At 46.5% G+C, this 115,343-nt stretch carries 90 protein-coding genes, 1 pseudogene, 1 riboswitch and 1 other annotated feature (1 of these 93 only partly in view); of the genes and pseudogenes, 17 read left to right on the top strand and 74 right to left on the bottom strand.

Features of this window, described 5'->3' with window-relative positions; all coding sequences use genetic code 11:
• Window positions 1-112: 112 nt before the first annotated feature.
• The 7 genes from AC0QUU_RS07790 to AC0QUU_RS07760 all read right to left on the bottom strand — a co-directional run bounded on the left by AC0QUU_RS07790 (window position 113) and on the right by AC0QUU_RS07760 (window position 5,816).
• Window positions 113-1,363: a glutamate-5-semialdehyde dehydrogenase gene (locus AC0QUU_RS07790; RefSeq protein ID WP_474541866.1), complete on the bottom strand. Its 1,251-nt coding sequence runs from the start codon at window positions 1,361-1,363 to the stop codon at window positions 113-115.
• Window positions 1,364-1,941: 578 nt separating this feature from the next.
• Window positions 1,942-2,154, bottom strand: coding sequence for a FeoA family protein (locus tag AC0QUU_RS07785; RefSeq protein ID WP_474541865.1), 213 nt, complete (start codon window positions 2,152-2,154; stop codon window positions 1,942-1,944).
• Window positions 2,155-2,328: 174 nt separating this feature from the next.
• Window positions 2,329-2,697: a fluoride efflux transporter CrcB gene (gene crcB / locus AC0QUU_RS07780; protein ID WP_474545540.1), complete on the bottom strand. Its 369-nt coding sequence runs from the start codon at window positions 2,695-2,697 to the stop codon at window positions 2,329-2,331.
• A 15-nt stretch (window positions 2,698-2,712) separates the two neighbouring features.
• Entirely contained in the window at window positions 2,713-3,243 is a 531-nt protein-coding gene (locus AC0QUU_RS07775) for a nitroreductase family protein (protein ID WP_474541864.1), read from the bottom strand.
• A gap of 2 nt (window positions 3,244-3,245) precedes the next feature.
• Complete coding sequence (locus tag AC0QUU_RS07770; protein WP_474541863.1) at window positions 3,246-4,430, bottom strand: iron-containing alcohol dehydrogenase; 1,185 nt, start codon at window positions 4,428-4,430, stop codon at window positions 3,246-3,248.
• A 25-nt stretch (window positions 4,431-4,455) separates the two neighbouring features.
• Window positions 4,456-4,986, bottom strand: coding sequence for a cysteine hydrolase family protein (locus tag AC0QUU_RS07765; protein WP_474541862.1), 531 nt, complete (start codon window positions 4,984-4,986; stop codon window positions 4,456-4,458).
• Window positions 4,983-5,816 (bottom strand): DNA-3-methyladenine glycosylase family protein, encoded by an 834-nt coding sequence (locus AC0QUU_RS07760; protein ID WP_474541861.1) that lies wholly within the window; start codon window positions 5,814-5,816, stop codon window positions 4,983-4,985. The genes AC0QUU_RS07765 and AC0QUU_RS07760 overlap by 4 nt, the downstream gene beginning before the upstream one ends.
• A 188-nt stretch (window positions 5,817-6,004) precedes the next feature.
• Between AC0QUU_RS07760 and AC0QUU_RS07755 the strand changes: the two genes are divergently transcribed.
• Window positions 6,005-6,694 carry a GrpB family protein gene (locus AC0QUU_RS07755; RefSeq protein ID WP_474541860.1) on the top strand — a complete coding sequence of 230 codons (690 nt, stop codon included), beginning with the start codon at window positions 6,005-6,007 and terminating at the stop codon, window positions 6,692-6,694.
• A 173-nt stretch (window positions 6,695-6,867) separates the two neighbouring features.
• On the opposite strand, the gene AC0QUU_RS07750 is transcribed toward AC0QUU_RS07755, so the two are convergent.
• Complete coding sequence (locus AC0QUU_RS07750; protein ID WP_474541859.1) at window positions 6,868-8,277, bottom strand: redoxin family protein; 1,410 nt, start codon at window positions 8,275-8,277, stop codon at window positions 6,868-6,870.
• 100 nt (window positions 8,278-8,377) lie between these two features.
• Window positions 8,378-9,703 (bottom strand): class II D-tagatose-bisphosphate aldolase, non-catalytic subunit, encoded by a 1,326-nt coding sequence (locus tag AC0QUU_RS07745; protein ID WP_474541858.1) that lies wholly within the window; start codon window positions 9,701-9,703, stop codon window positions 8,378-8,380.
• Window positions 9,704-9,870: 167 nt separating this feature from the next.
• Between AC0QUU_RS07745 and fba the strand changes: the two genes are divergently transcribed.
• The gene (fba, locus tag AC0QUU_RS07740; protein WP_474541857.1) at window positions 9,871-10,722 is read left to right on the top strand and encodes a class II fructose-1,6-bisphosphate aldolase; all 852 of its coding nucleotides are present in this window, start codon (window positions 9,871-9,873) and stop codon (window positions 10,720-10,722) included.
• A gap of 159 nt (window positions 10,723-10,881) precedes the next feature.
• On the opposite strand, the gene AC0QUU_RS07735 is transcribed toward fba, so the two are convergent.
• Together AC0QUU_RS07735 and nagA are read right to left on the bottom strand one after the other, a co-directional pair.
• Window positions 10,882-11,493 (bottom strand): hypothetical protein, encoded by a 612-nt coding sequence (locus tag AC0QUU_RS07735; protein WP_474541855.1) that lies wholly within the window; start codon window positions 11,491-11,493, stop codon window positions 10,882-10,884.
• 23 nt (window positions 11,494-11,516) lie between these two features.
• Window positions 11,517-12,671, bottom strand: coding sequence for an N-acetylglucosamine-6-phosphate deacetylase (gene nagA, locus AC0QUU_RS07730; RefSeq protein WP_474541854.1), 1,155 nt, complete (start codon window positions 12,669-12,671; stop codon window positions 11,517-11,519).
• Between the two features lie 143 nt (window positions 12,672-12,814).
• Between nagA and AC0QUU_RS07725 the strand changes: the two genes are divergently transcribed.
• A complete protein-coding gene (locus AC0QUU_RS07725) occupies window positions 12,815-14,008 on the top strand; it encodes a helix-turn-helix transcriptional regulator (protein WP_474541853.1) in 1,194 nt (397 codons plus the stop codon).
• Between the two features lie 107 nt (window positions 14,009-14,115).
• Here the strand turns inward: AC0QUU_RS07725 and yajC are convergent, their stop codons facing one another.
• The 10 genes from yajC to AC0QUU_RS07675 all read right to left on the bottom strand — a co-directional run bounded on the left by yajC (window position 14,116) and on the right by AC0QUU_RS07675 (window position 22,336).
• Window positions 14,116-14,400, bottom strand: a complete 285-nt coding sequence (gene yajC, locus AC0QUU_RS07720) for a preprotein translocase subunit YajC (protein ID WP_474541851.1) — start codon at window positions 14,398-14,400, stop codon at window positions 14,116-14,118.
• Window positions 14,401-14,472: 72 nt separating this feature from the next.
• The gene (locus AC0QUU_RS07715) at window positions 14,473-15,654 is read right to left on the bottom strand and encodes an SIS domain-containing protein (protein ID WP_474541849.1); all 1,182 of its coding nucleotides are present in this window, start codon (window positions 15,652-15,654) and stop codon (window positions 14,473-14,475) included.
• 74 nt (window positions 15,655-15,728) lie between these two features.
• Window positions 15,729-16,157, bottom strand: a complete 429-nt coding sequence (agaF, locus tag AC0QUU_RS07710; RefSeq protein WP_474541848.1) for a PTS galactosamine/N-acetylgalactosamine transporter subunit IIA — start codon at window positions 16,155-16,157, stop codon at window positions 15,729-15,731.
• A 54-nt stretch (window positions 16,158-16,211) separates the two neighbouring features.
• Window positions 16,212-16,862, bottom strand: a complete 651-nt coding sequence (locus AC0QUU_RS07705; RefSeq protein ID WP_474541847.1) for a hypothetical protein — start codon at window positions 16,860-16,862, stop codon at window positions 16,212-16,214.
• Between the two features lie 143 nt (window positions 16,863-17,005).
• Window positions 17,006-18,007: a PTS system mannose/fructose/sorbose family transporter subunit IID gene (locus AC0QUU_RS07700; RefSeq protein WP_474541846.1), complete on the bottom strand. Its 1,002-nt coding sequence runs from the start codon at window positions 18,005-18,007 to the stop codon at window positions 17,006-17,008.
• Window positions 17,997-18,827 carry a PTS mannose/fructose/sorbose/N-acetylgalactosamine transporter subunit IIC gene (locus AC0QUU_RS07695; protein ID WP_474541845.1) on the bottom strand — a complete coding sequence of 277 codons (831 nt, stop codon included), beginning with the start codon at window positions 18,825-18,827 and terminating at the stop codon, window positions 17,997-17,999. Before AC0QUU_RS07695 ends, AC0QUU_RS07700 begins: the two co-directional genes overlap by 11 nt.
• Before the next feature lie 40 nt (window positions 18,828-18,867).
• The gene (gene agaV / locus AC0QUU_RS07690; protein ID WP_474541844.1) at window positions 18,868-19,344 is read right to left on the bottom strand and encodes a PTS N-acetylgalactosamine transporter subunit IIB; all 477 of its coding nucleotides are present in this window, start codon (window positions 19,342-19,344) and stop codon (window positions 18,868-18,870) included.
• 464 nt (window positions 19,345-19,808) lie between these two features.
• Window positions 19,809-20,801 (bottom strand): spore surface glycoprotein BclB, encoded by a 993-nt coding sequence (locus tag AC0QUU_RS07685; protein ID WP_474541843.1) that lies wholly within the window; start codon window positions 20,799-20,801, stop codon window positions 19,809-19,811.
• Window positions 20,802-20,826: 25 nt separating this feature from the next.
• Complete coding sequence (locus AC0QUU_RS07680) at window positions 20,827-21,960, bottom strand: tetratricopeptide repeat-containing glycosyltransferase family 2 protein (RefSeq protein WP_474541842.1); 1,134 nt, start codon at window positions 21,958-21,960, stop codon at window positions 20,827-20,829.
• 211 nt (window positions 21,961-22,171) lie between these two features.
• Entirely contained in the window at window positions 22,172-22,336 is a 165-nt protein-coding gene (locus tag AC0QUU_RS07675; RefSeq protein WP_474545539.1) for a DeoR family transcriptional regulator, read from the bottom strand.
• Window positions 22,337-22,623: 287 nt separating this feature from the next.
• Here AC0QUU_RS07675 and AC0QUU_RS07670 point away from each other — a divergent pair, with 287 nt between their 5' ends.
• On the top strand, window positions 22,624-23,856 hold the full coding sequence (locus AC0QUU_RS07670) for an argininosuccinate synthase (RefSeq protein WP_474541840.1): 1,233 nt from the start codon (window positions 22,624-22,626) through the stop codon (window positions 23,854-23,856).
• A gap of 81 nt (window positions 23,857-23,937) precedes the next feature.
• Here the strand turns inward: AC0QUU_RS07670 and AC0QUU_RS07665 are convergent, their stop codons facing one another.
• Together AC0QUU_RS07665 and AC0QUU_RS07660 are read right to left on the bottom strand one after the other, a co-directional pair.
• Window positions 23,938-24,759: a C39 family peptidase gene (locus tag AC0QUU_RS07665; RefSeq protein WP_474541839.1), complete on the bottom strand. Its 822-nt coding sequence runs from the start codon at window positions 24,757-24,759 to the stop codon at window positions 23,938-23,940.
• A gap of 122 nt (window positions 24,760-24,881) precedes the next feature.
• On the bottom strand, window positions 24,882-25,871 hold the full coding sequence (locus AC0QUU_RS07660; protein ID WP_474541838.1) for a dipeptidase: 990 nt from the start codon (window positions 25,869-25,871) through the stop codon (window positions 24,882-24,884).
• A 159-nt stretch (window positions 25,872-26,030) separates the two neighbouring features.
• Here AC0QUU_RS07660 and AC0QUU_RS07655 point away from each other — a divergent pair, with 159 nt between their 5' ends.
• From AC0QUU_RS07655 to AC0QUU_RS07645, 3 genes are all read left to right on the top strand, one after another.
• Window positions 26,031-26,735, top strand: a complete 705-nt coding sequence (locus AC0QUU_RS07655; RefSeq protein ID WP_474541837.1) for a gamma-glutamyl-gamma-aminobutyrate hydrolase family protein — start codon at window positions 26,031-26,033, stop codon at window positions 26,733-26,735.
• 83 nt (window positions 26,736-26,818) lie between these two features.
• On the top strand, window positions 26,819-27,001 hold the full coding sequence (locus AC0QUU_RS07650) for a hypothetical protein (protein ID WP_474541836.1): 183 nt from the start codon (window positions 26,819-26,821) through the stop codon (window positions 26,999-27,001).
• Between the two features lie 61 nt (window positions 27,002-27,062).
• Window positions 27,063-27,314: a spore coat protein gene (locus AC0QUU_RS07645; protein ID WP_474541835.1), complete on the top strand. Its 252-nt coding sequence runs from the start codon at window positions 27,063-27,065 to the stop codon at window positions 27,312-27,314.
• A 148-nt stretch (window positions 27,315-27,462) separates the two neighbouring features.
• Here AC0QUU_RS07645 and AC0QUU_RS07640 read toward each other — a convergent pair whose 3' ends face one another.
• From AC0QUU_RS07640 to AC0QUU_RS07590, 11 genes are all read right to left on the bottom strand, one after another.
• A complete protein-coding gene (locus AC0QUU_RS07640; RefSeq protein ID WP_474541834.1) occupies window positions 27,463-28,344 on the bottom strand; it encodes a Cof-type HAD-IIB family hydrolase in 882 nt (293 codons plus the stop codon).
• Entirely contained in the window at window positions 28,341-28,574 is a 234-nt protein-coding gene (locus AC0QUU_RS07635) for a hypothetical protein (RefSeq protein WP_474541833.1), read from the bottom strand. The genes AC0QUU_RS07640 and AC0QUU_RS07635 overlap by 4 nt, the downstream gene beginning before the upstream one ends.
• Entirely contained in the window at window positions 28,537-29,796 is a 1,260-nt protein-coding gene (locus tag AC0QUU_RS07630; RefSeq protein WP_474541831.1) for a hypothetical protein, read from the bottom strand. The genes AC0QUU_RS07635 and AC0QUU_RS07630 overlap by 38 nt, the downstream gene beginning before the upstream one ends.
• Window positions 29,797-29,809: 13 nt before the next feature.
• Window positions 29,810-31,138, bottom strand: coding sequence for a WD40/YVTN/BNR-like repeat-containing protein (locus AC0QUU_RS07625; RefSeq protein WP_474541829.1), 1,329 nt, complete (start codon window positions 31,136-31,138; stop codon window positions 29,810-29,812).
• 216 nt (window positions 31,139-31,354) lie between these two features.
• The gene (leuS, locus tag AC0QUU_RS07620; RefSeq protein ID WP_474541827.1) at window positions 31,355-33,787 is read right to left on the bottom strand and encodes a leucine--tRNA ligase; all 2,433 of its coding nucleotides are present in this window, start codon (window positions 33,785-33,787) and stop codon (window positions 31,355-31,357) included.
• A 59-nt stretch (window positions 33,788-33,846) separates the two neighbouring features.
• Window positions 33,847-34,065 (bottom strand) — a binding site (T-box leader).
• 80 nt (window positions 34,066-34,145) lie between these two features.
• Complete coding sequence (gene nrdG / locus AC0QUU_RS07615) at window positions 34,146-34,685, bottom strand: anaerobic ribonucleoside-triphosphate reductase activating protein (protein ID WP_474541825.1); 540 nt, start codon at window positions 34,683-34,685, stop codon at window positions 34,146-34,148.
• A gap of 160 nt (window positions 34,686-34,845) precedes the next feature.
• Entirely contained in the window at window positions 34,846-37,005 is a 2,160-nt protein-coding gene (gene nrdD / locus AC0QUU_RS07610) for an anaerobic ribonucleoside-triphosphate reductase (protein WP_474541824.1), read from the bottom strand.
• 298 nt (window positions 37,006-37,303) lie between these two features.
• Complete coding sequence (locus tag AC0QUU_RS07605) at window positions 37,304-38,719, bottom strand: alanine/glycine:cation symporter family protein (protein WP_474541822.1); 1,416 nt, start codon at window positions 38,717-38,719, stop codon at window positions 37,304-37,306.
• Between the two features lie 2 nt (window positions 38,720-38,721).
• Window positions 38,722-38,838: riboswitch (glycine riboswitch) on the bottom strand.
• Between the two features lie 85 nt (window positions 38,839-38,923).
• Entirely contained in the window at window positions 38,924-39,706 is a 783-nt protein-coding gene (locus AC0QUU_RS07600) for a ZIP family metal transporter (protein ID WP_474541820.1), read from the bottom strand.
• A 108-nt stretch (window positions 39,707-39,814) separates the two neighbouring features.
• The gene (locus AC0QUU_RS07595; protein ID WP_474541819.1) at window positions 39,815-40,246 is read right to left on the bottom strand and encodes a flavodoxin; all 432 of its coding nucleotides are present in this window, start codon (window positions 40,244-40,246) and stop codon (window positions 39,815-39,817) included.
• A gap of 21 nt (window positions 40,247-40,267) precedes the next feature.
• Window positions 40,268-40,855, bottom strand: coding sequence for a DUF3793 family protein (locus tag AC0QUU_RS07590; RefSeq protein WP_474541818.1), 588 nt, complete (start codon window positions 40,853-40,855; stop codon window positions 40,268-40,270).
• Between the two features lie 301 nt (window positions 40,856-41,156).
• Here AC0QUU_RS07590 and AC0QUU_RS07585 point away from each other — a divergent pair, with 301 nt between their 5' ends.
• Window positions 41,157-41,579, top strand: coding sequence for a hypothetical protein (locus AC0QUU_RS07585; RefSeq protein ID WP_474541817.1), 423 nt, complete (start codon window positions 41,157-41,159; stop codon window positions 41,577-41,579).
• Between the two features lie 87 nt (window positions 41,580-41,666).
• On the opposite strand, the gene AC0QUU_RS07580 is transcribed toward AC0QUU_RS07585, so the two are convergent.
• The 4 genes from AC0QUU_RS07580 to AC0QUU_RS07565 form a co-directional block, all read right to left on the bottom strand.
• On the bottom strand, window positions 41,667-43,343 hold the full coding sequence (locus AC0QUU_RS07580; protein WP_474541816.1) for a CvpA family protein: 1,677 nt from the start codon (window positions 43,341-43,343) through the stop codon (window positions 41,667-41,669).
• 27 nt (window positions 43,344-43,370) lie between these two features.
• On the bottom strand, window positions 43,371-44,816 hold the full coding sequence (locus AC0QUU_RS07575) for a TrkH family potassium uptake protein (RefSeq protein ID WP_474541814.1): 1,446 nt from the start codon (window positions 44,814-44,816) through the stop codon (window positions 43,371-43,373).
• A gap of 16 nt (window positions 44,817-44,832) precedes the next feature.
• Window positions 44,833-46,191, bottom strand: coding sequence for a Trk system potassium transporter TrkA (gene trkA, locus AC0QUU_RS07570; RefSeq protein WP_474541812.1), 1,359 nt, complete (start codon window positions 46,189-46,191; stop codon window positions 44,833-44,835).
• A gap of 166 nt (window positions 46,192-46,357) precedes the next feature.
• The gene (locus AC0QUU_RS07565; RefSeq protein ID WP_474541811.1) at window positions 46,358-48,433 is read right to left on the bottom strand and encodes an elongation factor G; all 2,076 of its coding nucleotides are present in this window, start codon (window positions 48,431-48,433) and stop codon (window positions 46,358-46,360) included.
• 230 nt (window positions 48,434-48,663) lie between these two features.
• On the opposite strand from AC0QUU_RS07565, the gene AC0QUU_RS07560 reads away from it, so the two are divergent.
• The 3 genes from AC0QUU_RS07560 to aroA all read left to right on the top strand — a co-directional run bounded on the left by AC0QUU_RS07560 (window position 48,664) and on the right by aroA (window position 52,746).
• Window positions 48,664-49,983, top strand: a complete 1,320-nt coding sequence (locus AC0QUU_RS07560; protein WP_474541810.1) for a transposase — start codon at window positions 48,664-48,666, stop codon at window positions 49,981-49,983.
• A 325-nt stretch (window positions 49,984-50,308) separates the two neighbouring features.
• Window positions 50,309-51,406 carry a prephenate dehydrogenase/arogenate dehydrogenase family protein gene (locus AC0QUU_RS07555; protein ID WP_474541808.1) on the top strand — a complete coding sequence of 366 codons (1,098 nt, stop codon included), beginning with the start codon at window positions 50,309-50,311 and terminating at the stop codon, window positions 51,404-51,406.
• 50 nt (window positions 51,407-51,456) lie between these two features.
• The gene (gene aroA / locus AC0QUU_RS07550) at window positions 51,457-52,746 is read left to right on the top strand and encodes a 3-phosphoshikimate 1-carboxyvinyltransferase (RefSeq protein WP_474541806.1); all 1,290 of its coding nucleotides are present in this window, start codon (window positions 51,457-51,459) and stop codon (window positions 52,744-52,746) included.
• 106 nt (window positions 52,747-52,852) lie between these two features.
• Here aroA and AC0QUU_RS07545 read toward each other — a convergent pair whose 3' ends face one another.
• From AC0QUU_RS07545 to AC0QUU_RS07525, 5 genes are all read right to left on the bottom strand, one after another.
• Window positions 52,853-54,028 carry a SpoIIE family protein phosphatase gene (locus AC0QUU_RS07545; RefSeq protein ID WP_474541805.1) on the bottom strand — a complete coding sequence of 392 codons (1,176 nt, stop codon included), beginning with the start codon at window positions 54,026-54,028 and terminating at the stop codon, window positions 52,853-52,855.
• Between the two features lie 4 nt (window positions 54,029-54,032).
• Window positions 54,033-55,742, bottom strand: a complete 1,710-nt coding sequence (locus tag AC0QUU_RS07540; protein ID WP_474541804.1) for a [Fe-Fe] hydrogenase large subunit C-terminal domain-containing protein — start codon at window positions 55,740-55,742, stop codon at window positions 54,033-54,035.
• A gap of 126 nt (window positions 55,743-55,868) precedes the next feature.
• Complete coding sequence (locus AC0QUU_RS07535; protein WP_474545538.1) at window positions 55,869-56,360, bottom strand: transglutaminase-like domain-containing protein; 492 nt, start codon at window positions 56,358-56,360, stop codon at window positions 55,869-55,871.
• A gap of 25 nt (window positions 56,361-56,385) precedes the next feature.
• Window positions 56,386-57,633: a hypothetical protein gene (locus tag AC0QUU_RS07530; protein ID WP_474541802.1), complete on the bottom strand. Its 1,248-nt coding sequence runs from the start codon at window positions 57,631-57,633 to the stop codon at window positions 56,386-56,388.
• 201 nt (window positions 57,634-57,834) lie between these two features.
• Window positions 57,835-58,386, bottom strand: a complete 552-nt coding sequence (locus AC0QUU_RS07525) for a flavodoxin family protein (RefSeq protein WP_474541801.1) — start codon at window positions 58,384-58,386, stop codon at window positions 57,835-57,837.
• Window positions 58,387-58,554: 168 nt separating this feature from the next.
• On the opposite strand from AC0QUU_RS07525, the gene AC0QUU_RS07520 reads away from it, so the two are divergent.
• The gene (locus AC0QUU_RS07520) at window positions 58,555-58,887 is read left to right on the top strand and encodes a winged helix-turn-helix transcriptional regulator (protein WP_087162541.1); all 333 of its coding nucleotides are present in this window, start codon (window positions 58,555-58,557) and stop codon (window positions 58,885-58,887) included.
• A 41-nt stretch (window positions 58,888-58,928) separates the two neighbouring features.
• Here AC0QUU_RS07520 and AC0QUU_RS07515 read toward each other — a convergent pair whose 3' ends face one another.
• The 3 genes from AC0QUU_RS07515 to AC0QUU_RS07505 are packed head-to-tail and all read right to left on the bottom strand — an operon-like array spanning window position 58,929 to window position 60,114.
• Window positions 58,929-59,333 carry an HI0074 family nucleotidyltransferase substrate-binding subunit gene (locus tag AC0QUU_RS07515; protein ID WP_474541799.1) on the bottom strand — a complete coding sequence of 135 codons (405 nt, stop codon included), beginning with the start codon at window positions 59,331-59,333 and terminating at the stop codon, window positions 58,929-58,931.
• The gene (locus tag AC0QUU_RS07510) at window positions 59,320-59,622 is read right to left on the bottom strand and encodes a nucleotidyltransferase family protein (protein WP_474541797.1); all 303 of its coding nucleotides are present in this window, start codon (window positions 59,620-59,622) and stop codon (window positions 59,320-59,322) included. Before AC0QUU_RS07510 ends, AC0QUU_RS07515 begins: the two co-directional genes overlap by 14 nt.
• Window positions 59,623-59,673: 51 nt before the next feature.
• Window positions 59,674-60,114 carry a hypothetical protein gene (locus AC0QUU_RS07505; RefSeq protein WP_474541795.1) on the bottom strand — a complete coding sequence of 147 codons (441 nt, stop codon included), beginning with the start codon at window positions 60,112-60,114 and terminating at the stop codon, window positions 59,674-59,676.
• Window positions 60,115-60,299: 185 nt separating this feature from the next.
• On the opposite strand from AC0QUU_RS07505, the gene pepT reads away from it, so the two are divergent.
• The gene (gene pepT / locus AC0QUU_RS07500) at window positions 60,300-61,529 is read left to right on the top strand and encodes a peptidase T (RefSeq protein WP_474541793.1); all 1,230 of its coding nucleotides are present in this window, start codon (window positions 60,300-60,302) and stop codon (window positions 61,527-61,529) included.
• Window positions 61,530-61,572: 43 nt separating this feature from the next.
• On the opposite strand, the gene AC0QUU_RS07495 is transcribed toward pepT, so the two are convergent.
• On the bottom strand, window positions 61,573-62,232 hold the full coding sequence (locus tag AC0QUU_RS07495) for a Crp/Fnr family transcriptional regulator (protein ID WP_474541792.1): 660 nt from the start codon (window positions 62,230-62,232) through the stop codon (window positions 61,573-61,575).
• Window positions 62,233-62,379: 147 nt separating this feature from the next.
• Here AC0QUU_RS07495 and hcp point away from each other — a divergent pair, with 147 nt between their 5' ends.
• Complete coding sequence (gene hcp, locus AC0QUU_RS07490) at window positions 62,380-63,972, top strand: hydroxylamine reductase (RefSeq protein WP_474541791.1); 1,593 nt, start codon at window positions 62,380-62,382, stop codon at window positions 63,970-63,972.
• Window positions 63,973-64,086: 114 nt separating this feature from the next.
• On the opposite strand, the gene AC0QUU_RS07485 is transcribed toward hcp, so the two are convergent.
• From AC0QUU_RS07485 to AC0QUU_RS07470, 4 genes and pseudogenes are all read right to left on the bottom strand, one after another.
• Complete coding sequence (locus tag AC0QUU_RS07485) at window positions 64,087-64,971, bottom strand: Uma2 family endonuclease (protein WP_474541789.1); 885 nt, start codon at window positions 64,969-64,971, stop codon at window positions 64,087-64,089.
• Window positions 64,972-65,085: 114 nt separating this feature from the next.
• Window positions 65,086-65,769 (bottom strand): alpha/beta hydrolase, encoded by a 684-nt coding sequence (locus tag AC0QUU_RS07480; protein ID WP_474541787.1) that lies wholly within the window; start codon window positions 65,767-65,769, stop codon window positions 65,086-65,088.
• Window positions 65,770-65,853: 84 nt separating this feature from the next.
• Window positions 65,854-66,021, bottom strand: a pseudogene (locus AC0QUU_RS07475) (SDR family NAD(P)-dependent oxidoreductase); the annotation flags it as partial.
• Window positions 66,022-66,160: 139 nt separating this feature from the next.
• Window positions 66,161-67,096 carry an aldo/keto reductase gene (locus tag AC0QUU_RS07470; protein WP_474541785.1) on the bottom strand — a complete coding sequence of 312 codons (936 nt, stop codon included), beginning with the start codon at window positions 67,094-67,096 and terminating at the stop codon, window positions 66,161-66,163.
• Window positions 67,097-67,235: 139 nt separating this feature from the next.
• On the opposite strand from AC0QUU_RS07470, the gene AC0QUU_RS07465 reads away from it, so the two are divergent.
• The gene (locus tag AC0QUU_RS07465; RefSeq protein WP_474541783.1) at window positions 67,236-68,078 is read left to right on the top strand and encodes a LysR family transcriptional regulator; all 843 of its coding nucleotides are present in this window, start codon (window positions 67,236-67,238) and stop codon (window positions 68,076-68,078) included.
• Window positions 68,079-68,210: 132 nt separating this feature from the next.
• On the opposite strand, the gene AC0QUU_RS07460 is transcribed toward AC0QUU_RS07465, so the two are convergent.
• The 13 genes from AC0QUU_RS07460 to AC0QUU_RS07400 form a co-directional block, all read right to left on the bottom strand.
• On the bottom strand, window positions 68,211-69,062 hold the full coding sequence (locus AC0QUU_RS07460) for an aldo/keto reductase (RefSeq protein WP_474541782.1): 852 nt from the start codon (window positions 69,060-69,062) through the stop codon (window positions 68,211-68,213).
• A complete protein-coding gene (locus tag AC0QUU_RS07455) occupies window positions 69,040-69,342 on the bottom strand; it encodes an MATE family efflux transporter (protein ID WP_474541781.1) in 303 nt (100 codons plus the stop codon). Before AC0QUU_RS07455 ends, AC0QUU_RS07460 begins: the two co-directional genes overlap by 23 nt.
• Before the next feature lie 301 nt (window positions 69,343-69,643).
• Window positions 69,644-70,258, bottom strand: coding sequence for an ABC transporter ATP-binding protein (locus tag AC0QUU_RS07450; RefSeq protein WP_474541779.1), 615 nt, complete (start codon window positions 70,256-70,258; stop codon window positions 69,644-69,646).
• Window positions 70,255-71,223 carry an ATP-binding cassette domain-containing protein gene (locus AC0QUU_RS07445; RefSeq protein WP_474541778.1) on the bottom strand — a complete coding sequence of 323 codons (969 nt, stop codon included), beginning with the start codon at window positions 71,221-71,223 and terminating at the stop codon, window positions 70,255-70,257. Before AC0QUU_RS07445 ends, AC0QUU_RS07450 begins: the two co-directional genes overlap by 4 nt.
• Before the next feature lie 12 nt (window positions 71,224-71,235).
• Window positions 71,236-72,060, bottom strand: a complete 825-nt coding sequence (locus tag AC0QUU_RS07440; RefSeq protein ID WP_474541776.1) for an ABC transporter permease — start codon at window positions 72,058-72,060, stop codon at window positions 71,236-71,238.
• Window positions 72,057-73,049 carry an ABC transporter permease gene (locus AC0QUU_RS07435; protein WP_474541774.1) on the bottom strand — a complete coding sequence of 331 codons (993 nt, stop codon included), beginning with the start codon at window positions 73,047-73,049 and terminating at the stop codon, window positions 72,057-72,059. Before AC0QUU_RS07435 ends, AC0QUU_RS07440 begins: the two co-directional genes overlap by 4 nt.
• A gap of 24 nt (window positions 73,050-73,073) precedes the next feature.
• Window positions 73,074-74,657 (bottom strand): ABC transporter substrate-binding protein, encoded by a 1,584-nt coding sequence (locus tag AC0QUU_RS07430; protein ID WP_474545537.1) that lies wholly within the window; start codon window positions 74,655-74,657, stop codon window positions 73,074-73,076.
• Between the two features lie 97 nt (window positions 74,658-74,754).
• Entirely contained in the window at window positions 74,755-76,098 is a 1,344-nt protein-coding gene (larC, locus tag AC0QUU_RS07425) for a nickel pincer cofactor biosynthesis protein LarC (protein WP_474541773.1), read from the bottom strand.
• On the bottom strand, window positions 76,099-76,863 hold the full coding sequence (gene larB, locus AC0QUU_RS07420; protein WP_474541772.1) for a nickel pincer cofactor biosynthesis protein LarB: 765 nt from the start codon (window positions 76,861-76,863) through the stop codon (window positions 76,099-76,101).
• Window positions 76,864-76,909: 46 nt separating this feature from the next.
• Complete coding sequence (gene larE, locus AC0QUU_RS07415) at window positions 76,910-77,776, bottom strand: ATP-dependent sacrificial sulfur transferase LarE (RefSeq protein ID WP_474541770.1); 867 nt, start codon at window positions 77,774-77,776, stop codon at window positions 76,910-76,912.
• Window positions 77,777-77,994: 218 nt separating this feature from the next.
• Window positions 77,995-78,399: a DUF3842 family protein gene (locus AC0QUU_RS07410; protein ID WP_474541768.1), complete on the bottom strand. Its 405-nt coding sequence runs from the start codon at window positions 78,397-78,399 to the stop codon at window positions 77,995-77,997.
• 131 nt (window positions 78,400-78,530) lie between these two features.
• The gene (locus tag AC0QUU_RS07405; protein WP_474541767.1) at window positions 78,531-79,877 is read right to left on the bottom strand and encodes an MATE family efflux transporter; all 1,347 of its coding nucleotides are present in this window, start codon (window positions 79,875-79,877) and stop codon (window positions 78,531-78,533) included.
• 4 nt (window positions 79,878-79,881) lie between these two features.
• Window positions 79,882-80,307: a MarR family winged helix-turn-helix transcriptional regulator gene (locus AC0QUU_RS07400; protein WP_474541766.1), complete on the bottom strand. Its 426-nt coding sequence runs from the start codon at window positions 80,305-80,307 to the stop codon at window positions 79,882-79,884.
• Between the two features lie 340 nt (window positions 80,308-80,647).
• On the opposite strand from AC0QUU_RS07400, the gene AC0QUU_RS07395 reads away from it, so the two are divergent.
• Window positions 80,648-83,140 (top strand): excinuclease ABC subunit UvrA, encoded by a 2,493-nt coding sequence (locus AC0QUU_RS07395; RefSeq protein ID WP_474541765.1) that lies wholly within the window; start codon window positions 80,648-80,650, stop codon window positions 83,138-83,140.
• 125 nt (window positions 83,141-83,265) lie between these two features.
• On the opposite strand, the gene AC0QUU_RS07390 is transcribed toward AC0QUU_RS07395, so the two are convergent.
• From AC0QUU_RS07390 to AC0QUU_RS07350, 9 genes are all read right to left on the bottom strand, one after another.
• A complete protein-coding gene (locus tag AC0QUU_RS07390; RefSeq protein ID WP_474545487.1) occupies window positions 83,266-87,099 on the bottom strand; it encodes a leucine-rich repeat protein in 3,834 nt (1,277 codons plus the stop codon).
• A gap of 120 nt (window positions 87,100-87,219) precedes the next feature.
• A complete protein-coding gene (locus AC0QUU_RS07385) occupies window positions 87,220-90,723 on the bottom strand; it encodes a leucine-rich repeat protein (RefSeq protein WP_474545486.1) in 3,504 nt (1,167 codons plus the stop codon).
• An 824-nt stretch (window positions 90,724-91,547) separates the two neighbouring features.
• Window positions 91,548-92,930 carry a penicillin-binding transpeptidase domain-containing protein gene (locus tag AC0QUU_RS07380; RefSeq protein WP_474545485.1) on the bottom strand — a complete coding sequence of 461 codons (1,383 nt, stop codon included), beginning with the start codon at window positions 92,928-92,930 and terminating at the stop codon, window positions 91,548-91,550.
• Window positions 92,914-94,584 carry an O-antigen ligase family protein gene (locus AC0QUU_RS07375; RefSeq protein WP_474545484.1) on the bottom strand — a complete coding sequence of 557 codons (1,671 nt, stop codon included), beginning with the start codon at window positions 94,582-94,584 and terminating at the stop codon, window positions 92,914-92,916. The genes AC0QUU_RS07380 and AC0QUU_RS07375 overlap by 17 nt, the downstream gene beginning before the upstream one ends.
• 54 nt (window positions 94,585-94,638) lie before the next feature.
• On the bottom strand, window positions 94,639-98,112 hold the full coding sequence (locus tag AC0QUU_RS07370) for an RCC1 domain-containing protein (RefSeq protein ID WP_474545483.1): 3,474 nt from the start codon (window positions 98,110-98,112) through the stop codon (window positions 94,639-94,641).
• Window positions 98,113-98,164: 52 nt separating this feature from the next.
• The gene (locus AC0QUU_RS07365; protein WP_474545482.1) at window positions 98,165-101,728 is read right to left on the bottom strand and encodes an RCC1 domain-containing protein; all 3,564 of its coding nucleotides are present in this window, start codon (window positions 101,726-101,728) and stop codon (window positions 98,165-98,167) included.
• A 63-nt stretch (window positions 101,729-101,791) separates the two neighbouring features.
• Window positions 101,792-103,369 (bottom strand): transglutaminase domain-containing protein, encoded by a 1,578-nt coding sequence (locus AC0QUU_RS07360; RefSeq protein ID WP_474545481.1) that lies wholly within the window; start codon window positions 103,367-103,369, stop codon window positions 101,792-101,794.
• A gap of 40 nt (window positions 103,370-103,409) precedes the next feature.
• The gene (locus tag AC0QUU_RS07355; RefSeq protein ID WP_474545480.1) at window positions 103,410-104,225 is read right to left on the bottom strand and encodes a cohesin domain-containing protein; all 816 of its coding nucleotides are present in this window, start codon (window positions 104,223-104,225) and stop codon (window positions 103,410-103,412) included.
• Window positions 104,226-104,336: 111 nt separating this feature from the next.
• Entirely contained in the window at window positions 104,337-107,453 is a 3,117-nt protein-coding gene (locus AC0QUU_RS07350; RefSeq protein ID WP_474545479.1) for an Ig-like domain-containing protein, read from the bottom strand.
• A 344-nt stretch (window positions 107,454-107,797) separates the two neighbouring features.
• Between AC0QUU_RS07350 and AC0QUU_RS07345 the strand changes: the two genes are divergently transcribed.
• Entirely contained in the window at window positions 107,798-108,136 is a 339-nt protein-coding gene (locus tag AC0QUU_RS07345; RefSeq protein WP_474545478.1) for a helix-turn-helix domain-containing protein, read from the top strand.
• 87 nt (window positions 108,137-108,223) lie between these two features.
• Here AC0QUU_RS07345 and AC0QUU_RS07340 read toward each other — a convergent pair whose 3' ends face one another.
• A protein-coding gene (locus AC0QUU_RS07340) for a ZmpA/ZmpB/ZmpC family metallo-endopeptidase-related protein (RefSeq protein ID WP_474545477.1) crosses the window boundary here: on the bottom strand, window positions 108,224-115,343 show its 3' portion. The gene runs 803 nt beyond the window's last position; 7,120 of the gene's 7,923 nt are visible here — the last part of the coding sequence; its start codon lies beyond the right edge, outside the window; it ends in the stop codon at window positions 108,224-108,226.

Here is a 115,343-nt window from a genome sequence, read left to right as displayed (position 1 = left end):
CACAGACAAACGCCGGAAACAGCACCCGAAGTCCGAAACTCTTTGTCTCGGCCACTTCCGGTACATGCTCCGGCGTATCCTTTTCTCTGTTTTTTCCGTATCCTTTTTTGCCTTATTTCCGGATCTGACCGCTGCCAAATCCGATATACTTTGTTGTTGTCAGAGCCTGAAGCCCCATGGGGCCTCTTGCATGAAGTTTCTGCGTACTGATACCGATCTCTGCTCCGAATCCGAATTCAAACCCATCGGTAAACCTGGTCGATGCATTTACATAGACCGCCGCCGCGTCAATTTCATCGAGGAACTTCATTGCACGGGCATAATCTTTTGTCACAATAGATTCTGAGTGTCCGGTATTATATTTATTAATATGCTCAATGGCTTCATCTATGGAATCCACTACTTTTATGGAGATAATAGCGTCCAGATACTCGGTACCCCAGTCTTCCTCGGAAGCCGGGATAATCTCTTCACTGATTGCCCGTGCTTTTTCATCCCCGCGCATCTCTACATTATGCCCTTTTAGCCTGGAGACAATCCGCGGAAGAATCTCCTCCGCCGCTTTGGAATGAATTACCAGAGATTCGCATGCATTGCATACGCCCATCCGCTGTGTTTTTGCGTTCTCCACAATATCTGCCGCCATAACCGGATCGGCCCCTTCATCTACATAGACATGGCAGTTTCCCGTACCCGTCTCAATTACCGGAACCGTACTGTTCTGAACCACATTCGTAATCAGTCCTGCCCCACCTCTGGGAATCAGTACGTCAATCCAGCCATGCATCTTCATCATTTCATTGACAACATCCCTGCTTGTGTCCTCAACCAACAAAACTATATCCTGATTGAGTTTCATTTTGCGCAGACCTGACTTAATTGCCCGGACAATTGCCAGATTGGAATGAATTGCATCGCTTCCTCCCCGCAGAATAACTGCGTTTCCTGTCTTAAAGCAGAGACCAAAGGCATCTGCCGTAACATTCGGACGGGATTCATAAATAATTCCCACAACTCCGAGCGGTACTCTTTTCTGTCCGATCCGCAGTCCATTCGGCCGCGTCTTCATATAAAGCACTTCTCCGACCGGGTCTTCCAAAGCCGCAATCTGACGGAGTCCCTCGGCCATATCAGCGATTCTCTTTTCCGAAAGCGCCAGCCTGTCGATCAGAGACTGCTTTATTCCCTTTTCCTTTGCAGCCTCCAGATCTTTTTTATTTTCCTCCAGGATCAGTTCCTGCTGTGCTGTCAATTCATCTGCCACAGCAAGCAGTCCCCTGTTTTTCTCATCTGTACCGAGCTTTGCCGCTTCTCGTGATGCATTCTTTGCATGTTTTGCGAGCATTTCCATGTAAGTTCCCATATTTTTGTTCTCCTTTCTGCACCCGGTGTAATCTCATCCGGTTCAACAGATCTCTGCGCGCCATTTGTCTTATTTTACCATCATTCTCCGTTTCCCGCCACACTTTCTTTTCGCCCCTTCAATTTGAATTTATCTGCGGCATGCGATTGAAAAAAGTCCGAAAATGTCAGAATACGAAGTGAGAATAAATCGTTTTCGGATAGCGGCTGCGGGAAATTTCAAATTCAACAAACAAAAACAAAGACAGAACTATTTCGACTACGGCTAACTATTCATCCGATTTCCGCTTTTGAAACAGGAAAATACACCTGCTTTCAAACAACCGTACGGAATACAGTCTTGTGTCAGCCGATAAAGTTCTGTCTTCGTTTCTTCTTGTTTGAATTTGAAATTGTGGGGGAGAAAGCGCAGTCGGGAAGGGATGAGGGGGGGGATGGAGAGCCGTAAAGCGGCGCCGGCACTTAGAGCACGTCCTTCGCGCTCTTATGTACCGCTGCGCCGCGTTCCGAGCGAAAGCGTGCTCTCCGGCACCATACCCGGACTCCCCGGCGGAAGCTTTCTCCACGCACAAATTCAAATTACACCTGAATCCGATCCGCGATTCCGTTTCCCAGTACATACCTGTGTCCTTCCACGCCGATAATAACGAATTCGCCGCTGTTCCGGACAACCTGAATCGTAGTTCCTTCTTCTACGTGGCGGCCTCTCAGAAATTCCAGTACATCCGGCAGGCCGAACATCCACTTGATCGTATAGTTTTCTCCTGCTTTTGCCTTTGACAACGCCTGCATAGAATCCCTCCTTTTTTACATTTTAGGAAACCGATGCAGAGTTAGTCAATCGCAATCTGTGTTGCATGTGGAATACATCAGTAAGGAAATGCATACCTCTGCATCCCGTTTTTCCCGGAATACTGTTATCGTCTCCGGCGGCAGACTGATGTATTCTTTTATAAATGATAAATTTTATCCGATACGCTCTGCCATATACAGACCGGCAGCCACACCTGCCAGACAGCACAGCATACTTAATATCATATAAAAAACTGCTGTAATATAATGTCCCCCGTCAAACAGATTGTATGCTTCCAGAGAGAACGTGGAAAAGGTAGTAAAGCCTCCGCATACTCCCGTTTTCAGGAATAAGACCAGATTCCGGGAAAGTCCCCGGCGCGCCGCCGCCCCTGCAATATAGCCGATCAGCAGAGCGCCCAGCACGTTTGTAATAAAGGTAAGTACAGGGAACGTTCCTTTATAAGGGAAAAGACTGATGGCATAGCGGAGCACTGCGCCCAGGGCCCCGCCAAGTCCTACAAAAAGAAAACCTTTCACGATTCTACCTCATAGTTTCTATCTTACATAGACAATATAGTCGTCTTTTCTTGGCTTTCCCTCCGGAACCGCTCCGTCTGCCGGATAGCCCAGGATGCAGTGGCCCACGCCGATATAATCGCCTTCAATTCCCCATTTCTTTAACAGCGCTTTGCCTTCCTCCGAATCAAACACTTCTCTTGCCCTGTGAATCCAGCAGGATCCCACGCCTACGGCATGTGCCGCATTCATCAGATTTCCCAGAACAAGGGAGCCGTCCTCCACGCAGGTAGGACGTTCTCTGTCGGCGAGAACTACCAGAACTGTCGGTGCTCCGTAAAACGGATCGGATCCGCCGCCTCCCGGGAAATACTTCGCATTCAGTTCCGACAGATAATCTCTTGTTTCTTTATCCTGCACAACCACAATCTTCGGAGACTGTTTTCCCATTCCCGTAGGCGCATATGTACCGGCCTCCAGAATCTTCTGCAGTTCTTCCTCTTTAATCTGCTCCGGCTTATAGGCACGAATACTTCTTCTCTCTTTCAGATCTTTTAATGTTTCTTCCATTGTTACCTCGCCTTTCTGTAAATCTGATACATGTCTTCCTTATCCAGTTTCTTCACACAGCCCACAGTACGTTTTCCAAAATGACTGCATTTCTCCGCCAGCTCTCTCATCTGCTCTTCTGTAAGATCAATATCCATATCGCTGATGCATACCGGCATCTCGATCTGGCGGTAGAACTCTTCCATCTTTTCCACGCCTCTGAGAGCTGTAGCTATATCGTCTTCTGCAGGCTCCACGCCCATTACATTTACCGCGAACTTCGCGAAACGCTCCGGTCTGGCGTCCATCACATATCTTGCCCAGCTTCCCCAGACAGCCGCAAGTCCGGCGCCGTGAGCCACATCAAACATGCCGCCCAGCTCATGCTCCAGCTGATGGCATGCCCAGTCTCCGCCATCTGTTCCGCATCCGGTCAGACCGTTATGAGACAGGCTTCCTGCCCACATTACTTCTGCCCGGGCCTGATAGTTGTCCGGCTCAGTCATAAGGATTTTTGCATTATTCATAACGGTGCGCAGCAGGTGCTCGCTGATTCCGTCTGTCAGTTCCATATTATCGGACTGGTTAAAATACCGTTCCATTGTGTGCATCATAATATCCGTACATCCGCAGGCTGTCTGGTATTTCGGCAGAGTCATGGTAATCTCCGGATTCATAACCGCGAATCTGGCACGGCAGATATCATAATTACATCCCCGCTTCAGCCATCCCTTTTCATTTGTAATAACAGAAGAATTGCTCATTTCAGATCCTGCCGCGGAAATCGTAAGAACAACGCCTACCGGAAGACATGCTTTCGGTTCTCTTGTCTTCTCATAAAAGTCCCATACATCTCCCTGCTCTTCGTCAGCCACGCCGTATCCGATGGCCTTGGCAGAATCTATTACACTGCCTCCTCCTACAGCCAGAATAAAATCCACGCCTTCCTTCCGGCACAGATCAATTCCCTGATAGATCAGAGAAAGTCTGGGATTCGGCACAACTCCTCCCAGAGACACATAAGAAATGCCTGCTTCGTCCAGAGAAGCATAAATCCGGTCCAGAAGTCCGGTCCGCTTCACGCTTCCGCTTCCATAGTGAACAAGAACTTTTCTGCATCCCTGCTCTTTTACCAGGTCTCCGGTCTGCTTCTCTGTCCCTTTCCCGAACACAACTTTCGTAGGTGTATAATAAGTAAAATTCTCCATGATAAGTTCCTCCTTAAATAAAAATCTATATTATTGTAATCTGACACATCTTCATAGCGCCCAGCGCCTGTTCATGGCTTTCCGGCGTCACCCCCGCGCAGCAGGAAGCCTCCACCCGGATGGGCACTTCCGGAAGATATGCTTTCAGAAGAAGCGCGTTTGAAATCACACAGATATCTGTGCAAAGACCGATCAGAGTAATCTCTTCCACCGGACCTTCTGTCTGGTCAAACTGCCTCATATATTCTCCCAGTTCCACACTTCCGAAAGTCGGCTTGTCCAGGATCCTGCTGCCCGTCTTTTCCCGGACCGCTTCTTCCACCTCTGGACGGATCTGCCAGCCTTCTGTATCTTTCACACAGTGAACCACCGGAAGCTGCTTTCCCTCCGCGCTGTTCAGATAATCCCTTCCATGTGTATCCCTTGTAGCAATTACTCTGCCTTCAAAATTCCTGATTTTTTCAACTACACCGGGGACAATTTTCTGTGCTTCTTTTGTGCCCAGAGAACCGTCGATAAAATCATTCTGCATATCAACGACTACTAATACTTTCATTTTTCTCCTCCTCTCTTCAAATCATAATAGAATATATACTGCTGCATTACGCCTGCGCAGCCTTTATACCGGTCAAACGGAAATCCGTCCGCATAGTGCACATCCAGGACCTGCCTGATATGAGTATCCACCGGAAACGCATCCATCTGATGCAGCGCAAACAGACAGATACAGTCCGCCACTTTGCCTCCGACTCCCGAAAGCTTCATAAGTTCCTCCCGGGCGTCTTTGTAGGACATTTCCGAAAGCTCCTTCAGATTAATCTCCTCTTCCGCCACCTGTTTTGCCGTTTTGCAGATATATCTGCTTCGATAGCCCAGTTTCAGGCTTCTCAGTTCCTCTTCCGATGCGGCCGCCAGACTCCGTGCAGTGGGGAAAGCAAAATATTTCTTCCCCTCCGGCGTCTTTCGCTCCTCCCCGTATTTCTCACTCAGCACCCGGATCAGCTTCTTGATCCGTGGAATATTATTCTGCTGGGAAAGAATGAACGTAAGAATCATTTCCCATATATCCTGTCTGAGAATCCGGATGCCTCTGCCAAATTCCGCTGCAGCCTTCAAATAGTCATCTTTCCCGTCAATCTGCTTTATGTAATCTGAATAGGATGCGTCCAGATCAAAATATGTTTTCCAGAATCTGCTGTATTCTTCCTGCGTGCAGGAAAAAACTGTTTTTTCCCGCCCGTCCTCTCCACGCTGTATTCCAATTTCCAGATACCGGTCTGCCGCGATAAGTTCATAAATGTTTTCCGACACCGGATCCAGACGAAAACACTGCCCGGATTCACAGATCTGAGAAATGGAAAAACAGTCATTTTCTATTGTAACCATATTTCACCGCCTTCCCGCCCATTATAGCACAGCGGATATTCTTTCGGAAAGTATTAGTTTTGCATCTGTCTATGCCGGCAGGAAATTGTATACATTCCTTCTTTTACCAACTTTTCCGCAAGAAGATTGTCTTTCCTTCCGTTTCTATTTATACTATATATTAAGTAATCCCTCAGGAGGAACAGACTATGGCAAGGAAAATAGAAGTTGTCGACTACCGCCCGGAGTGGGCAGATATGTTTAAAAGTGAATCAAAGAAAATCCGTTCCATACTTGGCAAAAACTGTAAGGCCGTTTACCATATTGGCAGTACCTCCGTAAAAGGCATGCCTGCCAAACCGGTTATCGACATTATGCCTGTCGTCAGGGATATCTCTCTGGTCGACGCACATAATAAAGAATTTGAAGCCCTTGGTTATGAATGCAGAGGTGAATTCGGCATTCCAGGCAGGCGGTTCTATGCCAAAGGGGGCGATAACCGCACCCACCATATCCATATCTTTGAGCTGAGTAATCAGACAGACATTCAGCGGCATCTGGCTGTAAAGGATTATCTTGCCGCCCACCCGGACAAAGCGGAGGAATACAGCAGCCTGAAGAAGAAACTTGCCGCAGAATTTCCCTATGACAACGACGGCTACTGCAACGGAAAGGATGAATATATGAAAGAGCTGGAGCAGAAAGCCCTTCAGTGGCAGGAAGTCCAGAACCGTTCGGGTACGGGCCTTTCTCTCGGACTCTGTTTCGGATGCGCCCTGGGCATTTCTTTCGGTTCTCTGTCCGGCAATACAGGAATGGGGCTGAGTCTCGGTCTTTGTTTCGGACTGACAGCAGGGCTGATCTACGACTCAATTAAAAATTCCGACTCATCCTCATAATCACCGAAAGTACCAAAATGCACATTCCGGGATTGTAAGCGGTCGCCAGTACAAAAAATATCTGCCGGAATCGTGCCGCAGCGCAGCTCTCCTTCCGGCAGATATTTTTTATAATCTGTCTGCATGTTTTCTTTTTATGCCATTATTCCCCGGATGTTCTTTTCTCAGATCTTTCACTGCCCGTTCAGAGTCTGGTCTATAATGCTCCGCATAATGTCTTCCGTCATCTGTCCGGTAACATAGCCGTACACATTTCCTTCCCTGTCGATCATAAACGTAGTCGGAAAGGCCGAAATTCCATACTGACTGAACAGTTCCCCTGTTTCGTCCATCAGTACCGGATAGGTATACCCGTTCTCATTCATAAAATCAGCAATTTCTTCCCGGGTTCCTTCCTGTCCGATTTCCGGCCCAGCAATTCCGAGAATCACCGCTTCCGCATCTTCTCCTTTGGCAGAATACTCTTCATAAAGTTTCTGGATATCCGGCATTTCATTTCTGCAGGGGCCGCACCATGTCGCCCAGAAGTTCAGGAAAATCACCTTTCCCTTATATTCGGACAAAGTATGAACTTCTCCGAACTGATCTGTCAGTTCCATGTCATAACCCGGAGCCGGAATTGCTGAAGCATCCCCATCTTCCGCGTCTTCATCCGAGTCCGTCCCACCGGAACCACTGTCGGCCCCATCTCCGTCTTCTGAACCGGTCCGCTCCTTTTCCCCGCTGTCACCGGACCCTTCTGTACCGTTTCCTTCTGCATCGGTTGTATCTTCTCCGTCTGAATCGTCATCCCCGACATCTTCGCTGCTCTGAAAAGCCGACAGATATCCGGTAATATCATTCATCTTTCCCGTAAACATCAGAACTCCCATGACAATCATGATTGCGCCTCCGATTTTCACCGTATAACGAACCACTTTCATATGTTTCCGGAAAAAGCCCAGCAGCTGCGCCGTAAAGATTCCTGCTGCCAGAAACGGAAGGATGAATCCCAGAGTATACACACCGATCAACAAAAAACCTTTGAAACTTGTCTGCGCACTTCCCGCCATCAGCAGCACACTGGTCAGAGCGGGTCCCACACAGGGCGTCCAGGCAAAACTGAATGTAAATCCCATAATCAGAGCAGTCACCGGTGACATAGTCATTTTTTCCAGCCGAAGCGGAATTCGGTGTTCTTTTCCCAATAATCTGGAACTGCCGAACACGCCTATCTGATACAGGCCGAACAGAATAATGAGGATACCGCCGATCCGCGCAAAAAGCATCCGCTGTTCCCGGAAGAAACTGCCTGCTGCGGAAGCCCCCAGACCCAGCACAAAAAACGCGCCGCTGATACCAACTGTAAAACAGAGAACCCGAAGAAACAGCCGCAGCCGCTTTCCACCTTTCCCCCGCTTTTCCGAAATTCCGGGCATCACACCGGATTGATTGTTTTCGCTTTCTGCCGCCAGATTCAGCCCGCCGGCCAGATAACTCAGGTACAGAGGTACAAGCGGCAGCACGCATGGTGAGAAAAAACTTAACAGACCCTGTACAAAAACTGCTGCCGCCGATATCCCGGTTTCTACTGTAAATCCCATTCTGTCAATCTCCTGTTCTCATTGTTCTTCCAATTTCCCGCGATTCCGGGGAATGTTTTCTACAGTATAACATTTTCCGGCTGAAAGCACTGTAACATTGTCACATTAATTCCCTCTGATGTGTCGCATACAGGTATTCGTCTATTGTATTCGTAATCCGGTCCTCGATCAGGGCTACCGGATCATTTTCAAGGAGGCCTTCCCGGACCTTTGTATACTGTATCGGCATAAACTGGCTTAAGAGATTCAGGGGAATTCCTGTTGTCCGCAGATTAGAAAGGAGACGGTCCGCAGCTTTTTCCACTTCCGGCACCGGCATATAATATCTGCAGCGGTCAGAGAAAGAATACTTTCTCTTCAGGCGCAGTTCCAGTTCTGTTCCCTGATAGTGCTTTTTCCAGTTCTTATCATTTTTCAGCATCTCTGCATCCAGTGTTTCCGCAAATTTACTGGGCTCGGTGTTTGTTCCGAAAAGAAGCTCTTTCTCAATATTTTCCAATGCGAACATAGCTTCACGCATGGCAAAAGTAAGCCCCGGCCCTACTTTCAGGATGCCGACTCCATCCTCCACCAGCTCGCGCAGCTTGATTTTAGTCTGATAATCTGTAGAGTGGCCTTCAAATACGAGACCCGGAAATTCTTTAATAGATGCCATCAGATCTTTTGCCTTCTCACGATCATATTCTGTGCATCCACTGTCCTTTTCCTCCACACCGGGCTGTACAACAACAGCAATGACCCGATCCCAGACATCCTGGCCAAGCCCTGCATTCTGAAATGCATTTTTAAATGCCGCCACCGTGTTTTTAAAGTCTTCCACTTTTGTAACCTGAACACCGTTGTCTTCACTTCCCACAGCGCCGCCCGGAATGGGAACTTCACTGCCTATGATATATACAGGCGGTATGGCATCCGGATCCTTTTCCGCAAGCTGTCTGTATGTATTCTCCGCAACCTGAGCCAGACGAGCTCCCCTTCCCGCAATAATCTCATCTGAGAGACGGACATCCGGATCGTCACTGTTTACTTTCATACTGGTATCAATATGAATCTTCGTAAACCCCGCGCTCACATAGTGGCGGATCAGTTCCTCCGCATCTGCCATTGCTTCCGGCTCATCCTTATAGGCAAAAGTCAGCGGCCCCAGATGATCTCCACCTAAAAAGATCCTGTTTTGGTCAAACCCGTTTTTCTCAGCGATATCCAGGACATATTTTTTGAAATCAGCCGGTTTCATCCCCGTATAACCGCCGTTCTGATCACATTGATTTGCCGTACTCTCGATCAGAACACAGGAATTGTCCGAAAGACCTCTTTTCAGTGCCGCTTCAATCACATACCCGTTCGCACTGCATACAGAATAAATTCCCACATTTTTTCCTTGTTTCTGAAGTTCCACAATTCTTTTTAATGGATTCTGACGCATCGTAAATTCCCCCTTTTTGTTTTCATCCTAACACTTTGGAATAGGCCATACGTTGGATTTATTAAACAAACATTTGCATTTTTTAGGAAAGTAAAAATTGAAGGGACAGATGCAGAGGTTCTGTGCTATACTGAGGAAAGAAAACACTAAGAAGAGAGGTTATTTCTATGGCATTAGTTACGACAAATGAAATGCTTTTAAAAGCACAGGAAGGGCACTACGCCGTTGGAGCCTTCAATGTAGAGAACATGGAAATGGTAATGGCAGTTCTCAGAGCCGCCGAGGAAATGAAATCCCCGGTTATCATGCAGACAACCCCTTCTACAATAAAATATGCAGGGCTGGACTACTACCTTGCAATGGTCCGAACTGCTGCAGCAAGGGCTTCTGTACCGGTTGCCATGCATCTTGATCATGGCGACAGCTTCGAGCTGGCTATGCAGGCTTTGCGTACGGGCTATACTTCCATTATGATCGATGGTTCTCACGAATCTTTTGAGGACAATATCACTCTTACTCGCCGGGTAGTAGACGCATGTGCGCCTTCCGCCATCAGCGTAGAAGCCGAGCTTGGCAAAGTGGGGGGGAAAGAAGATGATCTGGAAGCAGCTGATGATTCACCATATACAGATCCTCAGCAGGCAAAAGAATTTGCAGAACGCACGGAGGTAAATTCTCTGGCAGTGGCTATTGGAACTGCTCATGGTCTGTACAAAGGCATTCCGAAGCTTGACTTCGACCGCTTAAGCGCAATTCGCGATGTCGTTTCCATTCCTCTTGTACTTCACGGAGCATCCGGAGTTCCGGATGATGCGGTTCGCGAATCGATTACTCTTGGTATCTGTAAAGTCAATTTTGCTACAGAACTCCGTATCGCATTCAGTAATGGAGTCAAGAAATACCTTGGTGAGAATCCCGATGTATTTGACCCGAAAAAATACGGCAAAGAGGGAATTGAAAACGTAGTTGCTCTGGTAAAAGAAAAGATCAGTGTATGCGGATCTGAAGGACGCGCCTGATTTCTGCATCTGACATCCAGTCCGTCTCCGGGATCTGCCGCCGGACTCATAGAAAAAGGAGCATCCCTCCGAATTATATAAAAACAGCAGAACTTCCTTTCGCAGCCTTAGAATCAGGCCTGCACAACAGGAAGTTCTGCTGTTTTTACTTACTTTTTATTAACTCTTTTTACGCTTTTTCCGGGAGGGCTGAGAAATTCCAGGTTTTGCAGGCTGATTTTTTTCCTTGTCCAGATTTAATTTTATCAGCGCCACAACATGTAGTATGCTGAAGTATATTCCCACAAGGGCGATGCCGCCGCTCAGGATCAGTAGTTCCAGAGAGTATTTCTCCATATATGCATTCAGCACAACCAGTACGGCCAGTGCAAAATACAAAACCGCCAGCAGAATGATTCTGCCCTTTTCCTTGTTTTCCACAGTGTACTGAAGTGCAGAAACACGTTTTTCAAAATCTACATCTGTAACTTTTTCCAGCTTTTTCAGAAAAGAACGGCGAAACATCACTTCTGCGACAGCCATCATAACCGCCCATGCGATTATTGCCTGTATCCATGTCAGAAATGTACCTGCAAACAGAATCGCCGCAAACAGGATAACAACAAGACGATTTTTATAAAACTGCGCAGAATTCTCACTCTTTTTCTCTATCAGATATCCCTGCCTGGTCACAAAATCGTAATATATGGTACGGCCTTTCTTATCTGTATAAATATTTCTGCCGGAAAGGCGGATTTTTTCTACTGGTTTTGATTTGTTTTTTTTGCTCATTTTCTCTTTCCACGTCTTTCATTTTAGTCTGTCTGTTCATTCAGCATCGGGCTGCCCATACAGTATGTCTGCAGCACCTGATAATCCCGGTTAAGGACCACAAGATCCGCGTCAAGTCCGACTTTAATCGCTCCTTTTCTGTCGTCTACCCGCAGACATGCCGCCGGATTCTTTGTGCAGGAATTAATTGCCGTATCAACAGGTACAAGTGCTTCCTCAATCAGAATACGGAGACCGTCATTAATATGAAGAGTAGACCCGGCCAGCCCCTTTGTCGATGTCAGATGTGCGCTGCCGTCCGGATATATTTCTATCTCATTTCCGCCAAATATAAACTTAGAGCCTGCAGGAGAACCTTTTGCCATAAGCGCGTCACTGACCATCATTCCGTAGTGAGGCCCTTTTGCTTCAAAAAACTGATGCAGCGCAGCAGGTGTGGAATGATTGCCGTCGCAGATAATCTCGCCATACATACTCTTCATACGATAGGCAGCTCCCACCAGTCCGTTTGCCCGATGATTAAATGGAGTCATTCCATTATATACATGTGTCATGGACCTGGCTCCATGGGCAAATGCCTGAGCAGCCTCCTGACTTGTCGCCGCCGAATGCCCGATGCTTACCACAACTCCATGCTCCGCGCAGTAGCGGGTCAAAGCAAAATCTTCATCCGCTTCCGTTGCCATAGTAATATACCTGATCAGACCGTCTGCCGCCTCCTGATACTTTTTAAACTGCTCAACAGACGGTTTTCTGATATACTGCTCCGGCTGTGCACCTTTATACTTCATATCCAGATAAGGACCTTCAAAGTGAATCCCCAGGATCTCTGCTCCAGTATAACCTTCTCTTACCACTTTCGCAACATTTTTCAGTGCATTTGTCAGGACTTCCTCACTCTGTGTAATTGTCGTGGGAAGAAGAGCGGTGACCCCTTCCTTTACGATATTACGCACCCAGTTCCGCAGGCCTTCCTCCTCAGCGTCATTCGTATCAAAACCATATGCGCCATGGCAGTGCAGATCAATAAAGCCCGGCAAAATCCAGTTGCTGTCATAGTCATAATCCACCGGTTTTTCGCTATAATTATAAATATTTACAATTTTCCCGTTCGCAACTTCAATCTGCGCTTCAACAAATTGATCTGCAAACCAAACTTTTCTGCTCTGAATAATCATTTCCCTGCCTCCTTTTCTAAAAAACAGATCTGTTCTAAGATAAAGTCCATGCTCCTTACGCCTTGCTTTTTGCACAAATTTATATTATAATTCTAAATGTACAAACAACAACATTTATCTGCAGAATATGGGGGAATATATACATGATAAATCAAACAAATCAAAACAGTTTTGAACCATTTGGCTCAATCTATAATGAACCGGTTGACATCACAAAACTCAGTCTGACACGACGGGAAATCACATCATCTTCCCCCAAAATAACGGATCTGTTTGTATTTCCATGTGAAGTATATATCGAGTGTCCTCCCGGACTTTTCAGGCTTCTGATTACAAGTTCTCCGAATATGGACGATGTAGAAACTTTTTCCGTCAGGCATAACCTGAGGCTCAAACCGAACATTTATTTCAATCTGATTCCTCTGTCCACACCCCTGACATGGCATATTATTATACCTCAGCAAATACCGGTTCAGCTGGTTGAACTCGCAGCGCCCTACACCTATCAGCCGGTATCTGCTCCTTTTCATGTGCGCCGGATTCTGGACTGCTGGTTCACAAGCCAGTCCGAACACTGCAGACTTACAAAAATGTCTCACAAATCCTGCGAAATGCTTTATGTATATGAAGGAAGTCTCGCCGTCACACTTTCATCGGAAACATATGTCCTTCAGTCTCATGATCTGATTCTGTATCACTCAGAAACAGCAGATATAAGCATCGAGTCGACTTGTTCTTATCTGACTACTGTTTTTGATATAAATCAGAGGAAGCCTCTGCACATTCTCAATCGTCCGTTTCACTGTACAAGCGAACTGCAGCAGATTCTCTGGAAACTTCTTATTGAAAGTTTCGCAAATTCTTACTATACAAGAACCCTTATGGTCTGTTATCTGCAGGAAGCTCTTCTGCTTCTCATGCAGTTTTATGAGAAAACCAGCCATGAAACACTGCTGTCCGACGCCAGACTTTCCATGAACGATCTTCTTTCTGAAATTCTGGCTTTTATGAACAAACACATCGCCGAGCCAATTACTATTGAAGAAATCTGCCATGAGTTCTTCATATCCCGCTCTTCCCTGCAGGCTCTGTTTAAAACACATTTGAACAGTTCTCCGAAAAATTATCTGCTGAATATCAAACTGCAGAAAAGTAAAGAACTGATCCGTCAAAACCAGTATACGATCAGTGAAATCGCCTATATGCTGGGATTCAGCTCTATTCACTATTTTTCCAGGCTGTTCAAAAAATATTTTAATACTACTCCCAGCGCCTATGCCAGAAAGATTGCCGAAAATCAGAATTCGTCAAAAAATAATTCTGCTTCCAGAGATTAACAGCATCACATTTTAGGCTGAATTTCTGCCGCATCTCCGCACCCAATATAAAAGTTTTAAGCAGAGGAACGGATATTCCCCCATTCATCCGTTCCTTCTGCCGCAGTTTAATCAGTGATCACATCCTGAATACTGTATCTGGATATCTGTATCACAGTGCTTTTATTGATCTCCACATCAATTACATCGTTCTTAATTCTTACGATCTTGCCGTAAATTCCTCCCGCGAAAAGAATCTTCGCCCCGACTTTGATTCCTTCCTGCAGTTCTTTCATAGCTTCCCGGTTTCTTTTCATATTCTTTGCTGATATAAAAGCAAGTATAATTGCGCATATACCAACCAGAACACCTACTGTAACACAGCTCCATATAATGACGGTCACTTGATTCATACTATTATTTATCCTCCTTGCCAGAACATGGCTTGCCGCAGGGCAAACCATGTTCTCCATTTTTCAGTCGTTTTATTTTCTTGTATATGGATAAAGAGTAACACCTTTAACTACTCTGTTTACTTCGCCTGTAGGGCACGGATTATCCGGTGTAATAGACAGAGACAGTGATTTCAGCACTGCAAGTGTCTGTGCAAACAAAATATAGTCCAGGCCAAGCTGAACATTTTCATATTCTTCATTCAGACCATATACAACTGTATAATCTACCAGCGCAGCCACCGCTTCATCCTGACTGCTCATTACAGCAACAATCTTATTTCCCTTGCGCTGTCCGCTCATTTCTTTAATCAGATCCACCTCATACTGTCTTGTATACGGATCATCACTCAGATATACAACCGTAATTGTAGTATCATCAATAATCGATTTCGGACCATGACGGAATCCGAGGGGCGTGTCATACATAGTGACAACTTTTCCTGCAGTAAGCTCCAGCATCTTAAGAGCAGATTCCTGAGAAGTTCCTTTCAGAGTATTGCTTCCAAGATAAACGATACGTTTAAAATCATAATCGTCAACAATTTTCTGTGCAATTCCATATTTATTATCCAGAAAATCCTGACCTGCCGCTGCAATTTTACGTACTTTCGCAAGAACATCATCCAGTTCGTTCAGATGAAAGCACAGGTAAGTTGCCAGATACATATTAGAAAAACTGGACGTCATGGCAAAACTCTGGTCATGTGTCTCATCCGTCAGATTGATGGCGTAACAGTTATCTGTTGTATCCGCGCGTTTTGATAATGCCCCGTTTTTATTGCAGGTCACAAAGAGATGATATACATGATCACATACACTCTCAGCAGCGTCAATTGCTCCTACAGATTCCGGTGAATTTCCGGACCGGCCAAAACTGATCAGCAGCGTAGGTTTTGTACGTGACAGATATGCTTCCGGTGTAGCGACAATATCTGTTGTACCATAAGATTTCACTTTATAATTCAGAAGACCGGTCAGATGCGGAAACAGTGCATTTCCCACAAACTCGCTGGTGCCGGCTCCCGTGAGAACAACATCAAAATCCTCCTGAGTGATTACCTGATCAATAAATTTCTGAATTTCCTCTTTATGTTCCTCGATCTGTCTGCATGTTTTTTCCCATGTAGCAGGCTGCTGATAAATTTCACTGACTGTATACGTCGAAGAAGTTTCCTGCATCTTTTCCGGCGTAATACCAAAAATTGTACTCATGTTACATTTCCCCTTTCATAAACTCTGTCCGGATAAGCCGGACTATCAAACCGTTCTATAATATGCAGATATCATCAGATACCGTCCTCTGACTCTTCCTGTACTACCTGCTTGAATTCGTATTTTACAACCTGCTCTCTGCCTGTCTCAAGAACAGAGTCCACAAGTCCGTCCAAATCATCCATAAACTTTCGTGACATTACAATTTCAACAAGCATGGGAAGATTTGTACCTGCAACAATACGGATATTCTCTTTTCCACGTCCGATCTGTGCTGAAACATTAAACGGAGTTCCACCCATTAAGTCCGTAAAAATTATAATGCCTTCACAATCCTTTAATTCTTCCAGCGCCTTCATTATCTCCCGAGTCAGATCTTCTGTACTATATGTCGGCAGGAAATCCACATAACGGTATGCTTCCTGCTCGCCTGCAATCAGATTCACGGAACTGGTTATACCGGAACCAAAATTTGCATGTCCTGTAACTAATAATCCAATCATAATCTCTCTCCTGTTCTAAAACATGTTCAGCACACCCGTGCGTCCGGAAATTTCTCACGCTTCTGCTTCTCTGAGATATTTGTCAACAGCGGGCATATAAACAGCCTTGGGATGAAGACACGCTTTGGCACTCTGCATATACAAAAGTGCATTTTCATCATCCCCCAGATATGAATACTGTTCTGCAACCATAAACAGTATTGCGCCAAGCGCGAATCCATAGTAACGCTTGGAATTTACATCCTCCACCATAGAATCAATCAGATCGCTTCTTTTATTCAGCATCACTTCATAACATTCTTCATTATAATGAATAAACTTTTCGTTTCCGGTTTTCCTGATTTCTTCAAGAAGCCAGTCTGCATATTTCCGGTTGCCCTTCAGAAGAAACGTATGAAAATATGTTTCCAGAAAACTCTCCTTGTCGTCTGCGCGGGAATATTTTGTACCAATCATATGGCGAAGTATTTTCTCAAATTTCTCCTCTTCTTTTGTCAGATAATAAACTCTCAGTTTATATAAATCACAGACATATTCCCCGAGAATTTTTCGGGAAATCCCCATATCTGCCACCCGGGCAACCAAATCACTGTCCCGGTTTTTAAGTCCTGTGTTCATGCTGCGCAGCTGAAAATTCTTAATACCCTGAAAGAGCAGGTACCCCACGAGCGCTGCCGCTGCAATAAAAATTGTTATCGTACTCAAACAGCCACCTGATTTCTCTGTAGAATAATAGGAGGGGGGGATTAAAATCCCTCCCCTCGCTTTCCTGCGGCTCGCAAGCCGGTTTTAGTTCATTTCAGAAAGTCCTGCATACACAGTCTTCCCATTTTCATGTCCAATACGGCCTATTCAGGCATGCTCACATCAATGCCTGCATCCTGCAGTGCATCAACTACTGTGTTCAATGCATCCCAAGCTTCCTGACCAGTCTTTTCTGCCGGAGCAGGTTCAGGATACTCATACCACTCTACAAGAGGAGTATATCCGCCAAGAAGCGCATTTCCATTTTCGTCTGTAACCTGAGAGTTACCTGACCAGATACCGAATGCACATCCTACGATACCAACTACAAGAATAAGAACGATACATCTGACCGGTGTCCATCCCTTTTTGATCAGAGCGTAGATACCGAGTGTGATCAGAAGCGGAATCAGCTTAGGCAGAACGCCATCCAGCAGACTCTGAATATTGATCTGTGTCTCACCGACAATCAGACGTACAGTTGTTGAACCGTAGTTTGCAATCAAACCGCCGACTACGAAGATACCAAGAATACTTGCCGCACGTGTGAACTCTTTTGCATTTGCCGTCAGCAGTGTAACTGCTTTTGTTCCCAGTCCATAAGACCAGTACATCAGACCGAAACGAACGATAAACTGAACTATGTTGAAAATGAGCAGGAACAGAATTGCTCCGATAATCTGGCCTTCCATAGCCATGTTTGCTGTCAGACCTGCCGTAATCGGAACAAGTGTCAGCCAGAACAGAGCGTCACCGATACCGCCAAGAGGACCAGCCGCGGAAATACGTACGGAACGGATCGTCTTTGTATCAGCTTTGTTCTGCTCAAGAGAAAGAACAATACCCATTACAAATGTTACAAGGAACGGGTGCGTGTTCAGGAAGTCCAGGTTGTGCGCCATAGAAGCTTTCAGGTCTTCCTTGTTTGTATGTATCTTCTGAAGGCCGGGAAGTATACCCCAGAGCCATCCACAAGCCTGCATTCTTTCATAGTTGAAGGATGCCTGTAAGAAACAGGACAGCCAAACCATCTTATTTAACGTCTTCTTATCCAGCTGCGGTGCCGGAGTCAGGTCCTGATATTTATCTGGAATATTATATGCCATCCTGGTCACCTCCTACATAACCGGCGCCTGCGCCTGCATTCTGTTTGATCTTTGTCTGTGTTGAGAAGTCATAAAGTGCAATTGCAACACCAACGAATGCGCACAGAAGCAGCGTTGCTCCGGAAGTTGTCGCATTCGCGCTGCAAAGCAGTGCCATAACGAAACCTGCCAGAAGGAATCCCCACATCTCGTTGGACATCATAACTTTCATCAGGATAGCAAAGCCAACGAACTTCATTGCGCCGCCTGCTGCATCCAGACCAGCCATTACCCATGAGAAATCACGTGCGAAGTTCTGAAGCGCATCACCAAGAGCTGTGCCGCCGTACAGACCTGCAACAGCCAGGATACCAAAGAGACATCCCAGAACTCCCATCTCAAGGAAGTTGATATTGCGGATACCTTTTACATCTGCATTTTCTGCACATTTATCAGCTTTAGCCATCATACCGGACATAAATGTAAATGTCAGTGTTACTGCATACTGTCCGAATACAGCGAACGGAACCGCAAGACCTAACGCAGCGCCGACACCCTCTGCCGTTGCTTCCATATTAAGAGAAACAGCAAATACGGTCGCCATAATTCCACCCATAATCGCGTTTGGCGGCTGTGCTCCACCGATCGGCATACTTCCGATCTGCATAAGCTGATAAGCTCCGCCGACCACAATACCAAGCTCGAAGTTACCAAGGATAGCTCCGATGATCGGGCAGGTAACGATCGGCTGGTACAGAGACTCTAAGAAGCTGAACTGGTCGATGCCCATGATAAAAGCAACCACAAAGACCAGAATTGCCTGAATAATTGAAATATCCATGTCTACTCCTTTCCTGTTTAACCAATAAAACCTGTTCTAGTTATTTGAATAATTTTTCGATGTTTTCTGCCGGTGTGTCCGGAACACGTTTAATCTCCAGCTCCACACCCAGTTCCTGCAGCTTTCTGAAAGTTGCAACATCATCATCGTCAACTGCAACCGAAGTTGCCACCTGACGTTTGCCGTCAGCCATGTGCATATTTCCGATATTTACTTTTTTGATCGGTACACCGCCCTCAACCAGCTTGAGCACATCCTGCGGCGACTCGCAGATAATTGCAATATGCTGATTCGCAGAAGCTTTGTGAATAATGTTGATTGTCTTTTCCAGAGTAAAGAATCGTGTCTGCGCATAAGACGGCGCAGCCATGTTCATCAGTCCCTGACGGAATTCATCCCCGGCAACCTCATCATTTGCAACAAGCAGAAGATTTGCGCCTACAACGCCGCACCACTGTGTTGCCACCTGGCCGTGAATCAGTCGATTGTCAATTCTTGTCAATCGAATATCTGGCATGCTCGCATCCCCCTTTCTTTTAATATTTAGCATCATCGGACAGGTCAAAGCCCCTTTCCTCATGCCTTTTCAACAAGTACCTCACTTTAATGCCCTGAGAGGTAACATCTGCTTACATTGTTCATTATACCAGACTTTCAGCTGATAAGTTTGCACTTTTTATGCATCCTCTTGCATTTTTGATTATATAATTTGAACAAAAAATTTATTTATTTTTCTTTTCTTTGCCACAAAAGAAACAACTCCTTAACATTCCCCATGCGTTATCACGTGCGTACTTTGTATATTTTTATATTTTTCACTATAATCTGTTTCTATCTGCGACGGACTGCATTTCCGTTCTGTCATAACAGCAGTATTCTCCCTGAAACAGAGATACCGGAAAATTCCCTTGTAGAATAAAGATCATTTCCCGGTATCCGTTAACCTGATAGTTTTCTCAGATGCATTACTTAGATTCTATTTTATTTCACCGTATTCAGATCTGCGATTTTCTGTACTGTTATTGTAATTCCACTGTAGAAGAAAACGCCTCCCTGACTGATCATCTGTAATACAGCAGGTACAGTATCCACCTCTATAATCTGAGAAAATGCAACATTTGCCGTTTCAGAAGAGGTGTGGAATGTATGCTGGATTCCGGTTCCCGGCACCTGATTTCCCTGCTGCAGCAGATACAGAAGAATCGTTAGCGGGAAATCCGTCTTTTTCACCGGCGCCAATGTTCCGTGGAACGTTACAAAATAGAATCCCGGCTGACGGATCACTACATCCGTACTGTTCACAGTATGAGTAATTGCTGTTCCGCTGATTACCGCATTTCTGTCAAAAATGAGTTTTCCTCCGGCAGATCCCTGCTGGGGCGGAGTGGAATATGCCGACAGCAGTTCCGGAATCTTATCGCAGTCTTCGCACGTTCCTGTTTCACCTCTCGGAATTACAAAGTCAAAAACTGCACTGTTCTCGTCTCCACTGTTCGTTACCGCCGCTTCCGTGCCCGGTTCACCTGTCGTTACAGAGCCAACCTGTATTGTTGCCGCAGCGCCGGTAGCACCATCCTCCCCGTCTTCTCCGTCTGAACCTGCCGGGCCTGTCGGACCGGTCGAACCCGTCGGGCCTGTTGCTCCTGTTGCTCCTCCCGGACCCGTCGGGCCTGTCGGGCCTGTTGCTCCTGTCGCTCCTCCCGGACCCGTCGGGCCTGTTGCCCCTGTTGCTCCTGTCGCTCCTCCTGGACCCGTCGGACCTGTTGGACCAGTCGGACCAGTCGGACCCGTTGGACCAGTCGGACCCATAGAGCCGCTGCATCCACAGGGACGCGGGGGACAGGGTTGATGACATCCAAACGGAGTCCATTGGCACCGTCCGCTTCCCTGGGCAGAAACAGCTTCCTCCTGTTTTTCACTCGATTGCTCCTGTATTTCACTTTCTTTCGTTCGTTTCTTTCTAAACCCAATCATACTTTCTCTCCTCCTTTCATAATCATTATATGTTAGGATTCTGTTTTTGCCCGTCTGCCGCGCGCTTCTGTCCGATCTCCCGGATTTCTCCCTGAATGCGGGAAAAATACTCCCTGTTTTTCAAATAATACGGCGACTCCGGTTTGTAGCTTCCAGCCAGTTCATTATATTGATATGCCTGTTCTCTGTCTCCCATCCGGTCATAACATATGCATAATGATATTGCAGGAAGGAAACCGTAACACTCTTCCTCTATAAATGCGCCGGATTGTGTTGCCTTTTTCGCGCTGAGAGCCTGCGTATACCAGTAAACCGCCTGCTTGTATTTTCCCCTGTCCATAAAATGTCTCCCTATGTCGCAGCAGGTCTCTCCTCTCGGAACATCAAATGCAAATGCACGTGTCAGAGAGCTGAATGCCTTCTCATCCTCACCTATTGCGTAATAACATGCTGCAAGCTGGCGTGTGGCATCTATCCTGTTTTCCACCCATCCATCCGTGCGTTGGAGAAAATCTTCCAAAACCTCCGCTCCCTTTTTATACATTCTGTGAAACATCAGCTCTCTCCCATAATAATAGAGATCTCTGCTGTCAAATGCTTCTCCTTGCAGCTTCATATTTTCATAGATTCTCAGATTTCTGCCGCTGTCACCTGCCTTTGCTTTTCTGTGCTCAACCTGTATATCAGAATAAAATATCTTACCGGATGGAGGGATAACTTCATGTATCCGTCCTTTAAACATATATCCGGCACCATTTCTCACAATTCTCTCCCGATAATATGTGAATATGCTATTTCCGGATTCATCAAAGGCTGCAGCATAGGGCATCATAATTACATCCACATTCTCTGATATGCTTTTTTTCATTTCTCTGAATTTTTCCGCTTCTTTTACAGGTATCACATCATCTGCATCCAGCCACATCAGGTAATCTTTACTCCCTTTCCGGAAAGCAAAATTTCTTGCTGCGGCAAAATCATCCTGCCACACAAAATCAAAGATCTTATCAGTGTACTGTGCTGCCGCCTTTTTTGTGCCGTCCGTCGATCCTGTATCTACTATTACAATTTCATCTACCAGCTCTTTTACACTGTCCAGACACCTGGCCAATATATCCTCCTCATTCTTTACTATCATGCAAAGGCTGATCGATATCATAAAATCACTGCTCCTTTAGCCGGAACACCTTCGTTCCGGTTCATTTTCAACTCCCATATCTCAGTTTATGCCTGTCTGCTGAAATCGGTGCCCTCGCTTTCTCTCTTATGTCTTTTCCTAAAAAAACGAAATTTTAACGCACAAAAAAATCAAGCCCACGCAGTCTGCTATTGCAGATCCACATGATCCTGAATCCTTTTAACAGTTCCTTCTATAATATGTTGTTCCGTGAGGAATCCATCAGAACAATCACCTGCGATTTACGGTTTAAAAAATCATCGGTCCCGATAATGACCCGCACGGATTTCGCGCATCCGTGGACACGCAGGATCTTCTTCTCCTCATCCAGAACTTTCAGATCCGTACGCAGAGTCATCTCTGACACATCGGGAAATTGAAGCCGGCCAGATACTGCAACGGACACACAGTTCATCGAATATTCCGGCACAGATATTTATGCATTTTTCAATAACAGAATTGCATTTTTATGCATTATATGTACATTTTATGTATATTTTTCTTTTTTATAATTTTCTCTTGCATAATTATAACTTCTGGTGTATAGTAGGTTGTAGCTTGCACAAGCAGTAAAATAAACAAAAACTGCCATCCGTATCCGCGGATGGCAAAATTAATACAAATACATTCAGGAGGCTATCAGAAATGAGTAAAGAAAAAGTAGTTTTGGCATATTCAGGAGGACTTGACACAACAGCAATCATTCCGTGGCTGAAGGAAAACTTCGGGTATGACGTTATATGCTGCTGCATCGACTGCGGACAGGGAGAAGAGCTGGACGGCCTGGATGAAAGAGCAAAACTCTCCGGAGCATCTAAATTATATATCGAAAATATTGTAGACGAATTTGCAGATGATTTTATTATGCCTTGTGTAAAGGCAGGCGCGGTCTATGAGAACCAGTATCTGCTGGGAACTTCCATGGCGCGTCCGGCTATCGCGAAAAAGCTGGTGGAAATCGCGCGAAAGGAAGGCGCTGTCGCTATCTGTCACGGAGCAACAGGAAAAGGAAATGATCAGATCCGTTTTGAACTTGGCATCAAGGCTCTTGCGCCGGATATTAAGATCATTGCGCCGTGGCGTATGACCGATATCTGGACAATGCAGTCCCGTGAAGATGAAATCGAATATTGCAAAAAGCATGGCATCGACCTGCCTTTCGATACAAAACACAGCTACAGCCGCGACCGCAACCTCTGGCACATCAGCCACGAAGGTCTGGAACTGGAGGATCCGTCTGTAGAACCAAATTATGACGATCTTCTTGTCTTAAGCGTATCCCCGGAGAAAGCGCCGGATGAACCCGAATATGTAACTATGACATTTGAAGCCGGCATTCCGAAAACGCTTAACGGAAAGTCTATGAAAGTTTCTGAGATCATCATGGAACTGAACAAGCTGGGCGGGAAACACGGAATCGGCATCATTGATATTGTAGAAAACCGCGTAGTAGGAATGAAATCCCGCGGTGTATACGAAACCCCCGGCGGAACGATCCTGATGGCAGCGCATCAGCAGCTCGAAGAGCTGATCCTTGACCGCGCTACATATGAAGTGAAAAAAGAAATGGGCAATAAACTTGCCCAGGTTGTATATGAGGGAAAATGGTTCACACCGCTGTGCGAGGCAATCCGCGCATTTGTAGATGTAACACAGCAGTATGTAACAGGAGAAGTGAAATTCAAACTGTACAAAGGCAACATTATCAAAGCCGGCGAGACTTCTCCCTACTCTCTGTACAGTGAATCACTTGCAAGCTTCACTACCGGCGATATGTACGATCACCACGACGCGGATGGTTTCATCACCCTCTTCGGCCTGCCGCTTAAGGTTCGTGCCATGAAGATGCAGGAGCTGGCAAAAGAAAATCAGAAATAAAATATCTCTGCAAAGCATTGAAATCAACTGAAAAACGGAACTCAGTCATTACAGCACCTGACTGAGTTCCGTCTTTTTTGTCTATATAAGAGAATACGCCCACAGATTATTAATCTGATACTCCAGCGTGCTGTAATCCCATAGTTTTTCACTTCTTATCCTGCTGTTCGGGTCATTTACCCGTATCTTTCCGGCTTCTGTTCCCGTAAGTACGATAAAGTGTCCTGTAGTTGTAAAATCACCGGGTTTCATACTGCAGATAATCGGATGCCCGCTTTCCAGCGCGGAATATATCTCCCCTTCGCTTAGCCCCAGTTCTTCTCCGTATATTCCAAACTGCTGCGCTCCTTCTGTCATCAACGCCCAGCTTGTGCCGGAATCCCCCGCATAATATCCGTTTTCTGCCGAAAACTGCGCAACTTTGTAAGGGGTAATTGTATTATCCCCTGTCAGCCCGGCCGCCACCATCGAGATCGTCGTAGGACCACACCCGTTGACGGCAATCATGTCGTCCCCGTAAATGGCGTACCCCCACCGCTCATCCCACTGAAGCAGAAGCGGGATCTGTCCTTTCACAACATCTCCAACTGTTTCTGCCGGAGCCGCATCTTTCTTTTCCGGATAATCAAGGACAAAATCCACTGTTTCCTCATTATCGGCAAGCAATTCCAGAAGCTCATCAGGATACTGCTCCGACCGGCTCATAACCTGCCGGACCTTTTCATTCGTCATCCCCATCCCAACAAGCCTGATCTGATCACCAAACTGATTTTTTATCAGAATTCCCACCGTAACTGTCGGAATTGCCAGTACAAGAAAACAGAGCAACAGTTTGATCCGGCGCCGCCTGCGCTTCCTTCTGTACAGCTGTTTTCCGTTCCGTCGCCGCTGATCTTCTGTCATGGTATAATTCCTCCTTTTCAAAGAGATATTATACCTTTCCATATCAGCGATTTTTTGAAAAATAATCTTAAGATTTACGAAATTCTGTCACATCAGGTTACAGGTTATCCGGGCATTTCCCTTCACCATGTATCTTCTATTAACCTTCGCACATTATCCCGGGCGATTTTCTCAATCTGCCTCTGGGTAAAACCGTTTTTTTCCAGTGAAGAAAGTACCTTTCCGACATCCAGCACGCTGCCGGCGCCCTCAGGACAGTCCGCCGGGTCAAAACCGTCAAAATCACTTCCAAGAGCTACCGCATCTTCACCGGCGCAGTTCACCATATGCCGGATATGAAGTACCAGATCCGAAAGCTGCGCTCTGCCTTTCTCTCTGAGGAAAGGTGAGTAAAAGTTCACCCCTGCAACGCCGCCTTTCTCACCCAGAGCGTGAAGCATCTCGTCAGTGAGGTTTCTCGGATGGCGGCAGAGCATTCTGGCATTGGAATGGGATGCGGCAATCGGTGCTCTGCTGTAACGGATACAGTCCCAGAATCCCCCGTCCGACAGATGAGATACATCTATAATCATCCCCTTATCATTCATCTGTTCGATCACATTTATCCCGAACTCAGTCAGCCCCTTTTCCATAACAGCAGGATTTCTGCTGTTCGGACTGCCAATGCAGTTTGTATAGTTCCAAGTCAGAGTCATCAGCCGGACTCCTCTGTCATACAGCTCTCCAAGCCGTTCCATTCTGCCATTGAGCACACCGCCTTCTTCCACTGTAAGTATACCGTAAAGGATTTCGGACTCATCCGTTTCCTCCCACAGCTGTCTCTGAATCATTTCCGGTTCAACGGCTATTTCAAACCTTTCATTCTGTTCCCTCTTTGCCCGTCCGATCATGGAAAGTACATTCCGGTACGCCTGATCCCAGATCATTTTTTCATCTGCGTCCTTTGTGTTCAGTCCGTACCTGGCAGCATTGACAAAACAGGCAAAAAACTGCGCGCCCGCCCCTCCCCGCAGAAGCCGTTCCAGGTCTGCGCACAGATCATTTCTCTTCAGTTCCTTTCTCTGTCTGATTATTTCACTTAATGTATCGCAGTGCATATCAATCCATTTCATTTATAATCCCTCTTTCAGATGGTCCTTCTCCTGTGACTGCATGCAAAATAACTTTTCCTCAGCTATATCATATACATCCCGCCGGGCAGGATATGAATAAACCGGTTCCTTTTTACATATTCTAGTATACTGAAATATACCCGGTAAAAGGAGGATAATATGAAGCCATCTATCGGAATTGTTACATGCGGTTTTATGGGAAACCGTCAGTTTGTCACCAATCCTTATATTCAGTCTGTCCGGTATTCCGGCGGTCTTCCCCTGATTCTTCCCCTGGTCCGGAGCGATGCTGTTCTCGACCAGTATATCGGACTGTGCTCCGGTTTTCTTTTCTGCGGAGGTGAAGATATCACTCCTCTCCTCTTCGGACAGGAACCGCAAAAAGGAAATGGACAGACAAGTATCACTGTAGATCTGTTCCAGATCCGTCTGATGAAAAAGGTGCTGGCCTCCCGAAAACCGGTACTGGCAATCTGCCGCGGCATGCAGGTTCTCAGCGTGGCATGCGGCGGGACAATCTGGCAGGATCTGTCTCTGATCCCCGGAAATACTATCAATCACATGCAGCAGTCCCCTTCCCGCAGTGATGTCAGCCACAGGATCCGCACAGAACGGGGCAGCCTGATCCGGCATTGTGCAGGACCCGTTCTTCTGGTCAACAGCTATCACCACCAGGCAGTCAACAATCCCGGAAAGGGAGTATCTGTAACCGCCCGGGCTTCAGACGGAACCATTGAGGCGGTCGAAATAGCGGATCACCCCTTTGCAGCAGGTGTTCAGTGGCATCCGGAATGTATGTACCGCACCAGCCGGGAAATGCGCGTGCTCTTTCAGGAATTTATTTCCAGATCCCGGCTTGTCTGATCCGTAAATGAGATGCATAAATCCATTTTCTCCGGGACATAATAGCCTCTGAAATACAATTTATATACAAGGAGGTTTTTACCATGTCAGAAATTTCAATTCTTGATTTGCAGAACCTGCGCCACCTGATCGGCGGCTATTCTACAACCCACTGCAAGATGACAGATTATGCTTCACAGACTCAGGATCCTGAGCTTAAAAAGCTGTTTCAGGATGCCGCAGACTCTGCCATGAAAAACAAACAGGAACTGATGAAATTTCTGTAGAACAGAACACTGCTCTGCAGATTTATTTCCCAGATAAAAAAATTTATAATGAGGTGGAAAAATGGACGAAAAAACAATGGTATCCGACGCGCTTGTCGGAATTAACGGAGAGCTTAAAATGTTCGGAGATATGATTCCCCAGACAGAAAACAAAGAACTGAAGCAGTGCTTAAAACAGATGCGTAACCAGTGTGAAATGTCTCAGGAAAAGATGTATGATGCCGCCAGAGAACGAAGCTATTATATCCCGGCCGCAAAAGCTACACAGGACGAAATCAGTCATGTAAAATCAATTCTGCAGCCCGGAAAATAATCCTTTTTCAGTATCTTTTCCGTCAAACGGATAATCAGAACTGCCGGCCCCGGAACACCGCTGTACAACACAGCCTTCCCGAAGCCGGCAGTTTATTTTGTGAAAAAGCAGACTGAAAAAAGCTTCAAAGCCTCTGTTCGCAATCTCCCTAATCCTCTGCACATCTGAAACGGCGAACGAACCGTTCTGCGTCCAGAATCTTTTTCACCGCCTTCGCGACTCCGTCCCGGTTATTTGAAGAAGTCACATAATCTGACTTTTCTTTCAGGCCCTCAAAGGCATTTCCCATGGCAATACTCAATCCGGACGCCTCAAACATGGACAAATCATTCTCCCCGTCTCCGATACATGCCGTCTCCTCCCTCGCAATTCCCAGCTGCCGGGCCAGGACTTCCAGAGCTCTTCCCTTTGCGGCATTTTTTGAAAACACTTCCGCATATACAGACGTATAGGCCGCGGTCAGATCCGGATAAAGCGAAAGTAAAGCTTCCAGCCTCTGCCGGTCCCGCTTTGTAAAAAAATAAAACTGGAGTTCTTCCGTCTGAAAAGCGCTCTTTTTCACCATCTGCGCCATATCTCTGACACAGTATATCCCTTTCGCGTCCTTGCCGTATATAATACGTCCGGCAGCTGCAGCCGCACGTCCCTGCAGCAGATATCTGTTATTAATATGAGAAGCTGTAATAAGCCGCTGCCCTTTACATCTTTCCAGAAGAGATACTGCGGTATCTTTTGGAATCATTTCACGGAAAAGAGTTGTCCTCTCCCGAATGTCTGTAACTCTGGCTCCATTGGAAGAAATCACATAACGGAACAATCCCGCGTTTTTCCGCCCTTCCTCTGATCGCGCACTGTAAAGAGTGCCTTCCGCAAGCCGATGGGGCAGACAAAACAGATTGCGGCCGGTAGTCGGAACTACTGTTATTCCTGCCCGTGCTGCTTCTCTTAACGCCTGAATTGTACTGGCAGTAATACGGCTCTTTCCGTTAAGACAGGTACCGTCCATGTCAACAGCAAGCAGTTTTATCATCGATTTTCCCTTTCTCTGTCATCCTTTTCTGCCAGATCATACAATTCATACATAGAAATCATATTCTGATAAGTCAGTTTCCTTGTCATCAGCTGCTGATACGTAACAGATCTGATCTTTCCTTTTTTCTTCAGTTCCTCCATCTGCCGTACGATACTTTTATATTCTGTCTGTACAGACTGAAGCATTTTTTCAAACTGCTCCAGCCTCTTCTCCTGATTTTCTGTCATCGCATACTTCTCCTTCTTCCGGAATTTTCTGTTCTTCCTTCTTTTGCTTCATGGCCGCTTCCGCCAGCCTCTGTCTTGTCCTTTTCTGAATAACATTTTTACTCTCATCCTGAGCCGCCCGGATCAGTTCGCTGCAGTTTCCTTCCATATAGTTCTGAAACAAAAGAACCTGCTGCTGCATTGCTTCCAGATTTTTCCCTTTCAGATACTTCATAGATTCTTTCAGAAGTTCCAGAGCCCTGCTGCATCCCTGCCTGTCTCCCAGTCCCTGAGCGCATACCCACGCATACTGCTGAAAATAAGCTTCCAACTTCGGTTTTCTCCGGATAGTGTTCAGAAGTTCCAGCGCATCACCGTATGCCTCCTGATCGCACAGCGCGGCTACTGCATATACCTGCATCTGAGGCGGCAGGCTGAAAAGCCTTCCCTCCGTCCGCTCATAATATACTGTAAAGAATCCCAGAACTGTTTTTGTATCACCCCGGCCAAGTACGTCCACAGTACCCTTCAGCGCCCGAAAAAGAGAAATACACTGCACTGCCAGATTCAGTATAATATACATCACCATTCCTGCCGCCAGAAGACCCAGGTTTGCGTTCCGGATAATGTCCAGAAGATAAAGCCCCACAAGAAGGATTGCCCCTGCTCCCCACGCCTGGAGATTTGCTAGTTTTCCATCTGCCGTTACTCTGAACAGCTCCCCGGCGGTTTTGTCCCGGGACACATAGCCCTTTTCTTTCCATTTGTCTTTTCCTGAAAGAATCCTGTCCCGGAATTCTCTCTCCCGCGCTCTGCCTGAAGTGATCCAGAACATACCTCCCGCCGCTATAATCAGAACAACCCCGACGAACAGAAGTGTATACAGGTATATCTGAAAAATAGAATGAAACCGCAGCCGATAGAGCAGTATTCCAATCCCCGCGCAGCCGAAGGAAATACAGGTGAGAAGGAATTCCATCCGGATTTCTTTTGTGATGCTTTCTCCGTCTTTATCCGGACTCCACATACCGTCCTCATCTGCAGTACTTTTATTCCAGATACTTTTACAGAAGCTTTCAAATATACAGAAAACAAACAGTACGGCGACAGCCGCTCCCGAAACAGCAACCAGAAGTCCCATCCTCCGGTCCATATATCGCAGAAACAGCACGGCGCCTTCATAGATAAGCATTCCTGAAATCAGTGCTGAAATAACACTGAGAATCATCCAGCCTTTTTTCATATTCCGCGACCTCCTATCCTGCCTCTTCCGGCGTATCATCTGCAATTTCTTTTACAAATGTAAAAGTGACACCATCCGCTGACTGATACAGTGCCTCGGACAGTTTCCCGTCTTTCACATAATCCCCGTCGCTTCCCTGTCCCACAACCATATAAAGCACTCCGTCTTCCTCATAAAACCTGTCGATGGAATCAAAAGGATTGAAGCCAAGGCTTTCTGTTACCTCCACGGCTTCCGGCCAGGTAAGCTCCTCAAGGCCTCCTTCTCTGCCTGCCATCCGGTAAAGCAGTTCTCCTCTTGCGTAATATCCGGTTCCGTCAGAAGCCCAGTACACACAGGTCAGGTTGGAAAGGGGCATATCCCCGGTCGTTATATACGTCCATGTATTCAGATCTTCCGACCACCAGGAACCATAATAATCGCTTCCAAGAGCGCGGTCTGTCGCAAACGTCACATAGCATACCCCATTCTGTCTGGAAAGAAAAGAAGCGGCCTTATATCCGTTCTCCGTAATCAGGCTCTCCTGCCATGTCCCTCCCTTATCTTCAGAATATATAAGCTCTGTTCCCTGATCTGTATAACCGATAAAACCGGTAAATTCTTCTGTTACAATATAGCTGTTATCATCCAGCAGCTCATCGTAAGTGTCATTGGTTTCTTTACATACCTTCTCATATCCGTCCGGAACTTCCTGAAAGGTTTCACCCCCGTCATATGTGACATACAGCGTCTCATCCTGTATATAATATGTCATCTCTTTATCCGACTGGAATTTATAATGCTGGGTCTGCGGCATATTCGCCTCCTCCTGATACTCCGGAGTCATAATCTGATACTGAACAGGCCGGAGTTTCTCGGCAATCTGCCATGTGTTCCAGTCCGTCTGCTCCCAGCGGAGCACCATCTGTCCGGTATATACTCTCCGTTCATTTGTCTGCATCAGTTCCAGGTTGTACATAACCCCGTTATTCGCGCTGGCAGCATAAACCTGATAGTCCAGCTGAATATAGGGTTCCTCCAGGTCTGTAAGGATTTCCGCCGAAGTAATTTCCGCTTTCTCAATCCGGTAATTATAGGGTACAGTCCAGCCCTCCAGATCAGAAAAATATTCTCCGAACCATTTTCTGCTGATCGTCTCCAGATCATCTGACATGCAGTCTACCGTATCTCCTACAATTGACGCCGGAGAGAAAAGAGACCATACAAACTCCCGGAATCCGGCTCCGAGAAAAAGAGCGGCGAGAAAAATTGCTGCCCCAATAAGAATCGGTTTTCCCACTCCACTTTTCAAATTGCTGTCACCTGCCTCTTGTCTTACATTTGTAAGATTATAATATGCCAAAACGCTTCTCCTGTCAACAGACATTTTCTGTCCGGCTCAGCCTTTCAGTCCCCTGGCCTGCCGGTCCACAATATGTTTCCTCCCTGCTGTTCACTAGACTTTTACATGGCTTATTATACTCTTACTGCTAAAAAAATCCAATCGGGAACAGAAAAACAGGCATAGATAATGATTCCCAGTATCTACACCTGTTCCATTGTGAAATTTCATCCCGATTTATTTCATTACGATATTGATAATCTTCTTCGGAACATAGATCTCTTTGATCACGTTTCCTGTCAGCTTGTCAGCAATCGCTTCTTTTCCGGCAGCAATCGCCTCATCTTTTGAAGCCTCGGCAGAAATGCTGATGACAGCTTTTGTCTTGCCGTTAATCTGTACCGGAATTTCGATCTCGTCATCCTTCATCTCGTTCTCATCATAGGTCGGCCAGCCTGCCTTGAAGACAGTCTCACTGTGGCCCAGCTGCTCCCACATCTCTTCTGCGAAATGCGGCGCAAACGGAGAGATGAGCACTGCGATGGTCTCCAGCGTCTCTTTATCGATGCCGCCCTCTTTCTTGGCAACCTCGATGAACTTGTTGTTGTACTCCATGAAGCCGGAAATAACGGTATTCAGGCTGAAGCTCTCCAGACGGCTTGTGATATCATAAACCATTCTGTGACGAAGTTTAAGCATCTCCTTAGTCGCCTTGATATCTTTGTCTTTGCTGTCCTGGAGCAGATTCCAGAGACGTTTCAGGAAACGGTTGACGCCATCGATTCCACGGTCATCCCACTCGGCATCCAGCTCCGGCGGTCCTACGAAAAGTTCATACATTCTCAGGGAGTCGCAGCCGTAATCGCGTACAAGGTCGTCCGGCGAAACCACATTTCCCTTGGACTTACTCATCTTGATCCCATTCTTTCCTGTGATCATTCCCTGGTTGAACAGCTTGTGGAACGGCTCGTCAAAGTCGATCACACCGATGTCATACAGGAACTTTGTATAGAATCTGGAGTACAGAAGATGCAGTACCGCGTGCTCCACGCCGCCGATATACATATCTACCGGCAGGTATTTGTCCGCCTTTTCTCTGGAGACCAGTTCTTTATCATTGTGATTGTCCACATAGCGCAGGAAATACCATGAAGATCCTGCCCACTGAGGCATTGTATTCGTCTCTCTCCTGGCCGGTTTTCCACATACCGGGCATGTACAGTTTACCCATTCGTCAATCGCCGCAAGCGGTGACTCGCCGGTTCCTGTGGGCTCGTAAGATTCTACCTCCGGAAGTGTAAGCGGCAGCTCTTCCTCCGGCACCGGCACACATCCGCAGTCCGGACAGTGAATGATCGGGATTGGCTCGCCCCAGTAACGCTGACGGGAGAATACCCAGTCGCGGAGCTTATAATTCACTGTCGCACGTCCCAGTCCTCTCTCCTCGATGATGTGCGGAGCTTCTTTTTTCAGCACGGCTGACTCCATGCCGTTCCACTCGCCGGAGTTGATCATTGTTCCGGCGGCCTCTGTATATGCCTCTGTCATATTCTCGATCTCTTTGCCGTCTTTCGCGATGACCTGAACGATCGGAATGTCAAATTTCTTTGCGAATTCAAAGTCACGGTCGTCATGAGCCGGCACGCACATGATAGCTCCTGTACCGTAATCGGCAAGCACATAATCGGACAGCCAGATCGGCGTCTTCGCACCGTTTAACGGGTTGATCGCATAGCTTCCCGTAAATACACCTGTCTTCTCTTTGTCCTGCATACGGTCTACGTTTGATTTCATGGACGCTTCGTAGATGTATTTCTCTACCGCGTCTTTTGTCTCCGGTGTAGCGAGAGATTTCGCAAGCTCGTGCTCCGGTGCAAGTACCATAAATGTTGCGCCGTAAAGCGTATCCGGTCTTGTCGTATATACCGTGATCTTCTCATCTCTTCCCTCAACCGGGAAATCAACCTCAGCGCCGTAGGATTTTCCGATCCAGTCTGTCTGCATCTTCTTAACTTTCTCCGGCCAGTCCAGCTTATCCAGGTCATTTAACAGACGGTCTGCGTACTTTGTGATGCGGAGCATCCACTGACGGAGATTCTTCTTCGTCACTTCCGCGCCGCAGCGCTCACATTTACCGTTTACAACTTCCTCATTTGCAAGACCTGTCTTACAGGACGGACACCAGTTGATCGGGAACTCCTTCTCATATGCAAGGCCTGCCTTGAACATTTTTACGAAGATCCACTGTGTCCATTTGTAGAAATTCGGATCTGTTGTATTAACTTCCATATCCCAGTCGTAAAGCGCTGCGATATCATTGATCTGTTTCTTGATGTTTGCCACGTTCTCAGCTGTGGATTTTGCCGGATGAACGCCCATCTTGATGGCATAGTTCTCAGCCGGAAGTCCGAAAGCATCCCATCCCATCGGATGGATGATATAGTAACCCTGCTGAAGTTTATAACGGCTCCACACATCGGAGATCACATAGCCTCTCCAGTGTCCGACATGAAGTCCGTTTCCTGACGGATACGGGAACATATCGAGACAGTAGTATTTCTCCTTCTCTTTTCCGGTTTCATCCACTTTCGGATTAACCGGATTCTCTTCCCATCTCTCACGCCACTTCTTTTCAATGGCTCTGTGATTGTACACAATTTTTGTACCCATCTGATTATTCCTCTCTTTCTCATTCTGACGCATAAAGAAAGCCTTTTCACTCTGATCACTCAAGAGACGAAAAGGCTTATTTTCCGTGGTACCACTCTCATTCATCTGACTGAAGTCAGATGCACTCATTGATTCTGTAACGGGAATTCCCGCTTCCGCCTACTCTTCATTCAGCAGAAGAACTCCAAGACCAGTTCAGAGTTTACGCTGCTGCCTCGCACCTCCCGACAGCTCTCTGGAAACGATACGCTCCTACTACTTCTCTTCTTTGTCTTTAAAATATACTCAATCATTATAAAAAGAACATTAAAATAAGTCAAGAGGTTTCTGATTCGGAATCCCGGGATTTGCGGATAATTTACATTCCGCGCTTCACTTTCGGCTCCCACGGAATAATCCCTCCGCTCTTCAGGCTTTTCTTTACATCAATCACTCTCTGATTGGAAGAGCCCCGGAAGGCAAGCCGGATATCTTTCAGAGCCGCTACAAACCGGCCGTCTACCAGCACATCGATCATAGACAGCATTTCATCGGTATATTCGCATCTTGCGCGGCTATCCGCCCGCAGTTCTTTATCAAACAGGTACCCGCTGTAACACCATATGTCTTTCCCGGGATATCTCTCTTTCACTTCCCGCAGCAGCCCCACAAGTACTTTCTGATTCACGGGTTCAAAGGGCTCCCCGCCCAGAAGGCTCAGGCCGTTAATATATCCGGGAGCAAGCGCATCTAAAATCTCCTGCTGCGTCCTTTCCGTATACTCCTGGCCGTACCGGAAGTCCCAGGTATCCTGGTTGAAACATCCCGGGCAGTGATGGGTGCAGCCGGAAACAAAAAGCGAAACCCTGACGCCTTCCCCGTTGGCTATATCGTATTTTTTTATTTCACCATAATGCATACTTTTATTCTCCTGGCACTTCATTGATATGTTTTTCTGCATCAGCCCGAAAAAATTCAGAAAAACAGCCGCCCTGCCCGTCAGGGTCCGGAGCGGCTGTTCCTGTAATTCTGCTGTCAGCTATACCGGACGTACAGCGTTCTCACAAATGCAGCCCGATTTATAAATGAAGCACTCTTTCTTTAATCTCCTGGGTTCTTCCCTGGTTCCAGAACTGTGTGCCGATATAACCGCAGGTACGTCTTGCTACGTTCAGCGTATTCTGATCCCGGTTGCCGCAGTGGGGGCATTCCCATTCCAGTTTGCCGTCCTCGGTAGTTACGATCTGAATCTCACCTTCATAACCGCAGTTCTGGCAGTAGTCGCTCTTTGTATTCAGTTCCGCATACATGATATTGTCATAAATAAAGCGGATCACCTGAAGAACTGCCGGAATATTGTCTTGCATGTCCGGAACTTCCACATAACTGATCGCTCCGCCTGTGGAAAGCGCCTGGAACTGCGACTCGAATTTCAGTTTGGAAAAGGCATCAATCTCTTCCCCTACAAATACATGATAGCTGTTGGTAATATAGCTTTTATCTGTAATTCCCGGTATAATGCCGAAGCGTTTCTGCAGACATTTCGCGAATTTGTAAGTTGTGCTCTCAATCGGAGAGCCGTAAATGCTGAAACCAATGTTTGTCTCCTTCTTCCACTGGTCACAGGCATCATTCATATGCTGCATTACAGACAGCGCAAATGGTGTTGCCTCCGGATCCGTATGGGATTTTCCGGTCATGTATTTCACGCACTCATACAGTCCTGCATACCCCAGAGAAATCGTGGAATATCCTCCATAAAGAAGTTTGTCTATTGTCTCTCCTTTTTTCAGCCGTGCCAGTGCGCCGTACTGCCAGAGAATCGGAGCCGCGTCGGAAAGGGTTCCCTTGAGTCTCTCATGCCTGCACATCAGTGCACGGTAGCACAGATTCAGCCTTTCGTCAAAGATCTTCCAGAACTTCTCCTCGTCTCCGCCGGAAGAAAGCGCTACGTCCACAAGATTGATGGTAACAACGCCCTGGTTGAAGCGCCCGTAAAACTGATACTCGCCCTTCTCATTTTTCCAGGGGCTGAGCGCGCTTCTGCAGCCCATTACCGGGAAGCAGTTGCCTTCTTTAAGCTCCTTCATCTTCTTTTCGGAAATATAATCCGGCACAAGACGTTTTGCCGTACATTTGGCCGCCAGCTCTGTCAGATAATAGTAGGGGCTTCCCTCTTCAATATTATCTTCCTCAAGCACATAAATCAGTTTTGGGAAAGCCGGGGTTACCCACACACCCGCTTCATTTTTCACGCCCTGATAGCGCTGTTTGAGGGTTTCCTCAATAATCATGGCAAGATCTTTCTTCTCCGCCTCGCTCTTTGCCTCGTTGAGATACATAAATACGGTAAGGAAAGGCGCCTGTCCGTTTGTTGTCATCAGGGTAATAACCTGGTATTCGATTGTCTGGACGCCTTTTGTAATCTCTTTTCTCAGTCTTTTTTCTACGATTTCGTTAAGAACATGTTCCGGATATTCAATTCCTGCCAGTTTCATCTCATCCTTAACTTCAGCCCGGATCTTGTCTCTTGACACCTGAACAAAAGGAGCCAGATGTGTCAGGGAAATGCTCTGTCCGCCGTACTGATTGCTGGCAACCTGAGCAATAATCTGAGTAGCAATATTGCAGGCTGTTGAAAAACTGTGCGGCTTCTCAATCATGGTTCCGCTGATTACCGTGCCGTTCTGAAGCATATCTTCCAGATTTACGAGATCACAGTTGTGCATATGCTGGGCATAATAATCCGAATCATGGAAATGAATAATTCCCTCTTTATCCGCCTCTACAATATCTTCCGGAAGCAGCATTCTCTGTGTCAGATCGCGGCTGACCTCTCCTGCCATGTAGTCTCTCTGCACACTGTTCACCGCAGGGTTTTTATTGGAATTTTCCTGCTTTACGTCCTCGTTATTGCACTCAATCAGAGAGAGGATTCTGTTGTCCGTAGTATTTGCCCGGCGCACCAGGGATCTTTTATAACGGTATCTTACATATCTTCTTGCAAGATCAAAAGCCCCCGTCGCCATAATCTGATTTTCCACCATATCCTGTATCTCTTCCACAGATACAGCACGGTTCAGTTTATTACATTTAAACTCTACATATTCTGCAATGTCCTCAATCTGAGAATCGGTCAGGCTTCTGCTCTCTGTAGAGGTGTCTGCTTTTGTAATCGCAATCACAATCTTTTTGATGTCAAATATCTCTTCAGAGCCGTTTCGCTTTATAATTTTCATTCTCCGTTCTTCTCCTTCTCCATAATCTGCTGCGGCATAAATATTGTCCGCTGTTCGCCATAGCCGTCTGGAATCTATTCTAATACAAAATATAGTATATTGCAATCCCCAAAACACATGATCATGTATTTTCAGAACGAGAATATTTTATTCCGTACATTATCACGAAAAGATACTTTTTCATTTCGGTTTTTACGCAAAAGAAAAAGAAGGAGAAATTTTTCAGGCAATTCAGTCAAAACTTCCCCTTCTTCCGGTTCATTTATTTTTTTCTGTATTCAATTGTTCTTAATTCTATTTATTTCGACTGCTTCAGCCTTGTAAAGTAATCTCTGGATTCCCGTACCACTACACCGCTCAGTGCCAGAAGAGCGATCAGGTTCGGGAACGCCATCAGCGCGTTAAAAATATCTGCAATATTCCACACAACCGCAACTGTCATGTAAGGCCCGATAAATACGGCCAGAATATAAAGCCAGCGGTATCCCTTTACAACAGCCTTCTTCCGGTTAAACAGATATTCCACACAGCGCTCGCCATAGTAGTTCCAGCCCAGAATCGTAGTAAATGCGAAAAATACCAGACAGAGCATCAGCGAGAATGAAGCTACAAATGCCGGGAACGGCAGCGCCTGCTGGAATGCAGCCATAGTAATCTCAACGCCTTCCAGATCCGGATTCAGCCATGTGCCTGCAATCACAATGGAAAGCCCGGTCATCGTGCAGATTACGATCGTGTCAATAAATGTTCCTGTCATAGATACAAGTCCCTGACGGGCAGGTTCTTTGGTCATTGCCGCAGCTGCCGCGATGGGAGCGCTTCCCAGTCCGGATTCATTGGAAAAGATTCCCCTGGCAACACCTTTCTGCATGGCCACTACCATAGATCCCATTACACCTCCTGCCAGAGCGCTTCCTGTAAATGCAGATTTCACAATGGAAACCAGCGCGCCCGGAACAGCCGGAAGATTGGTAACAATGATAGTCACACCCAGTGCTACATACAGAACCGCCATAAACGGCACCACTACCTCGGACACTTTTGCAATACGTTTAATACCGCCGATTACAACCAGTCCTACACAGAGTGTCAGAAACAGACCGGTTACTACGGTTGCCACAGAATAATCTCTGCCAAAAGCTGTAAACAGCACATGAGACGTTTCCGGATCAAAAAAATCTTTGACCGCGGAAGCAATACTGTTTACCTGAGTAAATGTACCGATTCCAAACAGTCCCACACATGCTCCGAAAAAGGCAAAAATCTTCGCCAGCCATTTCCAGTTCTTTCCCATGCCGTTCTCTATGTAATAGAACGGACCGCCAAGCACGTGTCCTTCTTTATCAATAGTACGGTATTTGATTGCCAGCAGGCCTTCCGCATACTTTGTGGCCATACCGAAAAACGCGGCCACAACCATCCAGAACAGCGCGCCCGGCCCTCCGGCGGCAATCGCCGTTGCAACACCGGTGATATTTCCCGTTCCGATAGTAGCGGAAAGAGCGGTGCACAGCGCTCCAAAACTGGTAACTTCACCTTCGCCGTCTTCTTCATTTTTCACCATGAATTTGAATGCTTTGCCAAGATGCCTTATCTGTAAAAGGCCCAGGCGAACTGTGAGAAAAATTCCCGTTGCCATAATGAGACAGATCAGCGGCAGCCCCCACACCGCCTCATCAATCACTGTGATAATTTTGTTGATTTGTTCAAACATTCCTTTATACCTCCATCCTTTTGCCTGAGAGACTCGCGGCCCGACCGTAAGATATGGACAGTCAGCCGCTTACACCTTCGGCGCTCTTTTCTACAAAGAGACTCTCCTGAGTAATTTTTCCTGTGTTTTTACACAGCGTAGTATAGGATATCACTTTTTTCGCAGAAAGGCAACAAGAAATAGCTGAAACAAAAGGCACCCGGATTAACCAAGTGCCACATCTAAAATCATCATCAATGCAAATCCTGCAGCGACTCCGATTGTACTTATATTGGAATGTTCCCCTGTCTGCGCCTCCGGAATCAGCTCTTCCACCACCACATAGATCATGGCCCCGGCAGCGAAGGACAGCAGATAGGGCAGAAGAGGAAGGACCAGCCCGGTAAGAAGAATCGTAATCAGCGCCGCCGCAGGCTCCACAATTCCCGACAGACTTCCGTATGCAAACGCCCTGACTTTCGAGAGGCCCTGACTTTTCAGCGGCATGGATATAATGGCCCCTTCAGGGAAATTCTGCACGGCAATTCCAATGGAAAGCGCAAAAGCACCGGCGAGCGTCATCATAGTGTTTTCTGATAAAACTCCTGCAAAAGTCACTCCTACCGCCATGCCTTCCGGTATATTGTGCAGGGTAACCGCAAGGACAAGCATGGTGGTTTTTTTTAAATGGGCCGGCATGCCCTCCGGCTTTTCCTCGGTAAAATGAAGATGGGGCGTCAGTGTGTCCAGGAGCAGCAGAAACCCCATCCCAAGCAGGAATCCGGAAGCCGCCGGAATCCATGCTGCCGCTCCCCGCTCAGATGCCATATCAATGGACGGGATCAACAGCGACCATACAGAAGCCGCCATCATCACACCTGCCGCAAAGCCCAGCAGGAATTTCTGCAGCCGCAGATTCATTTCCTTTTTCATAAAAAATACCATAGCCGAGCCCAGAGTGGTCCCGGCAAATGGTATTAATATTCCTAATAACGTATTCTGATTCATTTTTCTTCCTCCAGATTTCAGGCAATTCTCATCACTGTTTTATCATATGCATCAGAGGAAGCTGTTGTCAATATTTTCCGGCACAGAACTGTATGCCGGATTTTAACATCACACTTTTGCCGCAAGCTCCCGGCCCGCGCTGCGGCATTCTTCCAGCGCGTCATCATCGGGGGCCTCATTTGCAATGATGCCTTCCTCACGTACAAGCACTGCGCCCGCATTTTTCATGCGTTCTGCCCAGTCCCGCATCCATTCTCCGTCTCCCCAGCCATAGGAGCCGAACAGAAGAATTGTTTTTCCGGACACAAGAGGCTCCAGAGCTTCTACAAAAGGTTCCATCTCTGTTTCTTCCAGCTGCTCTGCCCCCATAGACGGGCAGCCCAGTGCAAATGCGTTCCCGGATGCCAGTGATGCCGGATCTGCGGCAGATACTTCCATCAAAGCCGCTTCCTGCCCTGCCGTGCGGATTCCTTCCGCTACCGCCTCTGCCATAGCCTGGGTATTTCCTGTTCCACTCCAGTATACAACTGATACGCTCATTATTTCTTCCTCCGTTTCTGATCAGAGAGCAATCTCCCGGATGCTCTTCCCTGTTAAAAATTCATTTACCGCACAGTTTTTTGCACGGTCGTACTCCTTGAAAGTCATTCTCGCCCAGGCAAGATCGCTGTACACTTTCCAGTATCCGATCATCAGATATTTTCTTCCTTCATTTTCAATAAATCCTCTGACATCCTCAACCGGGTATCCGAGAAATGCCCCGATCTCATGGGGGAAGCCCATTCTTTTTCCGGAACAGTCCCGTACTCTCTCTGACAGACGGACAAACATTTCGTTCAGCTCCATACCCCCGTATCCGTACTCTCTGAGAAGTGAATGAACTTCTGCTCCGGAGAGATACCGCTCCATCTGACCGGGTCTGTAGAACAGAACCAGACACTTTCCGTCTGATACGGAAAGCATATGCCAGGAAATATTCATACCACCGAAGAGTTCCGGAAGGGTACCGCACAATTCTTCATCCATTGTAATAACGCAGGACACTTTCAGACCTTTCAAAAAGGGCGCGCACTGCAGTGCAATCTGAAATCCAAGACGAACCCTCTGATTTCTGTTTTTCAGATAATATGACAATACTTCTTTCGGCATAATCTCCTCCTATATTTTGAGAATGATTTTCAATTGAGTAAATACTATCATATTTGCTCTGTTATTTCAATGCATATTTTGAAAACTTTTCTCATTTAATAAGTTCGTTACTTCAGAATTATAAACTTCAGAGAATTTTCCGGCAGAAATTTTATATCAGCTGTCCTGTATTATTTTCGCCAACATTTTTCTTTTTTATCCTTTTTTTAGTTGTTCCACCGTAGGCTTTAGTGTATAATGATTTTAGATATTTGAGAGGTGAAAAGTCTCAAACAATACATACATAAAGGAGAGATTCGCCATGGTAAATTTAATAACAGGCCCGAGAGGCAGCGGAAAAACACAGCAAATGATTGATCTTGCAAACGAAAAGGTGAAAACTTCCAATGGAAACGTAGTATTCATCAAAAAAAGCCACAAGGATACATACACGGTAGATTTTAATATCCGCGCAATCCGTATGGCAGATTATCCTGATATTCTCACCCTTGAAGAGTTCGTAGGATTCCTGTACGGCATGGTAGCCGGCAATCACGATATCGAGACCATTTTTATCGACAGTGTTCTGAAACAGGCTAACATTACACTGGAAAGCCTTCCTGTTTTCCTTCAGAAATTAAACAAGATTTCCTCTGAAAACAATATAGATTTCTATCTCAGCATCGGAGCTGACAAGAAAGATATTCAGAATATAGATTCCTCTGATTTCAATGTAATCAGCTGAATTTAAAGAATAAAGGGGAGGCGTCCGTTATCTGTTTTACTGCAGATAACGGACGTCTCCCCTTTTTCGATTTCCGCATGTGCCGGACTATACCTCGCCGCCGTCTCCGGACTGATCTGTACCACTCTCTTTTTGTCTTTCCACTCCGTTTAAGGACAATACAGTATTGGTCTGCTCTCCTTTTCTGTACTCTATTGTCACTTCATCTCCCACATCATACCGGATAATATCTATAAAATCCGTTACCGGAATGTCAAAAATCTCCCCGGAACCTTCCACCATAACATAAAAATGTGAATTTCCGTCCACAACGCCCTGAGCGATCTTTGCAATCGGCGCTTTGACTGTCAGAATATCACGGGTATCTTCCACTGCACTGCTAATGCCGTTTTCATACATCAGATCAGTATATGCTTCCTCGCACTCACTTACTGTGTCTCCCACTGCCACAATCTGATATTTCTGTACATTTACCATGGCGTACATTTTCACCAGCCCCGCATCATCCTTCAAAGCGATAAAATACGTAGGCTCCCCTGAAATATTCAGTAGCAGAGGAAATGTAGCCTTATATTTCAGATTCTGTACCTGGCCTTCCGCCGAAGACATGGCTGAATCTTCTGTAGCCCCTTCCACTTCATAGAACCTTGTCTCCATGGTCCGCTGGTTCATAAGAACGAAACCTACATTGGACTGATCCCCGGTAATAGACGTGACTCCGGTATACACCCACACATCATCATCAATAGCTAGGTAATTGTAGCCGTCTGTCGTTTTCAGACAGTCCTTCTGACCAAACACACTGTTAATAAAACCATGCTTGAGCGTTCCATAATAATCATACAGCTCCACAAGCAGATCTGCCGAATAGGCTCTGTCGATCCACTGAGGCGCGTCTTCTATCGCATAATCCTGCGTCTCTCCGGTAATGGCATTGCAGAGAACCACCCGTCCGATTGTCTCCCCGCCGAACAGACCGATATTGAATTTTTTCACAGGACAGATCCAGTAGGGCGTTCCCTCTTCGTCAATCTCAAAACTCAAATCATTGAAAATATACGTCGGATATTTAAACCGGAGATGTCTGTAAATGTTTCTGTTAAAATGATCGCTGGTCGTATACTTCATTCCCTCGTCCAGTTTTACAAGCTCCGTATTCTGGGTTGCCATATCAATTTTAATGTAGGCAGGAATCCCCTCTCCGTTATTGTTGAACCATTTAATGATATCGGCATATTTCAGAGGCGACACCCGGACGGGACGATCCTGATAATTAATCTGAGAATACAGTTCATCCACTTCAAACTGAGATACCATATCAACCATGCTTCCCATCTTCCGGTTTCCGAGAAGTGTGGCGGAATCCCGGTCAAGGAGCGGAATCTGATCAAAGGATAATTCTTCAATGTCTGTTGTAAACTCCCCTGTCTCCACTTTCATAAGCTGCTGATATTTTTTCGCATTTATCACCGGAGATGATAAAAGCAGTCCCACAAGAAAAATCAGAACAAGGAGCAGCAGAACTGCCAGAATTCCTTTCAGAACTCCGGAGTTCTTCAGTTCTTTCAGGTCATAATACTTCAGCTCTTCTTTTTTTACATAAGAAACCGTAAAAAAAACTGCAGCGAGCACAACAACTACTATCAGAAAAAACCAGAAATCCATGGAATGAATATTCAGCGCCGGAAGCGCCGTATAATAATAAATGCCCAGCGCGCAGAGAATTACAACTGCGGCCAGCAGTCTGCTCTTTACTTTTTTCATAAACCTTTTCCTTTCATTTTACTGCTGTCAGAATCTTCTTCTCCAGAGATCCGGGGACAAAAGCAGAAGATAAGGGAATATTTCCAGTCTTCCCACCAGCATGTCAAAGCAGAACACCAGCTTGGACAACGGGGAGAACATATGGAAGTTTTCTACCGGCCCCACTTTGGAGATACCTGGACCTACATTGTTTATTGTTGTCAGAACACCGCTGAATGATGTAGCGAAATCGAAATTATCAATGGCTACAATCAAAACGGATATAACCAGTATAAAAATGTATGCGGCAAAAAATGTATTGATTCCCTTCATCGTGTCATTGTTTACCTTTTTTCCGTTAATCTTCACCATAGTAACCACATTCGGATGAAGGATTTTTCTGATTTCCTGTCGGATGGATTTACACAGAATCACAAAACGGCAGACTTTAATTCCCCCGCCGGTAGAACCTGCGCAGGCGCCGATAAACATAACCGTCAGGAGGACTACTTTTGACAATTCCGGCCATAGCTCATAATCCGCCGTATAAAATCCGGTTGTCGTAATAACCGAAGCCACCTGAAAAGCTGCATAACGGAAAGCGTGAAATACATTTTCATATATGTTCAGAATATTGACGGTAATTATCGCAATTGCTGCCGCGATAATACCCAGGTAAGCCCTCAGCTCTTCATTTTTCAGCGCGCTCTTCCAGTTCTTAAGGAGCAGAAGGAAATAAAGATTGAAGTTGATTCCGAACAGAATCATAAATACAGTAATCACTCCATCTATATATGCGCTGTCGTAAAAGGCAACACTGGAGTTTCTGTTGGAAAAACCTCCCGTACCCGCCGTGCTGAAAGAATGTACGAGTGCGTCATACAGATTCATGCCGCCAAACATCAGAAGAACCACTTCCACCGCAGTCAGGGCAAAATACATCTGGTAAAGAATCCTGGCTGTACTTCTTGCCTTCGGCACAAGCTTGTCCGCCTCGGGTCCTGGAACTTCCGCGCGCATAAGAGGCATGGCGTTCTCATCGTCCAGAGAAGTAACCATCATAACAAACACCAGCACACCCATACCGCCGATCCAGTGGGTAAAGCACCGCCAGAAGTTAATCCCCCTGGGCAGGGATTCGATTTCCCGGAGAATGGTGGATCCGGTCGTCGTAAAGCCGGATACCGTCTCAAAAAATGCGTCCACATAATTCGGAACAGTCCCTGAAATAACAAAGGGCAGCGCGCCGAAAAGAGACCAGAGAACCCAGGCAAGCCCTACAACTGCAAATCCTTCTTTGCCATATATCCGGTTGTTCTTTGGCTTTCTCCTTCCTAAAACCAGATAAATCACGCCCAGAACCGCAGCTACAGCCAAAAAGGAAATCCCTGTTTTTTCACCGTAAATCAGTGATACAACAGCCGGGATTAAAAGGAGGGCGCCTTCGACGCCCAGCATTTTCCCTAATATGTATATAATCATTTTTTTATTCATCGTTTCTGCCTCTCACCTACATCAGAATATCGACGATATCCTCGACATGAGGCTCCATTGTAACAACAATCACACTGTCGCCTGCTTCGATGCAATCATCGCCGTTTGGTATAATAATCTGGTTTTTCCTCGCAATACAGGCTATCAGATTATTGGACCTGAGCTGCAGATCTTTAAGCGGAACCCCCGTATACCGGGTGGAGGATTTTACGATGAATTCGAGAGCCTCAACTTTCTCATCTACAAGCTGATACATTGTCTCAACATTGGCGCTGCCCTGTGAATTCTTTCTTGCCCTCACATAGCTTAAAATAGAATCCGCCGTGGCAGCTTTTGCCGAAACGACACTGTCTATGCCGAAATCCTCAACAATGTACGCCCGCCTGTCTTCGTTGATTTTAGTAATGATCTTTCCGATCCCCTGTTTTTTGGCAAACAGAGACACAATAATGTTCTCCTCATCCATTCCGGTCAGAGCCACAAAGGCATCTGCGTCATCTGCCCCTTCTTCAATCAAAAGATCATGGTCGGTGGCATCTCCCTGAATAATAACTGCTTTCGGAAGCAGCTCACACAATTCTTCACAGCGCGCTTCATTTCTCTCAATAATTTTCACCTGCATGCCCAGAGCACAGAGTTGTTTTGAAAGATAATAAGCCACTCTTCCTCCGCCGCAGATAATTACCTTTTTGATCTTCTCTTTATGATTCCCGTGCATTTTAAAAAACCGTTCAATCTCCGCATGCGATGCGGTAATATGAAGTCTGTCGCCGGCACGAAGCACATAATATCCGTCCGGGATAATCACTTCATCACCATGCTCTACGGCGCATACCAGCACCTGTACCTGAAACCGGTCATACATCTCAGCCAGAGATTTTCCCACAAGCCTGCTCTGTGCACAGACCGGAAACTCGATCAGCTCAACCCGGCCCTTTACGAAGGTCTCAATCTTACTGGCATCCGGGAAAAGCAGAAGCCGGCTGATCTCATTTGCTACGATCAGTTCCGGATTAACCGCCATGCTCAGATGCAGATCCTCTTTAAGAAGTCCGATCTGTCTGTAATAAACCGGGTTTCTCACCCGGGCAATTGTATGCCTCGCTCCCAGCCTTCTCGCGATCAGACAGCTGAGCATATTGCATTCATCTGCCGATGTACATGCAATTACGAGATCTGCGTGAGGCACATCTGCCTGCCTCTGAACCTCTGCGTCAGCCCCGTCGCCTGTTACACAGGAAATATCCAGACGGTCAATGGCATATCTGAGTTTCTTTTCATTGCTGTCAATCAGCACCACGTCATAATTTTCAACGGACAACTGCTTTGCAAGCTTATACCCCACTTTTCCGTCACCAATAATAACTATTTTCATTTTTTTATCCTCGATATTTTATTTGTTCATTTACAGCAGAGCAATTATAGCACCATTGATATCAGAGTACAATATAAACCGTATTTTCTTAGTAAAAGCAATATGCGGCAGAAAAGACGAGAGAAAGGGCACACAGTTTTTGACTGTATGCCCCGGATATTTTTCATTATTCTTCTGCTGCTCTTGCCGCAATCTCCCTTTCCTGCACATCGGAAGGAGCCTGCTCATATCTTGAGAATTTATACTCATAAGTTCCCCGTCCGCCTGTCATGGAACGAAGTACAGTGCAGTAGCCGAACAGACCTGTCATAGGAATATCCGCCTCAATCACCTGTTTGCCGCCGGCAACCGGTGTCATGCCAAGCACACGTCCGCGCCTCTTATTCAGGTCGCCCATAACATCTCCGGTATAATCATCCGGAACGGTTACTTTCATAGACGCGATTGGCTCAAGAAGAACCGGTGATGCCTCCATAAAGCCTTTCTTAAACGCCTGAATTGTGGCCGTCTTGAACGCCATCTCAGAAGAGTCAACCGGATGATAGGATCCATCGTATAATGTAGCCTTTACACCCACTACCGGATATCCCGCAAGAGGTCCTTTGAGTACAGATTCCTGAAGGCCCTTTTCTACTGCCGGGAAGTAGTTCTTCGGAACCGCGCCGCCTACTACGCACTCTTCAAATACATACGGTGTCTCAAGATCTCCTGAGGGTTCGAATCTCATCTTAACATGACCGTACTGTCCGTGTCCGCCGGACTGCTTCTTATATTTGGTGTCCACATCCGAATTCTTGCGGATTGTCTCGCGGAATGCTACCTTCGGCGTTTCAAGAGTAATTTCCACCTTATACCTGGCTGCCAGTTTGCTTGCCACAATCTCCAGATGCTGATCTCCCATACCGTAGAGAAGCGTCTGTCTGTTCTCACTGTCATTTACAGCCTTCAGCGTGACGTCCTCCGCGGTCATTCTTGCCAGAGCCTGGGATACTTTATCCTCGTCCCCTTTGTTCTTCACCTTGTATCTCATATACGTATATGGAACAGAATAATCTGTTCTGGCGTATGTTACCTGAGTTGCCTTTGTAGAAAGCGTATCGCCCGTACGTGTATTTGTAAGTTTTGCGATTGCTCCGATATCGCCGGCAAACAGCTCCGGTACTTCCGACGGTTTATTGCCGCACATCGTATAAAGTTTTCCCGGTTTCTCCTCAGCATCTGTATCCGCATTATAAAGAACGTCATCGCCTTTGAGTACTCCCGAGCATACCTTTACAAAAGAATACTTTCCTATAAACGGATCTACCATTGTCTTGAATACATATGCTGTTTTTGCTTTCGCGAAATCATAATTTGCCTCAAAGATATCGTTTGTCGTGCGGTTGATGCCTGCGCAGGTTCTCTTATCCGGGCTGGGGAAGAATCTTACGATATCCGACAGAAGATTGGCAACGCCCTGAGCCTGGATATTAGATCCCATGGCAACCGGCACGATATCTCCGTCCATAACCTCGGTACGCATGGCGGACCGGATCTCTTCTACGGAAAATTCCTCTCCGTTGAAATATCTTTCCATAAATTCTTCGCTTGTCTCGGCAACCGCCTCCATAAGAGAATCTCTCAGGATTTCCAGATTCGGTTTACAGTAATCCGGAATCTCACATTCTTCTCTCTGACCGATTCCCGTATATCTGCGGCCTGCATTCTTGATTACGTTAATGTAGCCCACCAGTTTCTCGTTCTCGCGGATAGGCTGGAAATGAGGCGCAATCTTTTTGCCGTATCTTGCTGTCAGATCTTCAACTACCTGACGGAAACTTGCATCGTCCACATCCATCTCCGTTACATAGATCATCCTCGGAAGATGATATTTATCACAGAGTTCCCATGCTTTCTCTGTTCCGACCTGAACGCCTGCCTTACCGGATACAACAATGACTGCCGCGTCCGCCGCACTGACTGCTTCCTCTACTTCGCCGACAAAGTCGAAATATCCCGGCGTGTCGAGAATATTGATTTTTGCTTTTTCCCATTCTATCGGAATCAGGCTTGTGCTGATCGAAAATCCACGCTTCTGCTCCTCTTTATCAAAATCACTGACCGTACTGGAATCCGTAACTTTTCCCATACGGTTTGTGGCACCTGATACGTACAGCATTGCCTCCACAAGACTTGTCTTGCCGCTTCCGCCGTGTCCAAGCAATACCACGTTTCTGATTTCGTCTGTTCTGTAAACCTTCATGCTGCTGCCTCCTTGTATGTAGTTATTCTGCACACCCAAATGCTCTGCAGGCGTACACATCATGGGTACATTGTACTAAAAATCTTCCACGATTACAACTCTTTTATGAATTTTTCACATAAGTATCAGCTTTGACAGGTAAAAATAATTCGCACTAAATCTATTGAAAATACACAGCTTCACTGCGAAAATAGAATTATTACAAAAAATTTTTTCGCGGTGAGGCTGAAATGGGAAGAAAAGAACAGAGAATACAAAAGAAACTTGAAAAAAATCCAATTAGAGAACTTAATAAAATCCAAAACAGATATTATAGTCAGCTGTTTTGGAAGTTTGCCCAAACAAAGGATCCCCGACATCCGAGCTATATCACATATACAAACCGGATGATGCTGGGGACTTTATATTATAAGGGAATCGCGGGGATTGACAGTATGCAGGAGATGACAGAACAGTTTAATGAAGAGACGGTTTCTAAAAATCTGTCTGCATTTATAGGAGAAAAAGCCGGGGAATACGTTCCCCATCATGTAACAGAGAATGAGTATCTGGAAAGGCTTGCTCCTATGGAGTTGGAAGAAATCAAGCAGGACCTGGTGTATCATCTGATCCGGAGACGATGCTTTGAGGATGCAAGATATAAGAAAAAATGGCTGATCATAGTGGATGGGACACAGCTATACTGCGGACAGAGAAAACTGAATGAGCATTGTCTGGAACGGTGCTGTAATAAGGGAACAGACAAAGAGATCACACTGTATCACCGGGATGTGCTGGAGGCGAAGATCTTCTTTGGAGAAAAGCTGGTAGCCAGTATAGGGAGTGAATTCATCGAGAATAACGGGGAAGACCGGAAACGCCAGGAAAAAATGAGTGCGGAGGAGATCAAACAGGATTGTGAGACCAAAGCATTTACCCGATTGGCAGGACGGATCAAGAAAAGATTTCCCCGGCTGCCGATCCTGCTGCTGGCAGACAGTCTGTATGCATCAAAACCGGTTATGGATCTGTGCAGGGAATATAAGTGGGAATTCCTGATCCGGTATAAAAAGGGAAGTATTCCGAGCATAGCGGAAGAATACGAAAAGATACCGGAAAAAGGGAAAACAGAGAAAGCCGAATTCGTGAATGATATTGATTATGATGGCAAACCGGTACACGTATTAAGATATCGGGAAGAAAAGGCTGGAGAAACAACAGAATTCCAATGGCTGAGCAGCATAAGGATTACCAAAGGGAATGCGGAAAAGATGGCGGAAACGGGAAGAAAGCGCTGGAAGATAGAGAATGAAGGATTTAACCGGCAGAAGAACTGGCAGGGAAGCATTACCCATACATGCAGCTGGGATGACCAGGCGCAGAAGAACCATTATCTAATGGCACAGATCTCGGATTTTGTGAAACAGTTGTATGAGTATTATTATCTGGAGAAGAATGGGATCAAAAAGAAGCAAAAAAATATATCTTCTGATTTGTTAGCCAGCTTTGGACGGCAACTAACAAAAGAAGATATATTCCCAGTTGATGAAAATACACAGTCATTCAACTGAGATAAGTATAGCAAAGGAAGTGGTGCCTGCCAAGAGGAAAATGAACTGAATTATCTACAAAAAGAGGAAATTCGGTCATCAGGGCCTTAAAAGTGAATAAGTTCGGAAGAAAAACCAGTGTTGTGGATAACTTATTTTTTCTTAGAAATTCATTGGCATATGGCAGGCAAATATATTTTTACCGTTTAAAACTGCATAAGTATTGCGCTTGTTTACTTTTACAAGGCAACGTGTTAAAATATTTTTAGTTGTGCCGAAAATCGGCCTGCGGCGGTTCGAACGCCGCTGAACTGTCAAATTTGTATTGAAAGGATTATAAAACAGCATGGAACATGAAAAAATAGGATTTGTGGGGCTGGGCCTGATCGGCGGCTCTATTGCAAAAGCTGTCCGCCGTTACTACCCGGAATGGGAGATTGCTGCTTTTGACAAGAACCGGGAAACTCTCGCGCTGGCAGTACAGGAAGGAACAATCCACACAGCCTGCTCTTCTATTGACGATAACTTCAGAGACTGCAGCTACATCTTTCTGTGTACACCGGTTGCCTATAATACAGCTTACCTGTCGCAGCTGAAAGATCTGGCGGGAAAAGACTGTATTCTGACAGATGTAGGAAGTGTCAAGACATCCATCCATGAAGAGGTTACCGCTCTGGGAATGGATGAAATCTTTATTGGCGGGCATCCTATGGCCGGATCTGAGAAAAGCGGCTTCATCAACGCAAAGGCTCACCTGATTGAGAACGCCTATTATATTCTGACCCCATCGTCAAAAGTAAAGGAAGAGAAAGTGGAAGCATATAAAAACTTTATTGCGTCTCTGAAAGCCCTTCCGGTTGTTCTGGACTATCGGGAACATGATTTTATTACCGGAACAATCAGCCATCTACCCCATATTATTGCCGCTACACTGGTGAATTTTGTCCGCGACACAGACACAAAGGACGAGCTGATGAAGGCGCTGGCAGCCGGCGGATTCAAGGATATTACGCGAATCGCATCCTCTTCTCCGGTTATGTGGCAACAGATATGTCTGAAAAACAGAGATAATATTTCCCGGATACTGGGACATTATATTGATGCACTGGAAAAAGCAAAAGCTTCCGTTGACACAGGCAATGAAGATAAGCTGTACTCCCTTTTCGAATCATCCCGGGATTACAGAGACTCCATGCCCAACACTTCTGCCGGCCCCATTAAAAAGCAGTTTGCACTTTACTGCGATATTATTGACGAAGCCGGAGGAATCGCCACTATTGCCACGATTCTTGCCAGTAACAATATTAATATCAAAAATATCGGAATCGTACACAACAGGGAATTTGAAGAGGGAGTGCTTCGCATTGAGTTCTATCAGGAAGCTGCATGTACAAAAGCAGCCGCTCTGCTTCAGAAATACCGATATATAGTATATGAAGTATAAACAGCCCAAAGCTGTAATAAAACAGAAATGAGGAAAGGAATCAGATTATTATGGAATTATGCGGCATTACTGGACTGAAGGGAACCGTATCTGTCCCGGGGGACAAATCCATATCCCACAGAGGCATTATGTTCGGCTCCATTGCCGACGGCACTACTGAAATTCACAATTTTCTCCCGGGCGCGGACTGCCTGGCTACAATACGCTGCTTCCGCGCGCTGGGTATTGAGATCGAACAGGAAGGCTCCACAGTCACTGTTCACGGAAAAGGACTTCACGGTCTCTCTGCTCCGTCCCATATCCTGGATGTAGGAAACAGCGGCACCACAACCCGACTGCTTTCGGGAATCCTTGTCGGTCAGCCCTTCGAATCAAAACTTTCCGGGGACGAATCACTAAACTCCCGTCCCATGAAGCGGATCATCGATCCACTGACTCAGATGGGAGCGGATATCTCCAGCATCCTGCACAACGGATGTGCCCCACTGTATATTGCCCCCTCCCGGCTTCACGGCATACACTATGATTCGCCGGTGGCAAGCGCCCAGGTAAAATCCTGCATTCTTCTTGCCGGGCTTTATGCCAACGGGGAAACTTCCGTAACAGAACCCGGTCTCTCCCGGAATCACACAGAGCTGATGCTGAAAGAATTCGGCGCGGATATTCGCTCTGTCCATGATCTGGACTGTTCAAGAACAACGGCCATAATACAGCCCGGCCGGGAACTGCACGGACAAAAGCTTACGGTGCCGGGAGATATTTCCTCTGCCGCATATTTTATCGCGGCGGGACTGATTGTTCCGGACTCCGAAATACGGATCACAAATGTAGGCATTAATCCTACCCGCGCCGGAATCCTGAAAATATGTGAAGATATGGGCGCCCGGATTGAGCTGAGCAACGAGCGGACTGAAGGCGGGGAGAAAATCGCGGACATTACCGTAAGGACAAGCCGGCTCCACGGCACAGTTATCGAGGGGGACATTATCCCCGCACTGATCGATGAGATCCCTGTTATTGCCGTTATGGCCGCTGTCGCCGAAGGAACTACTGTCATCCGGGATGCGGCGGAACTGAAAGTAAAAGAAACGGACCGCATCGAAACCGTTACTGACAACCTGAAGGCAATGGGATGTGATGTTACTCCCACTGAGGACGGCATGATTATCAATGGCGGGAAACTCAAAGGCGCTTCCATCCATACTCTGCTGGATCACCGTATTGCCATGGCATTCAGTATTGCGGCGCTGGCGGCAGAAGGCCGTACCCGCATTCTGGACAGCAAATGCGTGGATGTGTCCTATCCCGCTTTTTATGATACATTTGAAGAGCTGCTTTAAATCGCATCCATGTATATTCTCGTGCAATAATCTCATACAGAATGACGAACAGCAGGGATTTCCGGAAGGAAATCCCTGCTGTATTTGTTTTGTCAGCCATTCAGTATCAGTAATATTTTACCGAAACATGCTTCCCCATCTGTTCCATCATACGGATGAGCTGTTCCACCAGATTCATCCGCATGCTCAGGTCAAAGCTCAGATCTGAATTTTTGTGTGCCTTATTAATGGAAGTACCTACAAAGAGATTCAGCTCCGTACATTCTTCAATCAACAGTTTTGCCAGGCGGGAAGCGCCGTTATCGGCGTCCAGTTTGTCAAAAAATTCCTCATCAAACTCACCGTTCGCGTATTTTTTCAGAAGCTTCAGGCATTTTCCAAGAGTAAGCACTCCTTCCGTTACCAGATCAATCCCTTCGATCTCTGCCGCAGGCGGTACATCCGGATCAGCGCTGTCCGCCCGGGTTATGATTTCTTTGCCCAGGAAACGGGCGGCTATATTGGAACTGGTACCGCCGGAAACAACTTTTTTCCCTTCGGAGTGCATGAATTCATGCATAATCCGGTCGTCATCGGCTTTGTCCTTTGGAGGACCGGTAAATATATTTACAATTCTGCGCTCGATCACTCTGGCGACGGCAACGGTTGTATCATCGCCGGGCTTTTCTTCATAAAGTTCATCGCAGGCCTGGCTCAGAAGGACTGCCAGCCGGGAAGCTGACAGGGTCTTCTTCGTACACTTCAGCGTATATTCTGCCATAGCCTCCCAGGTCCAGCCCTGCATATTCAGAATCGAACCGGCGCCTGCATAAATCACACCGTCGCTCATCAGTACAAAACAGTCGTTTTTCTTCACCTGAAACCGGTACTCATGAATCTTCTTTCCTTCAATTTCCCGCACCTTGAAGGGATAATTTACAATCTTTCCGTCCCGGATAAAGACGCAGGACGGATTGTCAAATTCCGCCAGATATGCCTGCCCGCTGTGAAAAATCTGCAGGATGGAAAATGTGGCATAGGCAACTTTCCGCACTTTGCATACCGGAAGCGTTCTGGCAATGGTTTCCACACAGGATTCTATGGCAGCCCCTTCCCGGAGCATGGTACCCAGTATTTTTGACGTCAGAGTGGCCAGTATGTTGGCTTTCACCCCGCTGCCCATACCGTCGGCCAGAATCACGATATCTGAATCACCGGTTTTGAGAATCTCCACTTTGTCTCCGCACAGTTCCTCCTGATACTTATTCAGACTTCTCCAGGCCACATCTATACTTACACTCATAGGCCTAATCCTCCTCGTTCAGGATAGAATCCCGCAGCTTTGTCAGAGTCACTTTGGTCTCCGCCGTGGTCTCTCCCAGCAGTCCCGCGATCTCCTGGGCCACCATCATCTGTTTCTCAATAACTTTCCGGGCCATCTCAACGGTCTCGACCTTCAGGTTATAATGCTGTTCCCTGATTTTTTCCTCCCGGGTTACATCCCGGAACATGACAAGAACAGCATCCAGATTTTCAATATATACAATACTCTCTTCTGCCGTTATTCTGCCCTTTTCCAGCTTTACTTTTTTATTCAGAACAGACTCCCTGGTAAGAAGCGTCTCTTCAATATCTCCCGTTTCTATAAACTCAAATATATACCGCTGCACAGCTTCGTCATGGCCTACGCCGAGAAGCTCCTGACCTTTCCGGTTGCAGTCCAGAATCTTCATATCATTTCCCACAACAAAGATCATATTCGGCGTAGCATCCAGAACAACGTTGGACATGGACTCTGCTTTTGTCAAGGCATAAGGCATACACATGGACAGTTCCGCCTTTCCCTGGAACACCGCCACAGCCTTTTCCCGGCAGGTGGAATACCCGCAGGCGCCGCAGTTCAGTTCATCGGCAGGAGAATATTTGCCTGTGGATCTGAGAATACGGGTAATCTGCTCCTCAGACGGCATGGGATCGGAAAGACTCCGGCCGCCGAACTTCTTTGCCATTTCCTCCGGTCTCATATCCGGCAGATCCCGTGCAGCCTTATAGGATACGGCATTTTCAATTTTCACTTTTGTTTTTACATATGATGTATTCCAGTGGGCAGAAGCAGGGCCTTTCGCGCAGCCGCCTTCACAGACATTCGCCTCGATAAAGCAGTGATCCAGCTCTCCCTTCCGGAGGCACTCCAGCATCTCCATACAGTTCTCCAGGCCATCTACAAACACCTTATGGTATCCGTCCGCCTCTTCTTCCGTTATAACCGACTGAAGCACGCCGCCGCTGACCGGATAAAGCCGGTTGATCTTTGGATCCGGATTGCCCATAGGCTTATCTGTACAGGCATGAATGTCAATTCCCGCCTCGTTCAGCCAGACTGCCAGCTCCTCAAAAGTAAGGATTCCGTCAATTGCCCCGGTCACCCGCTCGTCTCCGGCCGCCTCCTGCTTTTTGGCAATACAGGGACCCAGAAATACCACTTTTACATCCGGTCCGTATATTTTTTTGATATAGCGTCCATGGGCCACCATGGGAGAAACTACGGGAGCCATCATTTCTGCACAGTCCGGGTAATATTTTTCGATCAGATCATTTACGCTGGGACAGCATGTAGTAATAATATTTGGCATTTTCGCCTCGCGGACCAGTTTCTTATACTCATTGGTTACCAGAGCGGCGCCCTCGGCCGTCTCTCTTACCTCCGCAAATCCAAGCCGTTCCAGAGCATCCGCCACCTGTCCCGGTGTGTCAAACTCGAGCACGCCTGCATAGGACGGCGCTATGGAGATTACCGTGCGGCAGCCCTGCCGCAGATATCCTTTTACCCGCTCCAGATCACTGGCAAATGTCTTGGCATTCTGGGGACAGACTTCCAGGCAGCGGCCGCAGTTGATGCAGTGGTCAACCATGATCCGGGCCTGTTCGTCTCTGACGGTGATCGCCTTCACCGCGCAGTGACGGACACATTTGTAGCAGTGACGGCATTTTGCATCCTTAAAATCAATGACTTTCATTCCGGCAAATCCTCCTTATATTCCGGCAAAGCCGGACAGACCGGTATAATCGGTCCTGACTGCATGTAACACAGTTATTGTACCACAGTCTTCCGGCTTTCGTGAACCGGTCAGGAAGGTTTAAAATCAATAAAATGCTTTTGTATACCGGAATCTCAGTTTTCTGAACCCTCTCTGTTTTTCCCGGAGAAATTCTGCCGTTCGGCAGTATACTGCCCTTACAAATTCTGTTTCTTTCTCCAAAGGTTCTGTCTGTCCGTAGGCTGCCCGTCTGACAATTTCCGTCATCTGCTTCAGTTTCTTTATCCGCTTCTTTCTTCTGCAATGCAGGAAAAGCAGTACAGCCAGAAAACATACGGCCAGAACCGTGAAAGCAGCCCGGATGAGAGCAGGACTGCTGAAAAAACGGATGACCTCCTGCTGTGTAAACGCGGAAGGCTCCACAGCATACCCGGAGGCATAACGGGCAGGGATACCGTAAAGCCGGTACATCAGAGTTGCCGCAGAGGCAAAATGTACGCAGTATCCCTCATGGTTTTCAAACAGAAAATACTCCACAATATCCTGATTCACCGGCGCTCTTCCCGGAGTCAGCGTATAGGAGGCATGGGACTGCAGAACGTTCAGTATAAATGCCGTCGCCTCATCGAGAGAATTCTGCGGATGCTCTCTGCACAGTTCCGTCAGCCCGGGCAGAATATCTTCCGGGACCGGGTATAGAAATCAGGGATCTCAAGCATATATGCGTCCTGAATTTCATGATACCATTCACCGGTTTTCTCAAAAGCCGGCAGCATGTTTCCCCATACCGCTCCGCTGTATTCCGTTCTGTTCTGTCCGGATCGGTCTCATTCCAGGACGTCATTTCATTCATTGAGAAATAGAGGCTGTAATACATACCGCTGATCCAGGATTCCCAGGAATCCCATTGCAGTGTCTGCGCCATCGCCCCAAAAACAGCCTGGTCGTCTGCCGGTTCCCAGTCTCCGCCTGTGTATTCGCCTCCCGAAAATCCCTTTAAATAAAGGGTCTCCGTAGGCTGCTCCAGGACTGTCACTTCAAGCTGAGTGTCTCCGGTCCTGTAATTATTGCCGCTGCTGACGTGCCCGTCTGCAACAGACTGCTGATCTCTGCCGGTAATCCTCTGGAAACTGCGGGAGAGAAAGCCTTCTCCGCCGGAAACCGCATCTGAAAGCTCTGTACCCCAGACGGATGTAACAAAAACAGAAATGCAGATCAATCCGGACAGAACCGCTCCCATAAAAGCCGTACATCTGGCAGGGAGCGACATTCTGCTTCTGTTCCCGTCCGCCGCAGATAAATCCTGATTTTTTTCTCTGCCCGCCGTATGAATTGTCCAGAACAGAATCTGAAATATAAGACACAGAAGTACAGAACCGACACTGACATGAATCCCAAAAAGGGGCGCCCCCGCCATCATCACCGTGGTTACAATATAAGGCAGCCAGTGCTTCTCCCAGATGATTTCAAGCGCGAAGAAAACTCCTGAAAGAATAAGCATTATAAGCAGGACAGGGAAAGTCACATTCTGTTCTCCATGTTCTGTACCCGTCAGACTTCCTGCCAGAGCAAGAGTCTGCTCTGCAAAAAGATCCCACTGCAGGGCCGCGGAAATTCCAAAAACAAGAAACATGCCGGCGGTTCCCGGCCAGAACCATTTCCTGCGGATATGAAACAGCACATACATTCCTGTACAGAACAGCGTAATAACCGGAAAAACCAGGCCTGCCGAAAAAGAAATGGAAGAAGCAGAACGGATAACCAGAAGAATCCCGTAAATTCCCGTCAGCAGAAAAAAGAATTTCTGAATGATCAATGTCTGTCTTTTTCTGTTTATCCTTTGTTGTTTGCTGCCGCGCTGTTTTTCCATGTACTGACTCCCGCCTGTTATCATAAAATGAATATTCTTATACAATAGACTCTGTTTTACTCTTAATATTTATTGTAACAGCTTTTCTGCAATTTCAGAATATTCTATTTGCTTTTCTGTATATACTCCCGGGTTTGTACTTTAGGGCAGGCCGGTAAAGGGTATGTGTAAAGAGCCCGGATCAGAAAGCGGCCGGCAGGACTACCGGATTGCTCTCCCCAGTTCATAAGCTTCCTGAAGTTCCGGTTTGCCCGCGATATCTCCCACATCACCGTTGCCTCCGGCAAGGACATGGCCGAGATTCTTCCATCTTAGGTGCTCCATCAGGTGGTCATAATAAAGGAGGACATCATCAAATCCGTTTCCTTCTGCAGCCATCAGAAGCGCGGAAGACCTGCCGTGTCCTCTGAGGAGATTGCCGTCGCCTTCCTCCAGCGCAAACAGACGGTCGATCGCTGTCCGGATCTGACCGCTCATATTCCAGTAATAGAGCGGTGTGGCAAGAACTACCACATCGGACTCTTTTACCGCCGGATAGATCTGATCCATGTCATCCTTCTGAACACAGGGACATTCCCTGCTACTGTGTCCGCCGAAGCATCCCCTGCATCCGTGAATATCCATACCGCTTAAGAAAAATTCTGTCACTGTATTACCCGCACTTTCCGCTCCTTCTGTAAAAGATTTAACGAGCGCTGATGTATTTCCCTTTTTTCTGGGACTTCCGTTTAATATTACAATTTTTTTACTCATAACATATCTCTCCTTTACTACTGCTTTTCTTCATATTTTCTTCAGCAGAATTGACTTTCTCTGCTGCTGATATTACAATCATAGCAAGAATATGCTCTAAAACAAGTACGCACATAAAAGTGCGATACTTACAGTCGGGTTCAATACTTACCTAAAGGAGAGTGTAAAATGGGTAAAAGATGCATTTCCAATGAAAATTTAAGCACTACCGGATTCAGTTATACGTTATCTCTGATCAACGGGAAATATAAAATGACGATCCTCTACACACTGATGGAATTCGGTGTGGTGAGGTTTAATGAAATGAAAAAATACATCGGGCAGATTTCCTATAAAACGCTGAGCTCCACACTGAAGGAACTGGAAGCAGACCAGCTTGTCCACAGAGAGGAATATCCTCAGATCCCGCCAAAAGTAGAGTACAGTCTGACAGAAAGAGGCAAATCGCTGATCCCGATCCTGGACGGAATGTGCGAATGGGGCGATAAAAACCGGCTTTGATAAGCCGGTTTTGCCTTAAATAGTATTCGACATCAGAAGCATCATATTGTATCCATAATATCCTTATATTTTTCCAGTACTTTCTCTTCCATCAATTTAAAAGCCGGAATATACTTTCCAAGAATCATATCCACAAGACGTTTTGCTGCTTCACCGTCATATATATGAGTCATGTCATTTCTTGATTTCAGCATATTAAGCCAGATATCCTCATCTATAAAGTCATAGACAGAATACGCAGCCTTCAATATTTCTCTGGGCGATCCTGTATTTGCCACACTTTTGCCTTCATAGCGCAAAAGCTCTTTTAACACTTTCCAGCTGAGTTCGAACTGGATAAAAAATTTATCAATAATTCCACTGATTACAAATTCGTTATTCAAATCCTCGTTTTCTGCCTTTTCCAATACATTTAAATTAGAAATAAAATTATCAAATTTTTTCATATAGAATTATTCCTTCCTGCTTTATTGATTCCAGAAATTCTCCCGGCTGTGTGTTTGCCAAATCAACAATGTCAAATTCAAGCAGCGTAGACGTCGAATCTTTTACTTCAATTATGAAATCGGTAATTCTTCCGCCCTCCACCGCAAGATCTATATCGCTGGCTCTGTGGAAATCCCCCCGTGCCCTTGAACCGAATAATATTACTTTCTGAATCCCATATACTTGGGCAAGCGCTTTTATCTCATCAATAACTACCGGCTTAATTCCGGTTTTCTCCAGATTCTGCATAACTAATCACCCATGAAAAGAATACCATTATCAAATATCTTTCGCAAGCTGTTATTCTTCAGATGCCAGATCATATGTCCCGCCCAGTTCAATCCGCATATCACACGAATCGCATCCGATCACTGTATGACCTTCCCTGTTTGATATCACCCCGACGTTCCCGCCGCAGAACGGACAGACTTTCCGTATCTCCTTTCCTGACTTTGCCTCCTGCATCCAATTGACAAATCCGGCGATATCCGTATTTTTATCATTGCAGTAAGATGTCCAGTCCCTGCCCAGCGGTTTCCGCAGCAGCCCGTCCTCGTCGAAGATAACCTTATCCTCTTCGTTAATGTCATTATCATAGAGAAGCTGATCCGGCATTCTGCAGGTGCTCTCCTCCCCGCCGGGTGACCGCAGAGTAACAAGAGCGGTTACCGGCTGGTCTTCTGCTCTTTCTTCACATCCGTAATCAAGATCTTCGTCTATTTTTAGTACAGTGTAAATCATTTCTCTTTTTCCTTTCATTCTGTAAAACATCATGTTTACTCTACTTATTGTAACACATCCCGGACACACCTTGACCCGCAAATATCAAAAATGCTACAATGCATTTCGAACCGGATTTTGACGAAAACTGCCGCATATCTGTATGAAGAAAGAACTGAAAAAAATGTCATGAAAGGATTTTATCAATGAAAGCATTCGAAAGATTATTAAAATACGCAGCAATCAGAACTCCCAGCGACGAGGAAAGCGATACCGTTCCCTCTTCTGCCTGCCAGTTCGAGCTTGCCCACCATCTGTACCGGGAACTTTTTACTATGGGAATTACCGACGTGAAAGTGGACACTCAATGCTACCTGTACGCGCATATTCCCGCCACACCGGGTTATGAAGACCGGACGAAGCTGGGCTTCATCGCGCATCTGGACACAGTATCCGACTTCTGCGACCGGCGGATCATCCCGGTGATTCATGAAGACTACAACGGCCGGGAACTTCCCCTTGGCACAAGCGGGCGCACCCTGTCGCCGGAGATGTTTCCGCATCTGAAAGACCTGAAAGGGCGCACCCTGATCACAAGCGACGGGACTACAATTCTTGGCGCGGATGACAAAGCGGGAATTGCCGAGATCATAACTATGGCAGAACGGATTCTGGATGAAGATATCCCCCACGGCCCCATTTCCATCGCCTTTACACCGGACGAGGAGATCGGCATGGGCGCCGCGCATTTCGATGTGGATGAATTCGGCGCCGACTTCGCCTACACACTGGACGGCGATACAGAAGGCGAGATCCAGTATGAGAACTTCAACGCCGCCAAAGCCGAATTTCAGATCAAGGGCGTGAATGTCCATCCGGGCTCTTCCAAAAATGTTATGGTAAATGCTTCTCTGGTGGCCATGGAGATCAACTCCATGCTGCCCGAAGGAGAGACGCCGCGGGACACCGACGGATACGAAGGATTCTATCATCTCATTGACATGAAAGGCGATGTGGGAAATGCAGTACTCCGGTATATCATCCGGGATCATGATGCAGCGAAATTTGAAGAGCGCAAAGAGACACTTCGGAATATAGAGAAAACGATCAATCAGAAATGGGGACGCGGCACTGCTGCCCTCACCATAACAGACCAGTACCGCAACATGGCTGAGATTATCGCCGGCTGTATGCACCTGATTGAGAATGCGAAAAAAGCCTGCGAAAATGCAGGCGTTACACCGCTTGTTCTCCCCATCCGCGGCGGCACAGACGGCGCCCAGCTAAGCTTTAAGGGGCTTCCCTGTCCCAACCTGGGAACCGGCGGCCACGGATATCACGGTCCCTATGAGCACATCACCGCCGAGGGCATGGATGCGGCCTGTGAAGTCGCACTGGAACTTGTGAAAATATATGCGGAACAGACAGCGCACTGAACGGACGGTCCGATCTGACTGTTCTGTCTGCTCTTCAGATCTTTCATTTCAGTACAAAGTGGTTTCTGTTAAAGGAGAGGATCCCCTCATCTCTCATCCTGCACAGCTCTGCGGACATGGCGCTCCGATCCACGGAGAGGAAGTCCGCGAGCTGCTGCCGGTTAAACGGAATATCGAACACCGGACTTCCGGCCCTCTGGGACTGCTCCGACAGATAGGACAGAAGCTTTTCCCTCGTCGTTCTTCTGGACATATGCTCCAGCTTCCGGGTGAGCATTTTGTTCTTTTGCGCAAGCACAGCCAGAAGATTGCGGATCAGCCGCCCGTGGAACTGACAGGCCAACGGACACATGGTAAGGATCCGCTTCACATCCAGAAAAAGCACTTTGCCCGGTTTTACGGCAACAGCATTATTCAGAATTTCATCGCTTCCGAGGCAGGCATACACTTCACCGAATATTTCTCCCTCTGAAATCTCACTGAGAATACTCAGATTCCCCCAGTAATCTTCTTTCTGGATATGGATACAGCCCTCCAGCAGCAGCGCCACGCTGTCAATGCGCTCCCCCCTGCTGAAGACGTATTCTCCCTTATGATAACTCCGGGTGACTGCCGACAGACAGTCCAACATAGATGCAAGTTCCTCCTCACTGATTCCCTGAAACAGCTTTGAGTTTTTTAATAGTGATAAATATTTTTCCATAATTACCTTTCTGTTGTATTTACAACCGTCTTGTTTTAAACATCGTATTATACTCACTTTGTAAAGTCAAGCAATACAATAGAAAAATCAATCACAGTGCCGGTATACAGACAACAACACGGCCGGCGCTGACAGGAGGTTATGAAAATGTCAGATAATATGTTTTGTTTTCAGTGTGAACAGACTGCAGGATGTACCGGATGCACCGGAAATGCCGGCGTATGTGGAAAGAGCGCGGATGTGGCCGGACTTCAGGATGAACTTACAGGCGCCCTGATCGGCCTTGCCCGGGCAGTCAGCGGAAGTACACCTTCTCCGTCCACTCACCGGGCAATGATCGAAGGGCTTTTCACAACGATCACCAATGTAAACTTTAGCGAAGAGACGATCCGGCAGCAGATCGAAAATGTAACAAGAGAGAAAAACGCCCTCATCCCCGGATGCGGAGGGTGCGCCCGGCCATGCGGCAGGACAGAGGATTACGATATGGGACTGCTCTGGAATGCAGACGAGGATATCCGTTCTCTGAAATCTCTGATTCTGTTCGGTCTCAGGGGGATGGCGGCATATGCGTACCACGCAATGGTACTGGGTTATTCTGATGAAGAAGTCAACACTTTTTTCTATGAAGGGATGTTTGCCATCGGCGAAGATCTGAATATGGAGCAGCTTCTTCCCATTGTAATGAAAGTGGGCGAAATCAATCTGAAATGTATGGCGCTTCTGGATCAGGCAAACACAGAGACCTACGGGGATCCGGTTCCTGTCACTGTGCCGCTTACAGTGGAGAAAGGACCGTTTATCGTGATCAGCGGGCACGACCTGAAAGATCTGCAGCTTCTTCTGGAACAGACAGAAGGGAAAGGAATCAATATCTATACCAACGGTGAGATGCTTCCGGCACACGCATATCCGAAACTGAAAGCTTACCCTCATCTGAAAGGAAATTTCGGCACCGCATGGCACAATCAGCAGAAAGAGTTCGCGGACATTCCGGCTCCGGTCCTGTTTACGACCAATTGTCTGATGCCGCCGAAAGCAAGCTATGCAGACCGTGTATTTACAACAGAAGTTGTCTCTTATCCAGGAGTCATCCACATTGGAGAAGATAAAGACTTCACACCTGTCATCGAAAAAGCACTGGAGCTGGGCGGTTACCCGGAAGATCAGGAATTCACCGGAATCAACGGCGGAAAGACAGTCACCACAGGATTTGCGCGCAATACCGTATTATCCGCCGCGGGTACAATCGTCGACGCAGTAAAAGACGGAGCCTTAAAGCACATTTTCCTTGTAGGCGGATGCGACGGAGCGAGAAAAGGCCGCAGCTATTATACGGATTTTGTAAAGCAGACGCCTTCCGATACGGCAGTGCTCACTCTCGCCTGCGGGAAATACCGGTTCAATGATCTCGATCTGGGCTGCATCGGCGGACTTCCGCGGATCATGGACATGGGACAGTGCAACGATGCATACAGCGCGATCCGGGCTGCCCTTGCTCTGGCGGACGCATTTGACTGCGGCGTCAACGACCTGCCGCTGACCCTGGTGCTGTCCTGGTATGAGCAGAAAGCTGTCTGTATCCTGCTGACACTCCTGCATCTGGGCATCCGGAACATTTACCTCGGGCCTACGCTGCCGGCGTTCCTGTCACCCGGCGTGCTGAATTTCCTTGTGGAAAATTACGGAATCCGCCCGACCACAACACCGGAGCAGGATCTGAAGGAGATACTCGGATAATATCACAGAGATCATCTGATACAGAAACCGGATCTTTACAGAAATATGGAATTTTAAAAGGGGCTTTGCGGCCCCTTTTCTTTCGTATCTATATTGTCAATATTGTTAACTCTTTTACTCTTCTTTCCACAACCGCTGTACGATTCCCGGGAAGTCGATCTCAAGCTGTCCGTCATAGATCCTTACCGGTACTTTATCACGGAACGTATACATCGAGATTTCCGGCGCATCCTCGCCCTCAAACCAATAGCATACGATCTTTTCCCGCTTCCGGTCCACGATCCAGTATTCCCGCACGCCGGCATTCATATACTTCTGCATCTTAATCCCGTAGTCCCTCTTCCGGCTGGAATCCGAGACGATCTCAATGCAGAAGTCCGGCGCCCCGTAGATTCCTTTCCGCGTGATCCTCTCCTCTTTGCAGATCAGAGCGATATCCGGCTGCACGATGGTTCTGTCGTCGCAGTCAATCTGCACATCCAGAGGCGACGGGAGCACACGACAGATGCCCTTCTTTGCACGGATAAACAGCTTGATCTCAAACAGCAGTTCTGTGATCAGCTCCTGATGTGTAAATGTAGGAGCTTCAAGAAAAATAAGCACTCCGTCGATCAGCTCCGCCCGGATATCTTCCGGCAGCTTCCTGTAATCGTCTACGGTGTATTCGCCCTGCCGCTTTGTAAGGTACGGGGCGGCAGCTTCTCTGACAGCATCCGGCAGATTCCGGTATGCCTCATCGCCGGCTTTCACCCATAAACTGTCTGTCCGGTCATAAACTGTATCATAGATACTTCTGCCGGAATCAGGTTCCGGGTTTCCGATGCCGTCAGCCCCATATAAGACATCCTCAAGAGCACGAAGCGTATCATATCGCGGAGAACGCGTCTCCCCGCTTAAGATCTTATTGATCGTTCCCACCGGAACCCCGGACAGCCGGGAGAGCTGTTCTGTGGTAAGTCCCAGTTCTTTCTTGCGTTGATTCAGATTCTCATAGAGCATAAGGCCGCCCCCTTTCTACTGTCTTATGCTCATAATATACCCGTTTTCGATAATTGTCAACCGTTTCATCCATTTACGGTTAATCACGACTCATTTAATTCCCCCATGCTCTACTTACTCCGCCTGTCTGTCCGCCAGCCAGCGTATTCCCGCCGCGGTCCGTTTTTCCGCATCTTTATAGTGGTTTCCGGGATTCAGCTGAAAAGCTGTGCTGATTCCATTCTCTCTGTAATATTTTTCAATCATTTCTGTATTCTCCTGAACGGTTTTCATATAGGGATTGCGCGTTCTGGCTTCTTTGCTTCCCAGTGAAAAGTATAAATAATCCGGCGTCTTTTTCATAGTATGCGATGAAATATATTCTGTAATTCCCGGATACCACAGAGAACCCGACATACTGGCGGCTCTTGAAAAAATGTCAGTCCGATACAGCGAATACAGGGCAAAGAGTCCTGCAAGGGAATACCCTGCGATTCCCCGCCAGGACACCGTTTCCTTTATTTCCTTTTCCGCCTCCGGCACGATCCTTTCAATCAGGATTCTCAGGTAATCATCTGCCCCTCCTGTACATGGATCAGCATTTTTGAAAACCGGCGGAATCTCCCAGGGCGACATATCATGATTCCAGTTAAGACTGCTGACAGATACAAGCGTAAACGGCGGACAGCCATCGTCCCTGAGAAGGCGCAGAACCTGCTTTCCTTCCCCCGCAAAGGTATTGAGATAGATCACCGGCCGGTCCGGTTCATCACACGGATAGACAGATATCTGTTTCTGTCCGATGGTAAACTGAGTCATACAGATCTTCCCCTCTTTCTGTCTGGCGAACTATGTGGTGCTGACCGGCATAACAACGGCACAGGATTACGGCCGCCGCATTATAGCAAGTATGCGGAGAGGCACGGCGCAGTCCTGCTGAAGCGCCTCCAGACGTTCCCGCCGCCGGGCAATGACCCAGATTTCATCCAGATTCTTTTCTTTTTCCGCGATCTGCAGGACAAACTCCTTTCCCAGACCGCTGGAAGCTCCTGTTACAACTGCGATTTTCATCAGGTATTCAGATCGGATTCCCTGCTTTTCCATACCCGGAGAATCCAAAGTCTCCTTTCATATAATGTAAGATCAGTCACAGAATAAAATCTTTGCTGTTGAACTCGTTAATTCTCATTATATGATTCGTTTCCTGAAATTACAATATAACCCTGTCATCCTTTTCTTCCTGTATGCCCCGCTTTTTCAGGAACATTCGGGCAATGCAGGGATTCCCGTAATCCAGTATTTCACTGTAGCCGAGATCAAGCTGATCGATCGCGCTCAGCTCTGCTTCTGTCAGACTGAAATCCCAGATATCCTGATCCTCCCCCATATGCTCCGGAACACTGCTCCTCGTCACCACGCTCACGCCCCGGTCAATATTCCAGCGAAGCGCGGTCTGCGCTGCCGTTTTTCCGTATTTCATCCCGGTCTTTTCAAGGATTTTATTGGAAAAAATATTTTTCAGTCCTTCACACAGAGGCGCCCATGCCTGCGGCTGTACGCCCAGCTCTTTCATAATCCGCAGGGCGTCGTCCTGATGATAGAAAGGATGCAGCTCCACCTGATTGACCATGGGCGGCACTTCACTGTTCAGACACAGGTCGGTCAGCCGCTCCGGACTGAAGTTGCTCACACCAATGGCTCTGACCTTTCCATCTTTATAGAGTTTCTCAAGGGTGCGCCATGCGCCGTAATAGTCGCTGTATGGCTGGTGAATGAGATACAGATCGATATAGTCAAACTGCAGTCTCCTCAGAGATTCTTCAAACGCCTTTTCTGCCGCACTTTCACTGGCGCCGTCAATCCAGAGCTTTGTAATAACAAACAGATCTTCCCTGCGGGCTTTCCCTTCTTCCACAATCTTTTTCAGAGCATTTCCGACCGCCCTTTCGTTGCCGTAGGAAGCAGCTGTATCAAACATGCGGTATCCGCTCTCAAAAGCTTCCCGCACACAGCGTTCACACTCTTCCGGATCTTTCATCTGCAGTACACCGAATCCCAGAAGGGGCATACTGACTCCGTTTCTCAGTGTTAAGCTTTGTTTACTATTCTCTTTTCTTTCCTGCATCCTGACTTCCTCTTTCTTCACAGCAGTTTATCCGCAGACTTGTTTTCAGATCCTGATTCCTGTAAAATACAGTTATGTGCACTTTACGTACATTCTCATGCCTTACAAATGCAAATTCCGGGCATGGATAAACTCCGGGCACGATGAAAGGAATCTGCTTATGATTGAAATCCACTTGTTCGAACAGCTTGTAGCCTTCGCTTCCTGCGGCACTCTGTCTGCAGCGGCGGAACAGCTCCATATCTCCCAGCCGGCCCTGAGCCGCTCCATGCAGCGGCTGGAAGACGAGCTGGGCGTAAAACTCTTTGACCGGCAGAAGAGCCGGCTTACCCTCAATGAAAACGGGGCGCTTACAGTGCAGTACGCCCGGAGCCTGCTCATGCAGGAAGAATCCATGATCGAACAGATCCGGGAGTATGACCGGAAAAAGCGCACCATCTCCGTGGGGTCCTGTACTCCTGTGCTGATCCCTGATTTTGTCTCTCTTCTCTCCAGCCTTTACGAAGGAATGACCATCTCCACGGAAGTAACCGGAGATCCTCACCTGGCTGAGCAGCTCAGAGAGAATAAATATCAGCTTGTAATTTTTCACGAAGAGCCCGATGCAGAGGACTTCTATTCCCTGCCCATTGAAAGCGAGCACCTCTACGTTTTACTGCCGCCGGTCCATCCGCTGGCTGACGCTGACGGACTGTACTTAAAGGATCTGGACGGACAGACCTTTCTTCTCTACTCCCAGATCGGATTCTGGGACGGACTGTGCCGCCGCAAGATGCCGTCCTCCCGTTTTCTCCTGCAGCAGGAAATGGACGTCCTGGGAGAACTTGTGGAGAACTCCGCATTTCCCGCATTTACCACAGATTACGTCATGAAACGCTCCCGGCAGGAAACTGACCGTGTAATCATCCCGATTCTGGATGAAGAAGCAAATGTCACGTATTACTGCGCCTGCCTGAAATCTGAAAAAGCGAGATTTATGCCCGTGTTCCGTCATTTCCGCTGACTGTTTGCCTGAATCAGCTCCGCTGTCCTGTGTCCAGAAAAAAAGCCGGAGGAAGATTTTTCCATTGCCATCCCCCGGCGTCATTTCAGTGGTCATTCAGCATATAATCTGCCGGAATGCTATTCCTTCTGCTTACTCATGGATCTTCATACTGTGTAGCATTTTTGCAAATGCCGGGTCATCATGATTTACGATCTCACTGTGTCCCAGATCCAGTTTCGCGATCTCCGCCATATCATCTGCGCTGAGTTCAAAATCCCAGATGTCCATGTTCTGCTCCATGCGGTCTTTGTGTACGGACTTCGGAATCACAACCACGCCTCTCTGAACATTCCATCTCAGAGCCACCTGAGCGGCGCTCTTTCCGTATTTCTCTCCGATCTTTGTCAGTACCGGATGGGTAAAGATACCGTGATTGCCCTCTGCGAACGGTCCCCATGCCTCCGGAACTACTCCGTACTCTTTCATAAGCGCAAGCGCATTCTCCTGCTGGAAGAACGGATGCAGCTCAATCTGGTTTACTGCCGGTTTTACTTCCACAGACTCGCAGAAGTCCGCCAGACGTGCTGGATAGAAGTTGCAGATGCCGATGGCGCGGAGCTTTCCTTCTTTATAAGCCTCTTCCATCGCGCGGTATGCTCCGATGTAATCTCCCATGGGCTGATGGATCAGATACAGATCCAGATAATCCAGTCCAAGATTGTCAAGAGATGTCTGAATTGCTTTCTTCGCTCCTTCATAGTCTGCGTCCTGTACCCACAGTTTTGTAGTAATAAACAGTTCTTCGCGGGGAACACCGCATTTCCTGATGGCCTCTCCTACTGCTTTTTCATTCATATATGCTGCTGCCGTATCGATCAGACGGTATCCGCTTTCGATGGCGTCCAGAACCGCCTGCTCGCACTGTGCCGGATCCGGCACCTGGAATACTCCGAATCCTTCCAGGGGCATTTTTATTCCGTTATTTAATGTTACATATTCCATGTTCATTTCCTCCTACACACACATTGATTTTCTTCCTTTTTGCCCGGATATACATTAAGACCGCGCACATTGCATAAGTGACGTCGGAAAGTGAGAAAAACCGGGTCAGCACGTCCGCTCCCAGTTCGATTACGACCAGGCCGATTACCATCAGCACTGCCGTAAAGATCATGCCGTAACGGATGCCCTCTTTTATTCGTTTCTTATTTCTCATTCCGAAGTTGAAAGAGACGATCGGCGTAATCGCATCCCGGACGCCAACAGCGGCAAATATAATCATCTGCTGAATCTTGCAGTACAGTCCATAGACGGTAACAGCGTTTCAAATATAATTGCTCCCATAAAAATCGCATTTCCCGCGGTCTGACTGGCCTTTCTTTCATCTCCCTCATTGTTATTCACCCCCCTGTTATAAATAATTACATAAAAAAACGTGCAGCATCTGAACTGGTTTTACGCAGTTAAATGCTACACGTTGTTTTTATTATATTGGATAATTTTTTGTTTTTCAAAGGGAAATTTCAAAAACTTTTACAACGCGGCAGACACCCCGGATCCGCCTGTCTCCGGCGCTTTATCCTTTATACGGTTTCAAAAGGCAGCGTCTCCACCCGCGTGCACACCTGTCTTAACAGGGCGTCATCGTGACTGACGATAAGCATTCCCAGATCTCTTCTCCGGGCTTCTTCCAGAAGGAAATTCCAGATCTGTGCCTGGGTTACAAGATCCAGCATGGCCGAGATCTCGTCACATAAAAGGAACTTCACCTCCGGCCGGAGCGCACGCGCCAGGCAGAACCTCTGAAGCTCCCCTCCGGAGAGTTCTGACGGATACCGGTCGAGCCACTCTTCTTCTATGTGCAGATGATCCAGCAGCCGTTGTTCCACATGCCCTGCCTCATCCAGCGTAGTCTTAAGCCTGAGAAGCGGATCCACTACAGTCTCCGGATGCTGCCAGACCATCTGAACGGGACAGATCCCTCTGTAGTCTTTCAGTAATTTTCCGTCCAGCAGAACCTGTCCTTTTACAGGGCGTTCATATCCGGCCAGCAGCCTGCACAGCGTGGTTTTTCCTCTGCCGCTGGGAGCCTTCAGGCCGACACGCTCACCGGAGGAGACCGACAGACTGATATCCTTCAGAACCGGGACGTCCTTTCTTCTGTAATAAAATGTGATATGATCTGCCTCCAGAATCATCCGTTTTCCTCCTCTCCGGGATACAGGCAGCGCACCTTGCCGCCCTTATAAGACTGCAGCGGAATGCCTTCACAGGAAAGGCACTCCGGCCGGCATTTCGCGCACTGGCCGGAAAAAAGGCATCCTGTCTCCGCCTGTCCCGGGTAGGGCTGCGCCCCTGGAGCAGGCACGAATCCATGTTCCGGCATGGCATTCCACAATGCTTTCGTAAAAGGATGCCGCAGACCGGATGTGTCGGAGAAGTCCGCCGCGTCCGCCTCTTCTATAGTCTCTCCGGCATAAAAGACTGCCACCCGGTCGGCAATCGCCAGTGCCAGCTCCAGATCATGGGTAATAAACAGGATTCCTGCTCCTTCATCTGCCAGTTCCCGGAAATGTCCGAGAATCCGCTTTGCGGCCCGGGCATCCAGCCCCGGTGTCGGTTCATCTGCGATAATGAGACGGGGCTTCTCTGCCGAAGCAGAGGCGATCATGACCCTTCGGGCCATTCCGCCGGAAAGCTCAAAAGGATATCTGTTTTCTGTCTCCGGTTCCATTCCGTAACGTTCCAGCGCACGCCGGTACCGCTGTTTTGTTTCCCGGTCTTTTTTCCCTTTCCACAGCTGGGGGCCTACTTTCATAAGCGGATCCAGATAGGTTACCCCCTGAGGCACCAGCACGATCTCCCGTCCCCGGAGTTGTTCTGCCCGCTCAGAAGTCAGGAGATTCCCGTCATACCGGATCACGCCTTCCCGGCGGCTGTTATAGGGCAGAATATCCAGAATACTGTGAGCCAGAAGACTCTTTCCGGAACCGCTGGCGCCTGCCACCGCCACAATCTGTCCCGGATAAATTTCCAGGCACAGATCCCGGATAACAGGCAGACTGCGCTTATGCATGCCCGGACTGACACGTACCTTGCCCGTTCTGCGTTCGTATTGTATAAATTCTATGGACAGATGTTCAATCTGCAGAATTGGTTCCAAATGTATCCCCTCCTATTCGTGTACACTGGCGGGGTCAAGCAGACGCCTGATGGACTCCCCGGACATGGAAAATAGAATAACAGTCATTACGAGCGCAGCTCCCGGGAAAAGCGCAAGCCACCATTTTCCTGTTGTCAGATAACTCATACTTTCCGAAAGAATTACCCCTATAGCCGGCTGTTCGGACGACAGGCCGAACCCCAGAAACGTTACACTCGCCTCATGCAGAATCGCATGGGGAAACAGCAGGATTGTTCCCGCAAGAAACTGCGGAAAAAGATGGGGGAACATATGCTTCCGTACAATCTGCATTCTGGAGACGCCCAGCTTTTCCGCTGTCAGAATATAAGGCGCCCGGCGCAGCTGGAGGATTTCTCCTCTTATAACACGGGCCAGAGAGGGCCAGTGGCTTAAGGCAATCCCCGCAGTCACACCGGCAAATCCCCGCCCGCAGGCAATGGAAATCAGCATAACCAGAAGGATATGAGGAATTCCCATAACCAGATCAATACACCAGGAAATCACCGCGTCTGCTTTCTTTCCCAACGTGGCTGCGGCGGTTCCGAGAATCAAAGCCGCCGCGGCGCTTACTCCTGCGGTCAGCACTCCAATCCGGATACTCAGCGACAGGCCCGCAAGGGTTCTGGCCAGCATGTCCCGCCCCATCCAGTCCGTGCCGAACAGCCAGGATGCAGATGGAGGAAGATTTTTTCTGGTAAAATCTGTTTCTACCGCCTCCCCTTCCAGCAGAATTCCGGCCACAGTCACCGCTGCCAGAATCAGTACAGCTGCTGTCAGAAACAGGGCGGAAGATTTTCTCCTGTTTTTCTCTCTCATCTTTTTGCCGCCCCCTTCCGTATTCTGGGATCCACTGCGCCGTAGAGCAAATCCGCGATAAGATTTCCTCCGAACACAATGGCAGATGTAATTACTGTAATTCCAAGCAGGAGCGGCAGATCGCTTCCCAGGCCCGCTGTAACAGCCGCCTGCCCCAGACCGGGATATGAGAACACCTGCTCTACCAGTACAGACCCTCCGATAATCTCACTGACAGACGCAAACTGAAGGGTAATGGCAGGAAGGACTACATTTCTGAGCCCGTGACGCATAACGATGGACAGGCCGGATTCTCCCCGGGCACGTGCGAAAAGTACATAGTCAGATTCCAGAACATCCACCATCTTCTCTCTGGTATGTAAAGCAATATTGGCGACTCCGGTAATACTAAGCGTCAGAACCGGCAGAATAGCATGGCGCACTCTGTCGAGGAAGGTCACCGCATCTGCCGTCATTCCCACAGGAACGGCCAGCCCCACAGGCAGCCATCCCAGCCAGACGGAAAAGACCAGGAGAAGCAGGATTGCCAGCCAGAAAGCCGGGGTTCCCGAGATCAGCAGACAATACCCCCGGATCAGCCTGTCCGCCCATCTTCCCCGGAAGGCTCCGGAAATCACTCCCAGCGTTACTCCCAGGACTCCGGAAATCACCCAGGCAGAAAGCATAAGCCAGACAGAACCGGCCAGTCTCTCCCCGATCACTTCGATCACAGGCTGACGGTAGAGAAGGGATGTCCCGAAATCACCGTGCAGGACATCTCCCAGCCATCCCAGATACCGTTCCGCCGCAGGAGTATCCGCGCCCCAGTATGCTTCCAGTTTTTCCACCTGTTCCGGACTCATGGAGCCAAGAGCCGTCTGCCCCACATTTGTCTGCAGGGGATCCAGCGGCGACGCGCACATCAGCAGAAATGTAACAAGGCTCACGCCCAGAAGCAGCAGCCCCATCCGAAGCAGTTTTTTTGCCGCAAATGCAAGACGGTGTTTCAACGCATATCATTCCTTTCCTGATTTTTATGACCAGCTCCACTGATCTACATTATTCACAACAGACCATCCGTGCCCGTGGGGATGAATCTTCTGCTCCGCCACCTGCAGACCGTCTCTCACCCAGTAAAGATGATCGATATTCACCAGCCACACCCAGGGGATGTCCCCTTCCTGCGTCACGCCGGTCGTGCCGTCCCACTGGGCTTTCTGCCACAGTCCGTAGGACTCTTCCAGATCGCTGCACGCAAGCGCCTGATCCATATATTCATCCACCGCCGGATTGGAGTAGGGCGAGTACCGGGCTGAATCTGTTCCTTCAATCGTGTGATAAATATTGTACAGTTCCATTGGCGTATGGGCTCCCCAGCCCCAGATCAGCGGTTCGGACAAAGCCCGGTCATAAGCCGTATCCCAGCCCACGCCCTCAATTGTGCATGAAATTCCAAGCTCGCCAAGCTGATTGGCAAAATCAGCGGCCAGCGCCTGGCGCACAGAATCTCCGGCTGCGTAAAGCAGGTTCAGTTCCGCCTTCGTACCGTCCTTTTCCCGGACTCCGTCGCCGTTCATGATCCAGCCGGCCTCATCCAGCAGCGCCGCGGCGCCTTCCGGATCATATTCCACTTCAGAGGCTTCATTATACCAGGGAAGACCGTCGCAGATACTGTATGCCGGAGTTCCGTATCCGTTCAGAACATTATCAATCATCTCCTGCCTGTCAATTCCGATATTGATGGCGCGGCGTACCCGTACATCGGAAGTCAGATCATTTCCCGCTGTCCTTCCTTCCTCATCCGTTGTCTCTTCTGCAGCCGGCAGGTTAAAGCCGCGGTTATCCACGCTGGCATAGGACGCCAGGCTGTAGCCGTCTATGCTCTGATCGGAATAAGTGGCAGATGTATAAACGAGATCTGCTTCCCCTGCCTGTGCCGCCAGAAAAGCCGCGTCTTCTTCCATAAAGAGAATTGTAACCTGTTTCATCTTTGGCTCCTCGCCGTAATAGTCCGGATTGGCTTCCAGAATCACCTGCTGCCCTCTGTCCCACTGTTTCAGAATATACCGTCCCGAGCCAATGGGATTTGACCCGTAATCCGCGCTGTTATACGCGTGTTCCGGAACAATCCCCACAATCGCCATGGTATAGGGCCAGATGGAAAAAGGACGGGTCATATGGAAGAGCACGGTTGTATCACTGGCAGCTTCCGCGTAATCCAGCATGGTAAAATCATTGACAGAGCTGGACTCTTTCACCGTATTATAGGTGAACGCCACATCCTCCGCTGTCAGCGGCTCTCCGTCCGTAAACTTCACATCGTCCCGGATCTCCACCGTCCAGGTCAGGCCGTCTTCACTGGCGCTGTATGCAGTGGCCAGATCATACCCGATGGTCAGATCTGTATTTGTAACTGTAAGCGTACTCTGGATCAGCGGCTCATGAACATGTTCCCCTGCGCCCCAGCCGTAGGCCGGATCAAACCCTGCTTCCGGCTCGGAGGAAGGATCCATAACAACGACAACCGAGCCGCCTGCTTCTATCTGCTGTCCCGCACGGTTACTCTGAGATGCGCGCCCCGCGTCATTCTGACATCCTGAAATCAGCAGAACGGCCATAACTGCAGACAGAATAACGGAAAGTATTCTTTTCATATTGTGTAGTCCTCCTTGCTGCGTTTTACATAAATATCCTTCCGTACAGCAATCTGCCGGATCAGGATATGGGTTCTTCTTTTTCCAGTGCGGACAGAATCATCTCTGTCATCTTCTGACAGGACGTCTGATGTTTCCGTGCCAGCTCTGCCACATCTTCATATTCCGGTTTCCGGTGGATGACGCCAAAGCCTTCCGCCTTTTTGATTCTCACCTCGCCCCAGGGGGTCTGTACCCGCTCTGTACCGGGCGTAAGAAAATATTTTGCGCACCGCCGCGAGCGCAGCCCGTTGGTCGTCGTCTGAGCCAGAATATGACGGGCAAATACTTCCTCCTGATCCGGCGGACACAGAACGGTCAGTACGTGTCCCGGGCGTCCTTTCTTCATCGTACCGGGAACTGTGTATACATCCAGAGCCCCCAGTTCCAGCAGACGGGAGCAGGCAAAGGACAGCGCTTCCGGCGTCATATCATCGATATTGCACACCAGCTCTGTGATCTCTCCGTTTTTTTCCGCCTGTATATTCCCCAGAAAACAGCGGACGCAGTTTGCCTGTTCAAAGGTTTTCGTACCGGTTCCAATCCCCACACTATGGGATATCATGGCCGGCATGGGGCCGAAAGAGTCCGCAAAGTGTACCAGCAGCGCAGCCCCCGTCGGAGTGCACAGCTCTCCCTGAATATTTCCGCCATAGACGGGAACGCCGGTCAGAAGCGCTGCTGTGGCCGGGGCCGGAACCGGCATAACGCCATGGGCGCACCGCACAGTGCCGCTTCCCACATGAACCGGTGATACTACGACCCGTTCCGGCTGAAGCAGATACATGGCATAGCATACTCCGGTTACATCGGCCACTGCGTCCAGAGCCCCCACTTCATGGAAATGAACGTCTCCCACCGGACAGCCGTGGGCCTTTGCTTCCGCTTCGGCAATGGCATCATATACGGCTCGGGCATGACGTTTTACTTCCTCCGGGAGTTCCAGTCCGTCGATGAGCCGGGCAATGTGCCCCGGAGACGCATGATGATGGTAGCCGTGCGGGGCCTGTGTTCCGGCGTCATGTTTGTGATTCTCCCCGTGGTGATCCCCATGGTCATGTCCGTGATCCTGTTCATGGCAGTGCCCGTGATGCTGCTCCGTGTGAACGCTGTTTCCGTGATTATGCTCCTGCCCGCATCCGGCGGCCGCCGGCTCTTTCTCTTCTTCTCCGTGTACGGTTACTTGCATATGGGTTCCCGCAATTCCGCAGGAAGATCCGGGCTGCGCTTCCAGCCGCACACCGGGCAGCCCCAGATGATTCATTACATTCAGGAATCCTTCTTTATCATCCAGCAGTTCATACAGAGCGGCCATCAGCATGTCTCCTGCCGCCCCCATATTGCACTCAATATATAAAGTTCTCATTTACTCTTCCTCCAGTCCTTCCATCTGATTAATCATACTTGCCTGATATCCCGCGCCGAATCCGTTATCAATATTTACCACGCTGCATCCGGAAGCACAGGAATTGAGCATGGACAGAAGAGCGGAAAGCCCTCCGAAGCTGGCGCCGTATCCCACACTGGTGGGCACGGCAATCACCGGGCAGTCCACAAGGCCGCCGATCACGGAAGCCAGGGCGCCTTCCATCCCGGCCACTGCGATCACGCATCTGGCGCTCATCAGTACATCCAGATTGGACAGCAGCCGGTGCAGCCCTGCCACCCCTACATCGTACAGTCTTGTAACCTTGTTTCCCAGGACTTCCGCCGTAAGCGCCGCTTCCTCCGCCGCGGCCATATCACTTGTTCCTCCGGTGGCCACCACAATATTTCCTCTCTGACTGTGCGCCTGGGGAAATGCAATGGCAAGCCGGGGAACAGGATAATATTCGAGGGGAATTTCGCCTGTAAGCAGATCTGCCGTCTCCTGGCTGATCCTGGTAATCAGGATATTGTGGCATCCTCTTTTTCCCATGGCTGAAACAATGCCTCTGATCTGCTCCGCTGTCTTTCCTCCGCCGTAGATCACTTCCGCCGCTCCCTGACGGATGCTGCGGTGATAATCGATCTTCGCGTAATCCAGATCTTCAAAAGGCTCTTCTTTCAGCTTCAGCAGCGCTTCTTCCGGAGACGCGCTCCCGTCTGCAACCTTTCGAAGAAGCTGAAGAATATCATGTTTGTTATCCATATCTTTTCCTCCCTGAATTTGCTTTTTTCGTAATAATCCATATACTTTACCGGGAGGCGCTGCGTGCCTCAAGATCCAGCATAACCGCGGAAAACAGCGGTTTCAGTGCTGCTGTAATCTCTTCCCGTCTCTCCAGAGCCTTCTGCATCTGCTCTGCCGTTATCTGAATGCGTGCCCCGTCTCCCAGAAGCCTTACCCGGAAATCCTGAAATCCCATCTCAGAAAGCCGGCTTTCCGCCTGTTCCACCCGCTTCAGATCTTCCTGTGTAATTGCCGTGCCTGTGGGTACTCTGGTCGCAAGACAGGCATAGGCCGGTTTATCCCAGGTGAACAGCCCCGCCTCTTCTGACAGGCGCCGCACTTCTTCTTTCGTAATCCCGCACTCCCGCAGGGGCGAGCGGACTTCCAGCTCACGCAGAGCTTTCATCCCCGGCCGGTCCTCTGCCTGATCCGAAGCATTGGTTCCATCCAGAAGAATGGTATGTCCGTCTTTTTCTGCTGCCCGGCGCAGCAGGGTAAACAGAGTCCGCTTGCAGTAATAGCAGCGTTCCGGTCCATTGGCGGCAGCCTCAGGGCAGGACAGAATGTCTGCTTCTAGCACCTTCATGGGCACAGAAAGTTCCTCTGCCAGCCGTCTGGCGTCCTCCAGTTCAAACGCAGGCTGAAAAACAGTTTTAATATAGTAGGCACAGACATTACATCCGCTGTTCTTTGCCGCCCAGAGCAGAAATGCCGAATCCGTTCCCCCGGAAAATGCAACCGCGGCTGAGGGCGTCTGCTGAAAAAATTGCTCTAAAGTCATATTCTTCTCTCCCTGATATCCTTTTCGGATATCTTTTTCTGTATTTTTTGCTTTCGGCTGCCTTTTTGCGTACAGCCCGATAAATATTTCCTGATCTGCCTTCTTTTTCACGGCGTACAGTATTCCTGCCGCAAAAAAAGAAGATACCTGCCTTCCGCTGAAAGCAGATACCTTCCTGGTATCTTTTTATATCCATATATTTCCATCCGGACACTTCCGGATTTTCCGGCTGTTTCACTTATACAGAATCTGCCGTTTCCGGTAGTACAACGTCTCTTATATTCCGCGGCTTCTGCCGGTCTGTCCGGCTTCCTGCCGGAATTTTTCTATCATATAAGAGTCTGAAGAACGGCCACTGCGTTCTGAACATTCTGCGCCATAGATACATCCTGGGTTCCAACCACGATATTATCACACTGACTGACCGGTACCAGAATCCGCTTTGCCCGGCTCCGGCCTACAGCAAGCGCCATACGCGGTGTAATCTCTCCCAGCATGGAGTCCGCTATGACCATTCCCAGCGGCCCCATAATCACATCGGCCTGTCCGGATGCGACAACAACGGAATTTTCTCCAGTAGCCGCCCGGTCCGCTCCGGCCCGGAGCATTGCGTTTGTGGCCGCGCTGTTGGTTCCCACAGCCAGCACCTCAATTTCCGGATACTGTTCCTTGACAGCTGTTACAAGCTGACGCCCAAGGCCTCCGCCCTGTCCGTCAATTATAAGGATCTTCAAACAATCCCCTCCCGTCCCGTGCCAGCCCACTGTTTTGCTGGAAAATAATACTTATATAGAGTACAAAAAACTTTTTGATTTGTCAATATTCGATTCAGGTCTGAGTACAGATGCCGTACCGCTTTTCCCTGTTATTCTGCACCTGCGCCTGACGGCAGAGATCTCCGTATCTTCCGCCACAGGAAAATCGAGAGAACAACTGCGATATAATCCGTCACCGACTGTCCCAGAATCACTCCGTTCAGCCCGAACAGAGCGCGCAGAAGGTACAGAAGAGGGATCAGAAGGATACCCTGTCTCAGTACAGATAAAACAGTTGCCGGAAACGCATGTCCCACAGACTGCATACAGTTCATATTCACAAACAGAATACCGATTACCGGACCGGACAGCATATAAGCTACCAGCATTTCCACGCCGTAGGAAACCACGCCTTCATCACTGATAAAGAGCCGGATAATCGGTTCCCGGAGGACAAAATACAGAACCGTCGCTATGACTCCCGCCACAAGACAGCATTTTTTCGTATACCGCTCCACGCCCTGGAACCGCGCCATATCTCCGGAACCGTAATTATATCCCAGAAGGGGCTGAACCCCGTTTGCCAGTCCCATCTGCAGGAAAGTAATAAACATATTTGCCTTAAATACGATGCCGATGGCCGCCACCGGATCGTTTCCATATACGACCAGAAGCTGGTTGAGCACAATCGTGGACACACTCATAAGCGCGGAAAAGATAGCCGTAGGCAGCCCCGAAGAGCAGGTCCGTTTCAGAATGCCTTCCTTTACTGTAAAATGCTTCCAGTGTATGGAAAGCACTCTGCTCTTTTTCAGGAAATACCACAGATAATACGCACTTGCCAGAACATTGCCGATGGTAGTCGCAATGGCAGCGCCTGCCGTTCCCTGATCCAGCACGGAAATAAAAATGGGATCCAGCACGATATTCGCGATGGTTCCGATCATGCTTCCGATCATTGCTTCCCTGCTGGCGCCTTCTGCCCGGACAATAAAACTTGCGGCAGCAGACCAGATAATAAAGGGCGCGCCGTAGGAAATATGGAACGTATATCCCCTTGCAAATTCACAGGTCTGTTCATTTGCGCCGAATAATGTCAGTATGGGGTTCATAAAAATAATCAGAACCGCCGCGAAAACAATTCCGATAATAAGAGACGCATACGTTACAAAAGAAGAAGTTTTCTTTGCCCGCAGCTCATTCTTCTCTCCCAGAGCCACAGACAGCACCGCGCTGCCTCCCATACCAAGCATATTGGCAAACGCCATCATCAGTATGAAAATCGGATTGGTCAGACTGACCGCCGCCACCTGCAGAGAATCGCCGGTCTGCCCTACAAAAAATGTATCCGCCATATTGTATACGACGGTAACAAGGCTGCTGATTACACTGGGGATTGCCATTTTCGCCACAGCCTTCGATATTTTCATTTTCCCCATCAGTTCGTGTTCATCCATTTTCTTATTCCTCCTGCTGCAGATTTTCAAGCATCTTTGCCGTAATTTTCATGAAGATCTCCTGTTCCTCCGGGGTAATTCCCTTAAGAAGCAGCTCTTCCGTCTTCTCGATTTCTCCGCGCAGAGCGCCGCGGATCATCTCCGCCTTGTCTGTAAAGACAATCTTTTTATACCGTCCGTCCTCTTCGTCCTGAATCCTTACGATCAGTTCTTCCTCCTCCAGATTCTTCAGCACCTCTGTAGCTGTGGAGGGGCGCAGGCCGAACTCCTTCTCGATATCCTTCTGGTATACATTGTGTTTCTCACTTTCAAGAAGAATATAGTTCAAAATGTTTCCTTTTGCGCCGGTAATTCCGATGGTCTCCTGGGCTTTTCCGGAACGCCTCCGCAGACGGTTGGATATCCGGTTGATCATTTTTCCCGCTTCCATTCTGTCTCCCTTCTCCAGTAATCATGCAAGTTTGTTATTCCATACAGATGCTCTCTTTTCCCTGCCCGGGAATGAAACACATCCGCAATATATTTCGGTTCCTAAGTATATTAGTGCAGTTCCATCTGTTTGTCAAGTCTGATTCCCGGCATAGTCTGTTTCTAAATGCGCCTCGCTGCTTGACATACTTTTATCCGAAATCTATAGTAATTACATAATAACTGTTTCCGTCTGTAAAACAGCGTACCATAACTGTTTTATCCATATTTATCCCCGCTGATTGTCAGTGAACCGGCGTACGGGAACGTACAGTCAGGAAAGGAAAAGGAAAGGCTACTGTATGAACAGCAGAAATAAAATTGACCGCATTAAAATCCGCGGCGCAAAAGTACACAATCTGAAAAATATAGACGTAGACGTTCCGCTGAACCGGATCGTCGGCATCGCCGGAGTGTCAGGCTCCGGCAAATCTTCTCTGGCCCTGGGCGTTTTGTACGCCGAGGGCTCCCGCCGTTATCTGGACGCGCTTTCCACCTACACAAGGCGGCGCATGACACAGGCAGCAAAAGCACAGGTTGACCAGGTACTGTATGTGCCTGCCGCCCTGGCCCTTCACCAGCGCCCCGGTGTGCCCGGCATCCGCAGCACCTTCGGCACCGGAACCGAACTTCTGAACAGTCTCCGGCTCATGTTCTCCCGGCTTGCCAGCCACAGATGTCCGGACGGACATTATCTGGAGCCCACTCTGGCTGTAGCAGCAGGTCAGGAACTGGTCTGTCCGGAATGCGGGAAACATTTCTTCGCTCCCTCGGCCGAAGAGCTGGCCTTTAACAGTCAGGGTGCCTGCCGCACCTGCGACGGAACCGGAATTGTCCGTGCGGTTGACCGGACCACACTGGTGCCTGACGAATCCCTTTCCATTGACGAAGGGGCCGTTGCCCCCTGGAATTCGCTCATGTGGTCGCTGATGACGGACGTGTGCCGGGAAATGGGCGTGCGCACGGACATCCCCTTCCGTGAACTGACAGAGAAGGAAAAAGACATTGTCTACAACGGTCCGGCTGAGAAGAAACACATCCTCTATCACTCCAAAAAGACCAATCAGGCCGGCGAACTTGATTTCACATATTACAACGCAGTATATACTGTAGAAAATGCTCTCTCAAAAGTAAAAGACGAGAAAGGCATGAAACGGGTGGAAAAATTCCTGAAAGAAGATACCTGCCCGGACTGCCGGGGAAGCCGTCTGTCTGAAGCCGCCAGAGCCCCCAGGCTGCAGGGAATTTCTCTTGACGCCGCCTGCCGCATGACACTCTCTGATCTTGTGAAATGGGTCGCGGACGTGCCCTCTTCTCTTCCGGAAGAAATGCGTCCCATGGCGGAAAGTATCTGTGAGTCTTTTCAGACCAGCGCCAAAAGACTTCTGGACCTGGGGCTGGGATACCTGACACTTGACCGTGCCTCTTCCACCCTTTCCACCGGAGAACGGCAGCGAATGCAGCTGGCCCGGGCTGTGCGTAACCGCACCACCGGCGTCCTCTATGTGCTGGACGAGCCCTCTATCGGGCTTCACCCGTCCAACATTGTCGGTCTGACCGGAGTCATGGAAGATCTGATCGCCGACGGGAACTCTGTCGTATTGGTGGATCATGACACGCAGGTTCTCTCTGTCTCAGACTGGATCATCGAAATGGGCCCGGGGGCCGGCGCGGACGGCGGTCTTGTCATCGCGGAGGGAACACCTGCCGCTCTGTCCGGAAATCCTCATTCCATAATCGGGCCCTTCCTCTCCGGCGCCGCCGAAACCCGTCTGAGAGAACAGGCCGCTTTATCCGGGATGTTCAGCGACGGAAAAATCCGGCTCTCCACAGCAGAGATCCATACGGTAAAGCCTCTGGATGTGGAGATCCCGAAAGGAAAACTGACCGTAGTAACCGGAGTATCCGGCTCCGGCAAGACAACGCTGATTCTGGAAAGCCTTATTCCCGCCCTGGAATCACTGGTCCGTGGGAAAAAGCTTCCGGAACACGTTCGCTCCATAGAAGCAGAGGGCATTGAACATGTAAAACTCATCGACGCAACCCCCATCGGAATCAATGTCCGCTCCACCGTTTCTACCTACGCAAATGTGCATGACGAACTGAGGAAAACCTTCGCCCGGACAGCGGACGCAAAGGAATTGAAATACAAAGCCGGGGACTTCTCCTACAACACCGGAAAGCTGCGCTGTCCGGTCTGCGACGGAACCGGGGAAATCAGCCTGGACGTCCAGTTTCTCCCCGACGTGGATATTCCCTGTCCGGAATGCCGCGGCTCAAGATACGCGAAAGACGCAGAAAAAATAAAATACACCAATAAAAAAGGAGAAAGCTATTCCCTGCCGGAACTGATGGACATGAACGTAAGCCGGGCCCTTCAGGCCTGCAAAGATCTGAAACTGGTGCGGCAGCGGCTGCAGGTGCTTGAAGATCTGGGCCTTGGATACCTGACCCTGGGCGAAGAAACTCCCAGTCTGTCCGGCGGTGAGTCCCAGCGCCTGAAGCTTGCCAGCGAGATGGGGAAAACCCAGTCCGATTCCGTCTTCGTCTTCGATGAGCCTACCATCGGACTTCATCCCCTGGACGTCCGTACACTGCTTGGCGTATTTCAGACACTGATCGATCACGGAGCCACCGTCATTGTAATCGAGCACGACCTGGACGTCATACGAAACGCAGATTATATCATTGACATGGGCCCGGGCGGCGGCGACGACGGCGGCCAGATCGTGGCAGTGGGAACGCCGGAGGAAATACGGGAAACAGCGGAGAGTGTTACGGGGAAATACATATAGACTATAAGAATCTGAACTGAAAAATTATTTTAAATATAAGATTTGAATTTAAAATAATCAGGATGGCAATATCTTTCAATACCGCCATCCTGATTATTTAGTTAAACAATGTTATCTAATAAATTCTATGCTAAAGAATCAATTTTCCGGCATACGAATCTCAAAATTTTTCTAAGATCCTGGATATTCACCACATCATCCTTTTCCACATCCGCTGCCAGTTTCTGGTCTGCCGTTAATGTTGCCTTTCCACACACGGAGCGAAGTACCATACGAAGATCTGCTATGTCTACAGATCCGCTTGCGTCTACGTCGCCCAGAGTGTATTCCGGTTCGACTTCGACAAAGGTAAATCCATTTTCCTCAGCGTAAGTTTGCGCTGCAGAACCGGCGACTCCATAAATGGTAAAATCGGGAACTTTTGTTCCTTCTAAATTATTAAAATATCCGAGAGCATATTCGCCTATTTCTGTTACACTTCCTGGAATATATATGTCTGTCATCAGATCACATCTATAAAATGCAAATTCGCCAATATTGGTCACTGTATTCGGCAGATTAATCTCTTTAATTCCATATTGAAATGCAAACGCATTTTCGGCAATTCCCTTGGTGCCATTTTCTACTGTAATAGCTGTTCCTTCCGGTGCCTCACCTTTGTATTTATACAATACTTTGCCTGCATATACAACGCCGTCTTCCTGGCTGTCGTACCAGGCTGTATTATCAAATGCCTCATGCTCTATGGCCTCTACTGAATCTGGAATGTCGATATTGCGAAGATTTTCGCAATACTCGAATGCCCAATACTCAATTTTTGTTACAGTGTTCGGTATTGCAACGGACTCAAGATTCTTATTGTCTACAAAAGCCGCACGTTTAATGGTTTCCAGTTTATCGTTAAATGTAATTTCCTTCAAATCGCACCACATGAAAGCCTCATTACCTACAGTTGTTACACTCTTTCCAAATTTTACTTCCTGTAAGGATCTGCAATGTCTAAATGCGGCTTCTTCGATATCTGTAACCTTATCAGGAATAACTATTTTTTGCAGTCCTGTTTCAGCAAACGCAAACCTTCCTATATATGCAATATTCTCCGGTAAATCAATAGCAGTCAACTGATCACAAGATAAGAATGTACCATATGGTATACCTTCGACTCCATTGCCTAATTTAACCTCCTGCAAAGAATTGCAATTGTTAAATGCAGCATAACCAAGATCTTTAACACTGTCAGGTATATCTACAGCAATCAATCCACACCCGCTAAAGGTATTTGAACCAATTTCCATTAATGTCGAGCCCAAATCAATGCTACTGAGATTAGAACAGCCGGAAAATGCTCGGTCTCCTATTCTTTCGATAGTGTCTGGAAGATTGATATTTTCCAGACTCCAGCAGCTTCTGAATACCTCATTTCCAATTACCTGAAGCTTACTTTCTTCTGGTAATGTAACATTTTGCAAATTTGTACATGACTTAAAAGAGCCCTGTTGCAGTTCTGTAAGTTGACGCGGTATTATTACGCTGCTGATCTCATAATTTTCGCTGAATGCCCCATATCCAATACTGCCAACTACTTTCCCATCAATTACTTCCGGTACATCAACTACTGTTGACTCTCCAATATATCGAATAATTTGTACTGTTCCATCTGACTGTGGCAAATAATAGTACTCATCACTCTTTTCTGCCTGGCGAAGACACCATTCTGCCTCGTCTGCTTCCGGATGGATATCTATATAATAAGTTTGTCCGGCCTCCATATAAATGTTAGCTCCGAATTCTTCATTATTGTTAAAATCATAAATAATCTTAGCGCCTTCCGTTGTTGTATCTATCTCTTGCCAATTACTGTCATATATTTTACACCTTCCTTCAGATCCCGATTTTAACAAATAATAACCTGAAACTTGCGGAGTAAACTCATAATAATTACTCTGACCTACCAATGCACAGTAATTCCGATCAATTTCTAGCTTGATTTTTTCTGTTGGCTCAAGACTCCAACTAGCATCTTCTGCATTATTAAGTATTATATAGTATGTCTCACCTGCTGTCAGGACTTTATTAAAATCATATATAATATTTCCATCTGAATCAATAGCCGAATATACTCCATTTTCTTCCGGAATAAACTTATAATACACACTTTCTTCTGCCTTTGTGTAAATATTATCACCTAATTGCAATTCTATTTCTTTTATAAAGTTTAATTTCCAGCTAACATCTTCCGTATTATTAATAACAATATAATGTGGTATGTCTTCTATCAGTTCATAACACGTTCGATCTGCGAATGTTTCGCTAAAAACATATGACCAAGAATCATCCATACCAAGTGCATAAATGCTATATAATTCATCATCTAACCCTGATATATAATATCTACCTTTTTCTGTAGATGTAAATTCATAATAGTCAACATTTCCACTGCTTGTATGTATTTCTTCCCCTACTCGTATTGAAATTTCATTTGAACGTTTTATGCTCCAATTGACGGTTTGATCCGTTTCTGGCAATATATAATATACTTGACCTGCTATTAATTCAGCACGGTTTTCTTCATACATACCCGTACCAGCTATATCATCGCAAATAATCGCATTTACACCAGTAACGGTATATATACCATCAACTTCCGGTACAAATTTATAATAAACTGTATCATTAGGATTCGTATAAATCCCTTCATTTTCCTCGATTATAATTTCCTGCAAATTCTTTATATTCCAATCAATTTCTTCCTCATTAATCAAATCAATTATTATAAAATAAGGTTTATTTGCAGTTAAATTAACAAGATTTCCTCCCTGTGATTTTCCCAGAGAATCATATACACTTACTCTATCATACGAAACACGGTAGATTCCGTCTGTTTGAGGAATAAATTTATAAATTGCATTTCTTTCCTGAAGATGAACTGTTTCGCCTTCTAATACAGACTCTGGATTTGCCTCCTTAACTTCCCACTTAATTGTTCCTGTCATATAATAATTAGAATAATAATATACATCAATGTAACACTTATATTTTTCATCTAATACTTCATACCCACTAGAAAAAAAGGTTGAACCTGAACCGCCATTCTGTATATAAATACACGGATCTGCTTCTTGATATAGCCCTATATAATAAGTATTTGTTTCTTCATAAGTTAGCTGGTAATGAACTCTTTCTCCTGGTTCACTAATAACTGTTTCGTATGATCCCTGAGTAATTTCTTGTGGCCGTCCCAATTTCCAATTAACAGTTCCTGCATTTCCATAGTAATCATACCCAAGATCTATATAATATATGTTATCTGCTTCGAATTCAACTACAGCACTTCCATATGCCTCCCAAGAATCGGAACCACCATCAATATACTCTTCATAACCGCTTTCAGTCTCTTTATAAACAGAAAACCATCCCGTCCCCAAAAGATCTATATAATACGCTCCACTTTCTTCTGGCCGAAACAGATATCTGACACTCTCTTCCGATTCCGGAATTTCAGTAACCATTCTCACGGGCTCACCATTTTCTCCGAGAGCGACTTCCTCCATTTCTTCATTTGACAAATCATTTAGCTCCGACTGTTGTGCAACAGCCACATTCTTTTCCTGCAAATCCTCTGTCTGTTTTTCTTCATTTTTATTTACCTTCTGATCTTCATCCTGTTCGTCCTCGATCGGGATTAACGTCCCGTCGGACAGATCGTTCCCTGCATCTTCATTGGAAGGCACTTCCTGTCCGTCTTCTGCATCTGTATCGACCGTATCCTGATCTTCTGTACCCTCCTGCTGCACTTCAGTCTCTTCGTTCTGCACAACAAGTTCAGAATCTTCTTCCTGCTGCACCATACTGTCACGTTCCTCTGCATTTACCGAAACAGATGGAACTGTTGTCACGGGAATACACAATAGTCCCGCTAACAGGAATGCTGTTACACGTTTTTCAAATTTCGTCATCATGCTTTTTCCTCCTTTGAAGTCTTGATATTATTCCAACCTTATTATCTGTTGGTTTATTACACGTGGTAACTTTATCAGGGAAGCCTGAACAGCACGTATCAGGCTTCCGCTTACAATTTCCTATAATTTATCTATCTTCCTGCAGACAAATCTCAGCAATTTTCTAAGATCCTGGATATTCACCACATCATCCTTTTCCACATCTGCCGCCAGTTTCTGATCTGCCTTCAATGTTGCTTTACCACACACGGAACGGAGTACCATGCGGAGATCCGCTATGTCTACAGATCCGCTTGCATCTACATCGCCCAGAGTGTATTCCGGTTCGACCTCGACAAAGGTAAATCCATTTTCCTCAGCGTAAGTTTTGGCTGCGGAACCGGCATAACCATAAATTGTAAAGCCAGTTACTTTTAGATTTGATCTGGCATCCAGATATCCCAGAGCATATTCACCAATCTCTGTAACACTCTGCGGGATATGGATTTCTGTCATAGATTCACATCCGTAGACTGCATAATCACCAATATTTGTCAAAGTATCAGGGAACTGAATTTCTGTAAGTCCCTCCTGGAATTCAAATGCAGATACCGCAATTCCTTTCGTTCCGTCTTCTACAGAAATTACCGATTTCCCCGGTATCTCGCCTTTATACTTGTAAAGTACTTTTCCTGCATACACAACTCCGTCATTCTGGTTGTCATACCATGCAGTATTTTCTCCATTATTCTTTTCTGTGCCAAACGCATACCCTCCGATGGTTTCTACAGAATCCGGGATTTCAATATCAAGAAGATTGCCACAATCCTGAAACGCCCGATATTCAATTTCAGTAACGCTGTTCGGTATATCAATGGACTCCAGATTGGAGTTGCCGGAAAAGGCATATTGTCCGATGGAGCTTATTTCACTGTTGATCATAACATTTCTCAGATCACACCCGGAAAAGGCCCTGTCTGCTATATATGCAACACTGCTTCCTATATTGACTTCCTGCAGAAAATCACATCCGGAAAAGGCACCGTTCCCGATACTTGTGATTGTATCCGGGATTTCTACTTTACTTACTCCTGTACTTTCAAAAGCATAATCACCTATATATGTAATATTCTCCGGGAATTCTATAGCTGCCAGATTTTCACAGTTTGTAAATACGCCCGCTTCTATTCCTTCTAATCCTTTCCCTAGCACAACAGTCTCCAGGGAGCTGCATCGTCCGAATGCATATTCCCCAAGAATTGAAAGATTATCCGGAAGAATTACTTCTGTAAGGCTGCTGTCATAATAAAATGCCCGTGCTCCTATTTTTTGAATACTGTCCGGCAGATCGATGCTTTCAAGTGCAGTACATTCATAAAATGCCATAGGCTCAATTGACTGAAGAGCTGATCCTTCTTCCATTGTTACATTTTTAAGATTTGAACACTTTAAAAATGCTCCATACTGCAGCCTGGTAACTTTATTCGGAATTGTTACATCTGTAAGATTGACGTTTTCTCTGAATGCTCCATAACCGATACTTTCAACATTTTGCCCCTCAATGGTTTCCGGTATATATAAAGAACTATCTTCCCCTGAATATCTGAGAATTTCCACGGTTCCGTCTGAAAGTGTACGATACCAATAATCTCCGCTTTGTTTTATTGGATTAATCTCCCATACTGCTTCGGCTTCACCAGGAATAATGTCAATATAATAGCTTTTCCCGGCTTCCAAATAAATACATGCGCCAAAACCAGTTTCTTCCGTATAGATATATCCGTCCAGGATCTCATTGCCATAATTATCAGAATCTGTTTCCATTGAATTCCAGTTTTCATCATAAATTATGCAGCTTCCCAAATCTTCAGATTCAAGCATATAGTAACCTGTTACATCCGGTACAAATGCATATTCCTGAGCTGAACCTGCTTCAGTAGTATACTTTTCTTCCGCTGAAATCTCTGAAAGATCTGCTTTTTTTACACTCCAGTGAATATCTGTCTTTACATCGTAATATGGGATAGAAATATCAATATCATACGTTTCTCCGGCTTTAAGAGTTATCCAATAATTAAAGCCATAACTCCTGCTCGTTTCGTTTTCATGGGAAATATAAATAGTTGCGTTTTCTTCTGACCCAAAATAATATCTCCCTGTTTCTTTCGGAATGAAAGTATACTGAATTGATGACTCTTCATCAGTTACATATATGACATCTTCCTGAATTTCTATTGTCTCAGTTGATTCTTCCTCTCCCTTTTCAATTATGAAGTAAAAGTCCCCATAATAACTGCCGGGAACAAGATAATATATCTCATCCTTAATCAGATTATCATCCCAAATTCGATTCCAATCACTGTCATACATATCCAAACGATAATCTATTGAATAATAACTACTTTCAGTCGGAATAAATTTAAAATAGATCCCCTGACCTGCATAGGCCCGATATGGAGTTCCTGCTGTTATCTCTGTTTCCTCCAGTTTGTTTATACTCCAGTTGATATCGTTATAAGCACTAATTAATATATGATATAAGGTCCCAGCTTCAAGCTCATATAGATCGTCATATATTCTATTCCATTCACTATCATAGAGTGTTATGTAGCTATTGGAAATGGAGTATCTTCCACTTTCTGTCGGAATAAATTTATAATAAACGCCTTTTCCCTCTTGTGTATTAATTATTTCTCCTTCCTGCACAACAATTTCTTCTGACAGATTTATGCTCCATTCAACGTCTCGGTTACTATCTATTAGTATGTAGTAAGTCTCGCCTGCTAATAACTGCCATTCATTTTCAGAAAGACTATCCCAGTTAGCATCATAGAGTACCGCATAATAGCTTGAAATAGAATATCTTCCACTTTCTGTCGGAATAAATTTATAATAAACACTTTCTCCTCCCTCCGTATATATCATTTCATCTTCCTGTATAAGAATCTCTTCTCGCCTGATAACGCTCCACTCAGTATTTCTATCGTTGCTCATTACTATGTAATAAGTCTCACCTGCTGATAATGGCCATGTATCTTCAAAAATATATAATCTATCCCATTCCGAATTGTATATTTCCGCATTGCCACCTGATACAGTATAATATCCATTTATCGCTGGAACAAATTTATAATAATTATAACTGCCGGCCTCTGTATATACCTTTTCATTTTCCTGTATCTCTATCTCCGTTGACTTATTTACAGACCAGGTATATTCTCCGCTCCAAAAACTGAGCAGAAAATAATATGTTTTTTCCGCTTCAAGTTCAACCATATCATTACCTATCCAGGACCAGGATTCATCGTATACTGATACGCTGTCACATACTATTTTATACTTTCCACTTGTCTGGGGGACAAATTTGTAAATAACCTCTTTATTCGTTTCTTCTGGTGATACATGAATTGTCTGGCCTTCTACAGCCGTCGGTACATCCACTTCGGTCACTCCCCAGCGGACATTACCCATAGCGTTCATATCATCGTAAAAGAAAACGTCAATATACAATTCATTATTATTGTTAACTTTTTCATAAGAAGAGAATGAAAATATTGATGACCTATCTTCATTATCTAATTTGAAATATGCTCCTGTAGTTTCATCAATATCAAAATAATATATATCCGATTCTCCATAAATCAAATGATAATGTGCTCTTTCTCCCGGTTCACTGATAACGGCTTCATATTCCCCCGGAGTGATATCCTGCACACGTCCCAGTTTCCAGTTGACAGTTCCTGCTGTTCCGTAATAATCATAATTTATATCAATATAATATGTTGTCCCGGCTTCAAGCTCAAACACAGCGCTTCCGTATTCAGATTCATAGCGGGTATCACTGGCAATCCATTGCTCATAACCATCTTCAGTCATTTCATAAACAGAAAAATTTCCTGCTCCCAAAAGATCAATATAATATGCCCCGCTTTCCTGTGGCCGAAACAGATATCTTACAGCTGCTTCTGACTCTGCAATTTCCGTAGTCATTCTAACCGGCTCATCACCCCCTCCAAGAGTAACTTCCTCCGGTTCCTCATCTGACAGACTATTTGCAGCTGCTTTTTGAACTACAGCCTTTTTCTGTTCTTTTCCCTGAAGGTTCTCTGACGGAGTCCTTTGGGATATATTTTCATCTCGCTCTTCATTGTTCTGTCCATTCCCCTGTCCCTCTTCAATCGGAACAAACGCTCCATCAGTCAGGTCATTTTCTGCTTCTCCTACAGGCAATTTCTTCTCCTGATTTTCAGGAACAGACTGCTGCCCTCCGTCATCTGTCTGAACATCCGCCGCATTGTTCTGTACGTCTGATTCAGCATTTCGCTGTTCATCCTGCTGTACTGTGTTTTCGGCTTCTTCTGCATTTACTGTCACAGGCGAAGAAGCTATAACCGGAACACACAATAATCCAGCCATCAAAAGCGCAAGAACACGTTTTTCAAATTTTGTTATCATATCCTTTCCTCCTGTTATTCGCATTCACTGCATATTCCCGGCATATTATTCCCTGCATAATATCCTCTGCTGATTTTCTGGCAGCCTGCTCCTCTAAGCAGACCGGTTTCCATACAGTACTCCATTTCATATACATTTTTCGTTCTCGGATAGACTGCATCCTCTGACAGCTCCAGAGATGCCAGAATATCATGTACTGCCTGTACGGAACTGTCTGTCGTTCCGATTTCAGAATCGCTTTCATACCATACAGTGCAGACATATTCCGGCGTAAATCCCACAAACCAATGATCTCCGTATTCACTGGTTCCTGTTTTGCCACAGACCTCCGCGTCTTCGGTCTGTGCCAGGGTTCCTGTTCCGCCAAGCACAACTTCCCTCAGCAGCCGGTTCATAATAAATGCCGTTTCCTCACTGACTACTCTCACCCCCTTTCCATCCGGCGCATAATATTCACCCTCATTATTCACAATCTGCGTAACCGTATGAGGGGTATAATACATCCCGCCGTTTGCAAATATCTGATACGCTGCTGTCATCTGCTCTACGGTAACACCCGCATCAAGATATCCCAGCGCCACATTAGCTAATGCTCTGTCTTCCCCTTTTTCCCGAATAATTTCCTGCTCCTGTTGTACCGATATGTCAAAGGCATTTTCAAGAAAAAGACATGCTTTTTCAGCCCCGCAGTCTTTCAGTACTTTTACTGCAACTGCGTTGTTGGACTCAGCCACTGCTTTCTCCACCGTAATCATCTGATCTGTATATGGCTCAGTATTTACCGGCCACTCAACCATCTGACCGCTGCTGTTTTCTACCATTGCATATGGACTGTCCCGGTACATAGAAGACCAGGTAATCAGTCCCTCTTCCAGGGCAGGTGTATAAACGCTCAGCGGCTTAATCGTAGAGCCCGCATACGCCGGAATATTAACGTAATTGTAATTCTGTCCATCTGCTGAAATGCTGTAACAGGCCGATATACAGCCCTCCGTATTACTGAGGGCCGCCGCTGAATTGCCATTTGTAACTTCCGGAGTCTGTGAATAGACATCTATCATTCCATCCATAGCATCCTGGGAAAAACCTGTCCTGATTTCAAATCCATCTGAAACAATCTTCTGCATTGCAGAACTTTGGTCTGTCCCTTCCTGCTCCATTACAATATTTATTACTTCATTCCGTACAAGGTCAAAATACGCCTCATATCCCGTCTCACACTGATACTGCAGCTCATTGTTTTCTAAATATAATTCTGCGACTTTATTTCCTTCACAGTCATATACCGTCACATTCCTGCCTCCACTCAGGAAAGTGCCTGATGTCACAATACCAACACACGCACATCCTGTAAGAAGCAATCCGATCAGTCGTTTTCTGCTAATCAGTCTCTCCATCTGCAAGTGCCTCCATCTCTTCTATCAGTTCAAGATTTTCTCTTGAAAGCGTCACCTGCGGTCTGTCATTAATCCGCCATGCCAGGAAACTTGTCTTCTCCCTGAGTTCGTCCAGCATATCCGGGATCTCAGCTGCTTTCTCAGCGCAAATCTTTGCATCTTCCATATTTCTGTTTTCAAGATATAGGTTTTCACAGTACGCCAGTATTTCCAGATAATCGATATATTCATCGTACTGATATGGCGCAAGCTCAATTGCTCTCAGCTTGTCCTCGATAAATCCGCGGACATTTCCTTCTGAAAACGCAGTTCTGGCCCTGGCGCTGTAAGCCACGGAAATATACTCATTTCTGGAGATCAGATCATCGGCAATCTCTTTCATTTGTTCTGTTGTCTCCGCCTGTGTCAGAAGAACTGTCTCTGCCTGCGTGTTTCCTGAATATACTGCAAATGCTCTTTCATAACTGCCGGATGTATACAGCAGATCTGATAAGCCCGCAAACACAGCAAACGCCATGGATCCTGCGCCTGCAATTCCCAGTACAGTTCCAGTCAAAGCAGGAACTTTATATGTTTTAACTCCTCTTATATCCAGAAACAGGATAATCACAAATCCCATTACAAGAAACTGAAAATCATAATCAAATAAGCTATGAAGAATCAGCACCACAAGTATCAGTCTGTTTCTTGCATCTGTACGCTTTGTAAACACTGATCTGAGCATAGCCGCACTCATCAGCACCGCTGGTATCACTCCTACATCAAGGAATATCTGAAGAAGTTCATTATGTACATTGACTACAGAATATACGCCCGTCTGTATGGACTGCTGAATATAATAATAACCGTAATATCCCAGACCAAAAGGATGCTGCAGGATCAAAGGAAGCGCATCCTGTGCATAGAGAAGTCTTCCCAGAAATGTACTTGCATTCAGGGATATGTCGGCGAGACGCTCAAGAACTCCCGTACTTCCCGCCACAATTGCCAGAACAATAACTATAGCCGCCCCTGCAGCAATTACAGCCAGAACTGCTTTTCTCCCCGGCGCCCTGATAATCAGAAGCCAAATCAAAGCTATCGCCGTAAGAACAAGTACAGTACGGCTTCCGCTCATAACGATTCCGAATACTGCCGCCAACGCATAAACAATATCCAGCCAGTCCGAATGCCTGTAATCAATCCGCCAGAGAACGATAATCAGACAGACAAGCATAAAAAGCGCGTATGTATTCGGATATTGAAAAAATCCTGCCAATCTGCCTGCCACAGATACCCATTCTTCAAACACCGGGAACTGCATCATAAGAAACGAAAAAAGTGTCATCAGACTACCCAGCAGTGGGAGCATAGAAATCATTTTCTCCCGCTCATCCTGCTGCCCCGATACCAGTACATAAAACAGAATCAGCGGAAGGAATTTTACAAATCCGGTCAGCGCCATTCCTGAATCAACCGCCCAGAGTGACACAATCAGATATGCAAAAACAAGCACTGCAAAAGCTGCCAGATTCAGATCCCAGGCCATTGTAATTTTCCGTTTCCAGTACAACCGATAGAACAATATTCCCGTTAGAAATATCCCGGTCAGGGCGGAAACGGATACAAAGTACCCGCCGCCCAGGATTCCTGTTGCAATTAAACAAGTCATCATTAGCCACATTGTTGTAATTCCTTTTCGTCAGAATATCTTTATTTTCATAATCCTTTATAATTCTTCGAGTTTTCCGCAGACAAAGCGAAGTATTTTACGGAGATCAGCGATATTCACAATACCGTCTGTTTCAACATCTGCGGCAAGCTGCTGCTGAGAAGAAAGTTCAGTTTTACTGCATACGGCACGGAGAACCATACGGAGATCGGCAATATCAACTCCTCCGTTTTCATCGATATCACCTGGTGTATATTCCGGTTCTTCTGGAGTATTTTCAGTTTCCGGTTTTATCATTCCAGCTACAAATATAACTGCATTCTTATCAGATTCCTTTAGTTGACAGGTAATATGCAAACTGCCATCTATCTCTGCTCTCTCCTGACTGACATAATACAGATTATTCTTTCCAAATGCTTCCGCTTTATCCATAGTCTTTAATACATAGAAATTATAGATGTAAGTCGTATCCAAATCGACAAAATCGGCGGTTAGAGTACCGTCATCATTCACGGTCACTTTGTCAGCCATAGTTATAGACGATATTTCATCTGCTTCTTCTGCCATCATGCTGACATCACGCTTCTTCGCTGAATCTGTCTTAAAATTACCTGTAATATCTATTGGAGTACTTACGGCTATAGTTGATATCCCGGCTCCTAATTCACATCCATTCCAGTTGCCTCCACACATCCACAATCTTCCGTCTGTTGTGATAATACCTGTATGCTGATCCCCTACTGAAACACTTTTTACGTTCTCCATAATCTTAACAGGAACAACTGTTGAATAAGCTACCGTACCAGTTCCAAGTCTTCCCCGATAATTGTCCCCCCAGGTCCACAAGGTTCCATCTTCTTTTATTGCTGCACTGGCACCATCACCCATACTGATATCTGCAACATCCTCCATCATCTTAACGGGAATCAACTTATTTTCACCTGCATTCCACGTTTCTCTTCCCAGTTCTCCAGAGCCATTATCTCCCCAAGTCCATAAACTTCCATCTGTTTTAAGCGCTGCGCTGTGCTCACCTCCCAGGCTCACTTTCGCCACATCATCCATGATTTTTACTGGTAGCGTCTTATCCTCCTGTGTTCCATCTCCCAGTTCGCCGAGACGATTCCACCCCCAGGTCCACAAACTTCCGTCTTTTTTTACTGCTGCAAAGTGATTGGCACCTCCGCTGATACTCTGCACATTATCCATAATTTTAACAGGATCTCCCCTCATTTCTGTCGTTCCGTCTCCAAGTTCACCATATCGATTTTCCCCCCATGTCCATACACTTCCATTATTTTTCAGAATTGCATAGCTATAATCGGTACCGACTACCATTTTCACATCTTTGACATCCATTTCCCCAGGGCGATCTCCTATCCCCCACAAATCGTCTCCTGTTGATACAGCCATTGCTGTTGAACCACCTGCACCTGCCGCAACCTGTTTTATATTATCCAGAATCTTAGTAGGATATTTCACAGATGCGCTTCCGGCTCCTACGTTTCCAAATCCGATCGAGCCATATCTATGGCCCCATACCCACAGACTGTTATCTTCCAATATTGCTGTGCTTACACACTCTGACAGACTTACCTCTTTAACCTTTACAGGTGGATCTGTTTCATTTTTCAATCTGATCTTAATCTTCTTTTTCTCATCCACCACTGTTATTTTTTTGCTTCCAGAACCACTATTTTCCTTTTCAGCAGTAAGCGTATGTTTCCCTGCTGGTAGATAAAGACTTACAGTCCCATCCGAGTCTGTCATGGTTTCTTCAGTTTCATAGCCCTTTTCCTTTACTACTGCATCTTCAACCGGAAGCCCATTTTGATTTTTTACAGTTACATCAACCTGATAGGAAAGATGCGGGCATGTAGTAAATGCAAATTCATTGAAATCCTGTGAAAAATAAAAATCCTTAATTTTAGGTGTATATGTTTTTTCTTTGCTATATGTTAACTGCTTCATATTTAGAAAAGTAACTTTAAATCCGATAACTATTTTTGCGTGAACTTCCCCATCCAAGCAGCTTTTCGAACATTCGTGATGAACAAAATCTGTCTGTTTCCACACTGATTCCTCTGCGGTCAGTTCTACACCTGCGCTGCCATTTACCTCAGCTTCCAAAATTTTATCACTGATAACCTCAATACTTGGTGTCAATTTAATTCCTGCATAAACAGTTAATTCTCCGTTCATTGCATGTTCTGTTTTCGGTTTACAGGTAAGATTCTTCATTCCCTCCTCATTTGATGCCTCAAATCCTACTGTTCCACTTATCTCTCCCACCCAAGAAATCTCAGCACTTGCCTCTAAAAGGAAATGCGGGGTCACCTTAATATTAACGAAAGGAATAGGACTGTATGTAAACTGAGCTAATTTCTTATCCACCGGCTTGATTTTCCCAGCAATATTGGTATTAAATGTCAAAGTATAATCAAATTTCAATTCGATATATTGATATGAAACCGAGACATACAATTTAACTGTAGCTGCTAGTTTAACATCCAGCTCAGCACTATACGTGACTGGATCATTTTCTCCTGACGTCAATTCAAATGATTTTGCCACAACTTCTGTATTCTCCTCGTCAACAGTCCTCGCTTTGGAAACTTCTTCTTTCGTACCAAGATATGTAACATTTTCTCCGCATGTAGACGGATCTATCTCTGCATCTTTTGTGGTTGCAAGAGTGTCAATCTTAACATAGTCAAATACTTCCTCCATAGAAGTATCCTCCCCGGTAATAGTAACTGTTGTTCCTTTGACATCTATTTTTCCTGCTTTAAGTATCAGTACACTACCGTCTGCATACTCATAACTAAGCACATCTCCTTCTTTCAATTTCAGTATTGATTCACTCGCATTTTCAATTATGTATTTTTCAGTTGCTTCATCCGCCTGAACAATCTCATTAACCCCATCTGTTTGCTCGACAACAACTGTCTCGTCATTGTATACTGCAAAATTATTCGTCTCATCATCATCAAAATTAAGGATTTCCTGCCCTTCAAAATCAGCGGTTGTTTTTGACAGGAATTCCTGCATCTCCTGCGTATAATTCGGCGACTCATATGCAGCACAATATGGTTCATACGTTTCATAATTCACCAGAAAACCTCGAAGATAAAAATACTGAGGCATTTGATCTGTTTCAATCTCTACTTCCACCTCGGTATCCCCTGGTTCAACATCAACAGTACCAGATGCAAGCAGCTGATTGCCGTTTTCAGCATAGACTCCCACAATTAAAGAAGCATATTGATTTGTTTCAAATACTACCGAAGCCTTTGTCCCATCAACTTCAATAGAAAATATATTACATCCATCATTCTCTTCTTGCTCCTGCACTTCTTCGGTCATCATATCAGCCACCATATTTCCAAAAGAATCCGTAGATTCTATTGTCATATCATTTTTAATCTCCCGACTTTCTTCCGGTTCATCCGCCTGCACAGCAGTTGCAGGTATTCCTGAAAACAGCAGGACAAACGCCAGCAATACTGCTGTTATTTTCTTTATTCTCATATCCTTTTCCTTTACCCTTTATTATTATTTGAATATATCTGATATCACATAATTACAGTTCTTCCAGTTTTCCGCATATAAATCTCAGTATTTTTCTCAGATCCTGGATATCAACGCTTCCGTTCTTCTCTACATCTGCTGCCTGTTCTTGTTCTTCTGACAGCTCTTCTTTTCCGCAGACAGCTCTAAGGACTATGCGTAAATCCATAATGTCCACTTTTTCATTTCCATCAATATCTCCGGGATGGATTTCTGTATCTTCCGAAGTATGCTTCTTGTCTGCCAGCTCTGCGATAAAGATGATTGCTTCATCGGACAACTCTGTCGGTGAAAAGGACACTTCATACAATCCGTTTTCATCTGCGGCCATCTGATAAATATAGAGAAGATTTCCGTCGGAAAATACATTCTCTTCATCTGCTTTTTTCACTGCGTAGAGGTTATAAACACTGTCGGGATTAAGTCCGGCGGCTGAAATACAGATATTTCCCTCTTCATCCGTATTCTTCTCTGAAACAGGGATTACTGTATCCGGCAGATCTGCAGAGAATTGCTCTGTATTCTCTTGAACATCTTTACGCACTGATTTTACAGGCGACTCTATTGAATATGCAGCTGCTTCCGATGATTCTGTAAACATGCCGGTTATATTAACGGGATTTTCTGTATTTTTATATGTTCCGTTTCCCAACTGCCCCATTCCGTTATATCCCCAGGTCCAAAGGTTTCCGTCAGCTGTAACCATAGCAGCAGTTCTATACCCGATACTCATTGTCTGAATATCCTCACCAACCAGTTTCTTTACCAGGTTATTCTCATCCTGCAGAATACTTCCGTCTCCGAGCTTGTCACCCCAGCTCCACAAATCTGCCTCATTATCGATAGCAGCGCCTGCCGGGCCGTAGATCTGCACTGCTGAAACATTATCCATTACATGAATCGGCGTCTCTACATTTCCCGATGGGGAAATATCCGTTCCCAGCTGAGTATACTCATTATTCCCCCATACCCAGAGGCTGCCATCGGTCTTGATTACAGCGCTTTCGTATCTCCCCATCTCTGCGTGTGCAACATCTTCCATCAGTTTATATGGTTCATTTCTGTCTTCTGTCGATCCATCCCCAAGTTGATAATAATTATTTCTTCCCCATACCCAGAGACTGCCGTCATTTTTTACTGCAGCGCAGTGCCAGTCACCAAGACTTATCTGCTTAACATCTTCCATAACCTTAACAGGTATGTTTTTCGGATCAGTAGTTCCATCTCCAAGCTGTCCGAATCCGTTTGTCCCCCACATCCACAAACTGCCATCTGTCTTAAGAGCCGCCATATGCCAGTATCCAACGCTTACGGATGCTACGTCTGTCATTACCTGAACCGGAACATCACTGTCTGTATATGTACCATCTCCAAATTCGCCATTTCCGTTATCTCCCCAGACCCACAATGTTCCGTCTGTTTTCACAGCTGCCCCATTATGATATCCCAGACTGACTGATTCCACATCTTCAAGAATTTTCTTAGGTACAGCTCTTCCCTCTTTTGTTCCATCTCCAAGCTGGCCGTAAGGATTCATTCCCCATGTCCAGAGACTGCCGTCATCCAGAATAGCTGCACTGAAATATGTTCCCATCTCCACAGACGTTACTTTCACATAATCCGGATCTTCCGGCTGTTCTTCACTTTCTGTCGTACTATTCAGTTTTATAGTAATTTCTTTTGCTTTATCGCGGATATATATCTTTTTGTTCTTCGTTATTTCCTGTTTTGCGGCTGTAAATGTATACTGGCCCTCCGGCAGATAGAAAACAGCGCTTCCATCTTCCCCGGTTTCATAATTGTCTGTCACATCAATTATGTGTGCCCCATTTACCCGAACAGCACTGACTAACGCATTTTTTACCGGATCATCATTATTATTTTTGACATTTACTGTAATTCTGTATGTAATATGCGGGCAAGTGGTAAAAGCAAACTCTCCATAATCAACTGACCAATAAAAATCAGCTATCTTTACACCTATCTCTTTTTCCAACTTGTAATTAAATATTCTGATAAAACTGATTTCAAACCTCAAGTCGCATCTTGCGGTAATATCTCCATCGTAACAAACGCTGCATTCATGCATAATCGCATCCGAATCCGTATCATCCTGCGACAATTCTGCTTTCAGTTCCACTCCTGCTGTTGCTTCTGCCTCAACCTTTGCCAGATTATCATCTATGAGTTTGACTTTAGGTTTAATCGATAAACCTACAAATACAAGAATTTCACTTTTTAGTTCAGTATCAAACCTGGGATTCCTCGTCAGATTTTTAATCCCCTTGTCGCTGGATACTGAGACCCCGACACATCCTTCCAGCGTCCCTGTCAATGTAATATTGGCACTCGTTTCCAGTACCAGAGACGGAGTGATTTCAATGAATACTCCTGTAAGCGGCATAAAAGTTATCTTAATAAGCGGAAGGGAAAACTCATTGCACATTCCGCTCAATTCCACATTAACTCCGGCAGAATAATCAATTTTTACTTCAACATACTGGTAACTAAGAGACAGGTATAATTTCAATGATGCACCTGCTTTCAGTTCCAGGCTTCCCGTAAGTTTAACAGAACCTCCAAGTGTCTTATTCAATGTCAGGTTTGCCGACTTGCTTGTTTCAAATTCTCCCTCTATTGCACGAGCATTTATTGAACTGGTATTATCTATCCCCTCATAAGTTACCCCTTCGCCGCAGACAGATGAATCAATTTCCGCACTATCTGCAAACTGCTCTGTGTCAATCTTGATATATTCAAAAACTTCTTCCAGCGTAGTCTCTTCTCCGCTGATCTTTACTGTTGTGCCATCTTTCTCAGCAGAAACTACCTTGGTAATCAGTACCGTACCGTCCTCATATTCATAACTGAATATATCTCCGGAACTTAAAGACAGAACCGTTTCATCTGCATTTTCAATCACATAAAACTGCTTGTCTTCATCTGCCTGGATAAGGTCATTTTCGCCTGATTCTTCATCAATTACGATAGTTGATTCATTGTAGACAGCAAAATTATTATCAGTATCTTCATCGAAATTCAGAATATCCCGGTTTTTAAAATCATCCGTTGTCTTTTTCAGGAACTCCTGCATTTCACTCATATATACAGGAGATTCGTACACTGTACAGTACGGTTCAAATGTTTCATAGTCCACAAGAAAACCTCGCAGATAGAAAAATTCCGGCATCTGCTCTGTTTCTATTTCAACGACAGCTTCTGTATCACCGGGAATCACATCGTAGTCTCCCGACGCAATCATCTGTTTGCCGTTTTCGTCATAAACAGCTACAATCAAAGATGCATACTGATTTGACTCAAACTCCACTAATGCTTCCGTTCCTTCAATATCAATGGAAAAAATATTGCATCCGTCATTATCAGCCTCCTGCTCAGTCTCTTCCTCAATGATATCCGTAAGCATAGCGCCAAATGAGTCTGTTGAATCTACGGAGATATCTGCTGCAACTTCCGAAGTATTTTCTTTCGTTTCATCCGCATACACAACAGTCGGCATATTATTACCGAATAATAGACTTAATGTCACAATAATTGCTGTAATCCGCTTTTTCCACATGACTTAATTCCCCGCACTTTCTTTACTCTGGAATCCGTTTTCACTGTATTCCCTGTCAGTTAGTTATCCGATAGATTCAAGTTTTCCGCATATGTATCGCAGCAGTAATCGCAGATCTTCTATATTAATATCACTGTCCGTCATCACATCCGCTGCCAGCCGTTGCTCTTCTGTAAGTTCGACCTTCCTGCAGACTGCACGAAGCACTATTCTGAGATCTGCTATATTTACATTCCCGTTATCATCCACATCCCCCAATACGTACTCCGGCGTTTCAGGTTGCTCACTTTCCTCATCCAGTAAAACTGGAGCCGTACAGACTATGCCCTCATCCTGATATGACTGTTTAATGATATATTCAATCTTGTTTCCTCTGTCCCTGATACCGTACACATATCCGTCAGAAAGATCCGGTTCGTAAACAATTTCACTTTCCAAAGTATCTAAGGACAGTCTGAATATTTTGTTATATGTGTTGTAATAAAGATAGCCATTATTATAAAAAAGGCCGGAAAATGCAGATGTCCAGTAGCTTCCGCCGCCTTCCCATACCCACCATCTTCCAAGTTCCGCTATTTCCTTTTCTGTACCGTTTTCGTCATCATATTCGTATACTGCAGACCCTTTTATATAGTAAATAAATTCTTCCGTCTGTATAATCTGGGACTCTGCTTCCGTCCAATACTTGTCATTATATTTATCGTTGTCGCAGGGAATATCTTCTCTGTCCCATCCATAATGCTCCAATTCGTTCCGCATCTTTTCATCGTCTGCCAGGAAATGGTTATGACTCACTTTTCCAAATTGATCAGGAACCGGATCATCCCAGGTGCAGTCTACATGGTAATAGCTGTCATCTATTTTCACAATATTCCAGGCATGATTCATGGCGGAACTGTTGGTGACATAGCATTCTATCCCCAGCAGAGTCATTAAATACTGGTATGCATACGCATAAGCATTGCACACACCTGTTCCGTTGATAAGCAAGCCTGCACTTTTATATGATTCAGGAGGTATGGTTCCATTTACTAAATTGTCATAATCATATTCAGCGTAATATACAAGATAATCGTGAACTGCCAATGCTTTCTCTACGTCAGTCATCTCATCAGTAACAACTGAAAGTACGTCTTCAATCGCTTTATCGACCTGACTGAAATATTGGCTGGTCTCCTCCGGTGTCATAGAATTTTCAATCTGCAAATAACTGTACACATTCCCGGAATACCACGCTGTAATATCCATATTCATTCCCAGATAGGGAGAAAAGTAAGGAAGCCTGTAAAGATGATATTCATCACTGTTGATTCCGTATTCTTTTATATTAATCCGGGTCTGCCCGGCAAGCAGCGCTTCTTTCACAAGTGGTTCCAACTGGAGAAACAGATCGATTTCTGATTCATAATCCCCTGCTGTATATACAGAAGGAGTAATCTCTTCTGTTTCATGTTTTTCCATTTCCGGAAGTTCAGCCGTCGGATAAAGCAATTCGTTTTCGCAGGCAATACCATATCTATCATATTGACGTTCCTGCACAATCAGTTCACTCTGCAGCGAGTCTTTTGCCTGCGCCGGCACCGCTGTCAGCATAAGCATTATGGCCAGCATAAATGTAATAAAACGTTTTATTCTCTTCATAACTATCTTCTCCCTCAATAATGACGATCCAGCTTTATTTTTAATTTTCGTCACCTCTGTTTTTTTTCTTTTTCCTTACTGCTATTGCTGACACAGCTATCACTGCTATTACGACGATCACAACACCTCCGACAATTACCAAAATCAAATTCCCCCTTTGCCCTTCCTTATCGTCATCCGCAGCGTCCGATTCATTCCCTCGATTCGTACTTTCCTGTATATCTGCATTTTCATCAGAATCCGATTCTTCTGCTCCATTCTCTGCTTCCGCTGCAGAAGTGTCATCTGACTGCTCTGAATCTTTCCCATCATCCGAATTTCCACTTGATCCTATTTCTCCGGCAGCATCATCTGAAACTGTAACTGTAGTTGTATCATTTTCCCTCTGCTGCATAATCTTCTCCTGGAGTACTGAATCAACACCCGATACTGTTCCTGTAAGGGGACTGCTGCTTTCACTGCCGTCAATCAGCTGATCAACTCCCATACCGATGGGAAGTTCTTGCCCACAGTCCTGTTTAAGCTTAAAGTTGATGTTTACAATAACACCTTCATCCTTCACTGTATCTGCAACTACATACACAACAATAATCTCTGCTGATTCCTCAATATGGTTATAGTCAAAAATGCCACCGCCATTTTCAGCATTTTCAATAATCAGATCACCCTGTTCCAGGCTGTCGAATTCCATTACCTCATTATCATAATAGATTGATATCTGAAAGCCTCCCACTTCCTGACCAGTATTAAACTGTATTGGCACAGTAACGATGTCTCCCTCTTTTCCGGTCTGATTTTCCACATGGAATTCGGTATTCCCATCTGCTTTTACTGTAATTCCCATCAAAAAAATCATACAGAAAGCCATAATAAATAAGCGCTTTATTTTTTGAATCATGTCCTTATTCCTCTGTATGCAAAAAGGCTCCCTGTCGGTTTTCACCAACAAGGAGTCTTTTTACACCTTCTATTTAAGTATTCTCTTTCCTCTGCTTCTTAACACCACCAGAACAGCTACTGATAATGATATAAGCATTGTCAGTATAATACCGAAGATATTTGTTGTATCTCCTGTCTGAACAGCACCGCCCTCATACTGGTTATTTACTTTATCGCCTGTATTCTGGGAATCACCTGATACAGGTTTATTTGTTCCCTGATTCTGCTGATCATCTGTTGCAGGGCCGCCCGGTGCCGGTTTTTCATCATCCGGTGTGCCCGGTGTCGGTTCTTCCTTCTTTTCAGTTACTGTCAGCTCATAGGAAATCTCTTTATCGCCAACTGTAGCACTAATCGTCGTTGTTCCGGCTTTAACAGCTGTCACAAGACCATCCTCTATTGTCGCAACACTCTCGTCTGAACTCAGCCATGTAACTGTTCTGTCAACTGTTGTATTCTCCGGGTTAAACAGAATCTCCAGCTGTGCGCTCTGTCCTTCTTCCAGAGGAGTAATTTCTTCCTTAAATGCAATTCCTTCCAGCGGAATTTCTTTTACTTCAAGATCAAAGGTCAGTTCTTTCGTAAATTCACCTGCTGTTACAGTTACCGTGATTTCTGTATTTCCTGCCTGCACTGCACTTATTCTTCCGCTCTCATCTACGGTTGCAACTGTCTCATCTGATGACGCATATGCATATGTAATTTCATCCGTTACATTCTCCGGAGTAATCACAACATTCAGCAGGTGTTCCTGTCCCACGTAGATTTCTGTCGGAGTATCATCAGCCAGTACTGCATCTTCAACATGAATTTCATTTACTGTTACAGTACAGGAAGCTGTAAATCCACCGTCAGCCGTTGTTGCTGTAATCATTGCTGTTCCTTCGCTTATGCCGGTTACACGTCCCTCGGCATCAACAACAGCTACTTCCGTGTTGTCGCTTGACCATGTTACGTCTTTGCTGTCGTCCGTATCTGCCGGAATAAATGTTACCTGAAGCGGAGCAGATATCTCATCTTTCATCAGAGTCATCTCGCTCTGATCAAGCGTAATACCTGTTGTATGTTTTATAACTCTAATATCACATGTTGCAGTAATTTCTTCGTCTGCAGCTGATACCGCGGTAATTGTTGCAGTTCCTCCTGACACTGCTGTGACAACTCCATTCTCATCTACTGTCGCCACATCTTCATCTGAACTGCTCCATGTAACTGCCTTGTCATCTGTTGTATCTGCAGGATTGTATTCAACCGTCAGATTTACTGTATCGCCTACTTCCAGATTATCTGTTGTTCTGTCTGCTGTTAATGTAATTGACTCGAGCGGAGAAATAACTGTTACTTCACACTCTGCTGTAAACTCACCAACTGTTGCAGTAATTGTCGCCGTTCCCGCGCCTACAGCTGTTACGCGGCCCTCTGTATCAACGTCGGCTACCGATGCATCGCTGGTTGACCATGTTACATCTTTACTGTCATCTGTATCTGCCGGTTCGAACGATACAACCAGCGGTACAGATATCTCACCTTTCGTAAGAGTCATTTCGCTCTGATCAAGTGTAATGCCTGTTGTATGTTTCAGGACTCTGACATCACATGTTGCGGTGATATTTTCATTTGCAACGGATGTTGCGGTAATTGTTGCTGTTCCGCCTGATACTGCCGTAACAACACCATTCTCATCTACTGTCGCCACATCTTCATCTGAACTGCTCCATGTAACTGCTTTGTCATCTGTTGTATCTGTCGGATTGTATTCAACCGTCAGATTTACTGTATCATCGACTTCCAGATCATCTGTTGTTCTATCAGCTGTTAATGTAATTGACTCGAGCGGAGAAATAACTGTTACTTCACACTCTGCTGTAAACTCACCAACTGTTGCAGTAATTGTTGCCGTTCCTGCTCCTGTCGCTGTTATAACTCCATTCTCTACTGTCGCAACATCATCGTCTGAACTCGACCATGTTACAGTTTTATCATCTGTAGTGTCATCAGGATTGTAAGATACTACAAGGGGCTCACTCTTCTCGCCTTTGTTCAGTGTTATCGCATTCTGGTTGAGATCGATTCCCTCCAGTGGTACTTCTCTGACATTCACAATACAATCAGCCGTCAAATCACCGACTTTCGCTGTGATTGTCGTTGTACCGTCTTTCAGAGCTGTCACAGTTCCATCTTCATCTACTGATGCAACTGTGTTATCTGAGCTTGTCCATGTAACATCTTTGCTGTCTGTTGTATCCTCCGGATTATAGATTACTTTAAGATCAACAGTATCGCCTTTTTTGATTGTCGTTTCCTGTTTATCCAGCGTAATACTTGTCAGCGGAGCATTAACTGTAATATCTACTGAATCACTGAAGTCATCAACTGATGCAGTAATCGTCGCTGTTCCGATTCCCACTGCTTCTATGTTGCCATCTTCATCAACTATGACAACATCCTCATCCGAACTGCTCCATGCAATTGTCTTACCTGTCAGAGCTGCTTCCGGTGTTGCTGTTACAGTAAGCGCATCCGTTGTTCCTCTTGCCATTGTGAAATCTTCCTGATCGATTGAAAGATCTTCAAGTTCAATTACTACTGGAATATTGCCCTCCGGAATAACATTACCGTTATTATCTACCGTTTTACTTGCGTCAGGATTCTCATAAATAACTTCTTCATGATCAGCATCCGGTCCGACCGTTCCGCCTGCAAAGCTGAAAGAAATATTACCAGTTCCTACGGCATCCTCTTTAACTGTAAGTGTGATAGTTGCAATTAAGCCGCCCTCACTCATCGGCACTTCATCGCCCAATAATACAAGGAAACCATCTCCACTTTCATCAGCAGAAAAGATCGGCATAGCGCCTTTATCATACAAATCCCAATATAAATCGCCTTCTTCTACATCACGTCCGGAATATGAATAGACATTTTTATCAATATTCAGAAATCCCGCAAATGACGTAACATCAACGCCGCCTTCCAGCCAGAATTCTACTGTTATTTTATCCCCGGGTTTAACTTCCGTGGAACTCACTTTAACTGTAAAAGTTGGCATCTCCGCAGCTTCTACTTTTGGCATAACTGTAAATCCGGTAATAACCATTACCACAGCGAGCAGCAATGCCGCGATTCTGCTCAGTTTTTTCTTCATCTCTCTTTTCCTCCTATATTTTATCTATTACAAATGATATCTTTCGGCGAAAATATATAATTATTGCCTGCTTCTTCACAAATTCTTTTTATATTCCCTCCTCCTTTTTACAGTATCTGAGTAATTCTTCACTTTACCTATAACTCCTGCAATATTTAGATAACACTAAATATTACGGAATCTATATATAGTATTAAAGCCAATATATCTCAGACTTCATTAAACATGACCATTATAATCTTTTCCTCCCCTTTTTGCAATACATATAGCTAAATATTTAGTTATTACTTTCTTTATTTGTTCACAATACTCCAATATAATGTCAAAAAGCAGGTGAATAATTCATGTCAATAGATTACAAATTACTTGGTGAACGTATTAAACAACAGCGTAGAATCAAAGGCACAACTCAGGAAAATTTTGCAGAATATTTAAATGTTTCTGTCGGATATATCAGCCAGATTGAGCGGGGTATTACAAAAGTAAGTCTCGAGCGCCTTATGGATATTTCGGTCTATCTAAACTGCAATATATCTTTTTTATTAGAGGGAACAAATGTTAATGATGAAAAATATCTTGAGAATGAATTTAACGAATTGTTTCAACAGCTGTCCACTTCAGAAAAGAAAACTGTAACACTGTTAGTAAAAGAATATCTAAAAAACAAAAAAGGTTCTTCTTAAAGCAAAAAATGATACAGCAGGATCTGTAATTCGTCCTGCCGTATCATTTTTTGAATTCAATTCAGCTCTTGTTCATACAAATAGATATTATAGTTTCAACGCCGGCAGCCCTCCCGCCGCCAGTGCGCTAAAATCCCACACAGCTTCGCTCCAGCCCAGCGTCTCTGTATAAAATGTTTTTTCCATAGCCTGCTGTTCCGTAACCGGGAAGATCCGGTCCGCATTAGCCTCGTTTATACTGGTCCGGCTGTCCGAACTGTCCAGCTCATATGCGCTGCTTGTTGTTCCCAGCACATCCCATCCGGATATCCGGCTGGCGTTCATTCCGGTACTCAGGCTGACACAGCTTTCAACTGCCGCGCTGCCGCTCTGGGGACCGCCGATAATTCCTCCGTTTCCAGTTCGTTCCGGCGCGATAATCTCGACTTTTGCCAGGCACTTCTTCATAGTTCCGCCGCCCATCCAGCCGGTAATGCCGCCAATTCTGGTGCCCATCTGATGCCGGATGGTGCCTTCAAGGCTTCCGGTTACAATACAGTCTTCCAGAATTCTTCCGTCAAACTGTCCGGCTACGCCGCCTATCGTATTGCTGGAACGGGCAGAAATATTTTCCACCGCAATCCGCTTTACCGTACTGCCCGATATGATTCCCGCAAGCCCGCCTGCCTGGTCAGTATTGTTTTCAATTACAAGATCTTTTATCCTTATATCCTGTACATCTGCATTTCTGATCTCATTGGCCAAAGCGCCCTTCTGTGTGTTCCGGGTCAGCCGTGTGCCTTCAATCGTCAGATCCGAGACAGATCCGCCGTTTATTTTTTCAAACAGTACTCCGTCCAGACCGGTGATTGTATGTCCGTTTCCCTTCAGTCCCCCGGAAAAAGTTCCCTTCACCACAAAGTCTGCTGATCCGACTGTGCCGAAATCCAGATCCTCTGTCAGTACATACTGCTTTTTCAGAGCCGCGGCAGAATCACCAATGGCAAGAAATTCTTCTGCCGTGGCAATCTTCTTCTCACCTACCGTTATGCTCATATCGCCGTACTCATAGTATCCTTCCGTCCTGATCTTTACCAGGGGAAGAGGCATGTCCGCGTTTTCTACCCGTATATTTCCAACGGTTACTTTCCTGGACTTCACCGCAAGGATTGCCTCCGCGTCTCCTGCATATGACGGATCGGATATTGTCAGATTCTTCACCTGAGCATACTGCAGATCTTTAAGCAGCGGGTACTCCATTCCCGTCATCTCATATCCGTTTCCGTCCAGGACACCGACAAACCGATCCGGAATATAGCTGCCGCCGGATGCGCTTACATTGCTGAAATCAATGGAGTTTTCCAGCCGGTAGTATCCGTAAGGATTGTCCCCGGCAAGACGGATCAGCTGTTCCGCGGATGTAATGGAAGTCACGGACGGGCTCTTATAGATTCCGCCGTCAGTAAAGTCTCCAGTCACGCGCTTTATCATGCCGTAGAGCATCCGCTTTGTCTCTATACTCTGACTCGTACCGCCGTTTCCGGCATCTTCCTCAAATGCAGCCTTAAACTGCTCAATCACTGTTTCCGCCTCAAAGTACGGAATCTGCCCCAGCTTCGCCTCCACCTCGCGGTAACGGTTCAGCTTATATTCTTTCCATGTAATATCCGGATCTCCGGTAATGATCCGGAGCGCCTCAAGGTCGTTTTTGCTGAGAGCGGACATATAAACCATGTACCCTTTTTCATAGCCTGCAAGTCCCAGCATTTCCTGTCCCAGGCGCTTAAACGAATGAGTATCCGGAGATCCTTCGTCATTGTGGGACTGATACCAGTTCATCGTATAAAAGGACTCAAAACCATAACTTCCGTCAGTTGCCGTTCCGACCTTTTCCGGATAGGACGATGCGTTGCGGACAGATATTCTGTTTTCCCACAGATCTTCCATATCCTCCAGCTTCATAGCCGAAATCTCTTCCGCCGTCAGTTTTCTGTACACGGTACTCATGGACGCGGTTCCCCCCGCCGTATGCTCCGCCTGTACTGCTACTGCTGCCTGCTGCTGCGGTGTGAGTCTGAGGAATGCCTGGGCCGCCAGATAATCCAGCGCATACCCGGTATCAAACATTTCTTTATAGTAACTGTGGATTTTCTTTGCAGAGTCAATGCGCTTATAGCTGAAATTATTCGGCATCTCCACACCGATATCCATAGACTTTGAAATATTGAACACCATAACTCCATCCCTCATCTCCTGAGCAATATTTCCGTCCGCGTGCGCCTCGGCTCCGGTGCCCGGCCTTCTGCCCGCGCCTCCGTAAAAATACCTTCCGTCCTGATTGTGAGCAGTTTCATGGCTGAATGTAAAGAATGTATAGTCGCTGGTTCCCAGCGCCTCCGACCACATCCAGATCACATCATTTCCATTTGCCACAGCCGCGCTGCCATTCAGCGCATTAAGCATATTGTTTGCCTCATAGACCCATTTCATTACCGGATCCCTGGTTGTTCCCTTTTCCTGCATGCCTGCCGCTGCCGCTTCGCTTTCCGGAAATCCGAGTCTTGTATCATACTGAATATTGACAAAACTGTTGAGCTGCCGTACCGCACTGCTCATCCACTGTGACGATACGCCGTAGAAGATGCTCATTTTCTCCGCATAGGCTTCCGCAGTCTGACGGATTCTGTTCCGTTCCTGCCCGTCTTTATTCAGGTAATCCTGATACCGGTTCATACTTCCGATCATAATCTGAGACGGCACGGAAATCAGATACATATCCTTCTGAGGAGCAGTCAGAATCGGAAGTACAATACTTTTTCTTCCGTCGTCAAGTCCTTTCAGATTGTCCCAGATACGGTAACGGATTTTCCTTTCCTCATCTCCGAGGGCTCCTTTTTCCACCAGCACACCGTCAAAACTGGCTGCGAACCATTCATTGGCGTCCTGGTATCCTGCCAGACTTTCGGACAGATTTCCCAGGAAATCTGTCAGTTCCTGCCCTGTATAGTTTTTCAGCACATTATTGTAATAGGTCACCGTCCGGTTTGTATCCCTCTGTCCCGCCGGCGCCGTCAGGAGCTGGTCCGTCAGCACAGACGCCGTCATGCCACTGGAGAGGATGTCGCCGGTAAAAAACATCAGCTCACTTAAAGCGACTCCTTTGTAATCGATCCTGTACCATTTATCGTAGTAATTGTAAGCGTACAGCATCTTTTTCAGTGTATCCTCATCTCTCATCCGCTCCTCCGCCAGAGCCTGCACAGCCGGATGCGCACAGTATGTGGGATATCTTTCATCCGCCAAGAACAGTTTTTGCAGTACATCTGCCATGTCTGTCTTTATATTTTCATTGTAATAGTCCCGGTACAGGCGGCTCTCATCCTCCTGGGTCAGGCCGGCGATATCGGAGTCATAGTCATACTGTTCCGCTATTGCCGTCATCTCACTGAGAAATGTCTCATCCAGGGCGGAAGCATAATTTCCGGTCTGATACACCAGATCAGTCCCTTCCACCTGATAGAGAGGGGCAAGATTCCCCGTCAGCTTTTTATAGACAGCCGGATATTCCTGCATTGTTCCATTTTCAAATACCATCCGTATTTTCTGCACTTTTTCCGGCGCATCTTTCTCCACTCCTGTTACAAGAGCGCTGTTTTCGTCCAGAGGGAGAATAAAATTGACAGCTGCCTGTGCCAGCGTATCTTCTTCCTCCAGACGGTTGCCGTATTCCACCCACATGCGGGTATCGGACAGTGGCATCAGTTTCGCCATATTCGCGTAAGCCTGTTCCCGCTCCGGGCGGTAATTCTCATGCTTCAGCACAGTGCTGTAATTGGGAAGGCCAAAATTATTTTCTTCCACAGGCGCGTCTTTAAGGGCCGGTCTTTTTCCGTAAGCCAGTCCGTCCAGTTCCCAGATGCTTTCATCAAAATCCAGAGTATCTGTATAAAATTTCTTATCGTACACTGCGTCTGTTTCTCTGACACTGGACTGATTCTCTTCTGTAATATTCGTCTCGCTGTCGGAACCGGAATACTCATACACTTCCTTCATATTGTCCAGCACGTCAAATCCGGCAATCCGGTATCCTGCCCCTGTACTCATGCTCAGACTGTATTCAATAGCCGGACTTCCTGTGTTCGGTCCGCCGATCAGCCCGCCGTTCCCTTTCTTTGCGGGAGCGGTAATCTGAGCCTGTGTATAACATCTGCTGATAGTCCCTCCACCATGCCATCCGGTAATACCTCCGGTTCTTGCTCCCAGAGAAGGGTGGTCGTAGGTTCCCTGCACTTTTCCAGTCACATAGCAGTTTTCTATCAGAGCTCCTTTCTCTGTTTTCCCTACAATTCCTCCGACAGCCACCAGACCTCGGACAGAAACGTCCAGCGACGCGCTTTCGCGGATTGTAGAATTGACAAGTCTGCCGGCAAAAGCGCCCAGTCCGTCCACTTCGTTTGAAATTGAAGAATCCACAATAAATACATTTTCAATTACCGTACTGTTCTGAATCGTATTCGCAAGAATTCCGCTCCGTGCAGCTGTAATATCCGCATTTTCTATAACCAGATCGTAAATTCTGGCTCCGCTTAACGTATTAAACAAAGAAGTGGGAAGATTTTTTATCCGGTATCCGTTTCCGTCAAGCTCTCCGGTAAAGGTGCCTGCCACAGCCGCTTCGTCTGCCTGAATACCGGACGCGTCCAGATCTTCCGTCAGAGTGAATTTCCCTTTCGGATCGGCTTTCATCCTGTCAAAAAGCTCCTCTGCACCGGTAATGAGCGGATATTCTCCGTCTCCATCCCGGTATGCTACAGGAAACGCGTGTCCGTATTTCCTTGTTCCGTCTTTCTCATACTGAACCAGATCGTCCTGATCCAGTACCGCATAGACTCCGCCGAAATCTTCGTCTCTCCGGAATTCCCGGATTCCCGCGTAAAAATCCGGCAGGCCATCCATTTCAATTACAGCATAATAATTTTCCGTATCCGCCGGCAGCCCTCCCGTAATATCCAGAACATCTACTTCCTTCCCTGTATTTCCTCCGGTCTGTCCGCCTGTATAATAAAGTCTCTCTGCCGTGATATTTTTCAGTTCCAGCACATCTTTTGAAGCGGAAACTGTATTCGTATAAAGCACTGCATCTTTATATTCATTCGACTGATCATCCAGCGCGTCTGTATCCCTGTCATAATCTGCAGTTACAGTAATAACATAATTCTCCTCTGCAGTCAGAGCCGCCGACACTTCCTGTTTTCCCGCAGCCGCAGTCTGATCCAGAAGGCTTCTTCCACCCTCTTCCGCGATCTGTACCCGGGCATTCTCAAGAGCGTTATCACCGTCTGCAATCTCAAACCGGACGAGCAGTTCATCCTGCGCTGTCTTTTCCCAGTCAATATTTTCCACCGATGGGACGGATTTCAGCACTTCCGTCTGCAGTTTCGCGCGGTCCGCCTGCTCTGTATTTACCACTGTACCGTCACTGAAAACGGCCTGGAACAGTGTAAATGTATGCACTCCTGCTTTATCCGGAGCAGGCACAGACACTTTCCATATCCCGCCAGTCTGCGCATCCCCGGTCTGCCGCTCCGGCTTCACTTCCAGATGGCCGACGACAAGTGAGGTAAGTTCACCCTCTGCGTTATGCTCCAGTTCATAGAACAGATCCGTCTCCTCTCCTTTTTCTATATAAGATCTATCTGTCCGGCTGTCCGTAATCAGCACCCGGGGCGCTGCCTTTACCGTCTGTTCTGCCAGGATCTTTCCGCGCACTGTCTCTGTTCCGTCTGCTGAAAGATCACAGTCTGCCGTAATCTGCACCGTATATCCGCCTGTCAGGCCGGTATCGGAAAGCGGTATGATTTCCTCAAACAGTCCGTCATGCAGATCACTTTCACTGAAAGCCAGCTCTCCGGCAGTCTGCCCGTCCGCTTTTTTGATCCGCACCTTCCGGTCTGAAAGGGCGCTGTCAGGGTCATCCAGGCGGAATGATACAAGAAACTGTCCTTTTTCCGCATCTTCCTGCACGGTCAGTTCCTGAATTTCCGGCACTGTTTTCTGGATCAGAACCTTGATTTCATTTCCATTATTTAAGGAAAAGGATTTTCCATTTTCCAGAATGACCTGTTCCACCCGGATCACGTTCTCTCCGGTTGTGTCAGATCCTTCCAGAACGGCTCTGTATCCGTTATCCGTCCTGCTGACCGGACAGGTCTTTCCGTTCACCACGATCCGATCCGGCACAAACCCGGTGGCATTTGTACTTTCAAATGAAAGCACGATGGGCTGGTTTCTTCCGAACCGGTCGGTCCGGGTTCCGTCTTCTGTAAGAGTCTGCAGCCTGTCAAAAGTAAACCGGTAATCCAGATTCAGTTCAATTTCCTTTGTCACCGCAAAGCTTCCGCTGTTTCCGCCTTCTGCCGGAAGTTCCCCGGATTCCCGGTCATAGTTTACAGTAATATATACCAGATACGGAGTATCTTCTTCCAGATCAAGCACAAATTCATTTCTGCCTTTTCCGGCTTCATCCTCCAAAATCAGATCCGTCTCTGAAGGAGCATCCGTCCCTCTGTCCGGCTTTTTCCCTATTTTTATTCCCGCGCCGGTCACTGCGGAATCCTCGTCTGTCAGGACAAAAGATACTTTCATCCGGGCTGTATCCGTCAGCTCTTCTGCCAGAAATTCATCCACCTGAGGCATACTCTTAAGCACATCTGTCTTCTCTGTATAGTCCGTCTTCACCCTCTGTCCGCCTTCAAGCTGCACTTCTGTAATGTGAAATTCTTTCACCCCGGAAGTCTCTCCCACATCCGGGCGGACCGTATACAGGGAGGAATCTCCTTCCGTCTCTGCCCCATACTCCTGTCCGTTGACCGTCACTTTTTCAATCCGGACATCTTGAGAAACCTCTGCATAAAACTTCAGCTCTGCCTGCTCCTGCTTTTCATAGTAGAAGCGTTCTGTAGCAGAAGACAGCTTTACCTCATAATCCACGGTCTTCTCAATTCTGCGGATCAGCAGAGAAAGGTCCGTTACCGTCAGCTTTCCGTCTGAATTCATATCCGCCGCTCTCTGTCTGCTCTCCGGCAGAAGCTCCAGACCGATCAGGTGCTTTTCCAGTAATTCCACGTCTGTATAATCTGTGCTGCCGTCATCATTAAGATCTCCTTTGCCGGGAAATGCCCAGGCGCTGCCGGCGGCCAGTACTGCCGCTCCCGCGCATGCAGCAACT

Source organism: Mediterraneibacter sp. HA8405, from assembly GCF_056148955.1.
Note: the sequence above shows the minus strand (reverse complement) of the source record. Positions and strands in the feature narration are given on the sequence as shown.

What these genes read in the sequence shown, in the direction of transcription:
- hcp (WP_474541791.1), top strand. Translation starts at nt 62,380, where the DNA reads ATGTCAGATAATATGTTTTGTTTTCAGTGTGAACAGACTGCAGGATGT.
- AC0QUU_RS07595 (WP_474541819.1), bottom strand. Translation starts at nt 40,246, where the DNA reads ATGAGCGTATCAGTTGTATACTGGAGTGGAACAGGAAATACCCAGGCT.
- AC0QUU_RS07520 (WP_087162541.1), top strand. Translation starts at nt 58,555, where the DNA reads ATGGGTAAAAGATGCATTTCCAATGAAAATTTAAGCACTACCGGATTC.
- AC0QUU_RS07395 (WP_474541765.1), top strand. Translation starts at nt 80,648, where the DNA reads ATGAACAGCAGAAATAAAATTGACCGCATTAAAATCCGCGGCGCAAAA.
- fba (WP_474541857.1), top strand. Translation starts at nt 9,871, where the DNA reads ATGGCATTAGTTACGACAAATGAAATGCTTTTAAAAGCACAGGAAGGG.
- AC0QUU_RS07370 (WP_474545483.1), bottom strand. Translation starts at nt 98,112, where the DNA reads ATGAGAATAAAGAAAATAACAGCAGTATTGCTGGCGTTTGTCCTGCTG.
- larB (WP_474541772.1), bottom strand. Translation starts at nt 76,863, where the DNA reads ATGGATAACAAACATGATATTCTTCAGCTTCTTCGAAAGGTTGCAGAC.
- AC0QUU_RS07365 (WP_474545482.1), bottom strand. Translation starts at nt 101,728, where the DNA reads ATGTGGAAAAAGCGGATTACAGCAATTATTGTGACATTAAGTCTATTA.
- trkA (WP_474541812.1), bottom strand. Translation starts at nt 46,191, where the DNA reads ATGAAAATAGTTATTATTGGTGACGGAAAAGTGGGGTATAAGCTTGCA.
- agaF (WP_474541848.1), bottom strand. Translation starts at nt 16,157, where the DNA reads ATGATTGGATTATTAGTTACAGGACATGCAAATTTTGGTTCCGGTATA.
- AC0QUU_RS07775 (WP_474541864.1), bottom strand. Translation starts at nt 3,243, where the DNA reads ATGGAAGAAACATTAAAAGATCTGAAAGAGAGAAGAAGTATTCGTGCC.
- AC0QUU_RS07460 (WP_474541782.1), bottom strand. Translation starts at nt 69,062, where the DNA reads ATGGAATATGTAACATTAAATAACGGAATAAAAATGCCCCTGGAAGGA.
- AC0QUU_RS07635 (WP_474541833.1), bottom strand. Translation starts at nt 28,574, where the DNA reads ATGACAGAAAATCAGGAGAAGAGGCTGGAGCAGTTTGAAAAAATGCTT.
- AC0QUU_RS07765 (WP_474541862.1), bottom strand. Translation starts at nt 4,986, where the DNA reads ATGAAAGTATTAGTAGTCGTTGATATGCAGAATGATTTTATCGACGGT.
- AC0QUU_RS07675 (WP_474545539.1), bottom strand. Translation starts at nt 22,336, where the DNA reads ATGACTCTGCGTACGGATCTGAAAGTTCTGGATGAGGAGAAGAAGATC.
- AC0QUU_RS07630 (WP_474541831.1), bottom strand. Translation starts at nt 29,796, where the DNA reads ATGAAAAAAGGCTGGATGATTCTCAGTGTTATTTCAGCACTGATTTCA.
- yajC (WP_474541851.1), bottom strand. Translation starts at nt 14,400, where the DNA reads ATGAATCAAGTGACCGTCATTATATGGAGCTGTGTTACAGTAGGTGTT.
- AC0QUU_RS07345 (WP_474545478.1), top strand. Translation starts at nt 107,798, where the DNA reads ATGTCAATAGATTACAAATTACTTGGTGAACGTATTAAACAACAGCGT.
- AC0QUU_RS07760 (WP_474541861.1), bottom strand. Translation starts at nt 5,816, where the DNA reads ATGGTTACAATAGAAAATGACTGTTTTTCCATTTCTCAGATCTGTGAA.
- larC (WP_474541773.1), bottom strand. Translation starts at nt 76,098, where the DNA reads ATGAGAACTTTATATATTGAGTGCAATATGGGGGCGGCAGGAGACATG.
- AC0QUU_RS07455 (WP_474541781.1), bottom strand. Translation starts at nt 69,342, where the DNA reads ATGATTATATTTGCCGCTGTTGGCGTCCGGGATGCGATTACGCCGATC.
- AC0QUU_RS07665 (WP_474541839.1), bottom strand. Translation starts at nt 24,759, where the DNA reads ATGACAGAAGATCAGCGGCGACGGAACGGAAAACAGCTGTACAGAAGG.
- AC0QUU_RS07480 (WP_474541787.1), bottom strand. Translation starts at nt 65,769, where the DNA reads ATGACTCAGTTTACCATCGGACAGAAACAGATATCTGTCTATCCGTGT.
- leuS (WP_474541827.1), bottom strand. Translation starts at nt 33,787, where the DNA reads ATGGGTACAAAAATTGTGTACAATCACAGAGCCATTGAAAAGAAGTGG.
- AC0QUU_RS07355 (WP_474545480.1), bottom strand. Translation starts at nt 104,225, where the DNA reads ATGATTTTTTTGATGGGAATTACAGTAAAAGCAGATGGGAATACCGAA.
- AC0QUU_RS07505 (WP_474541795.1), bottom strand. Translation starts at nt 60,114, where the DNA reads ATGATTTACACTGTACTAAAAATAGACGAAGATCTTGATTACGGATGT.
- nrdG (WP_474541825.1), bottom strand. Translation starts at nt 34,685, where the DNA reads ATGCATTATGGTGAAATAAAAAAATACGATATAGCCAACGGGGAAGGC.
- AC0QUU_RS07685 (WP_474541843.1), bottom strand. Translation starts at nt 20,801, where the DNA reads ATGATTGGGTTTAGAAAGAAACGAACGAAAGAAAGTGAAATACAGGAG.
- AC0QUU_RS07650 (WP_474541836.1), top strand. Translation starts at nt 26,819, where the DNA reads ATGTCAGAAATTTCAATTCTTGATTTGCAGAACCTGCGCCACCTGATC.
- AC0QUU_RS07640 (WP_474541834.1), bottom strand. Translation starts at nt 28,344, where the DNA reads ATGATAAAACTGCTTGCTGTTGACATGGACGGTACCTGTCTTAACGGA.
- AC0QUU_RS07540 (WP_474541804.1), bottom strand. Translation starts at nt 55,742, where the DNA reads ATGAAAGTCATTGATTTTAAGGATGCAAAATGCCGTCACTGCTACAAA.
- AC0QUU_RS07465 (WP_474541783.1), top strand. Translation starts at nt 67,236, where the DNA reads ATGATTGAAATCCACTTGTTCGAACAGCTTGTAGCCTTCGCTTCCTGC.
- AC0QUU_RS07360 (WP_474545481.1), bottom strand. Translation starts at nt 103,369, where the DNA reads ATGAAGAGAATAAAACGTTTTATTACATTTATGCTGGCCATAATGCTT.
- AC0QUU_RS07495 (WP_474541792.1), bottom strand. Translation starts at nt 62,232, where the DNA reads ATGGAAAAATATTTATCACTATTAAAAAACTCAAAGCTGTTTCAGGGA.
- AC0QUU_RS07375 (WP_474545484.1), bottom strand. Translation starts at nt 94,584, where the DNA reads ATGATGACTTGTTTAATTGCAACAGGAATCCTGGGCGGCGGGTACTTT.
- AC0QUU_RS07785 (WP_474541865.1), bottom strand. Translation starts at nt 2,154, where the DNA reads ATGCAGGCGTTGTCAAAGGCAAAAGCAGGAGAAAACTATACGATCAAG.
- aroA (WP_474541806.1), top strand. Translation starts at nt 51,457, where the DNA reads ATGGAATTATGCGGCATTACTGGACTGAAGGGAACCGTATCTGTCCCG.
- AC0QUU_RS07660 (WP_474541838.1), bottom strand. Translation starts at nt 25,871, where the DNA reads ATGAAATGGATTGATATGCACTGCGATACATTAAGTGAAATAATCAGA.
- AC0QUU_RS07600 (WP_474541820.1), bottom strand. Translation starts at nt 39,706, where the DNA reads ATGAATCAGAATACGTTATTAGGAATATTAATACCATTTGCCGGGACC.
- AC0QUU_RS07645 (WP_474541835.1), top strand. Translation starts at nt 27,063, where the DNA reads ATGGACGAAAAAACAATGGTATCCGACGCGCTTGTCGGAATTAACGGA.
- AC0QUU_RS07440 (WP_474541776.1), bottom strand. Translation starts at nt 72,060, where the DNA reads ATGAGAGAGAAAAACAGGAGAAAATCTTCCGCCCTGTTTCTGACAGCA.
- AC0QUU_RS07545 (WP_474541805.1), bottom strand. Translation starts at nt 54,028, where the DNA reads ATGAGTGTAAGTATAGATGTGGCCTGGAGAAGTCTGAATAAGTATCAG.
- AC0QUU_RS07575 (WP_474541814.1), bottom strand. Translation starts at nt 44,816, where the DNA reads ATGAATAAAAAAATGATTATATACATATTAGGGAAAATGCTGGGCGTC.
- nagA (WP_474541854.1), bottom strand. Translation starts at nt 12,671, where the DNA reads ATGATTATTCAGAGCAGAAAAGTTTGGTTTGCAGATCAATTTGTTGAA.
- AC0QUU_RS07390 (WP_474545487.1), bottom strand. Translation starts at nt 87,099, where the DNA reads ATGATGACGAAATTTGAAAAACGTGTAACAGCATTCCTGTTAGCGGGA.
- AC0QUU_RS07745 (WP_474541858.1), bottom strand. Translation starts at nt 9,703, where the DNA reads ATGCGTCAGAATCCATTAAAAAGAATTGTGGAACTTCAGAAACAAGGA.
- AC0QUU_RS07565 (WP_474541811.1), bottom strand. Translation starts at nt 48,433, where the DNA reads ATGAAGGTTTACAGAACAGACGAAATCAGAAACGTGGTATTGCTTGGA.
- AC0QUU_RS07430 (WP_474545537.1), bottom strand. Translation starts at nt 74,657, where the DNA reads ATGGCCGTTCTGCTGATTTCAGGATGTCAGAATGACGCGGGGCGCGCA.
- pepT (WP_474541793.1), top strand. Translation starts at nt 60,300, where the DNA reads ATGAAAGCATTCGAAAGATTATTAAAATACGCAGCAATCAGAACTCCC.
- AC0QUU_RS07725 (WP_474541853.1), top strand. Translation starts at nt 12,815, where the DNA reads ATGATAAATCAAACAAATCAAAACAGTTTTGAACCATTTGGCTCAATC.
- AC0QUU_RS07655 (WP_474541837.1), top strand. Translation starts at nt 26,031, where the DNA reads ATGAAGCCATCTATCGGAATTGTTACATGCGGTTTTATGGGAAACCGT.
- AC0QUU_RS07560 (WP_474541810.1), top strand. Translation starts at nt 48,664, where the DNA reads ATGGGAAGAAAAGAACAGAGAATACAAAAGAAACTTGAAAAAAATCCA.
- AC0QUU_RS07400 (WP_474541766.1), bottom strand. Translation starts at nt 80,307, where the DNA reads ATGGAAGCGGGAAAAATGATCAACCGGATATCCAACCGTCTGCGGAGG.
- AC0QUU_RS07680 (WP_474541842.1), bottom strand. Translation starts at nt 21,960, where the DNA reads ATGATATCGATCAGCCTTTGCATGATAGTAAAGAATGAGGAGGATATA.
- AC0QUU_RS07350 (WP_474545479.1), bottom strand. Translation starts at nt 107,453, where the DNA reads ATGAAGAAAAAACTGAGCAGAATCGCGGCATTGCTGCTCGCTGTGGTA.
- AC0QUU_RS07380 (WP_474545485.1), bottom strand. Translation starts at nt 92,930, where the DNA reads ATGGAGAGACTGATTAGCAGAAAACGACTGATCGGATTGCTTCTTACA.
- AC0QUU_RS07735 (WP_474541855.1), bottom strand. Translation starts at nt 11,493, where the DNA reads ATGAGCAAAAAAAACAAATCAAAACCAGTAGAAAAAATCCGCCTTTCC.
- AC0QUU_RS07450 (WP_474541779.1), bottom strand. Translation starts at nt 70,258, where the DNA reads ATGATTCTGGAGGCAGATCATATCACATTTTATTACAGAAGAAAGGAC.
- AC0QUU_RS07700 (WP_474541846.1), bottom strand. Translation starts at nt 18,007, where the DNA reads ATGGCATATAATATTCCAGATAAATATCAGGACCTGACTCCGGCACCG.
- AC0QUU_RS07670 (WP_474541840.1), top strand. Translation starts at nt 22,624, where the DNA reads ATGAGTAAAGAAAAAGTAGTTTTGGCATATTCAGGAGGACTTGACACA.
- AC0QUU_RS07715 (WP_474541849.1), bottom strand. Translation starts at nt 15,654, where the DNA reads ATGAGTACAATTTTTGGTATTACGCCGGAAAAGATGCAGGAAACTTCT.
- AC0QUU_RS07605 (WP_474541822.1), bottom strand. Translation starts at nt 38,719, where the DNA reads ATGTTTGAACAAATCAACAAAATTATCACAGTGATTGATGAGGCGGTG.
- AC0QUU_RS07790 (WP_474541866.1), bottom strand. Translation starts at nt 1,363, where the DNA reads ATGGGAACTTACATGGAAATGCTCGCAAAACATGCAAAGAATGCATCA.
- AC0QUU_RS07590 (WP_474541818.1), bottom strand. Translation starts at nt 40,855, where the DNA reads ATGCCGAAAGAAGTATTGTCATATTATCTGAAAAACAGAAATCAGAGG.
- AC0QUU_RS07485 (WP_474541789.1), bottom strand. Translation starts at nt 64,971, where the DNA reads ATGCTCTATGAGAATCTGAATCAACGCAAGAAAGAACTGGGACTTACC.
- agaV (WP_474541844.1), bottom strand. Translation starts at nt 19,344, where the DNA reads ATGCCAGATATTCGATTGACAAGAATTGACAATCGACTGATTCACGGC.
- AC0QUU_RS07750 (WP_474541859.1), bottom strand. Translation starts at nt 8,277, where the DNA reads ATGGGATTTACAGTAGAAACCGGGATATCGGCGGCAGCAGTTTTTGTA.
- AC0QUU_RS07555 (WP_474541808.1), top strand. Translation starts at nt 50,309, where the DNA reads ATGGAACATGAAAAAATAGGATTTGTGGGGCTGGGCCTGATCGGCGGC.
- AC0QUU_RS07515 (WP_474541799.1), bottom strand. Translation starts at nt 59,333, where the DNA reads ATGAAAAAATTTGATAATTTTATTTCTAATTTAAATGTATTGGAAAAG.
- AC0QUU_RS07525 (WP_474541801.1), bottom strand. Translation starts at nt 58,386, where the DNA reads ATGAGTAAAAAAATTGTAATATTAAACGGAAGTCCCAGAAAAAAGGGA.
- AC0QUU_RS07755 (WP_474541860.1), top strand. Translation starts at nt 6,005, where the DNA reads ATGGCAAGGAAAATAGAAGTTGTCGACTACCGCCCGGAGTGGGCAGAT.
- AC0QUU_RS07695 (WP_474541845.1), bottom strand. Translation starts at nt 18,827, where the DNA reads ATGGATATTTCAATTATTCAGGCAATTCTGGTCTTTGTGGTTGCTTTT.
- AC0QUU_RS07585 (WP_474541817.1), top strand. Translation starts at nt 41,157, where the DNA reads ATGGTAAATTTAATAACAGGCCCGAGAGGCAGCGGAAAAACACAGCAA.
- AC0QUU_RS07530 (WP_474541802.1), bottom strand. Translation starts at nt 57,633, where the DNA reads ATGGAAAAACAGCGCGGCAGCAAACAACAAAGGATAAACAGAAAAAGA.
- AC0QUU_RS07580 (WP_474541816.1), bottom strand. Translation starts at nt 43,343, where the DNA reads ATGAAAAAAGTAAAGAGCAGACTGCTGGCCGCAGTTGTAATTCTCTGC.
- AC0QUU_RS07510 (WP_474541797.1), bottom strand. Translation starts at nt 59,622, where the DNA reads ATGCAGAATCTGGAGAAAACCGGAATTAAGCCGGTAGTTATTGATGAG.
- AC0QUU_RS07405 (WP_474541767.1), bottom strand. Translation starts at nt 79,877, where the DNA reads ATGGATGAACACGAACTGATGGGGAAAATGAAAATATCGAAGGCTGTG.
- AC0QUU_RS07770 (WP_474541863.1), bottom strand. Translation starts at nt 4,430, where the DNA reads ATGGAGAATTTTACTTATTATACACCTACGAAAGTTGTGTTCGGGAAA.
- nrdD (WP_474541824.1), bottom strand. Translation starts at nt 37,005, where the DNA reads ATGAAAATTATAAAGCGAAACGGCTCTGAAGAGATATTTGACATCAAA.